Origin of the sequence: Companilactobacillus halodurans (assembly GCF_009600985.1) — a bacterium.
Classification (GTDB): domain Bacteria; phylum Bacillota; class Bacilli; order Lactobacillales; family Lactobacillaceae; genus Companilactobacillus; species Companilactobacillus halodurans.
In genome coordinates, this window is the sequence record NZ_VDFP01000007.1 from 1 (window position 1) to 109573 (window position 109573).

The 109573-nt window shown below is 35.7% G+C and carries 115 protein-coding genes, 1 other RNA gene, 1 pseudogene, 1 CRISPR repeat array, 1 riboswitch and 1 other annotated feature; of the genes and pseudogenes, 92 read left to right on the plus strand and 25 right to left on the minus strand.

The window, feature by feature from the left end:
* Positions 1 to 353 precede the first annotated feature (353 nt).
* From FHL06_RS04690 to FHL06_RS04730, 9 genes are all read left to right on the plus strand, one after another.
* Positions 354 to 1049, plus strand: coding sequence for a GntR family transcriptional regulator (locus FHL06_RS04690; protein ID WP_153385078.1), 696 nt, complete (start codon positions 354 to 356; stop codon positions 1047 to 1049).
* A 143-nt stretch (positions 1050 to 1192) separates the two neighbouring features.
* Positions 1193 to 1501 carry a PTS sugar transporter subunit IIB gene (locus FHL06_RS04695; RefSeq protein ID WP_153385079.1) on the plus strand — a complete coding sequence of 103 codons (309 nt, stop codon included), beginning with the start codon at positions 1193 to 1195 and terminating at the stop codon, positions 1499 to 1501.
* 1 nt (position 1502) lies between these two features.
* Positions 1503 to 2930, plus strand: coding sequence for a PTS sugar transporter subunit IIC (locus FHL06_RS04700; RefSeq protein WP_153385080.1), 1428 nt, complete (start codon positions 1503 to 1505; stop codon positions 2928 to 2930).
* 12 nt (positions 2931 to 2942) lie between these two features.
* Positions 2943 to 3284, plus strand: coding sequence for a PTS lactose/cellobiose transporter subunit IIA (locus FHL06_RS04705; protein ID WP_153385081.1), 342 nt, complete (start codon positions 2943 to 2945; stop codon positions 3282 to 3284).
* The gene (locus FHL06_RS04710) at positions 3277 to 4770 is read left to right on the plus strand and encodes a sialate O-acetylesterase (RefSeq protein WP_153385082.1); all 1494 of its coding nucleotides are present in this window, start codon (positions 3277 to 3279) and stop codon (positions 4768 to 4770) included. The genes FHL06_RS04705 and FHL06_RS04710 overlap by 8 nt, the downstream gene beginning before the upstream one ends.
* Entirely contained in the window at positions 4763 to 5656 is an 894-nt protein-coding gene (locus FHL06_RS04715; protein ID WP_153385083.1) for an ROK family protein, read from the plus strand. The genes FHL06_RS04710 and FHL06_RS04715 overlap by 8 nt, the downstream gene beginning before the upstream one ends.
* Positions 5653 to 7047 carry a glycoside hydrolase family 1 protein gene (locus FHL06_RS04720; protein ID WP_153385084.1) on the plus strand — a complete coding sequence of 465 codons (1395 nt, stop codon included), beginning with the start codon at positions 5653 to 5655 and terminating at the stop codon, positions 7045 to 7047. Before FHL06_RS04715 ends, FHL06_RS04720 begins: the two co-directional genes overlap by 4 nt.
* Positions 7048 to 7151: 104 nt before the next feature.
* Complete coding sequence (locus FHL06_RS04725; RefSeq protein WP_153385085.1) at positions 7152 to 7655, plus strand: GNAT family N-acetyltransferase; 504 nt, start codon at positions 7152 to 7154, stop codon at positions 7653 to 7655.
* A gap of 61 nt (positions 7656 to 7716) precedes the next feature.
* Entirely contained in the window at positions 7717 to 8352 is a 636-nt protein-coding gene (locus tag FHL06_RS04730) for an SdpI family protein (protein WP_162000244.1), read from the plus strand.
* A gap of 32 nt (positions 8353 to 8384) precedes the next feature.
* Here FHL06_RS04730 and FHL06_RS04735 read toward each other — a convergent pair whose 3' ends face one another.
* Positions 8385 to 9488, minus strand: coding sequence for a YdcF family protein (locus FHL06_RS04735; protein WP_153385087.1), 1104 nt, complete (start codon positions 9486 to 9488; stop codon positions 8385 to 8387).
* Between the two features lie 156 nt (positions 9489 to 9644).
* Here FHL06_RS04735 and FHL06_RS04740 point away from each other — a divergent pair, with 156 nt between their 5' ends.
* Genes FHL06_RS04740 through FHL06_RS04750 form a run of 3 tightly spaced genes read left to right on the plus strand, consistent with a single transcriptional unit; the run spans position 9645 to position 11717 of the window.
* Positions 9645 to 10376 (plus strand): DeoR/GlpR family DNA-binding transcription regulator, encoded by a 732-nt coding sequence (locus FHL06_RS04740; protein ID WP_153385088.1) that lies wholly within the window; start codon positions 9645 to 9647, stop codon positions 10374 to 10376.
* Positions 10377 to 10385: 9 nt separating this feature from the next.
* Complete coding sequence (locus tag FHL06_RS04745) at positions 10386 to 11204, plus strand: Cof-type HAD-IIB family hydrolase (protein WP_153385089.1); 819 nt, start codon at positions 10386 to 10388, stop codon at positions 11202 to 11204.
* A 12-nt stretch (positions 11205 to 11216) separates the two neighbouring features.
* On the plus strand, positions 11217 to 11717 hold the full coding sequence (locus FHL06_RS04750; protein WP_153385090.1) for a macro domain-containing protein: 501 nt from the start codon (positions 11217 to 11219) through the stop codon (positions 11715 to 11717).
* Between the two features lie 68 nt (positions 11718 to 11785).
* Here the strand turns inward: FHL06_RS04750 and FHL06_RS04755 are convergent, their stop codons facing one another.
* Positions 11786 to 12472, minus strand: coding sequence for a MarR family winged helix-turn-helix transcriptional regulator (locus FHL06_RS04755; RefSeq protein WP_153385091.1), 687 nt, complete (start codon positions 12470 to 12472; stop codon positions 11786 to 11788).
* A 236-nt stretch (positions 12473 to 12708) separates the two neighbouring features.
* On the opposite strand from FHL06_RS04755, the pseudogene rpmG (FHL06_RS04760) reads away from it, so the two are divergent.
* The 6 genes and pseudogenes from rpmG (FHL06_RS04760) to FHL06_RS04780 all read left to right on the plus strand — a co-directional run bounded on the left by rpmG (FHL06_RS04760) (position 12709) and on the right by FHL06_RS04780 (position 17754).
* Positions 12709 to 12858, plus strand: a pseudogene (gene rpmG / locus FHL06_RS04760) (50S ribosomal protein L33).
* On the plus strand, positions 12858 to 13127 hold the full coding sequence (rpsN, locus tag FHL06_RS04765) for a 30S ribosomal protein S14 (protein ID WP_153385092.1): 270 nt from the start codon (positions 12858 to 12860) through the stop codon (positions 13125 to 13127). The pseudogene rpmG (FHL06_RS04760) and the gene rpsN overlap by 1 nt, the downstream one beginning before the upstream one ends.
* Positions 13128 to 13147: 20 nt before the next feature.
* Complete coding sequence (locus FHL06_RS14370) at positions 13148 to 13264, plus strand: putative metal homeostasis protein (RefSeq protein WP_162000243.1); 117 nt, start codon at positions 13148 to 13150, stop codon at positions 13262 to 13264.
* A 71-nt stretch (positions 13265 to 13335) separates the two neighbouring features.
* Complete coding sequence (locus FHL06_RS04770; RefSeq protein ID WP_153385093.1) at positions 13336 to 14868, plus strand: YfcC family protein; 1533 nt, start codon at positions 13336 to 13338, stop codon at positions 14866 to 14868.
* Positions 14869 to 14975: 107 nt separating this feature from the next.
* Positions 14976 to 16364, plus strand: a complete 1389-nt coding sequence (locus FHL06_RS04775) for a class II fumarate hydratase (protein WP_153385094.1) — start codon at positions 14976 to 14978, stop codon at positions 16362 to 16364.
* A gap of 1 nt (position 16365) precedes the next feature.
* Complete coding sequence (locus FHL06_RS04780; RefSeq protein ID WP_153385095.1) at positions 16366 to 17754, plus strand: flavocytochrome c; 1389 nt, start codon at positions 16366 to 16368, stop codon at positions 17752 to 17754.
* Between the two features lie 50 nt (positions 17755 to 17804).
* Here the strand turns inward: FHL06_RS04780 and FHL06_RS04785 are convergent, their stop codons facing one another.
* From FHL06_RS04785 to FHL06_RS04800, 4 genes are all read right to left on the minus strand, one after another.
* Positions 17805 to 18431 (minus strand): HAD family hydrolase, encoded by a 627-nt coding sequence (locus FHL06_RS04785; protein ID WP_153385096.1) that lies wholly within the window; start codon positions 18429 to 18431, stop codon positions 17805 to 17807.
* Between the two features lie 10 nt (positions 18432 to 18441).
* Entirely contained in the window at positions 18442 to 19194 is a 753-nt protein-coding gene (locus tag FHL06_RS04790) for a DeoR/GlpR family DNA-binding transcription regulator (RefSeq protein WP_153385097.1), read from the minus strand.
* 82 nt (positions 19195 to 19276) lie between these two features.
* Positions 19277 to 20710: a PTS transporter subunit EIIC gene (locus tag FHL06_RS04795; RefSeq protein ID WP_153385098.1), complete on the minus strand. Its 1434-nt coding sequence runs from the start codon at positions 20708 to 20710 to the stop codon at positions 19277 to 19279.
* 14 nt (positions 20711 to 20724) lie between these two features.
* Positions 20725 to 21528: an alpha/beta hydrolase gene (locus tag FHL06_RS04800; RefSeq protein ID WP_153385099.1), complete on the minus strand. Its 804-nt coding sequence runs from the start codon at positions 21526 to 21528 to the stop codon at positions 20725 to 20727.
* Between the two features lie 138 nt (positions 21529 to 21666).
* Here FHL06_RS04800 and FHL06_RS04805 point away from each other — a divergent pair, with 138 nt between their 5' ends.
* The gene (locus FHL06_RS04805; RefSeq protein WP_153385100.1) at positions 21667 to 22515 is read left to right on the plus strand and encodes an AraC family transcriptional regulator; all 849 of its coding nucleotides are present in this window, start codon (positions 21667 to 21669) and stop codon (positions 22513 to 22515) included.
* Positions 22516 to 22576: 61 nt separating this feature from the next.
* Here FHL06_RS04805 and FHL06_RS04810 read toward each other — a convergent pair whose 3' ends face one another.
* Positions 22577 to 23452, minus strand: a complete 876-nt coding sequence (locus tag FHL06_RS04810; protein WP_153385101.1) for an aldo/keto reductase — start codon at positions 23450 to 23452, stop codon at positions 22577 to 22579.
* Positions 23453 to 23641: 189 nt separating this feature from the next.
* Here FHL06_RS04810 and FHL06_RS04815 point away from each other — a divergent pair, with 189 nt between their 5' ends.
* From FHL06_RS04815 to phnW, 6 genes are read left to right on the plus strand one after another with little or no spacing between them, the layout of a single operon-like run.
* Complete coding sequence (locus FHL06_RS04815; protein WP_153385102.1) at positions 23642 to 24685, plus strand: phosphate/phosphite/phosphonate ABC transporter substrate-binding protein; 1044 nt, start codon at positions 23642 to 23644, stop codon at positions 24683 to 24685.
* Positions 24686 to 24696: 11 nt separating this feature from the next.
* A complete protein-coding gene (gene phnC, locus FHL06_RS04820; RefSeq protein WP_153385103.1) occupies positions 24697 to 25452 on the plus strand; it encodes a phosphonate ABC transporter ATP-binding protein in 756 nt (251 codons plus the stop codon).
* Positions 25452 to 26243, plus strand: a complete 792-nt coding sequence (locus FHL06_RS04825) for a phosphate/phosphonate ABC transporter permease (RefSeq protein ID WP_153385104.1) — start codon at positions 25452 to 25454, stop codon at positions 26241 to 26243. Before phnC ends, FHL06_RS04825 begins: the two co-directional genes overlap by 1 nt.
* Complete coding sequence (locus FHL06_RS04830; RefSeq protein WP_153385105.1) at positions 26240 to 27091, plus strand: PhnE/PtxC family ABC transporter permease; 852 nt, start codon at positions 26240 to 26242, stop codon at positions 27089 to 27091. Before FHL06_RS04825 ends, FHL06_RS04830 begins: the two co-directional genes overlap by 4 nt.
* Positions 27092 to 27108: 17 nt before the next feature.
* Positions 27109 to 27903, plus strand: coding sequence for a phosphonoacetaldehyde hydrolase (phnX, locus tag FHL06_RS04835; protein ID WP_153385106.1), 795 nt, complete (start codon positions 27109 to 27111; stop codon positions 27901 to 27903).
* Positions 27897 to 28985 (plus strand): 2-aminoethylphosphonate--pyruvate transaminase, encoded by a 1089-nt coding sequence (gene phnW / locus FHL06_RS04840; RefSeq protein WP_153385107.1) that lies wholly within the window; start codon positions 27897 to 27899, stop codon positions 28983 to 28985. The genes phnX and phnW overlap by 7 nt, the downstream gene beginning before the upstream one ends.
* A gap of 48 nt (positions 28986 to 29033) precedes the next feature.
* Here the strand turns inward: phnW and FHL06_RS04845 are convergent, their stop codons facing one another.
* Entirely contained in the window at positions 29034 to 29699 is a 666-nt protein-coding gene (locus tag FHL06_RS04845) for a phosphatase PAP2 family protein (RefSeq protein WP_153385108.1), read from the minus strand.
* A 184-nt stretch (positions 29700 to 29883) separates the two neighbouring features.
* On the opposite strand from FHL06_RS04845, the gene FHL06_RS04850 reads away from it, so the two are divergent.
* From FHL06_RS04850 to FHL06_RS04860, 3 genes are all read left to right on the plus strand, one after another.
* Positions 29884 to 30132 carry a hypothetical protein gene (locus FHL06_RS04850; RefSeq protein ID WP_153385109.1) on the plus strand — a complete coding sequence of 83 codons (249 nt, stop codon included), beginning with the start codon at positions 29884 to 29886 and terminating at the stop codon, positions 30130 to 30132.
* A 144-nt stretch (positions 30133 to 30276) separates the two neighbouring features.
* A complete protein-coding gene (spxB, locus tag FHL06_RS04855) occupies positions 30277 to 32037 on the plus strand; it encodes a pyruvate oxidase (protein WP_153385110.1) in 1761 nt (586 codons plus the stop codon).
* An 87-nt stretch (positions 32038 to 32124) separates the two neighbouring features.
* Complete coding sequence (locus FHL06_RS04860; RefSeq protein ID WP_153385111.1) at positions 32125 to 32442, plus strand: hypothetical protein; 318 nt, start codon at positions 32125 to 32127, stop codon at positions 32440 to 32442.
* 35 nt (positions 32443 to 32477) lie between these two features.
* Here the strand turns inward: FHL06_RS04860 and pstB are convergent, their stop codons facing one another.
* The 4 genes from pstB to FHL06_RS04880 form a co-directional block, all read right to left on the minus strand.
* Positions 32478 to 33272: a phosphate ABC transporter ATP-binding protein PstB gene (pstB, locus tag FHL06_RS04865; protein ID WP_153385112.1), complete on the minus strand. Its 795-nt coding sequence runs from the start codon at positions 33270 to 33272 to the stop codon at positions 32478 to 32480.
* Between the two features lie 10 nt (positions 33273 to 33282).
* Positions 33283 to 34170, minus strand: a complete 888-nt coding sequence (gene pstA / locus FHL06_RS04870) for a phosphate ABC transporter permease PstA (protein ID WP_153385113.1) — start codon at positions 34168 to 34170, stop codon at positions 33283 to 33285.
* A complete protein-coding gene (gene pstC / locus FHL06_RS04875) occupies positions 34171 to 35088 on the minus strand; it encodes a phosphate ABC transporter permease subunit PstC (RefSeq protein ID WP_153385114.1) in 918 nt (305 codons plus the stop codon). It abuts the gene before it with no gap.
* Positions 35089 to 35161: 73 nt separating this feature from the next.
* Positions 35162 to 36070 (minus strand): phosphate ABC transporter substrate-binding protein PstS family protein, encoded by a 909-nt coding sequence (locus FHL06_RS04880; RefSeq protein ID WP_153385115.1) that lies wholly within the window; start codon positions 36068 to 36070, stop codon positions 35162 to 35164.
* Positions 36071 to 36451: 381 nt separating this feature from the next.
* Between FHL06_RS04880 and FHL06_RS04885 the strand changes: the two genes are divergently transcribed.
* The gene (locus FHL06_RS04885) at positions 36452 to 37192 is read left to right on the plus strand and encodes a winged helix-turn-helix transcriptional regulator (RefSeq protein ID WP_153385116.1); all 741 of its coding nucleotides are present in this window, start codon (positions 36452 to 36454) and stop codon (positions 37190 to 37192) included.
* Between the two features lie 64 nt (positions 37193 to 37256).
* Here the strand turns inward: FHL06_RS04885 and FHL06_RS04890 are convergent, their stop codons facing one another.
* Positions 37257 to 39911 carry an HAD-IC family P-type ATPase gene (locus FHL06_RS04890; RefSeq protein ID WP_153385117.1) on the minus strand — a complete coding sequence of 885 codons (2655 nt, stop codon included), beginning with the start codon at positions 39909 to 39911 and terminating at the stop codon, positions 37257 to 37259.
* A 375-nt stretch (positions 39912 to 40286) separates the two neighbouring features.
* Here FHL06_RS04890 and nagE point away from each other — a divergent pair, with 375 nt between their 5' ends.
* Positions 40287 to 42275, plus strand: coding sequence for an N-acetylglucosamine-specific PTS transporter subunit IIBC (gene nagE, locus FHL06_RS04895; RefSeq protein ID WP_153385118.1), 1989 nt, complete (start codon positions 40287 to 40289; stop codon positions 42273 to 42275).
* Between the two features lie 70 nt (positions 42276 to 42345).
* Here the strand turns inward: nagE and FHL06_RS04900 are convergent, their stop codons facing one another.
* Positions 42346 to 43386, minus strand: coding sequence for a PTS sugar transporter subunit IIC (locus FHL06_RS04900; protein WP_337692531.1), 1041 nt, complete (start codon positions 43384 to 43386; stop codon positions 42346 to 42348).
* A 154-nt stretch (positions 43387 to 43540) separates the two neighbouring features.
* Here FHL06_RS04900 and FHL06_RS04905 point away from each other — a divergent pair, with 154 nt between their 5' ends.
* The 7 genes from FHL06_RS04905 to FHL06_RS04935 all read left to right on the plus strand — a co-directional run bounded on the left by FHL06_RS04905 (position 43541) and on the right by FHL06_RS04935 (position 49975).
* Positions 43541 to 44221, plus strand: a complete 681-nt coding sequence (locus tag FHL06_RS04905; protein ID WP_153385120.1) for a DUF4867 family protein — start codon at positions 43541 to 43543, stop codon at positions 44219 to 44221.
* A gap of 661 nt (positions 44222 to 44882) precedes the next feature.
* On the plus strand, positions 44883 to 45854 hold the full coding sequence (locus tag FHL06_RS04910; RefSeq protein WP_153385121.1) for a PTS sugar transporter subunit IIB: 972 nt from the start codon (positions 44883 to 44885) through the stop codon (positions 45852 to 45854).
* Positions 45855 to 45895: 41 nt separating this feature from the next.
* A complete protein-coding gene (locus FHL06_RS04915) occupies positions 45896 to 46720 on the plus strand; it encodes a PTS mannose/fructose/sorbose transporter subunit IIC (protein ID WP_153385122.1) in 825 nt (274 codons plus the stop codon).
* Positions 46721 to 46739: 19 nt separating this feature from the next.
* On the plus strand, positions 46740 to 47651 hold the full coding sequence (locus FHL06_RS04920) for a PTS system mannose/fructose/sorbose family transporter subunit IID (RefSeq protein ID WP_153385123.1): 912 nt from the start codon (positions 46740 to 46742) through the stop codon (positions 47649 to 47651).
* A gap of 209 nt (positions 47652 to 47860) precedes the next feature.
* Positions 47861 to 48268, plus strand: a complete 408-nt coding sequence (locus FHL06_RS04925) for a DUF956 family protein (RefSeq protein ID WP_153385124.1) — start codon at positions 47861 to 47863, stop codon at positions 48266 to 48268.
* 217 nt (positions 48269 to 48485) lie between these two features.
* The gene (locus FHL06_RS04930; protein ID WP_153385125.1) at positions 48486 to 49025 is read left to right on the plus strand and encodes a hypothetical protein; all 540 of its coding nucleotides are present in this window, start codon (positions 48486 to 48488) and stop codon (positions 49023 to 49025) included.
* Positions 49026 to 49231: 206 nt separating this feature from the next.
* Complete coding sequence (locus tag FHL06_RS04935) at positions 49232 to 49975, plus strand: CPBP family intramembrane glutamic endopeptidase (RefSeq protein WP_153385126.1); 744 nt, start codon at positions 49232 to 49234, stop codon at positions 49973 to 49975.
* A 22-nt stretch (positions 49976 to 49997) separates the two neighbouring features.
* On the opposite strand, the gene FHL06_RS04940 is transcribed toward FHL06_RS04935, so the two are convergent.
* On the minus strand, positions 49998 to 50780 hold the full coding sequence (locus tag FHL06_RS04940) for a DUF5067 domain-containing protein (protein WP_153385127.1): 783 nt from the start codon (positions 50778 to 50780) through the stop codon (positions 49998 to 50000).
* Positions 50781 to 50979: 199 nt separating this feature from the next.
* On the opposite strand from FHL06_RS04940, the gene FHL06_RS04945 reads away from it, so the two are divergent.
* The 5 genes from FHL06_RS04945 to FHL06_RS04965 all read left to right on the plus strand — a co-directional run bounded on the left by FHL06_RS04945 (position 50980) and on the right by FHL06_RS04965 (position 55062).
* Positions 50980 to 51189: a hypothetical protein gene (locus FHL06_RS04945; protein ID WP_153385128.1), complete on the plus strand. Its 210-nt coding sequence runs from the start codon at positions 50980 to 50982 to the stop codon at positions 51187 to 51189.
* Between the two features lie 99 nt (positions 51190 to 51288).
* Positions 51289 to 52182 carry a cation diffusion facilitator family transporter gene (locus FHL06_RS04950; RefSeq protein ID WP_153385129.1) on the plus strand — a complete coding sequence of 298 codons (894 nt, stop codon included), beginning with the start codon at positions 51289 to 51291 and terminating at the stop codon, positions 52180 to 52182.
* Positions 52183 to 52233: 51 nt separating this feature from the next.
* Entirely contained in the window at positions 52234 to 52911 is a 678-nt protein-coding gene (locus tag FHL06_RS04955; protein WP_153385130.1) for a 2,3-bisphosphoglycerate-dependent phosphoglycerate mutase, read from the plus strand.
* Positions 52912 to 53311: 400 nt separating this feature from the next.
* Complete coding sequence (locus FHL06_RS04960; RefSeq protein ID WP_153385131.1) at positions 53312 to 54169, plus strand: GRP family sugar transporter; 858 nt, start codon at positions 53312 to 53314, stop codon at positions 54167 to 54169.
* A 92-nt stretch (positions 54170 to 54261) separates the two neighbouring features.
* Entirely contained in the window at positions 54262 to 55062 is an 801-nt protein-coding gene (locus FHL06_RS04965; RefSeq protein WP_153385132.1) for an HAD family hydrolase, read from the plus strand.
* A 67-nt stretch (positions 55063 to 55129) separates the two neighbouring features.
* On the opposite strand, the gene FHL06_RS04970 is transcribed toward FHL06_RS04965, so the two are convergent.
* Positions 55130 to 55438, minus strand: a complete 309-nt coding sequence (locus tag FHL06_RS04970) for a hypothetical protein (protein WP_153385133.1) — start codon at positions 55436 to 55438, stop codon at positions 55130 to 55132.
* A 229-nt stretch (positions 55439 to 55667) separates the two neighbouring features.
* Here FHL06_RS04970 and FHL06_RS04975 point away from each other — a divergent pair, with 229 nt between their 5' ends.
* Positions 55668 to 56186: a hypothetical protein gene (locus FHL06_RS04975; protein WP_153385134.1), complete on the plus strand. Its 519-nt coding sequence runs from the start codon at positions 55668 to 55670 to the stop codon at positions 56184 to 56186.
* Positions 56187 to 56248: 62 nt separating this feature from the next.
* On the opposite strand, the gene FHL06_RS04980 is transcribed toward FHL06_RS04975, so the two are convergent.
* The 5 genes from FHL06_RS04980 to FHL06_RS05000 form a co-directional block, all read right to left on the minus strand.
* On the minus strand, positions 56249 to 58336 hold the full coding sequence (locus FHL06_RS04980) for a KUP/HAK/KT family potassium transporter (RefSeq protein ID WP_153385135.1): 2088 nt from the start codon (positions 58334 to 58336) through the stop codon (positions 56249 to 56251).
* A gap of 122 nt (positions 58337 to 58458) precedes the next feature.
* Positions 58459 to 60894: a Xaa-Pro dipeptidyl-peptidase gene (locus FHL06_RS04985; RefSeq protein ID WP_153385136.1), complete on the minus strand. Its 2436-nt coding sequence runs from the start codon at positions 60892 to 60894 to the stop codon at positions 58459 to 58461.
* A gap of 146 nt (positions 60895 to 61040) precedes the next feature.
* On the minus strand, positions 61041 to 62384 hold the full coding sequence (locus tag FHL06_RS04990; RefSeq protein ID WP_153385137.1) for a C1 family peptidase: 1344 nt from the start codon (positions 62382 to 62384) through the stop codon (positions 61041 to 61043).
* A gap of 23 nt (positions 62385 to 62407) precedes the next feature.
* Positions 62408 to 63097: a ribose-5-phosphate isomerase RpiA gene (rpiA, locus tag FHL06_RS04995; RefSeq protein WP_153385138.1), complete on the minus strand. Its 690-nt coding sequence runs from the start codon at positions 63095 to 63097 to the stop codon at positions 62408 to 62410.
* Positions 63098 to 63400, minus strand: coding sequence for a GNAT family N-acetyltransferase (locus FHL06_RS05000; RefSeq protein WP_153385139.1), 303 nt, complete (start codon positions 63398 to 63400; stop codon positions 63098 to 63100). It abuts the gene before it with no gap.
* Positions 63401 to 63530: 130 nt separating this feature from the next.
* Here FHL06_RS05000 and FHL06_RS05005 point away from each other — a divergent pair, with 130 nt between their 5' ends.
* From FHL06_RS05005 to FHL06_RS05200, 40 genes are all read left to right on the plus strand, one after another.
* Positions 63531 to 64073 carry a dCTP deaminase/dUTPase family protein gene (locus tag FHL06_RS05005; protein ID WP_153385140.1) on the plus strand — a complete coding sequence of 181 codons (543 nt, stop codon included), beginning with the start codon at positions 63531 to 63533 and terminating at the stop codon, positions 64071 to 64073.
* A gap of 19 nt (positions 64074 to 64092) precedes the next feature.
* Complete coding sequence (gene radA, locus FHL06_RS05010) at positions 64093 to 65466, plus strand: DNA repair protein RadA (protein WP_153385182.1); 1374 nt, start codon at positions 64093 to 64095, stop codon at positions 65464 to 65466.
* Positions 65467 to 65480: 14 nt separating this feature from the next.
* Positions 65481 to 66779, plus strand: coding sequence for a PIN/TRAM domain-containing protein (locus tag FHL06_RS05015; protein WP_153385141.1), 1299 nt, complete (start codon positions 65481 to 65483; stop codon positions 66777 to 66779).
* A complete protein-coding gene (gene gltX / locus FHL06_RS05020; RefSeq protein ID WP_153385142.1) occupies positions 66760 to 68256 on the plus strand; it encodes a glutamate--tRNA ligase in 1497 nt (498 codons plus the stop codon). Before FHL06_RS05015 ends, gltX begins: the two co-directional genes overlap by 20 nt.
* Before the next feature lie 89 nt (positions 68257 to 68345).
* A complete protein-coding gene (cysS, locus tag FHL06_RS05025) occupies positions 68346 to 69752 on the plus strand; it encodes a cysteine--tRNA ligase (protein WP_153385143.1) in 1407 nt (468 codons plus the stop codon).
* Entirely contained in the window at positions 69745 to 70158 is a 414-nt protein-coding gene (locus FHL06_RS05030) for a Mini-ribonuclease 3 (protein ID WP_153385144.1), read from the plus strand. Before cysS ends, FHL06_RS05030 begins: the two co-directional genes overlap by 8 nt.
* Entirely contained in the window at positions 70139 to 70909 is a 771-nt protein-coding gene (rlmB, locus tag FHL06_RS05035; protein WP_153385145.1) for a 23S rRNA (guanosine(2251)-2'-O)-methyltransferase RlmB, read from the plus strand. Before FHL06_RS05030 ends, rlmB begins: the two co-directional genes overlap by 20 nt.
* Positions 70910 to 71039: 130 nt before the next feature.
* Entirely contained in the window at positions 71040 to 71615 is a 576-nt protein-coding gene (locus tag FHL06_RS05040; protein ID WP_153385146.1) for a sigma-70 family RNA polymerase sigma factor, read from the plus strand.
* A gap of 76 nt (positions 71616 to 71691) precedes the next feature.
* Positions 71692 to 71841, plus strand: coding sequence for a 50S ribosomal protein L33 (gene rpmG, locus FHL06_RS05045; protein WP_075887434.1), 150 nt, complete (start codon positions 71692 to 71694; stop codon positions 71839 to 71841).
* A gap of 13 nt (positions 71842 to 71854) precedes the next feature.
* A complete protein-coding gene (secE, locus tag FHL06_RS05050; RefSeq protein WP_153385147.1) occupies positions 71855 to 72040 on the plus strand; it encodes a preprotein translocase subunit SecE in 186 nt (61 codons plus the stop codon).
* Between the two features lie 96 nt (positions 72041 to 72136).
* On the plus strand, positions 72137 to 72682 hold the full coding sequence (nusG, locus tag FHL06_RS05055; protein ID WP_153385148.1) for a transcription termination/antitermination protein NusG: 546 nt from the start codon (positions 72137 to 72139) through the stop codon (positions 72680 to 72682).
* A gap of 119 nt (positions 72683 to 72801) precedes the next feature.
* The gene (gene rplK / locus FHL06_RS05060) at positions 72802 to 73224 is read left to right on the plus strand and encodes a 50S ribosomal protein L11 (protein ID WP_162000269.1); all 423 of its coding nucleotides are present in this window, start codon (positions 72802 to 72804) and stop codon (positions 73222 to 73224) included.
* Positions 73225 to 73327: 103 nt separating this feature from the next.
* Positions 73328 to 74008: a 50S ribosomal protein L1 gene (gene rplA / locus FHL06_RS05065; RefSeq protein WP_153385149.1), complete on the plus strand. Its 681-nt coding sequence runs from the start codon at positions 73328 to 73330 to the stop codon at positions 74006 to 74008.
* 30 nt (positions 74009 to 74038) lie between these two features.
* Positions 74039 to 74158, plus strand: a sequence feature (ribosomal protein L10 leader region).
* A gap of 47 nt (positions 74159 to 74205) precedes the next feature.
* Positions 74206 to 74718, plus strand: a complete 513-nt coding sequence (gene rplJ / locus FHL06_RS05070) for a 50S ribosomal protein L10 (RefSeq protein WP_153385150.1) — start codon at positions 74206 to 74208, stop codon at positions 74716 to 74718.
* A gap of 34 nt (positions 74719 to 74752) precedes the next feature.
* Complete coding sequence (rplL, locus tag FHL06_RS05075; protein WP_057867318.1) at positions 74753 to 75121, plus strand: 50S ribosomal protein L7/L12; 369 nt, start codon at positions 74753 to 74755, stop codon at positions 75119 to 75121.
* A 75-nt stretch (positions 75122 to 75196) separates the two neighbouring features.
* Entirely contained in the window at positions 75197 to 75799 is a 603-nt protein-coding gene (locus tag FHL06_RS05080) for a class I SAM-dependent methyltransferase (protein WP_153385151.1), read from the plus strand.
* Between the two features lie 43 nt (positions 75800 to 75842).
* Positions 75843 to 76157: a hypothetical protein gene (locus FHL06_RS05085; protein ID WP_153385152.1), complete on the plus strand. Its 315-nt coding sequence runs from the start codon at positions 75843 to 75845 to the stop codon at positions 76155 to 76157.
* Position 76158: 1 nt separating this feature from the next.
* The gene (locus FHL06_RS05090) at positions 76159 to 76635 is read left to right on the plus strand and encodes a nucleoside deaminase (protein WP_192917949.1); all 477 of its coding nucleotides are present in this window, start codon (positions 76159 to 76161) and stop codon (positions 76633 to 76635) included.
* A gap of 36 nt (positions 76636 to 76671) precedes the next feature.
* An RNA gene (gene ffs / locus FHL06_RS05095) (signal recognition particle sRNA small type) lies at positions 76672 to 76772 on the plus strand.
* 71 nt (positions 76773 to 76843) lie between these two features.
* A complete protein-coding gene (gene dnaX, locus FHL06_RS05100; RefSeq protein ID WP_153385154.1) occupies positions 76844 to 78571 on the plus strand; it encodes a DNA polymerase III subunit gamma/tau in 1728 nt (575 codons plus the stop codon).
* 33 nt (positions 78572 to 78604) lie between these two features.
* On the plus strand, positions 78605 to 78913 hold the full coding sequence (locus tag FHL06_RS05105; protein WP_337692532.1) for a YbaB/EbfC family nucleoid-associated protein: 309 nt from the start codon (positions 78605 to 78607) through the stop codon (positions 78911 to 78913).
* Positions 78913 to 79512: a recombination mediator RecR gene (gene recR / locus FHL06_RS05110; RefSeq protein ID WP_153385156.1), complete on the plus strand. Its 600-nt coding sequence runs from the start codon at positions 78913 to 78915 to the stop codon at positions 79510 to 79512. Before FHL06_RS05105 ends, recR begins: the two co-directional genes overlap by 1 nt.
* Position 79513: 1 nt before the next feature.
* Entirely contained in the window at positions 79514 to 79801 is a 288-nt protein-coding gene (locus tag FHL06_RS05115; RefSeq protein WP_153385157.1) for a DUF2508 family protein, read from the plus strand.
* A gap of 138 nt (positions 79802 to 79939) precedes the next feature.
* Entirely contained in the window at positions 79940 to 80590 is a 651-nt protein-coding gene (tmk, locus tag FHL06_RS05120) for a dTMP kinase (RefSeq protein ID WP_153385158.1), read from the plus strand.
* A 2-nt stretch (positions 80591 to 80592) separates the two neighbouring features.
* Complete coding sequence (locus tag FHL06_RS05125) at positions 80593 to 80919, plus strand: cyclic-di-AMP receptor (protein ID WP_153385159.1); 327 nt, start codon at positions 80593 to 80595, stop codon at positions 80917 to 80919.
* A gap of 2 nt (positions 80920 to 80921) precedes the next feature.
* Positions 80922 to 81875 carry a DNA polymerase III subunit delta' gene (locus FHL06_RS05130; protein ID WP_153385160.1) on the plus strand — a complete coding sequence of 318 codons (954 nt, stop codon included), beginning with the start codon at positions 80922 to 80924 and terminating at the stop codon, positions 81873 to 81875.
* A gap of 11 nt (positions 81876 to 81886) precedes the next feature.
* On the plus strand, positions 81887 to 82249 hold the full coding sequence (locus FHL06_RS05135) for an initiation control protein YabA (RefSeq protein WP_153385161.1): 363 nt from the start codon (positions 81887 to 81889) through the stop codon (positions 82247 to 82249).
* A gap of 14 nt (positions 82250 to 82263) precedes the next feature.
* The gene (gene rsmI / locus FHL06_RS05140; RefSeq protein ID WP_153385162.1) at positions 82264 to 83139 is read left to right on the plus strand and encodes a 16S rRNA (cytidine(1402)-2'-O)-methyltransferase; all 876 of its coding nucleotides are present in this window, start codon (positions 82264 to 82266) and stop codon (positions 83137 to 83139) included.
* A complete protein-coding gene (locus FHL06_RS05145; RefSeq protein ID WP_162000300.1) occupies positions 83139 to 83882 on the plus strand; it encodes an acyl-ACP thioesterase domain-containing protein in 744 nt (247 codons plus the stop codon). Before rsmI ends, FHL06_RS05145 begins: the two co-directional genes overlap by 1 nt.
* Positions 83883 to 83945: 63 nt before the next feature.
* A riboswitch (THF riboswitch) is annotated at positions 83946 to 84040 on the plus strand.
* A gap of 58 nt (positions 84041 to 84098) precedes the next feature.
* Positions 84099 to 84626: a folate family ECF transporter S component gene (locus tag FHL06_RS05150; protein ID WP_153385163.1), complete on the plus strand. Its 528-nt coding sequence runs from the start codon at positions 84099 to 84101 to the stop codon at positions 84624 to 84626.
* Between the two features lie 65 nt (positions 84627 to 84691).
* Positions 84692 to 85414 (plus strand): tRNA (adenosine(37)-N6)-threonylcarbamoyltransferase complex dimerization subunit type 1 TsaB, encoded by a 723-nt coding sequence (tsaB, locus tag FHL06_RS05155; protein WP_153385164.1) that lies wholly within the window; start codon positions 84692 to 84694, stop codon positions 85412 to 85414.
* Positions 85383 to 85928: a ribosomal protein S18-alanine N-acetyltransferase gene (gene rimI / locus FHL06_RS05160; RefSeq protein ID WP_238333964.1), complete on the plus strand. Its 546-nt coding sequence runs from the start codon at positions 85383 to 85385 to the stop codon at positions 85926 to 85928. Before tsaB ends, rimI begins: the two co-directional genes overlap by 32 nt.
* A 10-nt stretch (positions 85929 to 85938) precedes the next feature.
* Positions 85939 to 86961, plus strand: coding sequence for a tRNA (adenosine(37)-N6)-threonylcarbamoyltransferase complex transferase subunit TsaD (tsaD, locus tag FHL06_RS05165; protein WP_337692530.1), 1023 nt, complete (start codon positions 85939 to 85941; stop codon positions 86959 to 86961).
* 115 nt (positions 86962 to 87076) lie between these two features.
* Complete coding sequence (locus tag FHL06_RS05170) at positions 87077 to 87343, plus strand: ACT domain-containing protein (RefSeq protein WP_153385165.1); 267 nt, start codon at positions 87077 to 87079, stop codon at positions 87341 to 87343.
* A 9-nt stretch (positions 87344 to 87352) separates the two neighbouring features.
* Positions 87353 to 88696: a PFL family protein gene (locus FHL06_RS05175; protein WP_153385166.1), complete on the plus strand. Its 1344-nt coding sequence runs from the start codon at positions 87353 to 87355 to the stop codon at positions 88694 to 88696.
* A 182-nt stretch (positions 88697 to 88878) separates the two neighbouring features.
* Positions 88879 to 92277 (plus strand): type II CRISPR RNA-guided endonuclease Cas9, encoded by a 3399-nt coding sequence (gene cas9, locus FHL06_RS05180; protein ID WP_153385167.1) that lies wholly within the window; start codon positions 88879 to 88881, stop codon positions 92275 to 92277.
* Between the two features lie 182 nt (positions 92278 to 92459).
* A complete protein-coding gene (cas1, locus tag FHL06_RS05185; RefSeq protein ID WP_153385168.1) occupies positions 92460 to 93368 on the plus strand; it encodes a type II CRISPR-associated endonuclease Cas1 in 909 nt (302 codons plus the stop codon).
* A gap of 11 nt (positions 93369 to 93379) precedes the next feature.
* Complete coding sequence (gene cas2, locus FHL06_RS05190; protein ID WP_153385186.1) at positions 93380 to 93688, plus strand: CRISPR-associated endonuclease Cas2; 309 nt, start codon at positions 93380 to 93382, stop codon at positions 93686 to 93688.
* Positions 93685 to 94707, plus strand: coding sequence for a P-loop NTPase family protein (locus tag FHL06_RS05195; RefSeq protein ID WP_153385169.1), 1023 nt, complete (start codon positions 93685 to 93687; stop codon positions 94705 to 94707). Before cas2 ends, FHL06_RS05195 begins: the two co-directional genes overlap by 4 nt.
* 25 nt (positions 94708 to 94732) lie before the next feature.
* A CRISPR array of direct repeats spans positions 94733 to 95230; the repeat unit is 36 nt; unit sequence GTTTTTGTACCCTTAAAGATTTAGAAACGATAAAAC.
* A 163-nt stretch (positions 95231 to 95393) separates the two neighbouring features.
* The gene (locus tag FHL06_RS05200; RefSeq protein ID WP_153385170.1) at positions 95394 to 96104 is read left to right on the plus strand and encodes a hypothetical protein; all 711 of its coding nucleotides are present in this window, start codon (positions 95394 to 95396) and stop codon (positions 96102 to 96104) included.
* Between the two features lie 40 nt (positions 96105 to 96144).
* Here FHL06_RS05200 and FHL06_RS05205 read toward each other — a convergent pair whose 3' ends face one another.
* Positions 96145 to 96996, minus strand: a complete 852-nt coding sequence (locus FHL06_RS05205; RefSeq protein WP_153385171.1) for a DUF368 domain-containing protein — start codon at positions 96994 to 96996, stop codon at positions 96145 to 96147.
* An 85-nt stretch (positions 96997 to 97081) separates the two neighbouring features.
* Positions 97082 to 98995 carry an ABC-F family ATP-binding cassette domain-containing protein gene (locus FHL06_RS05210; protein ID WP_153385172.1) on the minus strand — a complete coding sequence of 638 codons (1914 nt, stop codon included), beginning with the start codon at positions 98993 to 98995 and terminating at the stop codon, positions 97082 to 97084.
* Positions 98996 to 99132: 137 nt separating this feature from the next.
* On the opposite strand from FHL06_RS05210, the gene FHL06_RS05215 reads away from it, so the two are divergent.
* The 5 genes from FHL06_RS05215 (at position 99133) to FHL06_RS05235 (ending at position 104876) form a co-directional block, all read left to right on the plus strand.
* A complete protein-coding gene (locus FHL06_RS05215; RefSeq protein WP_153385173.1) occupies positions 99133 to 99798 on the plus strand; it encodes a redox-sensing transcriptional repressor Rex in 666 nt (221 codons plus the stop codon).
* 19 nt (positions 99799 to 99817) lie between these two features.
* Positions 99818 to 100786, plus strand: coding sequence for a mannose-6-phosphate isomerase, class I (gene manA / locus FHL06_RS05220; protein ID WP_153385174.1), 969 nt, complete (start codon positions 99818 to 99820; stop codon positions 100784 to 100786).
* Positions 100787 to 101238: 452 nt separating this feature from the next.
* Positions 101239 to 102519, plus strand: a complete 1281-nt coding sequence (locus FHL06_RS05225; protein ID WP_153385175.1) for a cation:dicarboxylate symporter family transporter — start codon at positions 101239 to 101241, stop codon at positions 102517 to 102519.
* Positions 102520 to 102960: 441 nt separating this feature from the next.
* Positions 102961 to 103308, plus strand: a complete 348-nt coding sequence (locus tag FHL06_RS05230; protein WP_153385176.1) for a hypothetical protein — start codon at positions 102961 to 102963, stop codon at positions 103306 to 103308.
* Positions 103305 to 104876, plus strand: a complete 1572-nt coding sequence (locus tag FHL06_RS05235) for a hypothetical protein (protein ID WP_153385177.1) — start codon at positions 103305 to 103307, stop codon at positions 104874 to 104876. The genes FHL06_RS05230 and FHL06_RS05235 overlap by 4 nt, the downstream gene beginning before the upstream one ends.
* Positions 104877 to 104952: 76 nt before the next feature.
* On the opposite strand, the gene FHL06_RS05240 is transcribed toward FHL06_RS05235, so the two are convergent.
* On the minus strand, positions 104953 to 105579 hold the full coding sequence (locus FHL06_RS05240; RefSeq protein ID WP_238333965.1) for a CPBP family intramembrane glutamic endopeptidase: 627 nt from the start codon (positions 105577 to 105579) through the stop codon (positions 104953 to 104955).
* Between the two features lie 141 nt (positions 105580 to 105720).
* Here FHL06_RS05240 and groES point away from each other — a divergent pair, with 141 nt between their 5' ends.
* From groES to FHL06_RS05260, 4 genes are all read left to right on the plus strand, one after another.
* Positions 105721 to 106005 carry a co-chaperone GroES gene (groES, locus tag FHL06_RS05245; RefSeq protein WP_153385178.1) on the plus strand — a complete coding sequence of 95 codons (285 nt, stop codon included), beginning with the start codon at positions 105721 to 105723 and terminating at the stop codon, positions 106003 to 106005.
* A gap of 53 nt (positions 106006 to 106058) precedes the next feature.
* Positions 106059 to 107696, plus strand: a complete 1638-nt coding sequence (gene groL, locus FHL06_RS05250) for a chaperonin GroEL (protein ID WP_153385179.1) — start codon at positions 106059 to 106061, stop codon at positions 107694 to 107696.
* Between the two features lie 153 nt (positions 107697 to 107849).
* Positions 107850 to 108737, plus strand: coding sequence for an alpha/beta hydrolase (locus FHL06_RS05255; protein ID WP_153385180.1), 888 nt, complete (start codon positions 107850 to 107852; stop codon positions 108735 to 108737).
* Between the two features lie 124 nt (positions 108738 to 108861).
* Positions 108862 to 109422, plus strand: coding sequence for a hypothetical protein (locus FHL06_RS05260; protein WP_153385181.1), 561 nt, complete (start codon positions 108862 to 108864; stop codon positions 109420 to 109422).
* A 54-nt stretch (positions 109423 to 109476) separates the two neighbouring features.
* Here FHL06_RS05260 and FHL06_RS15105 read toward each other — a convergent pair.
* The coding region (locus tag FHL06_RS15105) for an IS3 family transposase (RefSeq protein ID WP_153384755.1) at positions 109477 to 109573 on the minus strand (97 nt) is incomplete at its 5' end.

The following is a 109573-nucleotide window of genomic DNA, read 5'->3' on the forward strand; positions in this document are numbered from 1 at the left end:
GGGTCGAACATCTAAAGGGCATGAATGGTGTCCTTTTTTGGTGTTCTTAAATGGTTATTACTAATAAATGGTATACAAAAATAAAGTTGATGGCAAAATACCTATCAACTTTATTTATCGTACAGCCTAAAAATCATATCCTTAAAGGGTATGATTTTTTTTATTATCAAAAATAGTTGAACGAGCGTTCATATTGTTTCTAATATTTTAGAAAGCATAAAAGTTTATTTAAAAAAAATAATTTATTGGTATAGACGATTGTTAGACAAACCTAAGGAGCGTATAATGTTTGTAATGCAAGTAAATATTTGTTATAACAAATATGCATAGTGAGATTTATCGGAGGCAAATACATGAAAGTGACGCCCAAATATGTGATTGTGGCGAATCGTTTACGGCAGAAGATTTTAGAAAAAGAATATGAGATTAATGATCAATTGCCACAAGAGACAGCAATTGCTAAATCTTTAAATGTTAGTCGAATTACTGTAAGAAAAGCATTGGATATCTTAGTAAATGAGGGATTGATTTATCGAATTCAAGGTTCAGGAACCTTTGTGAAAGATAATCAACAAGGGAAAGATATTTCAAAGAAACAATCATTGGAGATTTTTGATTTTAATAAATATCAAGTGAAATTAATTAATTTTGGTGTGAGCAAGCCTGGTAAAACAGTAATGAATCAAATGAAAATTAATCAATTTGATTTAACATATGAAGTGGAGCGCTTGATTATGGACAGAGAAAAAATCATTGCTTTACAAAATATTTTCATGCCAGTCAAAGTAATACAAGGTATTCAAATGAAATCACTAATGGGTTCAATTTATGACTTTGTTGAAGATGAATTGGATTTGGTAGTGGATAGTGCAATAAGGACTATTTCATCAGAGATGTCAAACGATGAAACAAGTAGATTATTGGATTTGCCACAACCTGAACCATTACTGACTGTTGGTCAGCGTTCTTTTTTAGATAATGGTCAGATTTTTGAGTATACTTATACGTACATTCGTTCGTCGCAATTTTCATTACATGAAGCAATTTAAATAGATTATATATGATTCAAAAGGCAAAGACACCAAGATACGTAAATTTTGTAAATTGGTTATAACAAATTTATAAAAGGTATTGACTTGCTCACCTCATGAAATTATACTGAAAGCGTTAACAAATAAAGGGGGTTTCATTTATGGAAAAGTTAAAGGTTGCCATTTTTTGTAGCGGAGGTTTCTCTACTAGTTTAATTGGTTCCAAAATGCAAAAAGTTTATGATGCTGAAGGTAAGGATGTAAAAGTTGATGCTTATGATTTCGGTATGGTAGACGAAGTCGGAGATGATGTCGATGTAATTTTACTTGCTCCTCAAATTGGTTGGGCATTTGATCAAACTAAAAAAGCTCATCCAAATACGACAGTTATTCTACTAACAATGCAACAATTCGGTAGTATGGATGGACAAACTATTGTAGATGTCTTAAAAGAAAAGGGGATTGGCTAAAATGGGTAAAAAAGGAAGTTGGAAAGAAAACTTTCAAACAAATTTTACTAGGATAGCTGGTAAAATTGCTGCTAACAAACTTTTACTAACGCTCCGTGATTCATTTATTATTGTTGCTGCCACTTCAATGATTGCTGGGTTTGCGATAATGATTCAAAATGTTTTCGTTGATCCAACCAATGGGTTGGTTTTTGGTAAGCAAGGTCTGAGATTAGGACTTTTGATTAGTGGTTCTTGGTCTGCATGGAGTGCCTCAGGTTTGTTCAATGGTTTGACTACCGTTGGTAATTTGATTGGACTAATTTCAAATGGTTCATTGAATACCTTTGCAGTACTATTAGTCGTAATTTTTTCAAATACATTTTCACGCAAATATTTCCCAAAGAGTAAAGAGCACATGACTTCTGTACTATATGCTCTTGGAGCTTTTTTCATTTGTATGCCATGGAAGTTCCAATACACACCAACTGGATCTAAAAAGGCAATTAATGTTTTAAATTACATGGATACAACATTCTTTGGTACTAAAGGTGTTTTTGCTGCATTGCTAATTAGTGGTTTTGCAGTTTGGATTTACAATAAGATTCTTGAAAAGCACATTACTATTAAAATGCCAGATTCAGTTCCACCAGCTGTTGGTAGAAGCTTTGAATCATTGATTCCTGGCGTTATTACTATGGCTGTTTTCATTATTTTAACTGGTTTAAGTACAAGCTTTACTGGTGAGACAATGCCAGAACTATTGTTAACAGCTTTGCAAAAACCTGCTATGGCGATTTCTGGTACTGGATTATTCGCCTTTGTTTCACAGACTACTTGGAGTTTACTTCAATGGTTTGGTATTCATCCAACATCAATTTGGGGACCAATCTTTGGATTGACATGGAATATCAATGATACTCAAAATATGTTAGGTCAAGCACATCATATTTATTCAACACTTTTCATGAACTTTTCAACAGTCGCTGCTGGTTCATGTTCTGTTTCACCAGTTCTAGCTCTGATTTTATTTTCAAAAAGAGCTGCTGCTAAGAAAGTTTCTAAAATTTCACTGATGCCTGCTATCTTTAATATTTCAGAGCCTGTTACTTTCGGCCTTCCAATTATTTTGAATCCCTTATACTTTATTCCATGGTTGGTTGCTCAACCATTAGCATTCTATATTGGTTTGTTCTTTAATAAGATTGGATTTATTGGACCAATTGTTAATAATGTTCCTTGGACTGTACCGACATTACTTTCAGGTATGCTTTACACAGGTTCAATTGCTGGATTAATTGTTCAGGCCGTGATTGTTGTTGCAACTACAGCAATCTATTACCCATTTGTTAAGATGGACAATAAATTGAATCCAGATGTTGCAAAAGATGCTGCTTTAGATGAAGCACATAAAGAATCCGAAAAAGAATTAAAGACTAGTCAAGCATAGGAGATGTAGAATTTGGATGAAAAACAATTAAAACGTGCAATGGATTTAATCTCAGTTGCTGGAACGGCTAAATCAATGTGTATTAACGCAATGAGTCAAGCTGAAAACGGTGAGATTGAAAAAGCTAAAGCAACTTTGACCGATGATCAAAAAACTTTGCATAAGGCACATAACATCCAAACAAAGTGGATGACTGCTGAAATGAATGGTGAAAAGATTGAAAAGTCATTGATGCTAATTCATTCTCAAGATCACTTTATGTCAGCTGATATTATGATGACAGTTGCACAAAAAGTTATCAATTTACACGAAGAAATTGCTCAGTTAAAAACTAAGGAGCAAATCAATGAATAGTGTTTTGAAGTTAGATGACATTTATACTGATGGAATGGTTGTTCCAGAAAATAAGATTTTCAAGATCAGTGGTCATGCAATTCGTGATTCAAAAGTTGAAGTAAGAGCTCAGGATAAGATTTTTGATACTAAATCAGATTCCGATGGAAAATGGATTATTAAGATTGATCCTTTGAGAGATCACCTGACAACAGAAATAACAATTAATAATTTAGATGAAAGCATCACTTTGAAGAGTGTTCGAACAGGAAAAGTTATTCTTTTAACTGGTCAATCAAACATTGAATTTAAATTTCGAGATGATATTGAATATCAAAAACAAATTGAAAATTTAAATTTAAAAAATGTTTACTTTTATAATGTCCCCCAGCTAGAGTACCAAGATAAAATTTTAACTTTGCCAAAAGATTTAAAAAAGTCTTCCTGGCAAGTTGCTAATGAAAATAATCTTTGGGAAATGTCAGATATTGGTTTTTGGACAATAAAAAAATTACATCAAATTGATCCAGATGCAATTATTGGTATTATCGATTGCTATAAAGGTGGGACGTCTATCTCATCTTGGGTTCCTGAAGAAATATTACAATCTGATCAAGAGCTTAAAAATCAATTCATAAAACCTTTTGAAGAGGCAATTACAGGTAAGAGAAAAGCTGATTTTGATGAGGAATTTAACGAGTATAATGCTGCCGTTAAAAAACATAATACTGATTTAGCAAAATTCCAAAAAGAAAATCCTAAAGTATCCTTGAGTGATGCAAAAAATAAGGTTGGACATACTCCTTGGCCACCTCCAATGACACCAACGTCATACTTACGTCCAAATGGATTGTTTCATACAATGATTGAACAGATACAGAATTATTCGTTTAATCAATTAGTTTGGTATCAAGGGGAGAATGACGCGAATAATCCTGAGATTTATGGAAAAATGTTGAGAGGATTGATATTGAGCTGGCGTAAATTGTTTAATGATCAATCATTACCATTTTATGTTATTCAATTGCCAGGTTATTTTGATGAACCAGAGAATTCTTGGGCGGTAATACGGCAATATCAACTTGAGATTTGTCAAACGATTAATAATGTACATTTGATTTCTATCGCTGATACTGGTGAGAAACATAATATTCACCCGGCTCATAAACGAATAGCTGGAACTAGAATTGGCGAAATATTGTCCAATAAAAACTATAATTCTACGCCTTATATTTATCGTCATGAATTTCAAAATAATAAATTAATTTTATTTGCTGCCAGTGCAAATGTATTAGTTCAAAGAGGTAAAGCGGAATTTGAAATTTTAAAGGATGGTCATTGGTCGACACAGGAAGTAACAATAGTCGGTAAACTGATTATTATTCAGAATTCTAAAGAAATTAGAAAAGTTCGGTATGCTTTTGAAAATTATCCAAAATGTACATTGTTTAATGAATTTGGTGCACCTTTAGCACCATTTGAAATGGAGATCAAAAAAAATGAGTAATTTAGGTTTGATTGATATTGGTGGTACATCAATAAAATTTGCTGTGGAAAATAAAGACCAATTACAAAAGATTGATCCCATTAAGACACCCGATAATTTAGATGGCTTTTATCAAGGTCTGACTAAACGTGTTAATTTTATGAAAGAAAATTATCAAATTACTGGAGTCGGAATCAGTTCACCTGGTGCTGTTAATAAAAAAAAGGGTGTGATTGAAGGAGCTTCAGCCCTCCCTTATATTCACAATTTTAAAATTCAAAAAGAATTAGTAAGTCGTTTTGGATTGCCCGTAAGTATGGAAAATGACGCTAATTGTGCTGCTTTAGCAGAATTAGATTCTGGCGCTGGTAAAGATGTATCTAGTCTTTTGTTTCTAATTATTGGTACTGGTGTTGGTGGATCAGTAATTATTAATCATAAAATATGGCATGGTGCGCATTTATTCGGCGGTGAATTTGGATTTACTTTAGTTGATGATAAATATACTTTGAGTAATCTAGCAACTTCTGTTGGTGTTGCGCAAAGGTACAATAATAATTCAAATCCCCAAACTAACTATAGTGGTAAAGAAGTATTTGATTTAGCTCAACAAGGCAATACGCGTGCTAAAAAAGAAGTACAAGTAATGTATTATTCACTTGCTAAAGGAATATACAATCTACAATATAGTTTTGATCCAGAATTGATTGTTCTAGGTGGTGCTGTTTCTAATAATCCACATTTATTACCAGAAGTAGATAAGGAAATTGAAAAGATTCGTAGAATTGTTAAAATTGCATCAATTAAACCTAAAGTTGTCAATTGTAAATACACTGATGAAGCTAATTTACGTGGAGCTGCGGTTGATTTTTACCAAACATATTCAAAGGAGAATTCTCAAAAATGATAAAATTTCCAAATGATTTTGCTTGGGGCGCTGCTACCTCAGGGCCACAATCTGAGGGTAATTTTCATAAACCAAATCAAAATGTTTTTGACTATTGGTTTGAAAAGAAACCTGGAGATTTCTACGATGGTGTAGGTCCAGATGAAGCGTCTAACTTTTATAATGATTATCAAACTGATATTCCATTGATGGCAAAGGCAGGCATTAAGGCCCTAAGGACCTCAATTCAGTGGAGCCGTTTGATAAAAAACGTTGAAACTGGTGAAGTAGATGAAGATGGTGTCGAATTTTATAATAATGTAATCGATTGTATGATAAAAAATGGTATCGAACCCTATATTAATTTGTGCCATTTTGATTTGCCAGTTAAGTTATATCAAAAATTTAGTGGTTGGGAATCAAAACATGTTACTGATTTATTCGCTGATTATGCTAACAAGTGTTTCCAATTATTTGGTGGCCGTGTAAAGCATTGGTTTACATTTAATGAACCTAAAGTTATTTTAGATGGTGAATATCTATACAAATTTCACTATCCATTACGTGTTGATGGCCCTGCAGCTGTGCAAGTAGCTTATAATTTGAATTTGGCCTCTGCTAAAGCTGTAAAAAAGTTCAGAGCTTGGAAAAATGAAAATGAGTCTGATGCTACAATTGGAACAATTTTAAATTTGACACCAGCTTATCCAGCAACCAATGAACCAGAGGATATTAAAGCTGCAAAATTTGCTACTATGTGGGATGATAATCTTTTCTTAGACCCTGCCGTATTAGGTACTTTTCCTAAAGATCTCGTAAAAATTTTAGATGATGCAGGAGTTCTTTTTGAAAGTACTCCAGAAGAACTGGATTTAATTAAAGATAATACAGTTGATGTTTTAGGAGTAAATTTCTATCATCCTGAACGGGTCAAAAGGCCTAGTGTTTCACCAAAGAGTCTTCAAGATTGGATGCCAGATATTTATTTTGATAATTATGAAATGCCCGGTCGTGTTATGAATGTAGATAAAGGTTGGGAGATTTATCCAGAGACCCTTTATGATATTTCTATTAACATTCGAGATAATTATGGCAATATTCCTTGGTTTGTCTCTGAAAATGGTATGGGAGTTTCTAGAGAAGAGCGTTTTATGAAAAATGGAGTCATTCAAGATGATTATCGAATTAAATTTATCCATGATCATTTGATACAGTTGCATAAGGGAATCGAAGCCGGGTCTAATTGTCATGGTTATTTTGTTTGGACAGCCATTGATTGTTGGTCATGGAAAAATGCTTATCGTAATCGTTATGGTTTGATTCGAGACGATATTCATACTCAAACTAAAACGTTGAAAAAATCAGGCAATTGGTATGCAAAACTCAGTGCCAATAATGGTTTTGAAAAATAAATAGTTTCTTTAAATCACAAGATATTAAAATATAATTTTAAAACATCTCTCATGTGTGGGAGATGTTTTTTTGTTATGCTGTCTTTTAGAAAAGAGGATCTAAAATGATTAAGATTGAAGACTTATCCAAAAAATTTCAAGTAAAGAAATTAACGCCAAGTGATGCTAGTACGGTTTTGAATTTGGCTAATAGCAATTCATCTTACTATAACTTTTGTCCACCACGACCAACTCGTCATTCTATTTTAGAGGATATCAATGTTGTCCCAGCTGATAAGACACAAGACGATAAGTATTTTGTTGGATTTTATCAAGATAATAAACTAATCGCTATCTTAGATATGATTATGAAATATCCAGACGAGATAACTGCTTGGATCGGCTTTTTCATGGTCAATGCTGATAATCAAAAGAAGGGTGTCGGCAGTTTGATTATGGGTGAGTTGTTGCCAATTTTAAAACAATCTGGCCTAAAACAGGTTGAATTAGCTTATCCTAAAGGAAATAGTATCAGTGAGAAGTTTTTAAAGAAAAACAAGTTTGAAAAAACAGGTCAAGAAATCTCAGTTCCTGGCTATACCGTAGTGGTAATGAAGCAAAATCTTTAAAGATGCTATTCCTTTAATTTGGGTTTATAATACGCTAACTTGAATGAACGAAGATGATAACATGAAACGTCAAAAAGTTATTCCAATCATTTCTTTTTTAGTTATTTGGTTGCCATTGGTTTTTGAGCTCATTTTTTGGAAGAAATTGCCAGCCAAATTGCTGACTCATTTTAATGCTCAAATGGTAGCTGATTCTTATAGCTCTAAAACAATGGCCGTATTATTATTGCCAGGTATTTTGACGGTTGCACAAATTTTTATGCTGTACATTGTCTTTAAAGATTTACGAAAAAAGACTAATCCTATTTGGATGTTGAATCTAGTTAGCAGTATTTTTCCAATCGTTTCCGTGATGTTGAGCTTGATGACGTTATCCACAGCTTTTGGTATAAAATTGCAGAATTTCAGTAGTCTGTTGATAAATATTGCCATAGGGATTTTATTAGTAATCTTAGGTTTCATTCTAAGAGGAGTAAAACCTAATGGTGCAATTGGCATTAGATTAAAGTGGACGTTACAAAGCAAGAAGAATTGGCAATTGACGAATTACTTTGCTGCCAATTTGAGTTTGATTGTTGGAATATTGTTAATAATCTGTGGGCTACTTTCCGTTTCAGGGATGATTTGGTTCATTTTATTGACAGTTATGCTTCTGCCTTGTCTTTATTCATACACATTATATAAACGCGGTATATAAAAAAATCGAGATCCTTTTAAGGTCTCGATTTTTTATTTTGCCACGATATCGGTATAAATAGTAACTCCAACTAATAAGAGAATTATCAAAATAATTATTCCTATAACTATCATGTGACGTTTTTTATTCATTAAGAAAACAGCGACAAATTCACGAATCAAAGCGTTAGGTAAGAAGTAAAAGCGGGTGGGAGCACCGATTCCATTGGCATTTAGGTTAGCCATCTTGGCATACAATCCCGCGCGGAAGATGTGATAATTATTGCTGAAGAATTTAATTTTTGCAGCATTTGAATTAAAGTCTTTTTCGATAACAATTTTTGAATATTGCATATTTTGTAAAGTGTTACGCGACTTATCTTCCAATAAGGTCAATTTCTCATTCCAACCATGTGCAATCGCATATTGGGCCATGGCTTTAGCTTCCGATAATTTCTCATCTGGTCCTTGACCACCGGAAAAAACAATCTTAGGTGTCTTGCGCCCTTTTTGAGTTTGTTTATGGGCAAACTTGATGGCTGCGTCGATTCTATTGCCCAGTAATCGGGATACTTTATCGCCACCAATCAACCCTGCTCCTAAGACGATTAAATAGTCAGCTTTGTAGCGTTTCGGTAGAAATTGATATAAGAAAACGTTGATTAAGAAATTGTATGAGCAAATTATCAAGTAAAGTCCAATAGCTGGGAGTCCAGAAATCAAGGTGTTGAACCAGTTGGGCAAAAACTGTGAATGACCAGCGACGAAGCCATTGAATATCCACAGGGCAATTAAAACGATAGCTAGCAGTAAAGTCAGCATATTGGAAATCGTGTGAGTTTCTTTTTTCCAAACTACGAAGGCATTCCACAGTAAAAGTGCCCAAGTGAATAACAATATTATTGTTATTATTCCAACAATCAACAAGAAAATGGTTCCCATGATGACAACAAAAGTTAAATTAGCTGTACTGAAAATAAGGACTGCTAATTCCGCTAAGAAACTGACGAAAAAAATTGTAAAAGTGATTCCATTAATCAATCTGCGGGGTTCCTTCAACCAAAAGATTAGGAAAATCACTAACATCAAAATGGTTGCCAAACCCCAGTAAAGCGATACTTTTTGGAGATCGTTGATATATGGAACTAGTCCATTCATGAACTCACCTCGCTTTTTATAGATTTCTTATTAATTTTATCATAGCGGTGATTTTAATAGGTTTATTAAGCAATTAATTATGGCTTATACTTATTAATGCAGATTAATACTTAAAAATACATATAATATGTTATTATCTGGGTAGAGGTGATGGAGATGTTGCAGGAACAACGTTTAGAGGAAGTTTTGCAATTATTGAAGAATAAACAAGTTTTGACGTCTGAAGAAATGATTGAATATTTTCATGTTTCTCGAGATACCGTTCGACGTGATTTTGAAAAATTAGCTCAGGCCAATCAAGCCAAACGGGTTCACGGTGGCATTATGCGTTTAGAAAACAAACCTGTTGCATCTTTTAATGAGCGATTGCAGGATTTTAACGAAGCTAAAAATCGGATTGTTAAGTTAGCTTTGCAATTGATTGAAGTAAATGGCATTTATTTTTTTGATGTTTCGACTACTGTTTTGAAACTGGCGCAGCTTTTAGACACGAAGACAATCGTCTATACGCATTCATTAGATAATTCGATTATGTTAAGCGATAACTCATCAGTCGATTTGCATACTTTAGGTGGAAAATTCTTTTCCAGAAATCGCTTCTTTTATTCAATTAATGAGACTCAATTTTTAGAGGATATAAGTTTTGACGTGGCTTTTATTGGAGCCGCTGGATTGAAAAATAATCGAGTTACTTTTGCTGATCAAGAGGATGCTGCTGTTAAAAAGTTAGCATTAAAACATGCGAAGGTTAAAGTTTTGTTAGCTGAAAATACGAAGTTTTCAAAGGAATCTACTTATAGTATTGGCAATTTGTCAGACTTTGATTACTTGATAACAGATAAAGAACCTGCAGCAAAAATCAAATCACTTGTTAAGGTTAAATATTGAGGTGGGAAAATGGCTATTAAATTGATTTTAAGTGATATTGATGGAACGATTTTAGATGACAATAACAAAATTGATACAGGTTTAAGACTTGCTATCGCCAATTTAAAAAAACAGTCAGTGCCGTTTGTCTTGGCATCAGCCCGTTCTCCACAAGGGATGTTAAATATTGCTAAAGAATTAGACGTTTTGGATAATCCGATTGCTTGTTACAATGGGGCTCTAGTAGTCAAAGATTTGCAAAGCAACAACTATTCAACAATTTTGAGCCATCAATTAGAAAAGGCCGAAATTGAAAAAATGCTGACGATTATTCAACAAAATTTTCCAAAGGTAGCTATCAATTTATATTCGGGCTCCGATTGGTATGTGGAAAAAATTGATAAGTGGGTCAAAATTGAAGCAGACATCACCAAATTGACGCCGATTGTGACTGATTTACAGACATTGGTCGCTAAAAATAATTTGCCGGTGCATAAAATTTTATTGATCAGTGAACCAGAAGAAATCGCTCAAGTCCACCAAAGATTGCGTGATAGCAATTTAGCAAATAGCTCATTTTATCTTTCCAAACCTAATTATTTAGAGATTACCAATGCGCAAGTTTCAAAAGAGAAAGCTCTGCGGGAATTAGCGAAGACTTACAATTTGGAGTTATCCGAGACGATGTCTTTGGGCGATAACTTTAATGATGTGCCGATGTTAAAACTTGCCGGACTCGGTGTGGCCATGGATAATGCTCCAACTGAAGTTAAAAAAAGTGCTAATGTAGTTACAGGGACAAATAATCAAAATGGTGTCTCGAAAGCTATTGAGAAATATGTCCTTTAGGAAGTGATCTGCATGGAAAAAATTTCCATTATTAAAGGTGACATTGCTTATTTGCCATTTCATGTCGATGCAATCGTCAATGCGGCTAATAGTGCTTTAGTACCTGGCGGTGGGGTTGATGGTGCTATCAATAAAAAAGCTGGTCCTAATTTAGCCAAGGATATGTTATTGCTTGGTGGAACTAAAACTGGAACAGCTGTTTATACGAAAGCTTACGATTTAAACGCTGATTTTGTGATTCACGCCGTTGGTCCTAGATATAAAGATGGTGAACACGGTGAAAAAGAATTATTGGTCAGTGCCTATGAGTCAGTGATGAAATTAGCTCATAAATTGGAAGTCAATTCGTTGGCAATTCCATTTTTGAGCACTGGTGTCTATAGTTATCCTTTGGAAGAGGCCATTAGCATTGCTCTTGAAACTGTGAGAAAAGATAATTTGGATGCGAGAGTTTATTTTGTAGCATTTGATGAAACTACTGAAGAGATTGCTAAAAAGATTTTAGAAAAATAACTTTTAAGAAAAAAGAGCTTCAGAACAAATTGTTCTGAGGCTCTTTTGATCCAATCTAAAAATATTAATTAAAATCTAGGTCCGCGCCAAAAATCTTTATGGAAATCTGGACGATGACCATGCCCATGTTCCATTGGTTTTTCAGGATGTCTGCCGTCTTGCATGCAGGGTCCACCAAATGGTGCGTGATGCATTTTTCTCCTCATTTCGTGTCGCATATGTCTGACTTCTTCTGGTGTCATCGAATCTTGCATTTGCATCATTTGTTCGCGCATATTCCGCATTGCTTTGTAACGATCGGTGGGATCAATGAACTTTTCCGAATTCTTTTTGAAATCATCGTCCCAACCATCAGAAATCTTTTGAAGATAATCACTGAATTGACGCTTCTCATCATCGTTTAAACCTGCTAAGAAAGTTTCACTATAATCTTCATTTTTTAGTGAGGCATTCTTTTCCGCTTTGGTGCGACCAGCATCAGTTAAGAAGACCAGCTTGCTGCGTTTGTCATTTTCATCTTCTTTTCGAGTGATGTCGCCGTTATTTTCCATTTTCTTCATTAACTCTGCTAATGAACTAGGACGTAAATCCAAAACTTCAGCTAAATAGTTTTGAGTTAAGCCATCTTCTAGTTTCAAGATGGCAAGAACTCGTTGTTGTCCAGTTAACTTTTGTTTCTTTTGTCTCATATAAAAATTTGCAGCTTCACTGATAAATCTTAATTGTTTCATTAAATCATCTGTTATTTTACTCATATTAAATTCCTCATTTCGATTTTATTAATTTAATTCGGTACCGAACTTTATTACAAGAGATAGTATAGTTAGGCACCGAACAAATGTCAACTATTTAATTTGAGTAAATTAAAAATTGCGTGATATCAAGGCTGACAATAAGGAAATAAAACTTGAAACTAATTAATTGACAGTTGGCATCAAAATCCGTAAAATCTAAACAGTAAAATTTATCATTTAATTGTGAGGGTATTATTATGAGACAAAATATTATTTTAGAATGTGCCAAGACAAATGAACGTTTGTACCTGACATCAAAGAACAAGTAAAACAATCCCGACCGTTTGGAATTGTTGAAATATTCACCAAAGACAAGACAAAAAGAAATTTTTAAAGAGGTAAAGTAATGGCTAAAAAATCAAAAATCGTTAAGAATCAAAAACAACTCGAGTTAATTGAAAAATATGCTCAAGTTCGTAAGGAATTAAAGGCTAAGGGCGACTATATTGCCTTATCGAAATTGCCTAGAGATTCCAGTCCCGTTAGATTAAAGAATCGTGATTCATTAGATGGACGTCCTCATGCATATATGCGCAAATTTGGAATGTCTCGTTTAAACTTTAGACAACTAGCTCATGCCGGTCAGATTCCAGGCGTTAAAAAAGCTAGCTGGTAAAAAATAGGAGAGATTTTATTATGGAAAGAATGAATACAGCAACGGCTTATCGTAATCTAAAAAGCCCTAATATCAAAACTAGAAAACGCGCTTTGAGAGCTATCAAGGACAGCAAAAGAAAAGTCATCAAATATTAATGTAACCGCTAACTTTCCTGATATAATTGAATTGGTAATAATTTAATTATAGGAAAAAGAGGGGATACATTATGGCAAGTGCCAAAAAGAAAAAGCATAGCTTTCCATCCGCGTATACGGTAATCGTTATTGTTTTAATTTTGGTTCAAGCTTTAACATTCTTCATACCATCAGGTAAATATAGTACTTTGGAATATAATTCTGGACTAGATAAGTTCGTTATTACGAAGGCATCAGGTAAGACAATTAAAGAAGATGCCACGCAAAAAACGCTTGATAAATATAAGATAAAAATCAAGGTCTCTAAGTTCAAGGATGGGACAATTTATCGTCCAGCAGCGATTCCTAATACCTATCACCAAATTAAGAAACCTAAACGTGGGGTATTAGGAACCATCAATCAATTTTTGACTTCACAAGTTCAAGGTATCGTCGATAGTGTTGACATTATCGTCTTTATTTTGATTCTTGGTGGAGTCATCGGGGTAGTCAATGCCACTGGAGCAATGGATTCGGGGATGAAACGATTATCCGAAAAGCTTCAGGGCAAGCAAAAATGGCTGATTGTCATTGTGACTTCACTGATTGCTTTAGGAGGAACGACTTTTGGATTGGCTGAGGAAACAATTGCTTTTTATCCAATCCTAATTCCAATCTTTCTATTAGCAGGTTATGATACATTGACTGCAGTCGCGGCGGTCTATTTGGGGACAGCAATTGGTTCGATGAGTTCAACTATCAATCCGTTCTCAACTGTAATTGCATCAAATGCGGCCGGAATCAGTTTTACTGACGGCTTACCAATGAGAGCCTTGATGTGGTTTTGTGCCGTTGGTATTTCAATTGTTTATACGATTCACTATGCTGAAAAAGTCCGTAAAGACCCAGCCAAATCCTTAGTTGCTGATCAAGCAGATGAAGATAAGGAACGTTTCTTGGGTGATATGGATATGTCAGTTAAAAGTGAATTTACTTTGCGCCAAAAGCTCTCGTTGATTGTCTTTGCGATGGGCTTTGTAGTGATGATTTATGGTGTTCAGCAGTTAGGTTGGTATTTCACAGAAATTGCGGTGGTCTTCTTAGCTGTAACGTACATCTTGATTTTTACGGCTGGTTTAAAGGAAAGCAAATTCGTCGATAGCTTCGTGTCAGGTGCTGGCGACTTGCTAGGTGTAGCATTAACTGTTGGTCTAGCTAGATCAGTTGGTATCGTGATGGAGAAGAGTTTTGTCAGCGATACGATTATGCAGTACTTCAGTAATCAAATCAGCGGTATGAATAATGTCTTGTTCATCTGCGTTTTGTTCTTTGTTTATATTATCCTTGGTTTCTTTATTCAATCGTCTTCAGGATTGGCCGTTTTATCGATGCCTATCATGGCACCTTTGGCCGATGTCGTTGGAATCGATCGTTCATTGATTATCAATGCGTATAATTGGGGACAAGGTTTAATAGGTTTGATTGCACCAACCGGTTTAATTTTAGTATCACTCTCAATGGTGAAAGTTGGTTTTGATAAATGGATCAAGTTTGTGACGAAATTATTAATAATGATAGTTATTCTGATTCTGGTATTCCTAAGCATTGGAGTATTAATGGAATAGAATAACAGAAACAAAAAGAAGTCATGTATTGTCATGGCTTCTTTTTGTTTGGGTCGAAAAGTTATCTCCGTTATAATTAAAATAACTATTTATTTTGGAGGAAAATCATGTCGGATTATAGAATTGAAGAAGATACCTTGGGCGCAGTCAAGATTCCTATCGATGCTATGTGGGGTGCGCAAACGCAACGCAGTCTCAATAATTTTTCCACAGGTGAAAAGATGCCGCTAGAGATAATTAAAGCTTTATTGCAAATCAAAAAAGCGGCAGCTATTGCTAATAAAGAGGCTCAAGCAATAACTGGAACTAAGGCTGACTTGATTGTTCAAGCTATCGATGAATTGTTGAAATTAGATGATTCAGAATTAAGAAAAGATTTTCCTTTGGTAATCTATCAAACAGGTTCGGGGACGCAAACCAATATGAACGTCAATGAAGTTGTCAGTCATGTTGCCCAAAAGATTGATCCTGAAATTGAGATTTTACCAAATGACGATGTTAATCATGGACAAAGTTCAAATGATATTTTTCCAACAGCAATGAACATCACAGCTGCTATGAGTGTGGTCGAATTGGAAAAAGCAGTCAAACATTTGATTGAAGTACTTCGCAAAAAAGAAATTAAGTACTGGAAGGTTGTTAAGATTGGTCGGACTCATCTTCAAGATGCTACGCCATTAACTTTTGGTCAAGAGGTCAGTGGTTGGGTCAGCATGCTGGAACATGATTTAAACTTTTTAGAACAGCTTAATCAAACGCTGAGTGAATTAGCTATTGGCGGTACGGCTGTAGGAACTGGTTTGAATGCTGCCGACGGTTTTTCTGATAGGATTGCTGAAGAGATGACGCAAGTTTATCGACATGATTTTACTGCTGACACGAATAAATTCTACGGCTTAGCTGCTCATTCGGGATTAAATGTCGTTCACGGTGCTATCAAAACTCTGGCCAGCGATTTAATGAAAATTGCTAATGATGTCCGCTTTTTAGCTAGTGGTCCCAGGTCTGGTTATGGGGAATTGAACATTCCTGCTAATGAACCTGGTTCTTCAATCATGCCAGGCAAGGTCAATCCTACTCAAGCTGAAGCAATTACGATGGCAGCAACTAAAGTGATGGGTAACGATGTCACAATTAACGTTGCTTCTAGTCAAGGAAACTTTGAAATGAACGTCTATAAACCAGTTATTATCAGTTCGTTCTTAGAATCGAGCACCTTGCTGACGGGTACAATTATGGGCTTTGCCGATAAAATGATTGCTGGATTGACGGTCAATGAATCACGGATGCAAGAATTGGTCGATCAGTCGTTGATGACAGTCACTGCCTTATCGCCACACATTGGTTATCATCAAAGTGCCGAAATTGCCCAACAGGCACAACGTGATGGAATGACCTTAAAAGAATCAGCAGTAAAATCAGGCATGGTTACAGCGGAACAATTCGATCAATGGGTCGTGCCGATTGATATGACAAATATTAACAAGGGGAAATAAAATGGCAGGAAAATTTGTATTTGAGCCAACTAATTTTGAAGAACTGAAGAATCATTATGACGTAATTATTATTGGTTCTGGTGGAACGGGACTGACTAGTGCTATCCAAGCTTATGAACTGGGTCTTTCACCAGTTATTTTGGAAAAAATGGATAAAATTGGCGGCAATACGACCAGAGCATCTTCAGGGATGAATGCTGCGGAAACTTTTGTGCAATTGAATCACAAAATAGTTGATAGTTTTGAAGATTTTTATCAAGAAACTTTCATTGGTGGCGGCAAGAAGAATAATCCCGAATTATTGAAGTTCTTTACTGAACATGCTGCTTTATCAATTGATTGGTTAGCTCAACATGATATTAAATTGGATGATTTGACGATTACTGGCGGTATGAAAACGATGCGCACGCACCGCCCTAGTTCTTTAGCTCCGATTGGTGGCTATTTAGTTACAGAATTATTGAAGTATGTTGCTAAATATAAAATTCCGCTTTTTGATAAAATCACAGTAACTGATTTATTAATGAAAGATAAAAAAATTTCTGGTGTCAAAGCTTTTCGTGATGGTGAATTTGAAATCAAAAGTGACGCGGTTATTTTAGCTACCGGTGGATTTGGCGCCGGTAAAGATTTGTTAGCTCAATATCGTTCAGACCTTTTGAAATTGCGGACGACTAATCAACCCGGAGCAACTGGCGATGGTCTTAAATTGGCTCAAAAAGTTGGCGCTAAATTAGTCGATATGGATCAAGTCCAAGTTCATCCAACAGTTCAACAAGATACGCCTCATGCCTTTTTGATTGGTGAAGCTGTTCGTGGCGAGGGTGCTATTTTAGTTGATAATAACGGGAAGCGATTCGTTAACGAATTAGATACCAGAAAAAATGTGACGGCCGCAATTGATAATTTAGGTGGTACGGGAGCCTATTTAATTTTCGACCGCGATATTCGTTCTCGAGTGAAAGCTATTGAATTTTATGATCATGTTGGGTTAGTCAAGTCGGGTGAAAACTTAGATGAGTTAGCACAAGCTATCAATGTTGATGATCAAACTTTGCAACAGACGGTTTACGATTGGAATAGTGCTGTTGAGAGTCAAAATGATGTTAAATTTGGTCGGACTACTGGCATGGAACGAAATATTTCTGATGGTCCATTCTATGCGATTCACATTGCTCCGGCTGTTCACTATACAATGGGTGGAGTATCAATCAATCATAAAACACAGGTTTTAAATACTGATGATAAAGTTATTGCTGGATTATTTGCAGCCGGCGAAGTTAGTGGCGGTTTGCACGGTAATAATCGTATCGGCGGCAATTCAATTGCCGAAACGGTTATCTTTGGTAGACAAGCTGGTCAACAAGTTTTTAAGTATATTGAAGGATAATTTTTTTAAGGCAAACAAATAGACATGGCAGATTGCCATGTCTATTTGTTTTACAAGATTTTAACTAAGTCAGTTGGTCGTTTCAAAAAGTAATCGACCTTAGAAAACTCAGGTTTTTCTTTAGCTCCCCAGCTGGCTAAAGCAAATTCAACTTCGGCGTTTTTAGCACATTTGAAATCATAAATTGAATCGCCAATGTAAAGCGTGTTGATAGGATCAATTTTCAAAGTCTCGATAGCTTTTAAAATTGGTTCGGGATTTGGCTTATGCAATTTTGTTTTTGAAGCGGTGATAAAGACGTCAAAATATTTTTTGAGGTCGAAATTATCAAGGACGATTTGCATTTCTCGATCGGTTCTTGAAGTAACGATTCCTAATTGGACGCCTTTATTTTTTAATAGTTGCAGCATTTGTTCAATTCCAGCAAATAATTTAGTGTAATGAAACATCTGTTGGTCATTTTTAGCCCAGTCATCTAATAATTTTTTACTTTCTTTAGGGTCCTTAGTAAAACGTTCGATTGCCTTTGTTCCAGGGATACCAAGAATGTAAAATAAGTCTTTAGCTGCTGGCTTAACGCCAAGAGAATCATTGAGATTTTTTTGAAAAGATTTGATAATGGTTTTTTCTGTGTCGATTAAAGTACCGTCAACATCAAATAAAATTGTTTTATTCATAATTTTCTCCTTACATGTAAATCATTTGGGTTTTTGATTTAATTAGTTTTTTTTCTAGTTTTTGTGGCAATTCTCCATTCGTAATAATGTAATCAATCTGATTGAGATTAAGAACTTTGAAGTTGTGCTTTACATTGACTTTGCTGTGGTCGAGCAAAAGTACAACTTTTTTAGCTTGTTGACGAATCTTTTTTTTATAATCGATATCATCTTCATAAGCGTAATAAATTCCGGATTCGTCAATTCCCACGCTGCTGATAAAAGCATAGTCGAAATTATAATGTTCCATATCTAAACATGGCATAGTGCCAGTAACACAGCGTTTTTCAGGGTCTAGATTACCACCAAGGATTCTTGATTTACAAGGGGCGTGACGAATCAGTTGATCTGCAGTATCTAGGGAATTGGTAATTGCGAAGAGATTAGAATTGATAATATATCTAGGCATGAATTCCACCGTTGTTGAGACGTCTAAATAGACTTGTGAAGCATGGTTGGTGAAGATTGCTGCCTGTTTAGCTAATTCCTGTTTGTCATCGATATTGTCATCGCTACGTTTCAAATAATTGTCCAGCTTTTGGAAAGTATTTGGTAGACTGATACTGCCATAATTACGCTCGACCAAGTTATTTTCAGTTAATTTAACGATATCCCGTCTTGCGGTGTCTCTTGAAGTGCCGGTTAAATCGATAATGTCCTTTAAAGTCAAAGTGTTCTTTTCTTGAAGAGTCTTTAAGATTAAATCTAACCGTTCTTTTTGCATAATATGTCCCACCTAAAAATAAATAAGCTACTATAAGTATTTATCTTATAGTAACTTATTTTAGCTTATAAAGCAATAACGATTAAACTTCTTGATCAGATGAAACCATTTTGTCGCTATAGCCAAAGAGATATGTTAGAACGAAAACTGCAACAAAGGCTACTAAATGAGAAACTACATAAGCTGTGAAATTGCTATCGATTCCAGCTTTAGGGTTGATGAATGAAGGAAAACCAATCAAACTACCAGTGAAACCATAAATAACTAAATGCATCCCGCCAGCAACGGCTCCACCTAAAGCATTACCAATCATTGTCATATAGAAGACTTTTTTGTATTTCAAAAGGATTCCGTAAAGTGAAGGTTCAGAGATACCGCATAGAGCAGAAACCCCAGCTGAATATCCCAGAGCTTCAAATTTCTTCTTCTTAGTTTTGACGGCAACCGCTAAAACAGCTCCAGCGATTCCGACAGCTGTAATAGATGTTAAAGCACAGATTACACTTTGACCATTAACAGCTAAGTCGTTGATAACGATAGGAATAAGTGGCCAGTGTAAACCAAAGACTACTAAGATAGGGTAGAAGGCACCATAGATTGCACCGCCGATAATGCCATTGAAAGCTAACAATCCAGAAATTCCGTTTGCTAAACCTTTACTCAAAACAGTGATAATTGGTGCAACAACTAATAATAGTGCAAAAGAAAGAATAATTATTTCGATAATAGGTACGAAGATTCCTTGAATCATTTCAGGAATGGCTTTCTTCAAGTATTTCTCAACATATTTTCCTAACCAAGCGGCTACGATAATAGGAAAGACTGATCCAGAGTAGTTCATGATTTTGACAGCGAAGTCACCCCATAGTGAAACCTCTGGAACTTTATTAGCAGCTATGCCGATAATATTAGGGTGAATTAGAAAGGCTCCAATTACTGCTAAAGCGATTGGGTCCGACCCTAATTTTTTAGCAGCTGTGAATCCTAAGATAACTGGCAGGAAGTAAAAAATTGTATCAGCCATCGTATTGATTAGAAGATAAATACCTGATTTGTCACTCAAAAGATTAGCACTGACTAAACCAGCTAAGATACCTTTGGTAATACCTGAACCTGCCAAAACTCCGATAATAGGCATCATTGAGGCAGTTAAGACACCAATGAATTCGTCGTAGCCGTGTTTAAAGGTAGCAATAAATCCTTGAGGTTTTTCTTCAGCAGTTTCTGTCTTATTGGTTTCTTCTTTTGAGCCCTGGTCTTCAGCAGCTAGTCGTGGCAAAAGATCGATGATTGAATCATAGACGTCAGTGACTTTATTGCCGATAACGATTTGATATTGTCCTTGCGCTTTCATAACTTTGATAGTTACATCAAGTTTTTCAATTTCTGAAGTCTTGGCTTTAGATTCATCTTTCAAAGTAAAACGTAAGCGGGTCATACAGTGGATTAAAGTATTGATATTGTCATTTCCGCCGACTAAGGAAATGATTTGTTTAGCATCGTTTGTATATTTCATTTTTTTTCACTCCTTTAACATAATCTTTCTTCTGGTAGATATGAGATAGGCAACCACTCCAAGACATCTTCTAAAAACTTGTCCCAGTAATACCAATCATGCTTGCCGTTAGTGAATTTATCCGTAATAGGGATATTTCTTTGCTTAAGGAAATTGACAAAATCTAAATTGTCATCGTATAAGAAGTCTTGTTTTCCACACCAAGCATAGAAATTAGGAAATTGTTCATGCAAAGCCATTTTTTGTTCAACGAGGTGTTTGAGATTGTCAGGTGAATTTGCAAAGTCGTCTCGTTTGTTGATAACGCCGTTCCAGTATGCTTGTGATCGAAAACTATCAAGAATCTTATTGGTACCCCTGGGATTGAAAGCTCCTGAAAGAGAGGCTGCATAGCTGAAATTATTGGTTGAAAGGGCAATTTTGTAAGCTCCATATCCACCCATCGAGGTGCCAACTAAGAAATTCTTCTCTCTTTTAGTTGATATTTGTGGAAAGAATTGTTGGATTACTTTTGGCAATTCCACTGCAATATCGTCATAGTAATTCATTCCATAAGAAGTATCGGAATACCAACTTAAATCGGCATTAGGGAGAATAACCGCGACAGGCGTTGATTTAATCAATCGTTCCAAACGAGTTTTGCGTAGCCAGGCAGTATTGTCATCACTCATCCCGTGCATCAAATAAATTACGGGTAAGTCGTTTAAAACCTCCTTATTCCAATTTGGGGTATCTGACGTTTTTTGAGGAAGTAAGACATCCATTTGGCAATCTTTAAGCAATGCATTGGAAAAATAATTAACTTTTAAATGTGCCATTTTTTGCTCCTTTGTTTTATGCTGTATTTAAGATATTTATTGACAACACATATTGTATGCGCTTACAATTATTGATATAAGATAATATTTGTTCAATTGACTACCAATTTTTGTTTTATTACGAAAGGAGCCAAGAAAATGCCTACACCAATGGAATTGTTGGAGTTTGACTATATCAACCCAATCAAGTGTATTTATCACCGGCCAATTGGTAAGAAATATGTGGTACCGCATTGGCATGAAGCAATTGAGGTCACATATGTGGCTAAAGGCAACCCTGGTACGATGTTTATTGAAGATAAAAAGTACGAAATGCATCAGGGGGATGTCTTCGTTGTTAATTCACGTTTGATTCATAGTTTCGATAGTTATATAACAAAGAATCAACGAATCGTCACGCTTCTAATAAACTATGAATGGCTACATCATTGTTTGCCACAAACGATAGAGAATAAAACCTTTAACCTTATCAGAGCACCAAAAAAAGACAGTCAGATACCTGCCTTTAAAAGCTTAGTTAAGATTATTAATGAAATAAAGGATTTTGATAATGACTCGGGGGATGAATATAATCGGTTGCATCAATTGTCAATTGAAGTTGAATTGATTAGCTTGTTAGTCAAAAACTTTACTGATGATAAAAAAGTTGAGCCAGAAATACCTGAAGTCATTTCTGAGATGATTACTGATTTTCACGATAACTATCAAAATGAGATTCAATTATCGCAAATGGCCAAAAATTATAACTATAGTTACGCTTATTTTTCTAAATTCTTTAAACGTTATCTAGGTGTTTCACCTAAGAGGTACTTAACCCTGTTAAGGATTCAAAAAGCAGCAATGTTAATAGAGACAACCGATGATCATCTTGGGAAAATTGCAGCTGACGTTGGTTTTCCAGATGAAAAAAGCTTTTATGCATCGTTTAGAGATAAATATAAGCAAACGCCATTAGAGTATCGACGGAAAATTCGTTTAATAGATTAAAAAAACTCGTAGACCTTATTAGTCTACGAGTTTTTTTTGCGTTCAATTTTTTCATTTGAAATTATTTTGCATTGTTTTGATTGGTATAAGTCATTGATTTATCCAAGAAATCAGTGTCATCTGGATCAGCTCCAACACGTTGGTCTGAATCCAATTCAGCAATTTTATTCATATCTTCAGGCGTCAAATCAAAATGATAGTCAAAGATATCAATATTTTCCTTAATACGTTCCTCATGAGTTGACTTAGGGATAATTATTTCTCCACGTTGAATATGCCAACGAAGCACTATTTGTGCAGGACTCTTTTGATATTTATCGGCTAATTCTTTGATAACAGGGTTGTCGATAACTTTATTCAAGCCTGCTCCAAGTGGACTCCATGATTCATGAGCAATGTTTTTTGATTGGAGATATTCATGAAGATCAGTTTCTTGAAGATAAGGGTGAGTCTCAATTTGGTCGACCATTGGTGCAATCGTAGCATTTTTCATAAGTTGCTCAATATGATGAGCTTTGAAATTGGAAACGCCAATAGCACGAATCTTTCCGGCTTTATAGAGGTCTTCCATGGCACGCCAGTCTTCTTCAAATCCTTGAGCAGGCCAGTGAATTAGATAAAGATCTAAATAATCTAAGCCCAATTTTTCCAATGATTTATTGAATTGAGCAATTGTTTCATCGTATCCACGAATATTATTCCAAATCTTTGTAGTAACAAAAAGATATTTACGGTCAATTCCAGAGTCTTTTATTGCCCTGCCGACAGCTTCTTCGTTGTCATAAAAACTAGCCGTGTCGATATGTCTATATCCATTTTGGATAGCCCACTTGACGCTATTTTCAACTTCTTGGTCACTCATTCTAAAGACGCCTAACCCTACTTGGGGAACTAAAACACCGTTTGATAATTCAATATAAGGAATATTTGTAGCCATAAACTTACCTCCTATTTATTTTTACATATACATTATATCCCAAAGGACAATCACATAATTGTATAAAAAATGTATAAATTATGTAAAAGAAATAAACCATTAATTTACAGAAAATATATTATTTTTTTACATTGCTTTGTTAATCTAAGAATGTTCAAAAAAATTGACGAAGAAAGTTGGGAGTTATTTATGAAAAAAGGGCGATTATTAACCGCTTTTCTAGGGGTGTTTCTTCTACTAACAGGTGTGTTAGCAGGATGTTCATCAAAGAGTTCAGCATCAGAAAAGGCTGGTGGTGATAGTAGTAAGGAAATCACAATGGTGTTCTATCCAAATGAATCAGCAAAGAACTTTACTGCATCACGTAAAGCTTTGCAAGAAGAATTACACAAAGCAACGGGTAAGAAAATCAATATTCAAACAACAACTGATTATAACGTTGCTATTGAAGCAATTGCATCAGGTAAAGCACAATTGGCATTCATGGGTGCCGATGGTTATATTCAGGCACATGCGCAAAATCAAAAAGTTGAACCATTGCTTCTTCAATCAGGTCCAGAGGGTACAACAAAAGGCGCAAGTTACCGTTCATATTTGATGGTTCCAAAGGAAAAAGCTGACCAATATAAGAAAGATGGCAAGTATGACATCGACAAAATTAAAGGTCAAAAAGCATCATTTGTTTCAACTAGTTCAACATCAGGTTTCGCCGTTCCTACAGATGAAATTCAAAAGCACTTTAAATTAAAGAATAAAGATGAATTATCCGAAGGTGGAAAATTCTTTACTAAGGTACTTTACGGAACTACTCACCCAGGTTCAGCAATTAACTTGCTAAAGGGTGACGTTGACGTTGCTGCTTTTGATGATATTGATTTAACACCATTCTTGAAAGTTACTGATGGAAGCTACGACAAGGTTGGTTCAACATTCAAAGTTAAAGACGATGCTGATGCACCATTCGCAGAATTCAAAGGTAAAGAATTAGTTAATATTTCTGTATTACCAGTTCAAAATGGACCTTTCGTAGTTAATACAAAAGCTCTAGCTAAAAAAGATCAAGATGCAATTACAAAGCGCTTCACATCAAAAGAATTTACTAAGAATAAAGATTTATTCTCCGATGGAAAGAGCAAAACACCAACATTATGGCAAAAGAAGAGCGACAAGACAATTCTTCTAAAAGTTAATGATGATTGGTACAAACCTACTCATGAATTAGTTGGTAAATAAGCGAGGTAGCTATGTTAGAGGTTAAAGATTTACAAAAAAGTTATGAAAAAGATAAGCCAGCTTTAACGGACATTTCTTTCAAAATTAAGCCTGGAACATTTGTGGCTATTATTGGTCCTTCAGGTGCTGGTAAAACAACCATTCTTCGAAGCCTGAATCAACTTATTAAAGATGATGATGGTCAAATTCTTTTGGATGGCAACGATATTCGCACTGCTAATAAGAGCCAATTGAGAAAGTATCGCCGTCAAATCGGCATGGTTTTTCAAAACTATAACCTAGTAGAGCGTCTAACTGTAATTGAAAATGTATTACATGGTCGTCTAGGGTATAAATCAACTCTAGCAGGTGTTTTCGGAAGATATACCAAAGAAGAAAAAGAAGAAGCCATGTCCTTGCTCAAAAAGGTTGGCTTGGAAGACTTTGCTTTACAAAGATGTTCTGAATTAAGTGGTGGGCAAAAACAACGTGTGGGAATTGCAAGATCTTTAATTCAACACCCAAAGGTTATTTTGTGTGATGAACCAATCGCATCACTTGATCCTGCATCAGCACAAAACGTAATGGAATTATTAAAAAGTTTGACTGATGAATATAACTTAATCTGTATTGCAAACTTGCATCAAATTAATATGGCAAAAAAATATGCTGACCAAATTATTGGTATTCGCCATGGACATTTGGTTTTTGATGAGGATGCCGATTTATTGTCAGAGGATATTTTGAGGACACTTTATGATCAAGACATTACAAAGGAGCTTGAATAATGCAATCTCCAGTAAAGTATTTATCACACAAAGGATGGCATCAGACCGCAATTATCGCAATTATTGGCGGTATTTATGTATTCGGTAGTTGGGTGCTTAATTTCAATAATTTAAATGGAATTCTAGCTTTGCCAAAAGCCTTTGCTTGGTTGGGAGTCAACTTTAAGCCAACCCCTAATTCAGTACAATATTTGCCAAGAATTTGGCAAAAACTAATGCAAACAGTTCTCTTGGCTATTTCCTCAACTGTAGTAGCAGCGATTATTTCCATCTTTGTGGCTTTGTTGGGATCAAAGGTTACTGGAATCAATGCATTTGTTCAGACAATCGTTCGTGGAATTGCATCTTTCTTTAGAAATATTCCTTTAGTTGCATGGTCAATGATTCTTCTATTTTCATTCAAGCAAAGTGATTTTACCGGATTCTTGGCTTTGCTATTGATGTCAATAGGTTACTTGATTCGTGCTTTTATGGAAATTATTGAAGATGAAGCTAGTGAAACTATGTTGGCTTTAAAAGCTACTGGAGCGAGTTATTTCCAAGTTATTTTCCAAGCGGTTTTGCCACAGATTTTGCCAAGTATCTTAAGCTGGATTCTTTATATGATTGAAAATAATGTACGTGATGCCACGTTGGTGGGGATTCTTACGGGTACAGGTATTGGATTTATTTTTGATATTTACTATAAAAGTTTCCGTTTTGACGCTGCTGGAATGACAGTGTTGGCAATTATTATCGTTGTAATTGCTTTGGAGACTATCTCAAATCAAATCAGGAAGGTGATCTTATGATAGACAGTCAAGACGAAGTAATGCCAAAACAAAAGTCACCGAAGTCTCCTGAAATTAAGTTACATGCGAGAAGTCTTTCAAGAACGATGATTGTCGTTGTATTTGGATCCTTGTTATTGATTACAGGTTATACCCTGACTCATCTTGATGCGGCGGGAGTCAAAGTAAACGTTGCTTTTAAAGAATTAGCAACAACTTTAAATCAAATGTTTCTGCAACCAAATGCTGGTACAGATGGTTTGTGGCTTTTATTACAAGCTTTAGGAAGTAGTGTTGTGCTTTCTATTTTAACAACGATTATAGGTGCTGTGTTTGGATTTTTGTTTGCAGTTATGGCTTCAAAAAATTTAACCAATGCTTATTTAGGAGCAGGAATAAGAGTTGTCATGGCAGTGATTAGAGCTATACCAACTATTATTTGGGCTTTGATTTTCTCAATTGTCTGTGGTTTAGGCAGTACCGCAGCCATTCTGGGATTAAGTTTTCATAGTATTGCCTATCTAACCAAAGCTTATTCAGAAAGTATTGAGGGAATTGATAATTCAATTATTGAATCTCTAAAAGTTACAGGAGCTAAGTTCTGGGTGATTGTTTTTCAAGCTATTTGGCCAACAATCGTAGCTTCATTTGTATCATGGACGTTTATTCGTTTAGAGATTAATTTTGCTAATGCCATTGCTGTGGGTGCAGCAGCTGGTGCTGGAGGAATTGGATATCAATTATACGTTGCAAGTGGAATGAGTTTTGATTTCCATGAGACAGGTTTTATCGTTTACATGGTTGTTTTAGTAGCATTTGTACTTGAGTTCATTGCGGTTAAAATTAGACGCTATTATTTAAGCCGTTAATTTAGGGAGAAAAATTTATGATTGAAGCAGTTATATTTGATTGGGCTGGAACGACCGTTGATTATGGCAGTTTAGCTCCGGTTGTCGCATTTAAAAAAGCGTTTAAGGATGCTGGCATCGAGTTAAGCGATGATGATATTCGTCAAGATATGGGGATGGCTAAGTGGGACCACATTGGCAAGATTCTTGAACTTGAGGATGTTAAACGACAATGGGAACTGAAATATTCTGAATTACCAAATGATGAAGATCGAAAGAAAATTTATGAAGGATTTCAACAGTCGTTACTTCACTATCTCAGAGAATATACGGAGTTAAAATCTGGAGTATTAAAGACCTTTAATTATTTGAAGGAATATGGCATAAAGGTTGCAACAACCACAGGCTATACTGCAGAGATGATGAATATTGTTAAGGATAAAGCAGCTGAAGATGGATATACTCCAGATTTAGTTGTTACATCTGAGGATGTTGATGGGATGGGTCGTCCTTCTCCAGCAATGATTCAATTCATTATGAGGAAATTCAATATCAACGATCCTAAGAAAATCATTAAAGTTGGGGATACCTTAGTTGATATCGAAGAAGGTAGAAATGCTGGCGTTACAACAGTTGGGATAGTTGAAGGCAGCAGTTTGATGGGATTGTCACAAGTTGAATTTGATGAATTGGATAACGAAGAACAAATAACTAAGAGAAATGAAGTAAAACGTGAATATGAATCAGCCAATGCTGATTTTGTGGTCGACAGTATATTTGATTTAGTTCAAATTATTGAATACTTAAATGAATCGATGGATAAAAAATGGTAGAAAAATATTTGCTTCTAACACCAGGACCTTTAACAACAAGTGAAAAAGTAAAACAAGCAATGGATTTTGATTATTGTACTTGGGATGATGACTATAAGAAAATAACTCAATCCTTTAGACATTCTCTTTTAGAACTTGCCGAAGTCAAAGAAGATGAGTATACAGCCGTTCCCATACAAGGAAGCGGTACGTATGGAGTTGAATCAGTTATCAGTTCAACAATTTCAGATGATGATACATTATTAATTGCTATCAATGGTGCTTACGGTCAACGAATTAGTGAAATGGCTGATGTCTATGGAATCAACCATGTGGATCTTGTTGTTGATGAAAGAGAACCTATTACTTTAGAAGCTGTAACGGAATACTTAGATAAGTATCCTGATATAACTCACTTTGCAATGATTCATTGTGAAACAACTACAGGTATCTTGAATCCAATTGAGGATATTATTCCTTATGTAAAAGAGCATGGAATTGTGACAATTGTCGATGCTATGAGTAGTTTTGGTGGAATTCCAATCGATGTTAAAAATGATAAAATTGATTATCTTATCAGTAGTTCTAATAAATGTATTCAGGGAGTTCCTGGTTTTTCCTTTGTAATTGCTAGAAAGGAATCCTTGGAGTCAACTAAAGGAATGGCAAGAACGTTGTCATTGGATCTTTATAGTCAATATATTGAAATGGAACGAAATAATGGTAAGTGGCGTTTTACTTCTCCGACACATGTTGTTCATGCTTTTTATGAAGCATTGAAAGAACTGAACGAAGAAGGTGGAGTTAAGGCTCGTAATCAACGTTATCAAGCCAATCAAAAACATCTAGCAACGGGAATGGAAGAATTAGGTTTCAAAGTTTTAATTGATGAGAAGTGGCAATCACCAATTATCACATCATTTATTTATCCAACCGCAGATTTTGATTTCCATAAGTTCTATCAACAATTGAAGAGTGATGGATTTGTAATTTATCCTGGAAAAATTTCCCATGTTCCAACATTTAGAATTGGAAATATTGGTGAAGTTTATGATGAGGACATAACTAATTTATTACAAGCAATTAAAGAAATTATTCAATAAATAAAAATCAAAGAGGCTCAAATCCGTAATAGGATTTGGGCCTCTTTGTTATTCATCGTTTGATTTTAATTTTAGAAAATCATAAATTGATTCAGAATATCTTAAATAAAGTAGTTCCGAGAATTCCCACCAGGTACTGGCAAGTAGGATACTGCCAATGACATCACTGGGAAAGTGTCCTCTTAAATAAATTCGTGAAATTGAAACAACAATTAACCATAAAATCATTACTAAATTCAAAGTTGTTTTTAACGATTGATTTTTTATTTGTGGAAGTATAAAGACAATGATTGTTAAAACTAATATGGTAGTTCCAAAGGTGTGTCCACTTGGAAAACTGTAGCCCGAGGCGGGAATTATTTTTTGCAGTGGACGCTCTCGTTTCACGGAAATCTTTACTAAAAATGAAATGATATTACCACTGATCAATAAAAATCCAATCCACAAACTAGCAATTTTTTTGTCTTGTTTAAATAAAAATAAAATGATTACTATTAGATAAATCACGTCCATAATGGGACTGCCCAAAAAAGTAATTGTTGAAAACAATTCAGTGTTGAAAGGAGTAGTTATATCTCCAAAAAGATTTTGAATAGAATGGTCAAAACTCATTAAAAATGAATTGTTAGTAATAACCATTAGTTCTAATAAAAAGAAGGCTGTCAGATAAATTAATGTTAGCCATTTTCTATTTTTGTTTTGTTTAAATATCAAAATGTGACTCCTTAGATCCAAATGGATAATTAAGTTTGTTTGGTACCTTAAGCCCTGATTGTAATATTATTTTCATAAAACTTACAGTCCATTATGTAAAAAAATAAAAATATTTTAATTAAACAAAACTCGTATCTCCATTTGAGATTAATGATATAATCAATCTTACAAAAGGAGGCTTCAAATGCTCACATTAATGGCAACCAATGCTAGTAGTAGTGGAACGCCGCTATTAATAGCAATTGGCGTAGCGATACTCGTAATAATTTGGTTATTTATTAAGACGGGGATTGCATTATTACACCATCCAATAATCGGGATTGTTCTGATTTTACTGGGTGTTCTTGGACTTTGGAACTATCTCATAATTGGGATAGGTGTAATTGTTGGGGGAATAGTTTTCTTAGTAATATCTCAATTTTTTGATAATTAGTGAATTCAGGAATCAGGACAATTTGTCTTGATTCTTTTTTTTGTTGCGAGATTAATTATTTGATTTATTTTCCGGAATATTCGATGATAACGTTTGCAAACATAAAAAGAAAAAATAACTATTGCAGAAAAGAGAGTGTGTAGTATGACAAAAATGATTGCTGGACAAGCCTTAATTAAAGTTTTGGAAGATTGGGGCGTTGATCATATTTATGGCGTTCCAGGTGGTTCAATTAATCATACCGTTGAAGGATTATATCTTGAAAAAGATAAAGTTAAATATATTCAAGTTCGTCATGAAGAAGTTGGTGCATTAGCTGCTTCGGCTGATGCAAAATTCACTGGGAAAATTGGAGTTGCTTTTGGGTCTGCTGGTCCTGGTGCTACACATTTATTTAATGGACTTTATGATGCCAAGATGGATCATGTTCCCTTGTTAGCTTTAGTGGGCCAAGTACCTCAAGAAAATATGAATACTAATTATTTCCAAGAAATGGATGAGGGACCAATGTTTTCCAACGTTGCAGTTTATAATCGGACCGTGACGACAGCAGAACAAATTCCCTATGTTATCAATCAAGCTATTCGTGAAGCATACAAACAAAGTGGAGTTGCGGTTGTAATTTTGCCAGAAAATTTGACCACGGATGAAATTGATTATGTTCCAACTAAGACACCAAAAGTTGTGAAAAATAACTTTACGCAAACTATCAATCCAGAAGATGTAGAAAATTCTTTGAAGATGATAAAAGAAGCTAAGCATCCATTGATATATGCCGGCAGAGGTTTGTTGGGCGCAAAAGACGTTTTGACAAAATTTTCTGAACAATTCAATATTCCTGTTATGAATACCGTTCCCGCAACTGGTGTAATCAGTACTGACCATCCTAACTTTATTGGAACTTTTGGACGTTTGGGAAGCAAGTCTGGTTTTGAAGCATTGCAACATACTGATTTAATTCTTTTTCTAGGTTCGGAATTTCCATTTGCTGGATTATGGCCAAAAGACGTCAAAATAATTGATGTTAATATTAATCCTTACGACATTGGAAAAACTGTCGATGTTGATTATGCAGTTATTGCTGATGCGAAGAGTTATTTGCAAGCCTTGATTGATACCAATGAAACCTTGCCAGCAGGAGTTTGGTTGAAAGCTAACCAGAAAAATAAAGCTAACTGGGATCATTGGCTTGATCAACTTGCTAAAGATGACAGCGAAGGCTTAAATCCTGAAACAGTCACAAGTAAAATTGCTGAAATAGCTGGACCTAATGATACTTATGGTGTTGATACAGGAAATGTTTCTGAATGGGGAGTGCGTGGACTACCAATGAACCACAATCAACGCTTTGCCATTTCTGGTCTATTTGCCACAATGGGATTTGGCTTGCCATCAGGATTAGCAGGAGCTTTAAGCGTACCAGATAGTCAAGCTTGGTCGCTTTCAGGCGATGGCGGTTTCTCAATGGTTGCACCTGATATAATTACAGAAGTCAGATACGGATTGCCAGTTATCAACATTGTCTTTTCAAATGAAAGACTAGGGTTCATCTATTATGAGCAAGTTCAAACAAAACAACATCTCTATGGAGTAGATTTAACAAGTGCTGATTGGGCTAAAGTTACCGAAGGACTTGGTGGAATTGGATTCACAGTTAAATCTATCAAAGATGTTGATGAAGTATTTGCTAAAATTAAAGATTTACAAGCTTCCGGAAACAAGAAACCAATCGTAGTTAATGCTGTGATTAAACCAGATGATCCAATTGCAACAGGCTTTATGCCTTTAGATGCTAAGTTATATGGACAAGATGCCGTTGATGAATATTCTAAGAAATATCATATTGATCCTAAAGAGCAACCATCATTAGGTGAATTGCTAAGAGAACAAAGCGATAATGATTAGACCTATACAAAAATCCTTATAAACAGGTAAAATAAAAGACGAGAATAATCTCGTCTTTTTTATATCCAATATAATGGGGAAAATTAAATGACAATTGATAAAATTAATGACTTACAAACAGCCGTTTTAGGTGAACAAAGCGATTTTTTGGTCAAAGCAGAAGCCTTTGACTTTTGCGACCAAATTCTTCAATCTCAAGTTACTGGTAGTGGCAATGATTGGTCAATTACGGCTACAAATGGCTGGATGGCTATAATAACGGGCTTTAATCATAAAATACACCGTTTATTTATGAAACAAGAGAGAAAAGATAATGAAGATCTTCGACATCAAATTACGAAAAAATATATTATTCGAAAAACTGAATTGCCAGAACAATATAAATTAATTCTGCGAAAAAAATAATCCAAGATTCACAAACGTGAATGCTGGATTATTTTTTAACCAAAGTTTCCGGAAACGTAATCTTCAGTAGCTCTAATTTTTGGATGAGTAAATATTTTTGCAGTCTTATTATATTCAATGATATGACCTAGGTGAAGAAAAGCAGTGTAATCACTGATACGGGAAGCTTGCTGTAAATTATGAGTCACAATAATGATTGTGTAATCTTTACTGAGAACATGTAGCGTTTCTTCAATTTTTGAAGTTGAGATGGGATCCAAAGCACTAGCTGGCTCATCAAGCAATAGGATATCAGGACGCATTGCAATCGATCTAGCGATACAAAGTCTTTGTTGTTGACCACCAGATAAAGCTAAAGCACTTTTATTTAAATCATCTTTGACTTCATCCCAGAGTGCGGCGCCCTTTAAACTTTGTTCCAAACGTTCTTCTAAATCTGCCTTTTTTGTGATACCAGAATTTTTTAAGGCAAAAGTAATATTGTCTTTAATAGATTTTGCAAAGGGGTTAGGTCGTTGAAAGACCATCCCAATATGTTGTCTAACTTCGTAAACATTGATTTTAGGGGAATTGATGTCCAAATCCCGATAAAAGATTTGTCCATCAACGGTGGCAATCTTATCGTTCATTCGATTCAAGCAACGTAGATAAGTAGATTTGCCACAGCCTGAAGCTCCAATTAAAGCAGTTATTTTGTAACGCGGAAAAGCCATTGATGCGTTGAAAAGAGCATGGTTATTACCATAGTGAACCTGAACATCCTTTGTTGAAAGAGCTTTTTTTTCGGTTATGTCAATTATGTAATTATCATTTAAATCGTATTCTTTCATGATTAATTCCTCATTTCGTTGCAGTGATTTTTTTGTATAGTTTATTACCTAAGAAACGAGCTCCTAGGTTGAAAATCAGAATTACAATAATTAACACAGCAGATGAAGCGCTAGAAATCAAGTTGGCATCAGGAGTAACACTTTCAGTATTAACTTTCCAAATGTGAACGGCTAGGGTTTCAGCAGGACGCATTGGATTCAGGAAACTTGTTGGTGAAAAAATATTCCAGTTACTGTAATCAACTGTAGGTGCACTTTGACCAGCAGTATAAATTAAAGCAGCAGCTTCACCAAAGATTCTACCAGCACTTAAAATTAATCCTGTTAAGATACCGGGTAAAGCAGCTGGTAGGATTATTTTGGTAGTAGTTTTCCAGTTGGATAATCCAAGCGACATGCCAGCCTCTCTTTGAAGATCAGGGACTGCTTGAAGCGATTCTTCAATGTTTCTAGTCAATAGTGGAAGGTTAAAGAAGGTTAAGGCAATCGCACCAGAGAGGATAGAGAAGCCGAGGTTAAATTTAATTACGAAAAGTAAGTAACCAAATAAACCAACAACAACTGACGGAAGTGAACTTAAAACTTCAACACTAGTTCTGATTAAATCAGTGAACCAATTATTTGAAGCGTATTCAGAAAGATAAATACCAGCTCCTAAACCAATTGGTAAAGAAACGATGATTGTTAGAATCAACAAATAAATGGAGTTAAATAGTTGATCCCTGATACCACCACCAGCACTAAAAGACTGTGCTGCAGTAGTTAAGAATTTCCAAGAAATATCGGGAACACCGTTGAAGAGGATGTACCCCAAAATTGCAATTAAGATTATGATGACCGCTGCTACTAATGCATAAATGACTCCAGTAGCTAAGTGGTCCATTTTTTTTGCATTCATTTAGAAACGACCTCGCTTTCCAATGAATTTAACAAGTAGATTTAATACTAATGACATCAATAATAGGATTAAGGCTAATGACCAAAGCGCATTGTTAGGCAAAGTTCCCATGACCGTATTACCAATATCGGTAGTCAATTTACTAGTTAAGGTTGAGGCGGGTGAAATTAAATTCTTTGGCATTAAAGCTGCATTTCCGATTACCATTTGAACAGCTAAAGCTTCACCAAAAGCTCTAGCCATACCAAAGATAATAGCTGTTAAAATTCCTGGGATAGCAGCCCGCAAAATAACTTTGTAAATAGTTTGCCATCTAGTAGCGCCTAAGGCTAGTGAGGCTTGACGATAATATAATGGGACCGCCTTTAAACTATCAACTGATAAAGAGGTTATTGTTGGTAAAATCATAACGAAGAGTACTATCGTACCAGATAAAATACCAAAACCTGTTCCGCCAAAGATTCCTCTGATAAAAGGAACGACAACGGATAAACCGATGAAACCATAAACAACTGAAGGAATACCGACTAGTAATTCGATAACAGGCTGTAGTATCTTAGTACCATTTTTACTTGAAAATTCTGCCATAAAGATAGCTACCCCTAGAGCAAATGGAGTTGCCAAAATTGCTGCTAAAAGTGTCACGCTAAATGAAGTAACAATCATTGGCAAAGCACCAACGTCGGGATGTCCTTGAGCATCAGTTGCTCCGGGATTCCAATTTGTCTTAGTTAAGAAATCAATCACACGCACGTGGTCTTGAGTAAAAGTGGCTAGACCTTTTGAAGCAATGAAATAAAGAATACAAGTAACTAATAAAATGATTATACCAATGCATATATAACAAATTCCCTTACCCCAGTAATCCTGAAAGGTGGCTTTGGATTTCGTTTGTAATTTTTTTTGAATGTCATCCATAGGGAATCACTCCTGTATATGAAAAAAGAACCTCGACCAAGATTGGGCAAGGTTGAAGTTCTTCTTACACTATTTATTTTGAACTAACAGTTCCTTTAGAATCTTTTTGAACTTTCATATTGTGGATACTGATGTAACCCATGTCTTTAACTAATGATTTTTGAACTTCGTCAGAATTCATGTAGTCAAGGAACTTAGCAGTAGCGCCATCAGCCTTACCATTTGTATACATGTGTTCGTATGACCAGATCTTCCATTTGTCAGATTCAACGTTTTCGTCAGTAGGCTTTACGTTGTCAATTGAGATTGGTTGAACTTTGTCATTGATGTATGAGAAGGCTAAGTAACTTACTGCACCTGGTGTGCTTTCAACAATCTTTTGAACTGTTCCGTTTGAATCTTGTTCTTGAGATTTAACAGCTTGTGCACCTTTAAGTACGGCTGCTTCAAATGTTGCACGAGTACCACTACCTTTAGCACGGTTAACTACGGTAATTTTTTCATCTTTACCACCAACATCTTTCCAGTTAGTGATCTTGCCTGTGAAGATATCTTTTACTTGTTCCATTGAAAGGTTCTTAACATTAGCGTCTTTATTAACAACAGGTGCCATACCAACAACGGCAACTTTGTGGTCAGTCAATTTCTTTGAATCGATACCTTGTTTTTCTTCGGCAAAGATATCTGAGTTACCAATTGTAACTGACTTGTCTTGAACTTGGCTCAAGCCTGTACCTGAACCACCACCTTGAACAGTGATGTTAACTTTGCTGTTCTTCTTTTGGAAGTTAGTAGCTGCTTTTTCTACAAGTGGTTGTAAAGCAGTTGAACCAACAGCGGTGATTTTTCCTGAAGTAGTACTGCTGCTATCAGATTTTGTTGAAGCACTGCTGCTCTTGCTTCCACTATTGCCACATCCTGTTAGGACAAGTAATAGAGTTGCAAAACTAAGAACTAGTGTAATAATAGTTTTCTTTTTCATTTCTAAAACCCCTATTCAATATCGTATTGGATAAAACCATTTACCGAACACTTATAAAGATAACGGGAACGTGTATATAAAATGTTTATTTATTGTAAAGTTTTTGTAAAGTGTGGTAAAAATATACATCCATTTTGTAAACTTGTGAAATATAAGGAGAAGCCAAAAATAAGTTGATATAACGGCATTTGTATTTGGGTATATTGAATTACAATAGACAATTTGCCAATAGTCGATGACCTAGGATATTTACATTGTTATAATCAAAACGTGATATGACTGTCACCAGTTTTTAGCCGCTTTTTTGTAAAGATTTCTTTATTTTAATATTGTAAAGTTGCTATCCTCACAATATTAAATGACTGAAGGGAAGTATTAAAAATGCAACCGTTAGTTTTGCTAAGCAACAGACTGCCTCTTTTTATTGAAATCAATAGTCATTTTAATCGTCAGGGGTGGTTCATTCGAAATGTGACTGATCCAAAACAAGTCGAAGAAGTAGTTGAAGAAGAAAATATTGCAGGGTTGCTTTGGGATTTCTCTACAATGGATATAAAACGATCATTAAAAATACTAAAGACGCTGCGCAATAAAATTTCTGGTCCAATTATTGTTCTTGCACCTGCCAAAGAAAAAAAGAATCGTTCATTATTCTATAATATTAATATTGATAGTTTTCTAACTAATCCCATCGACTATACTGAATTAGTCGCCAAAATCAAACAATTGTTTTGGGTATATGGTAAATTTTCGATTCGGAAAGATTTACCCAAGGTTTCTAAAAAAGAATTCAAAAACAGACGAGTCAAATACAATGATGTTGTAATCGACTTTAAACATTATCGTGTTACTCACAATGGTTATGATTTGGGATTAACGCCCAAGGAATTCAGTCTGTTTTGGTATTTGATTCAGCATCGAGGCAAAGTGATGAGTCGAGAGCAGCTGCTAGAGGGCGTTTGGGGTTATGATGCCACAGGGTCAAGTCGAACAGTTGATATTCATATTAGTCACTTACGAGATAAACTGGCGGTAAGGTCTAAATCACAGGATTGTATTAAAACAGTACGTGGCTTTGGCTATGTTTTAGATAATAAATATCCTTTAGTTTCAGAAGCATAATTTATTCGATAGCAAAAAGAGGTTCTCAATTCAATTGAATTGGGAACCTCTTTTATTAATTATATTAGCTATTTAATCTCAAACGGATGATTTTATCTATTTCAGTTACTAATAGTACGATTGCTCCGGCAACGATTGCCAAGCCCCATTCTACTAGACCAATTGAACCAGTTGAGAAAATTCCTTGCATAAATGGAACGTACGTTAAGAATAGTTGCAAGAGAATCATCAATCCAACGAAAACGAAGACTTTGGAATTAGAGAACAGTTCTTTGGACAGAGCAAGCTTTGGTGTGCGGATATTAAATAGGTAGAAAATTTTACCAATTATCAAAGTATTGACCATTGTCGTACTTGAAATTACTTCACTGACACCATGACTGTTGAGATAGACATCAATAATCAAACTTACGGCAGCAATTAAAATTGCTACATAGGTCATTTGAAATACATCATGTCGATTCATTAATTTACTGCCAGTTTTACGTGGTGGACGATTCATAATTTCCTCTTCGGCTGGCTCAAAGATCAATGCAAACTGAATCGTGATTGCTGAAACCATGTTAATCCAAAGCAATTGTGTCGGTTGCAATGGAATTTCTTGTTTCGTCAAGATAGCGTAGGCGACGATTAAACCTTCAGAAAAAGAGATAGGTAAGAGGTAAAGAATACTTTTCTTTATATTATCGAAAATTCTTCGACCTTCTTTAATAGCAGAAGACATTGTTGCAAAATTATCATCTGTCAAAATCATATCAGCTGAATCTTTGGCCACGTCAGTACCCTTGATACCCATGGCAACACCGATATCGGAACGTTTCAAAGCTGGAGCATCATTGACGCCATCCCCAGTCATAGCTGTTACTTTGTTATTTTTTTGGAGAGCTTCGATGATTTCTAATTTATTACTTGGAGTCGTTCGGGCAAAAACTTGGTTTTCATCTGCAGCAGTTATCCGTTCTTCATCGGATAATTCATCCCACTGTGGACCAGTAATTGCGTGAATCTTTTCAGCAAGGCCCAACTTTTGTCCAATTGACTTGGCTGTAACGGCGTTATCACCAGTAATCATCTTAACTTCAACTCCAGCTGTACGCATAACCTTTAACGATTCGATTACTTCTTCGCGTGGTGGGTCGATGATTGCAGCTAAGCCTAAGAAATTCAAGCCGTCGACGATTATTTCGTGAGTTACTTCATCGGCAGTTTGTGGAGCTTTCTCAAAGCCAACAGCAATGACACGTTTACCTTCTTTTGAATATTGTTGAACCTTGTTAAACCAATAGTCATAGTCAAAATTACTATCCTGTTTTTGAGCCATATCCAGAAGTTTGTCAGGTGAGCCCTTTACAAATAGTAAACGTTGATCAGCACTATCCTTTACGATTTTACCGATATAACGATAATCGGAATCGAATGGCAAAATATCAACTTCCTGATACTTGTTAATTTGGTCATAAGGGAAGACCTTATGATAGAGCGTTAAAAAGGCTCCATCAGTTGGTTCACCAGAAATACTCCATTGACCATTTTCATGAAGCAAGGTCGTATCGTTAGCCTGATAACCAGCTTCTAAAAAAAGTTTGAGTTTCTCAGATATTTCTACTGGTTGACCATTTTTAGTGATTTGGCCAGTTGGCTTGTAACCAGTCCCAGTCACTTGGAGTTCTTGATCATCAATCAAAATATCTGTAACAGTCATTTCATTTTTAGTTAATGTACCAGTTTTGTCAGTTGCTACTACGTCGACAGAACCAAGCGTTTCAACAGCAGGTAAGGTTTTAACGATGGTATGTTGTTTTTTTGCCATGTCGCTAACACCTTTAGCTAAGATAACTGAAGTTGTGGCGGGCATACCTTCAGGAATAGCACCAACCATCATGGCAACGACAGCTAAAGCTAAGACAGGTAAGGAATAAGTATCAAAGATTAAGCCAACGATAAAAATAACGATCGATGCTAAGACGATGAAGTATGAAACTTTAGTTCCTAATCCATCGATAATTTGCATTAAAGGTGTTTTACGTTGTTTAACAGAACTTACTTCACTAGAAATTTTACCAATTTCAGTATTTTTAGCAGTTGCCACGACCAAGCCACTACCACTACCATTAGTAACTGCAGTTGAAGCAAAAGCCATATTTTTTTGATCTGCTAAAGCAATATTTTCTTTACTTAATTCTTCTGAAATTTTATTTACAGAATTAGATTCACCGGTTAAAGCAGATTCCTGAATCCTTAAATTATCAGAATCAATAATTCTTAAATCGGCCGGAACGTTATCGCCAGCTTCTAAAAAGACTGTATCACCTGTAACTAATTCTTCAGCAGGGATGTCCTTTCTTTTGCCATCGCGATAAACGGTAGCTTCAATTGATAACATCTGTTTAATTTTATCCAAGGCGTCTGAGGCATTAGATTCTTGATAGTATCCAATGATGGCATTGATAATAACTACTAAGAAAATAATGATCGAATCAGAATAATGACCCATCAATAAAGTTATAATCGTAGCTGCAATCAGCACGTAGATAACCATATTATTGAATTGTCGGAAAAATATCTTCCACTTTGGAGTTTTATGTGCTTCCAGTTTATTAGGACCATTTTCTTCCAAACGCTTTTGAGCTTCTTTGGTTGTTAGTCCAGTTTTAAAATCGTTTGTGTTATATGTTTCTTTCAAGTCTTGGAATCCTTGTTGATAAGGGTTCTTTTTCATTGACATCTCCTCATTATTTTAGGGTTTAAAAAAAGCGCATTGCGATTAGGTAATGTGCCACACTAGCATTGGATTCGATGCAAGAAATATATAAGATGCGTTTTCAGTTAATTTTCACTCCCTCAAATATCGTAAATATAAAGATATCAAGATTTTTATATTAAGTCAATATTAAAGTTTACATTAGTTTTCTTTAATGAAAAAGTAATATCGGAGTATACCAATGTTAAATCTATCTAGTCCAATTTATTTATGTAAACGTTTAACGTGCTTTCAAAATGGTAAAATCACTTTTTACTATTGATATACCAAATGTATACCAGTATTATTAGGTTTGTTAAAGATATTTATTTATTAAGGGAGGAAAATAGGAAAATGAAAACCTATCTTCAAAGAATGGGCCGATCCCTTCAGCTTCCAGTTGCAGTTTTGCCTGCAGCCGCTTTACTAGAAGGTATTGGTCACTGGCTTCCACAAAATTGGGGTTTCTCTCAATTTTTGCAAGTTGGTGGTAATGCTATTCTTAGCCAATTAGCATTATTGTTTGCAATTGGTCTATCAATCGGAATGGCAAAAGTAAAAGATGGTGCTGCTGCTATGGCTGGTGTCGTTGCTTATATCATTCCAACTTATGTTTTAGCTCCAAAGCAAGTTTCCATGCTTATGGGAATTGGAATAAAAAATGTTAATCCTGCTTTTAATGCGATTGCCGGAAATGTCTTCATTGGTATTATTGCTGGATTAATCGCCGCAGCTTTGTTTGATCGTTTTCACGAGACCAAATTGCCAATGGCTTTATCATTCTTTAGTGGAAAGAGATTGGTACCAATTCTTTCTACTTTAGTAATGCTAGTTATTTCAGTTATTTTACTATTCGTTTGGCCAGTGTTGTACGATGCCTTAATTAACTTTGGTAAATTCATCGTTAACTTAGGCTGGATTGGTTCAGGACTCTTTGGATTCTTCAACCGTCTATTGATTCCAACTGGTTTGCACCAAGCCTTGAATCAAGTCTTTGAATTTAATATTGCCGGTATCAATGATATTGGTAACTTCTGGGCTAACCATGGAACAAAGGGAGTTACTGGAATGTATCTAGCTGGTTTCTTCCCTGTTATGATGTTCGGTCTTCCTGCCGGAGCCTTAGCAATTTATAAAAATGCTCTTCCTGAAAGAAAGAAGACAACAGCCGGCTTGATGTTAGCTGGTGCCTTCGCATCATTCTTTACAGGTGTTACAGAACCACTTGAATTCTCATTCATGTTTGTGGCTTGGCCACTTTATGTTATTCACGCTATTTTTACTGGTTTATCAATGGCGTTTGCAGCTTTCATGCACTGGACAGCTGGTTTTACCTTCAGTGCAGGATTAGTTGATTATATTTTAAGTTTCCATATGCCTATTGCTAATAAGCCTTATATGCTGTTAGTTCAAGGTGTAGTAATGGCTGTAATTTATTACTTTGGTTTCGATTTTGCTATCAAGAAGTTTAATTTGATGACACCTGGTCGTGAACCTCTAGAAACAAATAATGATGCACCAGCACAAGAAGTTGCGGCTTCTAATACTGATGACAAATATATGATTATGGCTAAAAAAGTTTATGCAGGTATTGGTGGACACGATAATATCAGTGTCATCGATAATTGTACGACTCGTTTGCGTTTACAGTTAAAAGATACAAGTAAAGCTAATAAATCTCAGATTATGAGTGCCGGCGTTGCTGGTGTGAATGTTTTGGATAAGGTTAATATTCAAATCGTGGTCGGAACAGAAGTTCAATTCGTAGCTGATGCTTTGAAGAAACTATTTGATGAGAATGCTTCAATTGAAACATCTAAAGCTGCTTCAACTTCACAAAAACCTGCAGCTCCAGAAAAACCTAGCGATATTAAATCTGGAGAAACAGATATCTTCTATAGTGTTGCTAACGGACATTTGGAAGATATTGAAAAAGTATCCGATTCAACCTTTGCTCAAAAAATGTTGGGTGATGGCTATGCCGTAGTTCCAACCGATGGAAAAATTGTTGCTCCAGTTGATGGAACAATCACGACAATTTTCCCAACGAAGCATGCTCTAGGAATCAAGACTGCCAATGGACTTGAAGTTTTGGTCCACATGGGAATCGATACGGTTCAATTAAAGGGTGAACCATTTGATATCAAAGTTGAAGATGGTCAAGCTGTTAAGCATGGCGATCAACTTGCTCAAGTAGATTTGGATAAGATTACTTCAGCTGGTAAGAAGACTGATATGATGGTCATTGTTACTAATATGCCTGCTGTTTCTTATATGAAGTACAATGTTTTGGATAAAGATGTCTCGTTAGATAAAGAAGTTGTTAAAGTAACAACTAAATAATCACCCTTCATAATCCACTTAAAAAGCCCTCAAGAGTTATCTTGAAGGCTTTTTTTTTAAAACCAAATATTTAGTCCAATAGTTCAAATACTTCTTTTCTATTGTAGAGGCGTAACACTTTTTCCAATAAAAATTGGAGAGAAATTGCCACTGCACTAGGAATTAGTATCCAGCAAATTAGAAGTAAAAGGGGATTCAAACCACCTTCTAAAGCAGCTAAGGGTCCCACTAAGCCGATTAATCCAAAGCCCGCCGATTCAGGAGTTCCAGTGATATTCAATAAGGCGACTGGAAGTGCTGAAATTGTTGCGGTGATTAAGCAAGGGATTAAGATGATAGGCTTTCGGAATAAATTAGGCATCATCATTTTGATTGCTCCCATAGTGATTGCCAAAGTAACCCCCGAACGATTGACTTTCCAAGAATTGAGTATTAAAACGATTGTAGTTGCGGCAACGCCCATGGCAGCTGCGCCGGCAGAAATCCCATTTAATTGAATTGCCATTCCAATCGCGATAGTTGAAATCGGCGAAATAATCAAAGTTGCAAAAGCACAGGCGATTAGGACGCACATCAAAATCGGTTGTAATTCTGAGAAAAAATTGATTCCGTGACCTATTGCCTTAGTGATACCTGTTGTATAAGGGTACAAGTAAAATCCAATTGTTCCACTACCAACTCCGATTAAAAGTGGCGTTAAGACAATGGATAAAGAGCCGAGTCTTTTATGTAGTAAAAGAATTAAGCCAACAGTGATAGCGGCAGTCAACATAGTATTAATAATGTCGCCAGCACCGCTTCCAATAAAGGCTTGAGTTTTTTGATTGAATTTGACGACTCCAGAGCCGACAAAAGCACTTGCTCCCACTACCACCATCGGCATAGGCGGCAGTTTAAATTGCTGCGCAATCAAAATCCCTATGAGAAGTGGGGTAGTTAATTGAAAAATCAGAGCCATTTGTCCTAAGACTTCGGCGAAGGGATTGTCGAATAATTTGACGATAGCAGCTAAAATTGCATTGGGAACTAAGCCGATAATGATTCCCGTAGCTGTTCCAGATAAAATATTATTTAGAAAAGTTTTGGCTGTTAAATTTTGATTCAAAGCGATAGTCCTTTCGAGTTTTTAGCACTAGAAATTATGTCTTTTGAATTATACGTAATTTCAAGCTGAGAAAGCTACTTAAAAGGTCTGACCTTGACTAAAACGTTTTTAAATGTTAGATTATGTTTGAATTAAACAAAGACGAACATGGGGGAAAAGCATGAGTTCATTAGAAGAATTTCAAAAATTAAATCCAGATTATAAGATTCTTTCAATTGATGATCCTGATTTTAAAAAGTACGGTAAAGTTTATACAAATTATGATATTAGCGAAGTAACTGATTTTATGGATAAGAATGTAAAAATTTCGAGTCCAGCTAATTTTTATACTCCATCAAATAAAGGTTTAGAAGAAATTCCGGTCATTCAAGAAATGTGCCAAGATATTTATGCTAATATGCCAATTGAAGCAGGAGAATGTACCGGTCAATCAACTAATTTCTCAGCTATCGAATATCACCAAGGCAGCGAGACTAATATTATGTTGACTGATGTCATCATGGTTTTAGGCCAACGTTCAACTTTAGATACTAAAGGTTCATATAGTCCATCAGAAGATGGTCAAACATTCTTCGTGCCAGCAGGTACAGTTGTTGAATTTTACAGTTCAACTTTGCACTACGCTCCAATCAAAGTTCATGATTCAGGATTCTCAATTATTGTTATCTTGATTAAAGGCAGCAATGAAGAGTTACCAGCTGATTTTAAGAGCACCAACAAACGGATCGTTAAACAGAACAAGTTCCAATTGGTCGATCCAAGTCGTAAAGATAAGATTGCAATAGGCGTTCAAGTTGGTTTAACTGGTAAGATGATTGAAATGAAGCCACTATCTAAATAAAATTAATGATAATTAAAGAGGCAGTCAGTTAACTCTGACTGTATTTTTTTGTAATAAAATAAGGATTTATAATTTACTAAAAATGGCCTAGATGACTGATATCAAGGTGTTTCTGCAAATTACAGCTTAATTTAAAAAGACATACTCTGGCTGTTTTTTGATTGAAACTATATATATCATGTGTTTTGCACAAAAAACAGGTGAAAAAGTCAAATTTAAAATACAAACTTTTTGTAAATAAATTGAAATAAAAGCATTTCTTTAGATAAATCAGCGATAATCAGCGAAAATAAGTAAAATTGCTTATGCTTTCAAAGAGTTAAATAAGTTAAAATAAAAAAAATTTTAGTGGATTATTTTTTGATTATTTAATACCTATTTTTTGAATCTATTATCAGAGTAGTAGCGAATAAGGGACCAAAAATGCATTAAATAATTTAAAAATTTCTTACGAAAAGTTTAAATTTGTTTTTATTTGGGACTTTTTGTTAAAAAACCTGTTTTTTTTCTGAAAAAAATGATATTATGTAAGGATTCACATGAAGGGTGAGCCAGATTAAAGCAATTTATTTAAGAAATTATTTATTTTTTATATCGTTTGACCATACTAGGTGGTCAAAGTAAGCGCTTTAATCATATAAAAAATAAAGGAGGATTAAACATGGTTGGAATTGTTATTGCAAGCCATGGTGACTTCGCTGACGGCATCAAGATGTCAGGTTCAATGATTTTCGGTGAACAAAAAGATGTTCAATCCGTTACGTTACAACCTAACATGGGGCCTGATGACCTTAAAGCAAAGTTGGAGAAAGCGGTTTCTTCCTTAGAGGATCAAGAACAAGTATTGTTCCTAGTTGATCTTTGGGGAGGAACACCATTTAACCAAGTAAATGGTTTGTTCGAATCACATAAAGATAAGTGGGCCATCGTCGCTGGTCTCAACTTGCCTATGTTGATTGAAGCCTATGCTTCACGTATGTCAATGAATTCAGCACAAGAGATTGCTGCTCATATCATTGAAACAGCCAAAGATGGTGTTAAGGTTCGTCCAGAATCTCTACAACCAAAGGCAGCACCAAAAGCAGCTCCTAAGAAAGCTGTCAGTGGTGGTCAACCTGGATCAATGAAATACGTCTTAGCACGTGTTGATTCACGTTTGCTTCACGGACAAGTTGCTACTGGCTGGTCAAGATCAGTCAATCCTACACGTATCATTGTTGTTTCAGATAACGTTGCTAAAGATGATTTGCGTAAGAATTTGATTATGCAAGCCGCACCTGCTGGTATTAAGGCACACGTTATCCCAATCAAACAAATGATCAAGATTGCAAAGGATGACAAGCATTTCGGTGGCGAACGTGCATTACTATTGTTCGAAACACCACAAGATGTACTTAGAGCTATTGAGGGGGGAGTTCCATTGAAGACAATCAATGTCGGATCAATGGCTCACTCAGTTGGTAAAGTACAACCTAATAAAGTTTTGGCTTTCGACCAAGATGATATCGATACATACAAGAAGATGGAAAAGAAGGGCATCAAGTTTGATGTTCGTAAAGTTCCAACTGACTCAGAAGATAATCTTGACAATATCATGAAGAAAGCTCAAGCCGAATTAGATAAGAATAAGTAATTTTATATTTATATCAGAAATAAAACGGAGGATTAATAATCATGCAATTAAATGCTATTCAGATTATTTTAGTCGTTATCGTGTCGTTCTTAGCTGGTATGGAAGGTATCTTGGATGAATTCCATTTTCACCAACCAGTTATCGCATGTACATTGATCGGCTTAGTTACAGGTAACTTGTTACCTTGCCTTATCCTTGGTGGTTCACTACAAATGATCGCCTTAGGTTGGGCTAATATCGGTGCTGCCGTAGCACCTGATGCTGCTTTGGCAGCTGTTGCTTCAGCTATTATTTTGGTTCTTGGTGGTAAAGGACAAAAGGGTGTTGGTTCAGCCATTGCTATTGCTGTTCCTCTAGCCGTTGCCGGATTGCTACTAACTATCCTATGTCGTACGTTGGCAACTGGTATTGTTCACATCATGGATAAAGCTGCTGAAGAAGGTAGTTTTAGAAAGATTGATTTCTGGCAATATGTTGCTATCTGTATGCAAGGTCTACGTATCGCTATCCCTGCAGCATTGATTCTTGCTATTGGTGCTGGTCCTGTTAAGGCCTTACTTGATGCTATGCCTACTTGGTTGACAGATGGTTTGTCACTTGGTGGTGGTATGGTTGTTGCCGTTGGTTATGCAATGGTTATCAACATGATGGCTACTAAAGAAGTATGGCCATTCTTCGCAATTGGTTTCGTACTTGCTACAGTTACAGACTTAACACTAATTGGTCTTGGTGCTATCGGTATTTCTATGGCGCTCATCTACTTGAAATTATCTAAATCAGGTGGTAATGGCGGTTCAAACGATGGTGGAGGAAGTTCTTCCTCTAACACCGGTGATCCAGTCGGCGACATCATAGATAACTACTAAGAGGGAGGAACTCATAAAAATGGCAGATCAAGTTAAAATTTCTAAAAGAGATAGAATCGCTGTTTGGTGGCGTTCAACATTCCTTCAAGGTTCATGGAATTACGAACGTATGCAAAATGGTGGCTGGACTTATTCTTTAATTCCAGTATTGAAAAAATTATATAAAACAAAAGAAGATCGTGCCGCTGCTTTAAAGCGTCACATGGAATTCTTTAATTGTCACCCTTACTTGGCTTCACCTATTTTAGGTGTAACAATGGCCTTGGAAGAAGAACGTGCCAATGGTGCACCTATTGATGATGTTGCTATCCAAGGTGTTAAAGTTGGTATGATGGGTCCTTTGGCTGGTATTGGTGATCCTGTGTTCTGGTTCACTGTTAAGCCTATTATCGGTGCTTTGGCTGCTTCACTAGCTATGACTGGTAACATTATTGGACCAATCATTTACTTCGTAGCATGGAATGCTATTCGTATGGCCTTCATGTGGTACACACAAGAACTTGGTTATAAAGCCGGTTCTAAGATTACAGATGACGTTTCAGGTGGTACTCTTCAAGATATTACTAAGGGTGCTTCAATTCTAGGTATGTTTATCCTAGGTGCTTTGATCAACCGTTGGGTTGTTGTTAAGTTCACGCCTACGGTTTCAACTGTAAAACTAGATAAAGGTGCTTACATTGATTGGTCGCACTTGCCATCTGGCGCTGCAGGTATCAAGGAAGCCTTGATTCAACAAAAGGCTGGACTTTCATTGACAGCTCACAAGGTAACAACATTGCAAGATAACTTGGATCAATTGATTCCTGGTTTAGCAGCTCTACTACTAACATTGTTCTGTATGTGGCTACTAAAGAAGAAAGTTTCACCAATCGTTATTATTCTTGGTTTGTTCGTTGTTGGTGTTGTCCTACACGTACTTCACGTTATGTAATAATTTGAAACTTTCAACTCTTAAAGAAAAATGTAATGTTTAATTTTTGAGTATTAAACAATTAGGCATGGCAATCGTCTTGTGATTGCCATGCCTATTAGTTTTCAGCTTGATAAGCGTTTCATAATTAAGTCTTTAACTCTTTTTTGATAATAAGGAATTTCAGACGTATAATCGATTCAGTAAGGTAAAGGAGTAGATTGGATTAAATGGTTGAGTCAATAAATACTAAGGCGGATTTGATTGAAAAAGCTACTTCCCATTTAGGGATGACAGACTATGGAAAAATAATGGTCGGCGATAAAGGATTTGAATTCTATGATGACCGTGATGTTAATAACTATATTCAAATTCCTTGGACTGAAGTGGATTTAGTGGTCGTTTCGATAATGTTCGGTGGGAAATGGATTCCACGGTTTGCTTTGCAGACAAAGAAAAATGGAACTTTTTCCTTTTCGTCTCGAGATCCTAAAAAGGTTTTGCGAGCCATCAGAGTCTACATAAAACCGGATCGAATCGTTCGTTCGCTGAGTTTTTTCCAAGTTGTAGGGCGTGCTTTTAAAAGAAATCCTAATAAAAAGAGAAATAAGCGTAATAAGAGAAATAAGGCAAAGTAAAGTCTTTAGATGTTACGTTAAATAGAGTCTGGAAAATAATTTTATAAGCTAAGGTAATCGAAATCGGTTACCTTGGCTTTTTTACTTCAAAGCTGGTCACGTTAGGTCACACTCTTGTTTCCTAAGGACGAATTGGCAAATCTGAAGACATTTTTTTGGAAAAATCCTTGAACTTGGATTATTTTATTTGTAGTCATAGACAATCAAGGTGATTGAAATGGAAAACAAATTGAGTTTTGAAAGAAAAATCAGTTTTGAACCATTGTTGATCAGTATTTTTCTGGGGATAACAATAGCAGCCATTGCCTATTCGATTTTTTCAAAGTATCCACTAATTTGGATTATTTGTGGTCTGATTGCTTTTGGTATTGAGAGCATGCTGATTTATCCAAAGTATCTGCTTAACTCCTACGGTTATTGGCGAATTGAAGATAAAGGTATCTATTACTATGACTATGGAACTTGGAATAAAAAAATCCAAGCAATTTTTTTCCCATCACGTGAAAAGCCAGTAGAATTATTATTTGGAAATATCAACGGCTTTTCAATCATCGATGGCAAGTCCATCATGAATACCCAATATCCATTAGGAGGCACATTACGAGCTCCTCTTGCAAGGCGAATTCACTATTTGGTTTTAGAAACTAATCAAGGACAAATAAAGTTAAATTGTGCTTGGAAAGCTAATGGAATTCCAACCACCCAAGACGATATCAGAGAAATCGTTGAATTGATGAATTTAAGGATTTCTCAATAATTACTTATAATTAGAAAAAAGTCTGAGAATATGCTCAGGCTTTTTTTAACAAATAAACGATTTTGAAATACATTTGAAGGGTGAGCCCAAAAGAAATTGGTCAAGTGGTCTCGTATCTCAACAAAAAAATAATACTTTATCGAACGCGTTTCATGTCAAGTTTATTTTCGATATAATTTGTACGAAGGAAATATTAAGGAGTACAAATGAAAATTTTAAAAAATAATATTATCAAAATAGTTTTGTTGAGCATCATTTTTCCAGTGGTATTAGTTGTGATGGGAAATTTTATCCATGTAAAATCTGTTGGTAGTTTGATGCAGGGAATGGGTGACTTAGTTGTCTTCCTAGTAGCTTATTTCTTAAATCAAAGATACTTTAGACAAAAGATTGCTTGGTTTAACTCTCATCAAGTAGCTGCTCAACTTTACACAGCATTACCAGCAATTATCATTGTGGCATTTTTGGATTCGCCGGTACTGATGGCAGCTGATTTTCAAATTAAATGGCAAGTCATTATTGTTTGTCTGTTAGTTGGTTTAGCAGAAGAATTTATTTTTCGTGGAATTTTAGTGAAATTATTTTTAAAAGTTCTAAATGGCGATGCTCTTGGCAGTGTTGTGGGTTCAGGAATAATTTTTGGATTGATCCATTTTATGAACCTTAGAAGTTTGCCATTCGGATATGTCTCTGCACAAGTTATCTTTGCGGCCGCAATAGGAATAATCTTTGGAGCCATTTATATCAAAACGAATAACCTTTTAATTGTGATTTTATTGCATGCGTTACGAGATATGTTTCCAATGTTTTCTAGTAAAATGATGGCACAAGCTGCTACAACAAGCTTTTCAATGGCAACTTTATATGTAATGATAATCTTTTTGTTTATTGCTGTAACGATAGCGTATACTCAATTACGTGATTTTACAGTCAAAAAAGACGAGATCTAAGAAGACCTCGTCTTTTTTATTTCTAAGATAACTTCAATGGTTGCGTGCTATCTAGCCATTCATTAGTTTTAATATTTTTAAAGTACATTGTGACATCTGATGTTGTGTTATTTACTTTTACCAACAAAGCTCCATCAAAGTTTTTGCCTGGAAGAACTTGTCCATTATTGCTGGAATTGATAATGGAAGCATTATCGCCAGTAGCTGTTGTTGGATTCAATTGTTGTCCATCTTGTTTTAACATGATGGCATTTTTTTGAACCTGTTCAGGGACTTGATTAGATTTCGTTTTGTTCAGGTAATTGTATTTTATTAATAAAGCAGCATCCCCATTAGAATCTTTAATCAATTTTACCTCATCAGAAATTTTAAAAGTATACCAATCAGAATCATAAGTTAAATTATCATAAGTACCAGCATTTTGAATCGTATCAGCTGGGGTTTGCTTTTGTTGAGCTTGCTGATTGTTTTGGTTGGTTTGAGTATTATTATTGTCTTCTTCTTTGGTTACTTTTTGAGGCTTATTGACCTTAGGCTTATCCTTAGATTTATCAGATTTTTTGGACTTCTTAGACTTCTTTTTAGAAGTTTTCTTGTGTGATTTAACTTTTTCGATTTTATGAGACGGTTGTGCAGAATTATTATCATTAGTTGAACTGATTCCCCAGAAAACCAGTAAACCAATGATAATTATGAGGATAATGATTGAAATAATAAACGGCGTTTTTTTGTAAAATGGTCGTTTGCTACGCCGAAATTCTTCACGAGTCATGTGAGTTCCATTGTTCTTATTTTTCCTTTTCATAGCACGTACTCCCCTACAAGTAATTCGTTAAGTTCATAGTATCATAATTACTTATTCTGAATTAATTAACTAGAAAATGCTTACTTATTCTTAAAAAAAAGAAATTTAATTTAGAGTGTTGAACTGCTATTTGAAAAGTGGTATAAATATCTGGTCGAAGTTAATGAGATAGTTATTTTTGTAAAAGGGGGTCACTAAGATGTTGTTTTTTGGTAATCATGGCGATTATGAGGTAACATGTAATTTCTTTAGCAAAGAAGGCCAAAATATTGCTAAGAAGCGCATTTGTCACAATGTTTCTAAAAAAGAAGCTCGTGACGGTATGAGAGACTATATAACAAATAGGTTCTCTGATATTATTGATGTAGCTCATCCCATTAAAGTTGTTGCAAAGTTAACAACTAAATAGAAGGATATATATGGATTTTTAGATGGAGCCGATGGGGTCCATCTTTTTTTATACATTTTTCTTTAGAATAGGTATGATAGACACGAGGAGGCTATGCTTATGGATCACGAAAAAGTAACCGGTACACGCTTCTTTTATGTCACAGTTTTAAATATCTTAATTACTATTACCGAGTTTGTCGGCGGCGTCATTTCCGGCAGTCTAGGTTTGATTTCAGATGCATTTCATAATTTGGAAGATTCTCTTTCAATCGTTATTTCATATGCTGCAAACGTGATTGGACGAAGAAAGAATAATTCCCAAAAAACTTTTGGCTATAAGAGGGCTGAAATATTAGCAGCATTCGTCAATTCAATCGTCTTAGTCGTAATTACTTTGATGATGGTTTTCGAATCTTTTAAACGGTTGTCGCAACCGCAAGAAATCAATGGTAAATTGATGATGATTGTATCCTTGATTGGTTTAGCTGCCAATTTCATTTCCATGTTGATGCTGTTGTCAGGATCTAAACATAATTTGAATATCAAAGCGACTTTTTTACACATGTTGACTGACACATTGTCATCCATTGGCGTTTTTATTGCATCGATTTTTGTTATCTTGTTCAATTGGACTTGGGTCGATCCAGTGATAACCATTCTGATTGCTGCTTGGCTTTTAAAAGAAGCTTATACGGTCGTTTATGAGACAATCAATATCTTAATGGAAGCCAGTCCTAAGATTGATTTGGATGCCGTTCAAGCTGCTATTTTAACCGTTCCAGAGATTGTTAAGGTACATCACGTTCATGTTTGGATGATTGATGAAAATCACATCATGCTAGATGCGCATATCAATGTTGTAAAAAATTGCAATATGATGGAACTAGATGGACTCTATGATCGAGTCGATAAATTGTTGAAAGACGAATTCAATATCACTCACGTTACTCTACAGGCTGAGTGTGCTAGAGGATTAGACAACTCCTTGATAGAGATTAATAAGAAAGTGTAATTGTGCTAAGATTAGAGGGTAATTCTATATGAAAGTTGGGAATGTCGTAATATGGTAAAACTCGTCATGGTCAGACATGGAGAAAGCACAGCTAATGCCTTAAATCAGTATACTGGTTGGAACAATGTTGGTTTGACGCAAGAGGGCATAGTTCAGGCGCATGTGGCCGCTAAGAAACTTAAGGGGTTTGAATTTGAGCATGTTCACACATCAGTTTTGAAACGTGCAATTATGACAGCCTATATTATTCAAGACGAATTGAATCTTAATTATGTGCCGATTACTAAAACCTGGCGCTTAAATGAACGTCACTATGGTGCCTTACGAGGTCAGAATAAAGATGCCACCAGAAGAGAATTTGGAGTCGATCAAGTACATCTGTGGCGAAGAAGTTTTTATTCAATACCACCACAATTAAAGAGACCAGATCCAAATAATGGCCCATATAAATATTTTGATAGTAACATGATGCCAACTTCAGAAAGCTTGTATCAAGCTTATCAACGTATCGTTCCATATTACGTTGATCACGTATCTAATCGGCTTTTAGATGGTAAAAATCAGTTAATTGTTGCCCATGGAAGTACGATTAGAGCTTTGATCAAATATATTGAACGAATTAGTGATAGCGATATTGATGGAGTCGAAGTTGCGAATGGTAAGCCTCTTATTTATGAGTTTGATAATAAACTTAATATAATCAACAGCAATCGCACTAATACTAAATAAATTATTCTGATATAAAGTAGATAAATTAATAAATAGATTAAAAGAGTTCATGATCCTAATGGGATTATGAACTTTTTTTATGTATAAAAGATTATTATTCGTAGTTGTGAAAATGCCACAAAAAAAATGGTAACGCACACAAATTTATAAAAGTGTAAGAGAAAGTGCTTTCTTTTTTGAAAAATTGATGTAGAATATTTAAATGGTCTAGATGAATGGCAAAAAGCAGAAGTTTTATGCCAAGTGGACTTATTCAGATAAATTTATTGTAATAATGTTAATTTTCAAATTGAGTAATTATAAATATATGATAAGAAAAACGTAGTTTTTTGTGTATGTAGGATTTATCTTTTTTTAAAGAATTATTACTAATATTTGTCAAATCGAGAAGGGGTTTCATATGAATATTTTAATTGCGTTAATACCAGCGCTTGGATGGGGCTTTATGCCAATCATCACTGGTAAAATTGGTGGTTCACCAGCTAACCAAATGTTTGGTATTGGAGCTGGAGCCACAATCGTTGGTTTGGTAACTTATTTAATCACGCAGCCAACCGTTAGTACAGTAGCCTTTTGGTTCTCATTATTGTGTGGAGCTTTATGGACAATTGGTCAAATTGGACAATTTATTTCTTTTACACGTATTGGAGTTTCAGGTACTGTACCATTATCAACTGTTTTTCAATTAGTCGGTAATTCAATCATTGGGATGTTGATTTTTGGCGACTGGGCAGGTGCTCAATCAAAAATTATCGGAATCATTGCTTTAGCAATCGTTGTCGTTGGTGCTTTATTGACATCAGTTAACGATAGTTCTGAGGGAAATAAACTTGAATTAAAAGATGCCATGTTCTTACTTTGTACAACTGTTGGATTTTGGATTTATTCATCTTTCCCAAATATTTCGATTGTTAAGCATGAAAGCGGTACAGGTATCTTCTTGCCTGAAATGCTAGGAATCTTAATTGGTGCGATTATCTTCGCTCTTTTCACTGATCGTGAATCATTCAAACAAAAAGAACAATATCAAAATATCCTTGGTGGAGTTGCTTGGGGAATCGCTGCTTTTGCTTATATCTTCTCTGCTAAAGCTAACGGAAATACTTCAGCCTTCATTTGGACGCAATTAAACGTGGTAATTGGTACCTTTGGTGGTATTTTGATTCTACATGAGCGTAAGAGTAAACGTGAATTGAAATTTACGATTTTAGGAATTGTTTTAATTGTTGTTGGTAGTGTTGCAACATCATTTGCATAGAAATAAAAAAATACAACTCAATTTGGGATGTATTTTTATTATAATTAGAATGTAATCGTAAACATGAATTTATTATTTGGAGGAAAAACCACATGATTAAGCATATATTTTCAGATATGGATGGTACTTTATTACAAAGCAATGGCAAGATAAGTGCTAATAATATCGAAATAATTAAAAAAAGCAAGATACCCTTCACTCTAGTTTCAGCACGGTCACCTAAAGAGATGTTCGAAGTAATCGATTTATTGGCATTGAGTGAACCTCAAATTGCCTTTAACGGTGGTTTAATTTTCCAATTACAGGATGGAAAGGTGAAGGCCTTAAAAGAAGATACGATTGTTAATGACTCAGTTGCAAGAATCGTTGAACTATGCAAAAAAGAATTTCCTAGCGTGAGCTGCAGTTTTTATGGTCAAGATACTTGGTACATTGATCGAATGGATTCGGGTATTGAGATGGAAAAGAGAATCGGCGGTCAAACTCCCAAAATGGTTGATTTTGTTACTTTATTAAAACAAGCGGCTACTAAAATCTACAAAATCATGTTTATTACAATGGACTTGCAGAAAATGAAGCCATTGATTGCAAGACTAAAAGAATTGGGCGAGAACGTCAGCATCAATCAATCAGGACAAAGATATTTAGAAATCACTAGTCAAAATGCTGAAAAATCTGAAGGTATTGGCTATATCAAGAAACTTGAGAACTTGGACAAAGAAGAAATGGCTGCTTTTGGAGATGGATTCAATGACGTATCGATGTTGAAGTCAGTTGGAGTTCCAATCGTGATGGATAATGCTTTGGAAGGCGTTCACAACTATGGTAAATATATTACTAAAGATAATGATCACGATGGAGTAGGTCATGGGATTCAAAAATATTTAATTTAAAAAAGGCGGAATAAACATTTTTATTTGAAATGATGTTTTGTTCCGCCTTTGATTTATATATCTTTGATTAGAAACTAACAGTATGTTGATAAGCATTGACAGCTCTTAAAAAATGGTCTTTAAAATATTGTGTTTCACCATAACCAGTGTTTAGGAAGACAAATTGTTTAGAATCGTAGATGAAGCTAATTTTGTCTTCTCCATAGAATATACCAACGTTGATGTCAGTGATTTTACTGATAGGGATGATGATTCGCTTGATTTTTCGCATCCCTCTGACTAGAGTTATCGATAGTTTATCTTTAGAGATTGAGTAATCAACATATCCTTTGTAAGCGTCAGTTGATTGACCGATTATTTGGATATAGCTAAACATTGTCATCACATTCTTTCTAAGTGAGAATTTGAAACAGCTAGTGGTTTTGATACTGCTGATCATCAGTGATTATAAATAGAAATTAGTTTGAGCCATAATGATAATGATTAGTTTTTACAAGACGTACAAGGTAGAGCATTATCTTTGCAAAATTCCATTGCACCGTTTATTTTTAATATAAATTTATTAGATTATTAATAATTATTTGAATTTAAAGCAGGTGTTAAAGATGGAAAAGAGATTTGCGAGAAAATTAAGTTTCAAGCCGCTGTTCAATAGTTTCGTTCTTGGGATGGCCGTTGGAATTTTTATGTACGCTATTTTTGGTCGATCTCTTGTAGCGGGTCTTATTTTCGGCCTAATAGCGTTTTTAATATTAAGTGTCATCGTCTATCCCCGTAGTTTGCCATCGCTGTATGGCTATTGGAGAGTAACTGACGGCAATGTCTATTATTATGATTACAGTACTTGGACTAAAAGAATTCTGGCTATTTTTTTGCCACTGACTAAAAAGCAAGAAAAGGTTTCTTTTGAAGATATTGAATCTTATTCTTTGATCGTTAATAAAAATGCCAATAAATATGTGCCCCATTATATTGTTTTAAAAGTTGATGATGGTCATGATATTGCCTTAGATGTATCGTGGAATTTATTGAAATCAGGTGATCCCGAAAAAGACGTTGAATGGGTCGTTGATTTCATTACCAACAAATTGAATCAAAAAACTGTTAAAATTTTACAAGCATAAGCAAATAAAAAGGACCCAAGGAGATAAAAATCTCTTTGGGTCCTTTTTTGAATTTAGATTATTTAATCATCGTCGTCGTCATCATCGATTTCGCTGTCAATCTTAATATCTTTAAGAGCAGCACGGTCTTTTCTAACTAGACGTAGACGGTTAAGTGAAACTTTTCCTAGAACTAGAGGCACACGCTCTTCAACAACATCACTGTATGAAAGACCAAACCAAGTGGCTGGTGAAATGAATTTTTGAAGCATGAGACGTGTGTGGATAATACTCTTTTTAATTCCACTGATCTTTGTATCTGGTGAGAGAACTTCTTTAATGATAACAAAGGAGAAGTCCCCAACATCACGATCAGGAATGGTTGTATATTTCTGTGGTTGCGACTTGATTTCACCATTTGACATCAAATCGTTAACCACTTGACGAAGATAGACATTGACCTTTTGATCAACTCTAAATCCTAAGTACAGCTGAACGCTGACCATGTAATCAGTATCGAAGGTTTCGACGCTGTATGCGGCCGTGTAAGGTTCGTCAGTAACGTTGACAGTTACGAACCAGTAAACCTGAGCTCGTTTTGGCCGTTTATCAAGAATTGAATAAAGGATATTCTTCTTAATGCGATAGCCATCGTGGACTTTAGTTAAGTAAACGAGGTTAGTCGTGTAAAGAGGATAACTTGGATCTTTTCTTAAATCGTTCAACTGACGTTTAAAGGCTAATAGGGAAGCAAAGTGACTCCGATAAGTGTTGTCATCCTTGAGTCTTTCGCCGTATCTCCAAATGAACATGATAGCAATCAGTAATGCGGCAATGAACATCGTGATGTAGGCACCATGGATGAACTTGCTACTGTTAGTTACGAAGAAGATACATTCAATGATAAAGAAGAAACTGATAATAATCGTTGAGAAGAAGCGATTGGCTCGTTTCATCAATAGCCATTGATGCAGCAGGATCGTTGTCATTAGCATGGTAATAGTAATTTCTAGTCCGTAAGCATTCGACATGTTTTCAGAAGTTTTGAAATAGAAAACAATGAATAAACAAACGACCCAAATAATCGAGTTAACTGTTGGGATATAAAGCTGTCCCTTAAAGTTAGTTGGATAATAAGTTTTTAATCTTGGGAAAATCTTTAATTTAGTTGCTTCAGATACCAAAGTATATGAACCTGAAATCAAGGCTTGAGAAGCAATGATCGCAGCTAGAGCCGACAAGAAGATTCCAAAGAGTCTAAAGTCAGATGGAATGGATTGATAAAATGGATTCATAGCAGAACCCATTTGTTGTAACTGATGATTATCTCTAACGCTAATAATCCAAGCAGCTTGTCCTAAGTAGCTCAAAAGTAAACAAACTTTTACAAATGGCCAACTGGTATAAATATTAGGACGACCAACGTGACCCATGTCAGAATAAAGTGCTTCAGCACCAGTTGTGGCTAGGAAGATGCTTCCTAAAATGAAGACGCCACGGATGTTGACTGGACTACGAAGCAATTCAAAAGCATAGTAAGGATTCAAAGCTCGAATAATCGTCCAGTCAGAGGACATATTCACGATTCCGATGATTCCTAAAAATGAGAACCAAACGAGCATGATAGGTCCAAAAGCCCGACCTATCAATTGTGTACCAAATCTTTGGATAAAGAAGAGCGTTGATAAAATAATAAGCGTCACAATGATTACTTGATTTTGCGTACTGATCAAAATCGTATTGTGAATTGCAATGCCCTTAAGTCCTTCAATAGCAGCTGTTACAGTAACAGCTGGAGTCATCATCCCATCAGCTAAGAAGGTTGCTCCACCAATCATAGCAGGGATAATGAGCCATTTAGCACGCTTTCTAACCAAGGTGTATAGAGCAAAGATTCCACCTTCACCACGGTTATCTGCTCGTAAAGCAATTAAGACATACTTAATTGTCGTTACTAAAGTCAATGTCCAAAAAATTAATGAAACACTACCTAAAATAAAATCGGTGGACATTTTATCAAGTCCACCATTGCCGACCATCAAAGAGTGCATAACATATAGAGGAGAGGTACCAATGTCCCCATAAACGATTCCTAAAGCAATAAGAAATCCCGCTATGCTCATTTTTGAATGGGGGTTATTTCTTAATGAATTCAGTTGTGTCTTTTCCATATAATAATCTCCAAAATAAACAGTTCATCAGCAATTGTAACATTAGAATTGAGAGTATGAAACCACTTAATTTTGGTCCAGTCAGACTTCTCATATACCAAGGCATTTAGCAATTATTGGTCTTAATTCTGATGTATTGGAACAGTCATGAAAGACTGATCTGTCGATACTGTATATTTAATATCTTGATTGCCACGTACAGTCATACCAAAGTCTGTTGCATAGATAATCAAGCCTAGTTGATGTCCTTTTAAGAGCCGATAAAAAGTAGGCTGTAATTCGACACCAACATTATAAAAGATATCAGGCTTTAATTCATCAACTTTGTAGCTATTATGACGATTTTGTAAATTTATATGACCCTTGCTGATCATCTTACAATCAGTCGATTTATTGTAAGTAAATTCCCTTAAATCATCTTCACGCCAGTCATAAGTTTGTGCCAGACTATTTTTTGAAAGTAACGTCGGAGAAACATTTAAACGCTTTGCGACTCCATAGTCAACCAATTGGAAACTTAACATTCCTAAATCTTTATTAGAACTTACTTTGAGATTCAAATTAACTTTGCCGTCAATCGTTAACTCATCGGTTAAAGCAGCTGTTTTAAAAATTAGTTGATTGGCCGAAATCTTTTTATCTCCAGCTAATAAATCTTTTTCCCAGACATCGTTATGACGACTATAAAACTTAAAATCAGTTTCGCTTAATTGGTCTTTAAAACTTCTCTCATCATGAGTATTAGTTTCAGTAGTTTTTGTGGTTAATTTATCATCTGATAAGTTATACTTGATTGTTTCATTCTTATCACTAGCCCAATCTTGATAACTGTTCCAAGTTTCAGGCTTTGTATTGTCTTGAATGATAACGTTAGGGATGATTTCTTTAGCTTGATTATCGACGCCCAGTAATTCATTGGTCAGCCAAAGATTGATGATATCGTTATAGTCGATTGAACGAAAAGCATTGATGTAAATATGTTGTCCTTGATGCAAAATCAGCTTTTGCGTAACGCCGTTATCCTTGATACCGTTCCACAAACGTTCAACATTTCGAGGCTTAACATTCCAGTCATTGAGACCATGAACCATAAAGACGTCAGCTCTGATATTAGAAAAATCCTTATGGTAATTTCTGGCATCCCAAAAACGATTATAGTTGCCAGTTTCACGGTCTTGATCTTTAGCAATAGTTTGAATCTGTTTGTTCCACTTATTTTTGATATTGTGAAAATCGCCAGGTTGCAAACGCCGACTGAAAGTTTCTTCTGCCAAAACATCAGCATCCTCACCAGGGAATCCTCCTGGAGCAATAACTAAACCGCCATCACGGTAGTAGTCGTACCAGCTAGAAATTGCGGCTTCACTGATGACAGTCTTTAAGCCACTGATACCGGTAGAAGCTGCAGCGGTTGCCAGTGTTCCTAGATAAGAGCGACCAGTCATAGCAATTTTTTGATTGGACCACCAAGCTTTGATTTCAATATTGTCAGTTCGGTTGGTAAAAGCAGGAAGTTGACCAGTTAACCACTTGATAATCGAAACGGTTGAAGTTGTTTCTTCCGGGTCGCCAGTTGTTCTTAGACCGTCGGAATCTTTGGTACCAATACCTGCCATATAAACGACCGCAAATCCACGGGCCAAGAAGTAATCATTTAAAGTATAAGAGCTTTCCCTAGCAAACGTCTCTTCGGCGCGCTTAGTCTGGCCATTGATAGTTCTTGGTGCAGGGATTTTTTTACTAGCATTTTCGTGATAAGCAATATCCTCGTAGTGCAAATCATTAGGCTCTTTACGCTTCAAGGGAACATTGACATCATGAGTAAGTTTTTCACCAGTTTCATCATTGGTACCTTGGTTATAAGGACTAGCAGTGTAAAGGGTGGGAACTTTAAGACCATTTTCAGTTTCATAAGGTCGTAATATTTCAGCCTTTAATAAATCACGATGTCCGTCATGGTCGCTATCTTGAGGAGATTCAACATAAACGACTTCACGAATCAATTTATGAGGATTAAAAACTGGTAAAGTCTTTCCATTAAAAAGGAGTGGTTGACTTACTTTTCCATAGAATGGAGTAAAATATCCTTTTGAAGCAAGGCTATCAAGATAAGTTTGACCATTTTTGTTATGAGTAGCTAAAAGCCAGTACCAAGCAGATTTTAATTCGTTAATGGTAAAAGAATTGCTATTGTGGTCAGCAATAATCAATTGAATTTTTTTCATAGCTTTTAATGGATCTGAGAACGAAAAATCAACATCAGGATTGAATTTTAATAATTGCAAAGCAACGTTATAAAAAGCCGTAACGGTAACTTTAGTTGCTGTATCAAGATATTCACTCAAATTTTGACTTTCTGTTGCCATATAAGTTTTAAGCTTTTCTTCAAAAGAAGATGAAGTCTTGGCTTCTAAAAAGCTTTTGCTCAGGAAACTTTTCCACAAGATGATGGGATTAGTTTCTGATTCATTATCTTTATCTAAAAATTTAATAGCGCGTAATTCGTCTAACTGATTGGAAAACTTAGTAGGGCGAAAGGCAAATTGATTATTTTTCATTAACTGACAACTCCTTTTATATATTAATTTCATTATAAAGCAATCCTTGTTGCTTTTGATATGAATTCCGACTTAATTAAGCGAAGATAAAATAAATAGACGTAACAATCTAATGATTGTCGCGTCTATAATTAAGGCTTGATTAATTAAGCTAAAGCACCCATTGGATCCCATGGTGCAAGAACTTTTGGATCTTTTGATTCAGTTTCAAAAGTATTCTTCAAGTCATCTGACAAGTATTTCTTGTTGATAACTAGTTGATAAACATATTCATCGAACCATGAGTCGCTCATAACAAAGTATCCTTTGCTACCAACTTTTTCACCCCATGAATTTTCGACCTTCCATTTGAGTGGATTGCCATTTTCATCAAGGTCGACACCTGTAATAACCATAGCATGTGTCATCATACTTTCAATGTAGTCAAGACGTTGTGCCTTAGTCATCTTGAGATCAGTGTCAAGTAATCCTTCAAGGTCGTAGATGTTTGTGTCCATAATACCGATCTTACGGTCAGAGCTTTGGCCAACATCGCTACCGAACCAAACAGTTTCGCCTGCTTTTAATTGTTTGATTTCCAATTTCTTGAAATCATCAATCTTAAGGTTCAAGTGACGTACTTGACGACCACCGACAACGTTACCTAACATTTCAACTGTGTAAACGTGATTGTATGGCTTATCGGCAGTTGGAGCATTGATAGTTGAGATATAGCTGTCAAAATCCCAGCCAACATATTTCTTGAAAAATTCTTGTGGTGTGATTCCAGTTTCACGATGGAAGTTCTTGTCATCGTCACGGTAAGCCCAGTCAAATTTTTCTGGAGGAACGCCAACAGTGTAAACTAAAATCTTGTAGATTTCACTGAGCAATTCGTCTTTTTTACGTTCGATATCTTCTTCAGATTTGTTGTCATTTACTAAGTCACGCAAGATGATAGCATCTTTACGTAATTTCTTGTTGAGAACATTATTTAATTCAGAAGAATTTGTACGACTGAAAGTGTCTGGCATAACGGCCTTTGGAACGACACCATATTTTTGAACTAGGGCCATGACCATATCCCATTGACCACCATCTTGTTGAGGAGTCGTCATGAGAAAGTCGACTTTACGGTCACCAACTGGTAAAGCGGCTGTGTTGATAACATTTTCGAAGAAGTAGTTAGATTTTTCCAATTTATCCCAGAAAAGCATATATCCTTGAGATAATTCAAAGCCTTTGATTTTAAAATTGTCTTGAAGTGGGTGTCTCATCGTATTTAAAGCGGCGAAAACCCAGCAAAGTCCAGATTGCTTTTGGTCTGAAACCTTACCAGTGTCGATTTCAATAGAAAAAGTTGGATCCATTGCTACTTTTGAAGCAAGCGTTTCACTGGATTTGAATAATCCATTATTAGCAACGGCATTCTTAATGGCACTTGAGCCCGGGGTTTTGTCGAATGCAGTTTGAAATTTTTCTAATTCTGATGATGTAATTTCTTTAGTCATGCAATATTCTCCTCTATTTGATATTATCTGATATTATCGATTACTTTTGGTCCATCCTCATAACCGACGATAATAGTATTAACTATATCAAGAAATAGTCCGTGTGCAACTATTCCAACTTGGTGATCGAGCCAATCAGCTAATAGGTGAGGGTGATTGATCGTTCCCATTTTAAGATCGATTACGTAATTTTTATTGTGAGTCAAAACACGTTTGCCATTTTCATCTAAACGAAATTCTGGCTTCAAATTTTCTTTTTTAAGGTCTTCGAAAGTCTTTTCACAACCGAAAGGAATAACTTCTAGTGGTAATGGGAAACTTCCTAGTTGGTCAGCCATTTTTGATTGATCAACAATCCAAATATTTTTAGTTGAGTTAGTTGCAACCATTTTTTCGAGCAAGTGGGCAGCACCACCACCCTTGATGCCTTGGTAGTTCTTGTCAATTTGGTCAGCACCATCGATAGTGACATCAATGTGATCAACTTCGTTGAGGTCTTTAGTTGGAATGCCTAAAGATTTGGCTTGCTTTTCAGAACGTGATGAAGTCGTTACAGCGACGATGTTTTTAATATCGCCAGCTTGGTATCGGCGACCAAGTTCTTCAATCATATAATAAACCGTTGAACCAGTTCCTAAACCAACGACCGAGTCGCTTTTAAAATAATCGACAGACTTAACGCCGACAGCTTTTTTTAATTCATTTTGATTCAATTAATTTTCCCCCTTCAAGAGCTTTTGGTAATTTTCGGTTAACAAAAATCTGATTTCAGGCTTTTGTTTGAAAGCAGCCTTTGCGTATTCGCAAACGGGAATGATTTTTAGACTCTTTAAGTCCGCAAAATCTAGTACAGCGTTCAATAATTTTCCAGCCAAACCTTGTCCACGATAATTTTCATTAACGAAAGTATGGTCAAGTGAAATCACGCCATCTTTAACAGTAGAATAAGTCAATTCGCCAATCATTTCGCCGTTATCTTCAAAGAAAAAGCGACCGTCCTCATGTTTCATTTCCATAAAACTACCTCCTGCATATTTAATTAATTTTATATTACTCTATTATAAGAAGAAAGTCAGTCGATTGAATAGTTTTATAAAGGCTAAAATGCTATTATTTTAGATATCTAATGCTAAAGGAGTTTTCAATTTGACAAAAAAACGTGGATTTGAAATTGTAAAGAAATATGAAGGTGAAGGCCTTAATTTACCAGTCCGCCAAACTAAAAATGCTGCTGGATATGATATTGAAAGTGCACAAGATTTCGTTGTTCCATCAATTTGGAAATTTGGTGTGCTTAATGTTTTGAAATTTGTGCTCAATAAAGGGAAAATAGATGATAGTAAAATTGCTGAAGTACAGAAATCTATCAAACCAGTATTAGTACCTACTGGTATCAAAGCCTTTATGCAAGACGATGAAGTTTTAATTATTGCTAGTCGTTCGAGCAATCCTTTGAAACGCGGTTTGTCGATTCCCAATGGTATTGGCGTTGTTGATGCAGATTACTATAATAATGATAGTAATGAGGGAGAATTATTTGTTCAATTAATTAACTTTTTCCCAATTGACTATAAAATAAAGAAGGGCGAACGTTTAGCTCAAGGAATCTTCATTAAATATTTAACGACTGATGACGATGAAGGCGGATTAACGAAACGTCATGGAGGATTTGGTTCTTCAGGAATATAATAAGAAAGGAACTATTTTATTGGCTAAAGCTAAAACAAAATTTGTATGTCAAAACTGTGGATATATTTCACCACGATACTTGGGACGCTGTCCTAATTGTGGCGTCTGGAATCAAATGGTCGAAGAAGTTGACCAGCCAGCTTCAACCAAAGCTAAAGCTACTCCCAGTCGTCGAGTTAGCGATTTGGAATCTAAACCAATTAGTATCAATAATGTCTCTTTTGAGAAAGAACCTCGTGTTAAAACTGAATTAGGCGAGTTGAATCGTGTCCTCGGTGGCGGCATCGTACCGGGTTCGTTGATTTTGATTGGTGGAGATCCTGGTATTGGTAAGTCAACTCTTTTGACCCAAGTTTCAGGTCAACTTCAAAAGCTAGGCGGAAAAGTTTTATATGTGTCTGGTGAAGAGAGTGCGTCACAAATCAAGATGCGTGCTGACCGTTTGGGCATCACCGGCGACAATCTCTATGTTTATCCACAAACTGATATGAGTTACATTCGTCAAACTATTAGCGAAATGCATCCCGACTATTTGATAATCGATTCGGTTCAAACAATGGATGAGCCAGAAATAACTTCAGCAGTCGGCAGTATTTCGCAAATTCGTGAAGTAACTGCTGAATTGATGAATATTGCTAAACAACAAAATATCACGGTCTTTGTTGTTGGTCATGTTACTAAAGGTGGAGCAATTGCTGGACCTAAGATTTTGGAACACATGGTGGATACAGTTTTATACTTTGAAGGCGATACTCATCACAGTTACCGTATCTTACGCTCAGTTAAAAATCGCTTTGGTTCGACAAATGAGATTGGTATCTTTGAAATGCAGACGAAAGGTTTAGTGGAAGTTGCCAATCCTTCAGAGATTTTCTTAGAGGAACGTTTGGCTAATGCTAATGGTTCTGCAGTTGTTGTTTCAATGGAAGGAACCAGACCAATCCTTGTTGAGATTCAATCATTGATTACACCAACGATTTTTGGTAATGCCAAGAGAACATCAACAGGTATAGATCATAATCGTGTTTCGGTTATTATGGCGGTTTTAGAAAAACGTGGTAATTTAATGCTGCAAAATCAGGATGCTTATCTTAAGTCGACTGGTGGCGTTAAATTAGACGAGCCAGCGATTGATTTAGCCTTGGCCATGTCAATTGCTTCTAGTTACAAAAATACTGGTATTCCAGGAACAGATTGCTTTGTCGGTGAAGTTGGTTTGACAGGTGAGATTAGACGAGTTAACCGAATCGATCAACGAGTCAATGAGGCTGAAAAATTGGGCTTCAAGCGTATTTTCGTTCCAAAGAACAACATTGGCGATTGGTCAAAAGATAATAAGATTCAAATCATTGGTGTCAGTACCGTGACAGATGCAATGAATAAAATTTTTTAAAATAGGAGGTTTTCATGCGAAAAATTGTAATAAATATAATTTTTGCCCTACTAGGTATCGCGGTTGGAATCACTGTCTTACCGATTTTGTGGGAAGTTACCGGTTTAGCAGGAGTTCTCTTTATCAATAACGGCTATTTTGACGGACTTATTGGATGTATCATATTTTATTTCTTGTCGTTCTTGTTTGTTAAACCAATTTTAAATATCAACTTAGAAATCGAAAAATATCTTAATTCGAGATCACCGGGATGGATTATCTATGGTGCCGGATTCTTAATTGGCGGTTTGGTTTTAGCCAACATCATTTCCATTCCTTTTTATATGATGCACAATATGTTTTCCAACGTTATCCCAGTTATCTTGATGATTGTTTTTGGTTGGATTGGTTTTCGAATGGGAACAAGTCGTCGAAATGATTGGAGCAACTTCTCAATTACGAAACGTAATACCAAAGCTGATAATAAAGAAAATTTAAAAGCAGAAGGCGAAGTTACACGTCGTTCAGCTAAAAAGGATTACTATCCTTATAAGATTCTTGATACTTCAGTGGTAATCGATGGTAGAATCCATCAATTGGCACACACTGGTTTTTTGGAAGGAAAATTGATGATTCCTGATTTTGTGGTTCATGAGTTACAATTGATTTCTGATTCCAGCGATAATCAAAAACGCGAACGTGGTCGTCGTGGTCTAGATATTCTCAACGAGATGAAGATGGATAAAGGTATAAATTATGAAACAACCACGCGTGATTATGATAATATTCCAGAAGTGGATATGAAATTACTTAAATTAGCTAAAGAAATCGGTGGTGCTGTCATCACAAATGATTATAATTTAAGTAAGGTAAGTGAATTTCAAAATGTTCAAGTGCTCAATATTAACGAACTAGCCAAAGTTTTGAAACCTATGGTTTTGCCAGGAGAAACAATGACTGTTAAAGTTATAAAAGAGGGTACTGAAAGAGAGCAAGGTGTCGCATACCTAGAAGACGGAACGATGGTCGTTGTTGAAGAAGGTAAATACTTCATCAATAAAGAAGTCGATGTCGTCGTAACTAGTGCATTGCAAACTGATGCTGGTAAAATGATATTTGCAAAGCCTAAGCATTCAATGCATGGTATCCAGGAAAAGAGCAATTCCAAAGAGAATAATAATAATAACCATAATAATGGTGGCAATAACCGAAAGAACAACAGTAACAATAACAACAACGGCAATAACCACAACAATAATGGCAATCATAATTCAAATCGGAAAAACTCGAGAAATAAAAGGGGAGAACACAGAAATGGCAAAAAAGTCAGATAATAAAATTCGTGTAAGATATGCACCAAGTCCAACAGGTCACTTACACATCGGGAATGCGAGAACAGCTATCTTTAACTATCTATTTGCACGTAGTCACAAAGGTACATTCATAATTCGTATCGAAGATACAGATACAAAGAGAAACGTTAAAGGTGGAACAAAGAGTCAACTAGATAACCTCAAATGGCTCGGTGTTGATTGGGATGAAGGTCCAGATGTCGGAGGAGACTATGGTCCTTATCGTCAATCAGAAAGAAAAGAAATTTATCAAAAATATATCGATGAATTGCTTGAAAAGGGCTTGGCTTACAAATCATATCTGACTGAAGAACAACTAACAAAAATGCGTGAAGACCAAGAAGCTCATGGTCAAATGCCACATTACGAATACGAATTTGAAGGTATGAGTGATGAAGAAAAGGCAGCTAAAATCAAAGAAGCAGAAGACAAAGGCCTACAACCTGTTGTTCGTTTCCACGTACCAGTTGGTAAGAACTACGAATGGGACGATATCGTAAAGGGTAAAGTTTCAATCGGTTCTGACACTATCGGTGGCGATTGGGTCATTCAAAAACGTGATGGTATGCCAACATACAATTTTGCGGTTGTTATTGATGACCATTTGATGGAAATCAGTCATGTTCTTCGTGGTGACGATCACGTTGCCAATACTCCAAAGCAATTGATGATTTATGATGCATTGGGCTGGGAAGCTCCTAAGTTTGGTCACATGACTTTGATTATCAATACTGAAACTGGTAAAAAGTTGAGTAAGCGTGACGAATCAATTCTTCAATTCATTGAACAATATCGTGAATTGGGTTACTTGCCAGAAGCTATGTTTAACTTCATTACGCTTCTTGGTTGGTCACCAGTTGGAGAAGACGAACTATTTACTCGCAAACAATTTATCAAGATTTTTGATGAACATCGTTTGAGCAAGTCTCCTGCTAAGTTCGATCAAAAGAAACTTGAATGGGTCAATAATCAATACGTTAAACATGCTGATGTCAGTGAAATTACTGACTTAGTAATTGCTAACTTGATTGAAGCAAAACGTATGGATGAAAATCCATCAACTGACGAAATTCAATGGGCAAGACATTTAACAGAACTCTACATGCCACAAATGTCATATACGCAACAAATCGTTGACTTGGCAGATGTCTTCTTTAACCAACCAGAACACCTAACAGATGATGAACAAAAAGAATTAGCTGATGATGATGCTAAGACTGCTATTGAAGACTTGAAGGGCAAGTTAGAAAAATTGCCACGCTTCACAGCTTCACAAATCATGGCTGCTATTCAATCAGTTAGAGCTGACACAGGCGTTAAGGGTAGAAAACTCTATATGCCAGCTAGAATTGCTGCTACTAGAACAATGCATGGTCCAGCAATTGCTGAAACTATTGAATTATTTGGTAGAGATCAAGCTTTATCAAATATCAATAAGACACTTGATGAAATGAAATAGTATTTGCGTCAAAATAAAAAGAAAACGAAAAAGAGGTTGAAGGAAAACTTAGTTTTGCCTCCAATCTCTTTTTTATATAGGTGAAGATTATGTTGAAAATTTTCAATACATTGACACGTGAAAAAGAAGAATTTAAACCATTAACACCTAATGAAGTAAAAATGTATGTCTGTGGACCCACAGTGTATAACTATATTCACATTGGAAATGCTCGTTCAATCGTAGCTTTTGACACGGTACGACGTTATTTAGAATTTTTAGGTTATAAGGTTAAATTTGTTTCTAACTTCACTGATGTCGATGACAAAATGATAAAAGAAGCTAATCGCGAAAAGATTACCGTTCCAGAAGTAGCTGATCGTTTTATCAAAGCATTCTATGAAGATATTGCAGCCATCAATGTTCAAAAAGCAACGATTAATCCTAGAGCCACTGATAATATTCAAGAAATTATTGATTTTGTAAAGGTATTGATAGAAAAAGGCTATGCCTATGAATCTGACGGAGATGTCTTTTATCGAGCTCGTAAGTTCAAACATTATGGTGAATTATCTGATCAAAATATCGACCAATTAGTCGAAGGTGCTAGTGAACATATCGGCGAAGCCGAGTTTGATAAGAAACAAGATCCGATTGACTTCGTGCTTTGGAAAAAAGCTAAACCAGGTGAAATCAAATGGGATTCTCCTTGGGGAGCAGGTCGACCAGGTTGGCACATTGAATGTTCAGTGATGTCAACTAAATACTTAGGCGATACCTTTGACATTCACGGTGGCGGTCAAGATTTGGAATTCCCTCACCACGAAAATGAAATTGCTCAAAGTGAAGCTAAAACTGGTCAAAAGTTTGTCAATTACTGGATGCACAATGGCTTCGTGACGGTTGAAAATAACGAAAAAATGAGTAAATCTTTAGGCAATTTCGTCACAGTTCATGATTTAGTCAAGCAGACTAATCCTCAAGTTTTGAGATTCTTCTTGTCATCCACTCATTACCGTCGACCATTAGAATATTCACAAGCTAATTTACAAAAAGCAGCTGACAACTTAGATAAAATCAAAACGGCATATAACAATCTGAAGTTTAGATTGTCTGACGCGACTGATGGCGACGATACAACAGTTGCAACTCAAGTTGAAAAAATTATTGAGGACTTCAAAACAGCCATGAATGATGACTTTAACGTCCAAAATGGTTTGACTGAAATCTTTAATCTGGTCAGTTTCGCAAATAATTACAGTTCGAAGACACAAGTTGCTAAAAATGCTGTAAATGTTATCCTAAAAGCTATGGTCGATTTGACAAGTATCTTAGGAATCAAGTTAGATAGTCAACAAGATTTGTCTGCTGAGATTCAAAAGATGGTCGATGAACGTGATGAAGCACGTGCAAATAAAGATTTTGCCACTAGCGATAAATTACGTGATCAATTAAAAGATATGGGTGTAATCCTCGAAGATACACCTCAGGGAACACGGTGGCATATTAATGACTGATGTTAAGAAATTTAATGGAGTGACCTTAGCGTATTTGGGAGATGCGGTTTACGAAGTTTTTGTTCGTGAGCACTTACTTTCTAAAAATATTACTAAGGTAAATGAATTACAGCACCAAGCGAAACATTATGTTTCAGCTAAAGCACAAGCATCTTTAATAACTTTAATGATAGATAAGGGCGTTTTGTCAGAGCATGAAGTCAGAATTTACAAAAATGGACGCAATGCTAAGAAACAAACAAAAGCCAAGAATACGAGTGTCGTCACATATCATATGTCCACTGGTTTTGAAGCAGTCTTTGGTTATTTAGATATTACTGGAGATAAGAAACGTGTTAAAGAATTAGCACAATGGTGCATAAATGAAGTAGAGATAGGTGAAACAGATGGCAGGAAATTCGAATAATAATACAGAAGAAAAAGAGTTAGTTTACGGAGTTCATTCAGTGATCGAACTATTGAAGTCCGCAACCGCTGATCAAAGAGTCAACAAAGTTTTGGTTCAAAAAGGTTTATCCAGCGAGCATATTGCTGAAGCAGTCAAATTGGCCAAACGTGACCGCTTGATTGTTCAAGAAGTTCCAAAGAATAAACTTGATGACATCAGTGACAATGGTAATCACCAAGGGATGGCAGCTTATATCGCACCCTATCAGTACGCTGAAATGGACGATATCTTCAAGAGTGCCGAAAAAAAAGGAACTGATCCCTTTATTTTGATTCTTGATAAAATTGAAGACCCCCATAACTTGGGCTCAATCATGAGAACAGCTGATGCTGTTGGTGTTGACGGTATTATCGTACCTAAGCATCGTTCGACTGGTCTAACTTCAACCGTTGCCAAGACTTCAACTGGTGCAATCGAACACGTGCCAGTAGTTCGAGTAACTAACTTAGTTAATACGATTAAAGACTTGAAGAAGCGTAATGTTTGGGTCTTTGGAACAGCTATGGAAGGCGACAACTACCGTAACTGGAATGCTAAAGGTGCAATTGCCTTAATTATCGGTAATGAAGGTAAAGGCATTTCACCATTAGTTTTGAAGCAAGCTGACCAAACTTTGAATATCCCAATGGTAGGACACGTGCAAAGTTTGAATGCCAGTGTTGCAACTGGTATTTTGTTATACCAAGCATTTGCATCGCGTAACGCTTAATTTTCGAATGAAATATGATTGAATTGATTATATTTCATTCGATTTTTTTGTAAACAGGTGTTCTCTTATAATCGGTAAAATGACATGCTATTTTATAGTTATATAAAATAAAACGCTGTAAATATACTTAATGTCTACTGATATGGAAAAACTCTGGATTGATTGCGTTAAAGAGACTGACGACTCAATTGCTCTAGGTAATTTAGTGAGAAGATATCAACCAATGATTAATAATATGAAGTTGCAATATTTTATTACCGGTTACGATATTAATGATTGGTATCAAGATGCTATGTTGATTTGCTATCAAACTTGCAAGATTTTTGATGGCAATGGTGGTTCTAAATTTGGTAGTTTTTTTAAATTGAAGTTGAGAAATCATGTAATCGATAAAATTAGACATGAGAATGCTTATAAGAGAAGAGCAAATATTCATACTAAGCCGCTTAGTTTTGTCGATTTAGATGATGATCAAGATTTGACAGCAATTGAAAATTGTAATTGGCTAGAAGTTAAGGACCAAATTCAAGACATTATTAAAGATTTGAGTAAAATGGAACTTTTATCATTTCAGTATATCCTTGGGAAAATTTCTAAAGAAGAGGCTTGTCAATTAGCTAAGTGTGATCTTAGACAGATTGAACGGGCGATTAAAAGATGCGAAGTCAAAATTAGAAAAAGAAAATTGCAAGCACGATTGTCATGAGATTGCAATGGACAAAAGTTTGCGAAGAGTTTACAATTAATAGGATTAAGATATAAGTTGGATTTTGGAGAATAAAATGGGATTAAGAAAAGTCGCCCTTGCTTGTACTGTTTGTGGATCACGTAACTATACGATTACAGAAAACCCAAATAGAACAGAACGTCTAGAAGTTAAAAAGTTCTGTAAGCACTGTGGCAAACATACATTACATAAAGAAACAAGATAATCTGGAGGAACAAATGAAACTATTTAAATTTTTTGGTAGTGTCAACAAAGAAATGAAATTAGTTGTTTGGCCTACATTTAAAGAGAACCGTCGCGATACATGGACAGTTATCGCTACATCATTAATGTATGCAATCTTCTTTGCCTTAGTCGATTGGGGCTTAATTACATTATTGCAACACTTTGTAATGGGTAAATAGATTGTAAGTACTTAAAAAATTTGCTATGATGAAACTAACGAGGAAACTTCGACTGTGGTTCGGAGTTTTTTTATTTTGATTTTTTTGGAGGAAAATATGGCTGAAGCTGGCGCAAAACAATGGTATGTTTTACATACTTATTCAGGATATGAAAATAAAGTTAAGGAAAATCTGAAATCACGTGCTCAATCAATGGGTATGGAAGATTACATTTTCCGTGCAGTTGTTCCTGAAGAAGAAGAAACAAAAATGAAAAACGGTAAAGAAAAGAAAGAAATGGAAAAAACTTTCCCTGGCTACGTTTTAGTAGAAATGGTTATGTCTGATGAATCATGGTTTATCGTTCGTAATACACCAGGCGTTACCGGATTTGTCGGCAGTCATGGTTCTGGTAGTAAGCCAGCACCATTGTTACCTGAAGAAATTGATAACATCTTGAGTCAATTTGGAATGGATTCACAAAAACCATCTGACTTCGAAATTGGCGAAACAGTTAAAATTACTGATGGTGCTTTTTCCGATACAACAGGTAAGATTACTGAAATTGACGATGAACATAGAAAACTTAAAGTTGATGTTGACATGTTTGGACGCATGACAAGTGCTGAAGTTGATTTTGAATCTGTTGAAAAGCAAAAATAATTATTGCTAAGAAGAGTAGGCCGTGCTACTATATAACGGTATGTTTTTGACACATACATGTGGGAGAGAAAATATTAATTCTCATCATGACCACATCACGGAACAAGGAGGTATGCACCGTGGCTAAAAAAGTTGCTAACGTAGTAAAATTACAAATCCCTGCTGGACAGGCTACTCCAGCTCCCCCAGTTGGTCCTGCTTTAGGACAAGCTGGTATTAACATTGTTGCCTTTACAAAGGATTTCAATGCGCGTACACAAGATCAAAAGGGTATGATTATCCCTGTTGTTATCTCAGTATATGAAGACCGTTCATTCGATTTCGTTACTAAGACACCACCAGCTGCTGTTCTATTGAAGAAAGCTGCTGGCGTTGAAAAGGGCTCTGGCGAACCTAATACAAACAAGGTTGCCACAGTTTCTGAAGACCAAGTTCGCGAAATTGCTGAAACCAAGATGAAAGACCTAAACGCTGCTAGTGTTGAAGCTGCAATGCGTATGGTTGCTGGTACTGCAAGAAGTATGGGCTTTGAAGTAAAGTAAAAGACTAGATCAAGCAGTTTACAGGGATGTGAAAACATTCTTAACAAGTGGGAGGAGAAAATATAATTCTCCGTAAAGACCACAAAGCAAGGAGGAACTTAGCATGGCTAAGCATGGAAAAAAATATACAGAAGCACTAAAACAAGTAGATAAAAACAAACGCTACACCGCTGAAGAAGCCGTTGAGTTATTGAAGAAGGTTGACTATGCCAAATTTGACGCAACTGTTGAAGTTGCCGTTAACTTGGATGTTGATCCTAAACAAGCTGACCAACAAATTCGTGGTGCTATCGTACTACCAAATGGTACAGGTAAAACACAAAAGGTTATTGTCTTTGCTGAAGGACAACAAGCTAAGGATGCAGAAGCAGCCGGCGCTGATGTTGTAGGTTCAGATGATCTTGTTGACAAGATCCAAGACGGTTGGCTAGACTTTGACGTTGCTGTTGCAACACCACCAATGATGGCTAAAGTTGGACGTTTAGGTCGTATTCTTGGACCTAAAGGTTTGATGCCTAACCCTAAGACAGGTACTGTTACTATGGACGTTACAAAGGCTGTTAATGATATTAAAGCCGGACAAGTTACATACCGTGTCGACTCAAATGGTCTTATCCACGCACCTATTGGTAAGATTTCATTCGATACAAAGAAAATTACAGAAAACTTTGATGCATTCTACGGTGCTATCGTAAAAGCTCGTCCTGCATCACTTAAAGGTAATTATGTAACAAGTGTTAATATGACATCCACATTCGGACCTGGTCTAAAAATTAACGCTTAATGTTGACTAATAACCAAAATAATGATAAATTATTATAGTTGATTTCTACCGAAGACTCAGGTGATGAAAGTCTTAATATCCTGCCGAGGCCAGAAGATTATTTCACTTAATCTCTGTGTCCTGAGGGCACAGAGATTTTATTATTTTTAAGCCGTTGTAGATAATTAACTAAAAAATTGTGGAGGTGAAACGTAATAATGAAGCAAGATGTACTAGCACAAAAACAAGCACAAGTTGATGCAGTTGCTAAACAATTAACAGGCGCAAAGTCAGTTATCGTTGTTGACTACTTAGGTCTAACTGTTGAACAAGCAACAGAAATGCGTGCTGAATTACGTGAACAAAATGCTACAATGCAAGTTATCAAGAATACAATCTTGAGACGTGCAGCTGAAAAAGCTGGTGTTGAAGGTCTAGAGAAATTCTTCGTTGGACCAACAGCTATTGCTTATTCAGAAGAAGATCCTGTTGGACCTGCTAAAGTAGCTGCTAAGTTTGCCAAAGATGTTGAATCCGTTGAAATCAAGGGTGGAATCATCGAAGGTAAAGCAGCTTCACTTGATGAAATTCAAGAACTTGCAACATTACCAGACAGAGATGGCATGCTATCAATGTTGGTATCTGTATTACAAGCTCCTGTTCGCGACTTTGCTATGGTTGTTAAGGCCGTTGCAGATAAAGAAGACGATGGACAAGAAGCTACTAACTAATTAAAAAAACTCATAATATTTGGAGGACATTAAAATGGCTTTAGATACACAAAAGATTATCGATGATTTAAAAGATGCTTCAATTCTAGAACTTAACGACCTTGTTAAGGCTATTGAAGAAGAATTTGACGTTAAGGCTGCTGCTCCAGTTGCTGCTGCCGGTGCTGCTGGTGGAGACGCTGCTGCAGAAAAAGATTCATTCGACGTTGAACTTACAGAAGCAGGACAAGAAAAGGTTAAGGTTATCAAGGAAGTTCGTGGTATCACAGGACTTGGCTTGAAGGACTCAAAGGACCTTGTTGATGGCGCTCCTAAGGTTATCAAGGAAGGCGTTGCTAAGGCTGACGCTGACGACATGAAGGCTAAACTTGAAGCTGTTGGTGCAACAGTTACATTGAAGTAATACACTTTATGTTAAAATTAATCCTCGTAAGAGGATTTTTTTTTACCCTCAAATAGTAGTGAGGAAGGAAAAATTATGGCAAATCAATATTTTGAAAATACACCTGGTTTAGAGCATGAAGTAAAGAATTTTAATTTTACCTTACGAAAGCACAACTTGGATTTTATGTCAGATAGTGGCGTTTTCTCAAGACAGACCATTGACTATGGCTCTCGTGTTTTGATTGAGGCGATTGATTTCCAAAATATCCCTAATGGCAATATTTTGGATGTTGGTTGTGGCTATGGTCCAATTGGTTTAGCACTTGCTAAAGAACAGGATAAGAGAACAGTAACAATGGTCGATGTTAATTTGCGGGCCTTAGATTTAGCTAAGCAAAATGCTTCTAACAATCAGATTAAAAATGTAGAAATTTTTGAATCTGACGTTTATAAAGAAGTTAAAGATAAGTATGCTTTGATAGTTTCTAATCCTCCTGTAAGAGCAGGCAAGAGCGTTGTTACAGCAATTCTTGCCGAATCTAAGGATTATTTGGAACCAAATGGTGAATTATGGATAGTTCTACAAAAGAAGCAAGGTGCACCCTCGGCTAAAAAATTAATGGATAAAACTTTTGGCAATGTGGAAATTGTCACTCGTGAAAAAGGATATTATATTCTCAAAAGTAAAATGATTTAAAAAATCTAGCAATATGGTATATTCATATTGGAGGCGTTTACTTATGAAGAAAAAAATATTAATCGGTATTTTATTATCTTGTGTTTCAACGGGAACTTATTTTGCAGTGCGCGCAGTGAAGCACTCTATGAAAGAAAATGCTGCTAAAAAAGATCGAGAAAAATTGGAATCCTTTGTTGAAAAATATCTTCACGGTAACGATAAATTGATGGATTTTGTCAGGACTCTTTCAGATGATCAAGTTAAAGAATTGATTAGTATTTTAGAGTCGCTCCAAAAGCAAAAAGATCAATTGAAGATTAAAGCTCCAATTTTACCAAAATATTTGGAGAAGAAAGTAACTAACTTAATTAACTAATATGATATTTTCAGAAGAACAGATAAATGGATATATGGAACAAGCTTTAACACAAGCTAAAGAAGCTGAAACTAGAGGAGAAGTTCCAATCGGCTGCATTATCGTCGATAACTTAACTGGCGAAGTGATTGCTAAGGGTTCGAATGAACGAGAAGAAACTCAAGATGCTATCAAGCATGCAGAGATTATTGCGATAGAAGCAGCTTGTAAAAAAATTGGCAGCTGGCGTCTAGAGCACACTAGTTTATTCGTGACCTTAGAACCATGTCCGATGTGTGCCGGGGCAATTATTAATAGTCGTGTGGAAGAAGTTATTTTTGGAGCTAGCGACCCTAAAGCTGGGTTAGTAGGATCAATCAATAACTTATTGACTGAAACGCGCTACAATCACCAACCAGAAGTATTGAGCAATATTAAGGCTGATGAATCAGCTCAGCTTTTAAGAAATTTTTTCCGAAAAATTCGCTCTAAGAAGTAGAAAAGTTTAGTGATTTATAGTATGATAGTTATTGCCGCAAGGCCTTAGGGCAATGATGCTCTTACAAATCGTGTCAGATCCGGAAGGAAGCAGCACTAAGTAAGGTGTGTCATGTGCCTTTTGTTATGCATATAAGCCTCCTAATCTGTTAAAGATTAGGAGTTTTTTTGTGGTAAAATTTACATATCAGATTTTTTAAGGAGAAAAAATGGCATATCAAGCACTATATCGAGTTTGGCGTCCCCAAACTTTTTCTGATGTAATCGGTCAAGATGTTATCACTCAGACCCTGCGTAATGCAGTCGCTAGTCAAATGACCAGCCATGCTTATTTGTTCAGTGGTCCCAGAGGAACAGGTAAGACATCTTGTGCTAAAATTTTAGCCAAAGCGGTCAACTGCCTTAATCCCCAAGATGGCGAACCTTGCAATAAATGCGAGATTTGTTTGGCAGCAAACGAGAACCGTTTGAACGATGTGATTGAAATTGATGCTGCTTCAAATAATGGTGTTGAAGAAATTCGTGATATCCGCGATAAAGTTAAGTACGCACCAACTGAAGCTAAGTTCAAAGTATATATCATCGATGAAGTTCACATGCTTTCCCAAGGTGCTTTTAATGCCTTATTGAAGACACTAGAAGAACCACCTGAAAATGTCATGTTTATTTTAGCCACAACGGAACCACAAAAGATTCCGGCCACGATTATTTCTAGAACTCAAAGTTTTAATTTTCGAAGAATTTCCCGCCAAGATATTTTGAAGCGGATGGAATTCATTTTAAATGATAAAAATATTGAATATGACGATGAAGCATTGAATATCATTGCTGCCTCAGCAGAAGGTGGAATGCGTGATGCTTTAAGTATTTTGGATCAAGCGTTATCCTATGGCGATGATTCGTTGACTTTAAAGAATGCCCAAGAAGTAACCGGTGCATTAAGCAATGAACAGATTGTTTCTTATATGACAGCGATCGCTGATAATAAACCGGCACAGGCTCTGACTAGTTTGTATCAAATCTTAGCTAGCGGTCGTTCAGCTTTGAGATTTACTGAAATGATTATCCGAGTTTGTCGTAATTTAATCTTGTATAATTCTAATTCAGATTTATCTAAGCAAATGGATAGCTCGGTCATGACTCAAGAATTGCTCGACATCGCTAACAAGTTCGACAATGCACGCTTGTTTTATATTGTCGACCAAGTCAGCGCTACGCAAAATAATTTAAAGAATTCTAACCAAACTGATATTTATATGGAAATCTTAACCGTCAAAATTAGCGAACCTCAAGTGGAGCAAGTAGCGTCGCAACAAAATCCTACGGAAGTTCCAGTGAGTGACAACGATAATGGCAATCTTGAACTAGATAAATTGCGCGATGAAGTGTCACACTTGCAAAATGAAGTTAAGACTTTATCAAACGGTACGACCAAGCCTGCTGCTACACAGCCAACTAAAAAGGCTCACCATCGAAATAATAATAACCGTCTCAATAAGACTGCTATTTATAAAGTTTTGAGCAATGCTACTAAAAATGATTTGGTAGCAGCTCGAGATATTTGGCCCGATTTAATGAGTATGCTTTCAATAACACAACGTGCTATGATGAAAGTCGCAGAGCCAGTTGCAGCTTCTTCTGATGGAATCGTGGTAGCTTTTGACTATGCAATGTGGTTTGAGCAAGTTCAAGACGATACTGGTTTCTTACAAGAATTGAGCGACAACACTAGCAAGTTGATGAAAAAAGATTGCCAAATCGTTCTAGTACCAAAGGTCGATTGGCCTAAAATTAGAAAAGAATATATCGACAATAATATTGATTTAAGCAATAAAGACAATGTAAAATCTAAGAAAGAAACTAAAAAAACTGATCCCACCGTTGATGAAGCATTAAAATTATTTGGTGACGATATAGTTGATGTTAAAGATGACTAGGAGGAATTTTTTATGAGTAAAGGAATGCCAAATATGGGTGGAATGGGTGGCAATATGGCCAACATTATGCGCCAAGCTCAAAAGATGCAAAAAGAAGTTCAATCAACTACTGAAGAACTCAACAAAACTGAATACACTGGTAAATCAGTTGACGATTTTGTGGTTGTGAAAGTTACTGGCGATAAAAAAATCGCTGATATGACAATCAGCGACAAGATTATTGATCCAGATGATCCTGATACTTTGCAAGATATGTTGATTGATGCTTTGAACAATGCTTTTGATGCTGTTGATAAAGATAAGCAAGAAAAATTAGGTAAATACACAAACGGGTTGATGTAATGAAATATCCAGAACCAATATCTAAATTAATTGATAGTTATATGATGTTACCAGGAATTGGTCGTAAAACCGCAACAAGGATGGCTTTTTTCACACTTGGTATGGATAAAGATCAGGTTAAGGAATTTGCTGATAATTTAATTTCCGCAAAAACTGACCTGAAATCTTGTAAAATCTGCGGCAATATTACTACAGAAGAGATTTGTCCTATTTGTAGCGATAAAAATCGCGACCAATCAACAATTTTAGTGGTTGAACAAGCCAAAGATATTATGTCACTAGACGATATGAACGGATATAACGGATTGTATCACGTGCTAGGAGGGGTTCTCTCACCAGTTGATGGGATTGGACCTGAAGACTTAAATATTAAGCTCTTACTAAATCGCTTGAAGGAGAACTCGCAGGTTAAAGAGTTGATCATCGCTACTAATGCCACTCCCGAGGGTGAAGCTACTGCCCAATACATAGCCAAATTAGTTAAGCCAGCAGGAATAAAAGTAACTAGATTAGCACATGGTTTAGCTGTCGGATCTGATATCGAATATGCAGATGAAATGACTCTAAAGAGTGCGGTTCTAGGTCGCAGGGAGATTTAACATGTTTGGTAGAAAAAAAGTAAGCGTCCAAAAAATGGAAGATGACCGTCTGTTAGATAATATTCATATTATCCAAACTAGAATTAGCAATAGAAAACGGATGATCAATAATTCAGTAGACGTTGATGAAACAACTCGAATCAAAATGAAATTAGATCAGTTGAAATATCAATACTTGTATTTAGAGGCAAGACGTCGAAAAGCTAAGGCTAAAGCAACTACGAATATTATCTTTGGTGATGAAGATACATTCTTGAAACAGCCTAGTCGCGCTGAAAAGCACTGGTAAAACAGAATTTTAAACTAAAGGACTATGGCGAGATAATTATCAGTCATAGTCCTTTTTTGAAACAGTGATTGCTTTAGAAAGTTTCATTTATTCTTGATTTCAAGTAAAATAGTAGTAACCATTAGGAGAATTAATTATATGTCAGGAATATTTATATCATTTGAAGGACCAGATGGAGCCGGTAAAACAACAGCTCTCAAGAAATTAATGCCACTTTTACAAGAAAAGACGAACAAAGAAATCGTACTTTCACGAGAACCAGGTGGCAGTTCCATTTCCGAAAAGATTCGTAAAATAATTTTGGATATTCATGATGAAGAAATGGATCCAAGAACAGAAGCACTTTTGTATGCAGCGTCTAGACGTCAGCATTTAATCGATGTTATTTTGCCAACCCTTGAAGCCGGTAAAATCATGCTCAGCGACCGTTTTGTCGATAGCTCGATTGCCTATCAAGGCGGTGGTCGTGAGATTGGTACTGAAGCTGTTTCTAAAATCAACGATTTTGCCATCGACGGACATTTGCCAGACTTGACGATTTACTTTGATATTTCGCCGGAAGTGGGATTATCAAGAATTAGAAAAGACCATGAGGGTCAGATGGATCGTTTGGAAAAGGAAAAACTGGATTTTCACAAGCGAGTTCACGCGTCTTATTTGGAAATAGTCAAAAATAATCCAGAACGAATCGTTACGATCGATGCTGACCAGGTACCAGAAAAAGTGGTAGCTGACGCATTAGAAGCTATTTTAAAGAGATTTCCAGAGATATTTAACGAAGGAGAATAACCATGAAATTAATTGTAGCCATAATTCAAGATAAGGACAGTCAACAATTACAAACCCAGCTTGTTAAAGATGGATTTAGAGCTACGCAGCTACCTTCAACTGGTGGTTTTCTTAAGGCCGGTAACTGTACTTTCTTGATTGGTGTCGATGATGAAAAAGTCGATGATGCCTTAGAAATCATCAAGAAAACTTGTCACACAAGATCACAATACGTTACGCCAACATTTCTTATGCCGGAAGCAGCTTCTAGCATGGGTGAACCAATTGAGGTTCAGGTTGGTGGAGCAACTTGTTTCATCGTACCTGTGGATAAATTTGTGAGATTTTAAAAATGGAGAATTTATTAGAAGAGCAGCCCAAAGTCGTGACTGAGTTTAAAAAAATAATTTCTTCAAAGATGTTATCGCATGCTTATTTGTTTGATAGTGCTTCATCAAAAATAAGACAGCAGATGGCTATTTGGCTTGCTCAAAGTCAATTTTGCGATAATTTGGTCGATGGAGCACCTGATCAAACTTGTCAAAAATGTCAGACGATTGCTTTGGGCGATAATCCCGATGTTTTAGAGGTCCAAACTGAAAAACAGAGCATTGGTGTCGACGATATTAAGTTTTTTAAAAAAGAAGCTAGTATGACAGCGACTCAAGGAAAACGCAGAATCCTAATCATCGATGAAGCTCAAAAGATGACTAATGCTGCCAGCAATAATCTGTTAAAGACGATTGAAGAACCTGAAGGCAATTTGATGATTATCCTCTTAGCCAGTTCAGCTAAACAATTGTTGCCGACGATTCAATCGCGTGTGCAAATTTTTCATTTGTCCAGTCAAAGCAATGAAGATGAAATCAACAGTTTGGTTGCGCAAGGGTTTAAAAAAGAGCAGGCACAAAAAGCTCTAAAAGTGACTGATATCAAATATTTGGAAAATTTTTCGAGTGAAAAATACCAAAGTTTGGTGACAGCTATCTCAAATTGGTTAGGTGAAGCTAACAAACAAAAAATAAATTGCTTTATTGATGTACAGACTGATATCATGCCTTTAATCGAGAATAAGGATCACCAACATTTAGTATTCGATATGTTGAATCAAATTTTTAGTGATATATTATCAATTAGGTACAATTTGAAAAAATCAACATTGACGTCGGTGGATATCTTGTCAAATAAGAGTATCAAACGGCTGGTAAAAATGTCCGATGAGTTATTCACAGCCGAACAAATGTGGAAAAGTAATGTATCGTTTCAAGCTATTTTAGAAGATTTGTCATTAAAATTTGTGGATTAGTAGGTGAAATTATGGCAGAGAAGGATTTATATGATGAATTTGAAACACTCACAAGTCAACTAAATGATATTAGTAAGAAAGTTTCTTTGCTTAAAGAAGAGTTATCCAGAAGTTTGGAAGAAAAAGAAGAGTTAAAGATGGAGAATCATAATCTTCGTAAGCATTTAGAAAAAATTGGTTATGAGGATAAAGATTTTAAAGGCAACACGCTTTCGGATTCACGTTTGAATCTTGAGAATTTGTATCGCAAAGGATTTCACGTTTGCCAACAATTCTATGGTACTCATAGAAAGAATAAAGAAGAATGCATCTTTTGTATGAATGTATTATATGGAAGCAACGGCAAAGGTAAGAGAAAAAAAGCTATTAGATAAGGGGAGCTATTTGAATGAAGGAACAAAGGAGTTTTGTTGATAATTCGAAGGGCTGCCTTTTTTTAGTGCCAACGCCAATTGGCAATTTAGAAGACATGACTTTTCGAGCTGTCGACACGTTAAAAGCAGTGGATTTAGTTGCTGCTGAAGACACCCGTAATACTAAGAATTTATTGAATCATTTTGAAATACCAACAGAATTAATAAGTTTTCATGAACATAATACTGCACAGCGTATTCCAGAATTAATTGAAAAAATGAATGATGGTGTAAAAATTGCCCAGGTCAGCGATGCAGGCGCACCTTCGATCAGTGACCCAGGTAAGGAATTGGTCAAAGCTGCTATTAAAGAAGATATTCCAGTAGTCCCATTACCAGGAGCCACTGCATCAGTCACAGCTTTAATTGCCTCAGGAATTGCACCGCAGCCATTTTATTTCTATGGATTTTTACCACGTAAGGGTAAGGAAAGAACTGAAGCTCTCTATGATTTGGCTAAGAGAAAAGAAACAACGATTGTTTATGAATCGCCTTATCGAGTTAAAAAAACAGTTCAGGATTTAATCGATAATTTTGGAGAAAATCGTCAGATTACTTTAGCTCGAGAATTGACGAAAATTCATGAAGCTTTCTTACGTGGAAGTCTGAAACAGGTTGCACAGTATTATCAAGAAAATGATCCCAAAGGCGAATATGTTTTGATAATTGCTGGTAAACCAGAAGAAGTTGCCACAAAAGTTCAATCAAACGATGAATTGATTACAGCAGTGGATAAATTAGTTGACCAAGGAAAAAAGCCCAATAAGGCCATTAAAGAAGTCGCCAATCACAACGGCTTAAAGAAACAAGATGTTTATAACCTTTATCACGGAATTGGAGAAGAAGAATAGTGGCAGAAAGAGAAACATTTTCATTAGAACAAGAAGTACCTTATTATTTTGCCAATTTAACTGGTGACATTCGGATGTCAGCCTTGATTGACTTATTGCTTTTGACCTCAGAAAAACAACTGCACCAAGCTGATGCTGACAGTACCGAAATGGTGCAAAATAATGGCTTAGGCTGGGTTGTTGTCCAATACCATATGGACATTAAGCAAATGCCAAAGTTAGGTCAGAAGTTAAAAATCACTACGCAAGCAACGACTTATAATAAGTACTTTTTCTATCGTGATTTTTGGGTTGAAGATGAAGCTGGCAATAAGATAGTTACTGCTAACAGTGCTTTTGTTTTGATTGATCTCAAAGAGCGTAAGATTGTCAGTGCCACCGATAGATTGGATAATAAATTTGGTGCAGAAGAAGTCAACAAAATTCAACGTTTTGCTCGTTTGAGAGAACCTAAGGATTATGACTTCGAGCAAGCTCAACACATCGGTTATTACAATATTGATGTTAATAAACATGTTAATAATTCATATTATTTTGATTGGATGATTGACACCTTAAATCTTGATTTCATTGCTACTCATCATATCAAGACGATGGATATTAAATATGAAAAAGAATTGAATATCAATAGTAAGCCAGTCGCATTTGCTAAAGTAGATAATACGAACAATAAATCTATTCATTGGATTAAGAGTGGTGAAGTACTGAACGTTATAGCTGAATTCACATGGGAAAATAAATAATTTACAGCAAAACTACTTGTTTACTGAAAGAAAAGTGATACTATATACAGGTACTAAAAAATATTTGGGGTAGGATTCAAGGCGTCAAGTGCCGATGGAACGGAATGTGAACGTCGGACAAAGAGTTTTCTCGCGATCTTGTTTCCGCATTCGCCACTTTATATATGTCTCTTTTTGCCTATATCTGGTGGCAGCTCCGTTTAGGAGATGTCGATTATGAACAGTAGTAGAAGTACCGTAATTAGCGTTCAAGAAATCACTTGGATGGCGTTGTTGATAGCATTACAAATGGTGTTATCGAAATTATCAATAGGTAGCAATACCCTCAAGGTAGGTTTCAGCTTTATCGCTATTGGATTGTTAGGTTATTATTTTGGACCATTTAAGGCAGCTATTGCCAACGTATTGGCTGATATCATCAGTAATACAGTTTTGCCATCAGCTGGCGGATTTTTCTGGGGATTCACATTCTCAGCTTTAGTTGCCGGAGTTATCTATGGATTCATGTTATACAACCATAAAGTTACGCTTTGGAGAGCTTTTGTAACAGTTTTCCTGATTACTTTAATTGTTAATACGGGTTTAAATACCTTGTGGATTCACATGATGACTAATGTACCGTACATAGCTTTGTTGGTTCCAAGACTTGTAAAAGAGGCTTTCAGCTTGATTTATCAAACTGGTCTTTTATACATCGTGCTCAAATGGATTGATAATTCGAAATTTAAGAAAATCGGCTTGTAGGTCGATTTTTTTTTTGACTAAAATTTCTGTGTTAGAATAGGTTTTATTAAGAATGAGGGATAAATATGAAAATATTAGCTTTTGATACATCTAACAAGCCGCTATCCGTTGCTGTTGTAGTGGATGGTAAGACCTTGGCACATATTGAGTCGACTGAAAAAAAGACTCATAGTATTACAATTTTGCCAGATATTAAAAAAACTTTACAAGAATCTAATTTAACGATAAAAGATATTGATTTGATTGCTGTTGCTAAAGGACCTGGTTCTTATACTGGCGTCAGATTGGCTGTGACAGTGGCTAAGACTTTAGCTGATACTTTGGATAAGCCTTTAGTAGGAGTTTCTAGTTTAGAAGTTCTGGCTGCTAATGGGGAAGAAAGCCATATTCTCGTACCATTGATGGATGCTAGAAATGACAATGCCTTTGCTGGCGTTTACCAAGTAAAGAATCAAAAATTAGAAAATATCAGTGAGGATCGTCACACATCAATGGCTGACCTGTTGGATTCCTTGCAAAAATATAATCAATCAGACTTAGAATTTATTAACGCTACACCTAGGTTACAAGAATTAATTCAAGATCAATTTCCTAATGCCAAAATTTTAAAGAGTGAAAATTCATTGCCAGATGCCGCTAAATTAGCTAAGTTAGCCCAAACAACTAAACCAGTTGAAAATGTGGATGACTTTATACCAACTTACTTACGTTTAACGCAAGCCGAACACGATTGGTATGCTAAAGGGCATAAGGACGATGGCAATGTTTCTTATGTTGAAGAAGTTTAGGAGCTTCTTTTCCAGCAAAACTCCGAAATTTGATTTTGAAGAGCAAGTAGTTACAGTAGAAGACCAAAAATTTGATTTAAGAAAAGCCCTTCCTAAAGACGCTATCGAGTATATGAAGATTCAAGAAACAATCTATCCGATACCAGTACCATGGCCAATGGATATCGTCGAAATGGAAATTGGCAATAAAAAAGCCTTATACCTATCACTCGTTGATGGGGAGGATGTCATTGCTTTTATTGGCATTGCCCTCAGTGACAAAGTTGAGTCGCATGTAACCAATTTAGCTGTGCACGTCGATTATCAAAAAATGGGAATCGGCCATTTATTGATGAATCAAGCCTTTAAATATTGTCGAGACCGTAAATTTAAAAAAATGTCTCTAGAAGTTGATGTGACCAACAAGCCGGCACTTGCGTTGTATGAAGCTTTTGGATTTAAAGTAAAAACAGTACATAAAAAGTATTATTTCAGAAATCATCACGACGCATTAGAAATGATGGTTGATTTGTAAGGAGAAAATTGTGAAAAAGGATACACTAATAATGTCATTTGAAAGTAGCTGCGATGAAACATCAGTAGCTATTATTAAAAATGGCAATGAAATATTATCTAACATCATTGCTACACAAATAAAGAGTCACCAACGATTTGGCGGCGTCGTACCCGAAGTTGCCAGTCGTCACCACGTTGAAGAAATCACAAAATGTATCAATTTAGCTTTAGACGAAGCTAAAGTTACGTATGCAGACCTTGATGCTGTAGCAGTAACTTACGGTCCTGGCTTAGTTGGTTCATTATTGATTGGCATCATGGCTGCAAAGACAATTGCTTTTGCTCATGATTTGCCTTTGATTAAAGTTAACCATTTAGCTGGACACATTTATTCAGCTAATTTTGTGGCCGATTTACAATATCCATTCATGTCGTTGTTGGTTTCAGGTGGACACACTGAGTTAGTCTTAGTAACAGCACCTGGAGAATTCCGTACGCTTGGCGATACACGTGATGACGCTGTTGGAGAAGCTTATGACAAAATCGGTCGCGTGTTGGGAATCAATTATCCAGCTGGAAAACAAGTTGACCAAATGGCTGCAGTTGGTAAGGATACATTTAACTTCCCAAGAGCAATGGTGCAAGAAGATAACCTCGACTTCAGTTTCAGTGGTTTGAAGAGTGCCTTCATTAATACTGTTCACCATGCTGATCAAGTGCATGAAGAGTTGGATAAAAATGATTTAGCTGCTAGTTTTCAAGGCGCAGTACTCGATATCTTGAGTAACAAGACCTTTAGAGCTTTGAAACAACATCCAGTTAAGCAGTTAGTTGTTGGCGGGGGCGTTTCAGCTAACCAAGGATTGCGCAAACGTTTGGCTGCAGAAATCAAGAAACGCAATTTGGATTTGGAATTGATTTTCCCACCATTAAGACTTTGTGGCGATAACGCGGCGATGATCGGTGCAATGGCGCAAATCCAATATGACAAACAAGATTTTGCTGATTTAGACTTGAATGCTGATCCTAGTTTAGATTTTGATATGGAATAAGAATAATTATACGAAGAGATTATGAGATAATTCTTAATCTCTTTTTAATTTGCCTTGTTTGAGATTAAAACTTCGTTTATGATTATTACAAACTTTATGAAAACGAGGGATCACTATGAAGGCAATTCTGACAGTATTAGGTCATGACCATGTAGGTATCGTAGCGAAGGTTTCTAATAAATTAGCAGAACTTAATGTTAATATTATTGATATTTCGCAAACTTTAATGCATGAGAATTTTACCATGATGATGATGGTGACATTAGATGATGCCACTAACTTTGATACGGTTCAAAGTAATTTAAAAGATTTAAGCAAAGAAACTGGTTTGGATATTCGTATTCAACGCCAAGAAATTTTTGATGCAATTCAAAAACTTTAGGAGGGTCCCATGGAAACTAATTCGATTTTAGAAACAATTGATATGATTTCTAAAGAAAAACTAGATATTAGGACAATTACAATGGGGATTTCCTTATTTGATTGTATCGATAGCGATGGTAAAAAGGCTCGTCAAAAAATTTATGATAAATTGACGACTAAGGCAAAAGACTTAGTTAAGGTAGCTAATAAGATTGAAACTGAATACGGTATTCCCATCGTCAATAAACGAATTTCAGTGACGCCAATTTCAATGATTGCGGCGGCTTCAGATGATAAAGATTATGTCGCTTATGCTAAGACGATGGATAAGGCAGCTCAAGATATTGGAGTTGACTTGATTGGTGGCTTTTCAGCATTAGTTCAAAAGGGCTATCAAACTGGCGACACTAAATTGATTGCATCTATTCCAGAAGCTTTAGCTCAAACCAGTAGAGTCTGTAGTTCGGTCAACGTTGGTTCAACTCGCTCAGGGATAAATCTTGATGCGGTTAAACAAATGGGAACAGTTATCAAAGATTTGGCCAAAGATGATCCGGTTAATTGTATGAGCTTAGTTGTTTTCGCCAATGCGGTTGAGGACAATCCCTTTATGGCGGGGGCGTTTCATGGCGTTGGAGAGGCCGACTGCGTAATTAACGTTGGTATCAGTGGCCCTGGCGTGGTCAAAACAGCTTTGGAACATGTCAAAGGACAACCAATCGATGTTGTTTCTGAAACTATCAAGAAGACGACTTTTAAGGTAACTAGAATGGGTCAATTCGTTGGAAACATTGCTTCAAAAGCTCTCGGCGTTCCTTTTGGCATTGTTGACTTGTCGCTAGCGCCTACTCCTAACGAAGGGGACTCTGTTGCTGAAATCTTGGAAGAGATTGGCTTAGAAAGCGTTGGTGCTCCAGGAACTACTGCTGCTTTGGCATTATTGAACGATGCTGTTAAAAAGGGTGGCGTCATGGCTTGTGAACACGTTGGTGGTTTATCAGGTGCCTTTATTCCTATTTCAGAAGATAATGAAATGATCCGTGCTGTCAGTGCTGGTAATTTGAATATTGAAAAACTTGAAGCAATGACTGCTGTTTGTTCAGTTGGTTTAGATATGATTGCCATTCCTGGCGATACGACTGCGGAAACAATCAGTGGGATGATTGCTGATGAAGCTTCAATTGGTGTCATCAATAATAAGACGACTGCTGTTAGAATCATTCCCGCTACTGGCAAGAGCGTTGGGGATGAAGTTGAATTTGGAGGACTCTTTGGAAAAGCTCCCGTTATGGCAGTTAATACTAATAGTCCAGCTGATTTTATTCACCGTGGTGGAAGAATTCCTTCACCTATTCACTCGTTTAAAAACTAGAATAAATTAGAAAAGCCTCAAGAATCAGTTTTGAAACTGGTTTTTGAGGTTTTTATTTGGCTGGAAAAATATTGAATTAAGTACAAAATGTCTATAAAAAGGCTCCGAATTAGAAATCAATATGATATATTTTAGTTAGTGATTTATTTAATTTGTATTGATATTGAAGCGGGGATATAAAAATGACAGATAGAATTAGTTTAGGATTAGATATTGGTGTTGCATCGGTCGGATTTAGTGTTTTGGATATCGATAAGGGGAAAGTACTTGAATTAGGCTCAAGACTGTTCAATTCTAAAATTGCTGAAGAGAATCAAACACGTCGTGACATGCGAGGTTCGAGAAGACTTTTGAATCGGAATAAGCAACGTCGTGAAGATACAGCTAAGTTATTTGAACGATTTGGTTTAATGCCTAATTTTAACAAAAATGATTATTTTGAAGAATTTAATGATAATTTAAATCCTTATGAATTAAGAGTTAAGGGCTTAATGCAACAGTTAACTAAAAAAGAGTTAGCGCAAAGTCTGTATCATCTAGTTAAACGTCGAGGAATCAGTTATGACTTGAAAGATGCTGACGTTGAAGGCGATAGTTCAGGAACTGATTATTCAGCCAGTTTAAGAATAAATAATCAAGAATTGAAGTCTCAAACTCCTGCACAAATTCAATTGGATAGATTGAATAAATTGGGTGCCGTTCGTGGTAAAGTCGTTGTTGGCAATGACGTGGAGCAACAAAAGGTGTTATTGAATGTTTTTCCCAACAAAGCTTACGAAAAAGAAGCCAAACAGATTATTCAAAAACAGCGTGAATTTTATCCAGAAATTTTGACTGATCAATTTGAAAAAGATTATTGTGAAATTTTAACTAGAAAAAGAGATTATTTTGTCGGTCCGGGAAGTCCCAAAGCAAGAACCGATTATGGAATTTACAAAAAAGATGGCAGAACGCTAAATAATTTATTTGAAGAACTAATTGGACACGATAAAATTTATCCAGAAGAATTGAGAGCTTCAGCTGCTTCATACACCGCTCAATTATTTAATGTTTTAAATGACTTAAATAATTTAAGAATCTTGAATTATGAAGATGAAAAATTAACCAAAGAAGATAAAGAAAAAATAATTTCTGAGTTGAAGACTAGCGTTAAAACTGTCAGCATGATTCCTTTGATTAAAAAAATAACTGGTTGCGAAAAGGAAGATATTAAGGGATTTAGAACTGATTCCAAAGATAAGCCAGAAATCAGCTCGATGAAAATCTACCGAAAAGTGCATAAAGATTTCTTGAACCAAGGGATTGATATTAGTGATTGGCCAGTCGATTTTCTTAATCGATTAAGTTTTATCTTGACATTAAATACCGAAAACGGTGAAATCAGAAAGCAACTCAATAATCAATTAGCTCCTGATTTTGATTTCTTAGATGCTGATTTGATTCAGACAATAATCAATCATAAAGATAGTTTTGAAATCAAAACGAATAATAAGTGGCATCGTTTTTCTGTTAAGACAATGAATCGTTTGATTCCAGAGATGATAGAACGTCCAATTGAACAAATGACATTGTTGAATGAACTAGGGCTAGTCAAAAAAGATACCAAACGATTTAAAGATGACAAATATTTGCCATATAGAGAAATAATGCAAGATATTTTTAATCCGGTTGCTGCCAAGTCAGTTCGTGAAGCCTTGAAAATTGTTAATGCTGTTTTGAAAAAGTATGGTCATATCGACTATTTAGTTGTAGAAATGCCTCGAGATAAAAATCTTAAAGAAGAAAAAGATAACATCGAAGCCTTTCAAAAAGAAAATAAGAATAAAAAAGATCAAGCCTATCAAGAATTCGTTGCTTCAATTGGTAATGAAAAGACTGTTAAAATTGCTTTGAGTAAGAGTCGAAAATTACAAACAGAAATTAGACTCTGGTATCAACAAGATAAAATTGATCCATATAATAACCAACCGATTCATGCAATCGATTTGATTGAAAATCCTGATAAGTTTGAAATTGACCATATTATTCCACAATCGATTTCATTTGATGATAGTTTGAACAATAAGACGCTTTGTTTTGCATCCATGAATCAAATTAAGGCACAAAAAACGCCATTTGAATTTATGAATGAGGGTCATGGATTAAACTTTGACACTTTCAAAACCATTATTTTGAAAAATAAAAAATTCGGTAAAAATAAACGTCAAAACTATTTGTTCTCTGAAAATGTCAGCGATATTGAAACCAGAAAGAGATTTATTTCGAGAAACTTAGTTGATACTAGATATTCATCTCGAGTAGTTTTGAATAGCTTACAAGAATTTTTCAAAGAAAAAGATGGAGATACCAAAGTCACAGTTATTCGTGGAAAATTCACATCTAATATGAGAAAACACTGGCATATTGATAAAACTAGAGATACCTTCCATCATCATGCAATTGATGCTTCAATCATCGCTTCAACGCCATTCTTAAATATTTGGAAAAAATCAGGCAGTATTTTCCCAGTTAAGGTCAATGAAGAGTCCATTGATATTGAAACTGGAGAAATTTTAGACGATAAGGAATTTGATAAGAATCTGTATGAGCAACCATACAATGGTTTTGTTTCTGAAATAATGAATGCAGATGATCGAATTAAATTCTCACATCAAGTTGATAAGAAGACGAACCGTAAAGTTAGTGATGCCACAATTTACTCCACACGTTCAGGCCAACTTGCAAAGGATAAAAAGCCATCAGAATATATTGTGGCAAAAGTAAAGGATATTTATTCGACCGATGGCTACAAAGCCTTTGATAAAGTTTATAAAAAAGACAAAACTAAATTCTTATTAGCTAAATATGACCCTAGAAGTTTTGAACGTCTTGAAAAGATATTGGAACAATATCCTGATAAAATCGATCAAGTTCAAAATAATGGGAAAGTTAAGTCAGTTGCAATCAGTCCGTTTGAACTTTATCGTCGTGATCACGGGATGGTTCAAAAGTACTCCAAGAAAGGCAATGGTCCTGTAATTAAACAACTCAAGTATTTGGATAAGAAATTGGGTTCTCATATTGATATCACGCCTAAGAATGCTAATAACAAACATGTAATTTTACAGTCTTTAAAACCTTGGAGAACTGATGTTTATCTCAACCATGAAACTGGTGAATATGAAATCATGGGTATTAAATATTCAGATTTGAAATTCAATAGTCAAGAAGGATATGGCATAAAGAAGGGGAAGTACTTAGAAATAAAGCAAAGAGAAAAAGTTGCTGATGATTCAGAGTTTATGTTTAGTTTGTACAGAAAAGATAGGATTAAAGTTCAAAATACGGAAACTGATGAGTCAGTGGAATTATTGTTCTGGTCCCGTACAATGGATTCACAGAAAGGATATGTGGAATTAAAACCTATAAGTAGATTTGATAATGGAGAAACGATTTATCCAATATATGGTCATACTAAAGGACGACTATTAAAAAGGTTAGTTCCCAAAAATTGTAAAATATGGAAAGCAAACACTGATATATTAGGCAATCCATTCTATATAAAAAAAGAGACAGATAGTCCTAAAAATATACTTGATTAATGTTTCACATGTGATATTATTCTATATGTAAGGGACGCCTTATATGTTTGAACGTTCATTCGCTTAAAGTTTTAGTTTTATCGTTTCTAAATCTTTAAGGATCTACAAAAATAAGGATTTATTCCGAATTTACCACCTATTTTAAATAGGTGGTTTTTTTTTCGAAAATTGGAGGTGAATTAATGGCATGGCGAATAGTTCATATTAAAGAAGGAGATATCTTAAGGTTGCGCCTGGACAATTTAGAAGTCAGAAAAAAAGAAGACAAAGTTTATATCCCTCTGTCTGATATTACAATGGTTGTTTTGGAAGGAAATCGCACAACGATTACAACTAAATTACTATCAAGTTTAAGCCAAAATAATATTGGATTAGTAATTTGTGATGATAAGTATTTACCCGTTGGTATCTATCTACCCTATGGCCAATATCATCACTATTCAAAAAGAGTTATCAAACAAGCATCTTGGAGTGATGAACAAAAAGGAGAGCTTTGGAAAGAAGTTGTTGGCCAAAAGATTACTAATCAAATTGCTTATGCCAGATATTATGGTGTTTCTGAAGAACGTCTAGATTTAATGGAATCTCTAGTAAATGAATTAAAAAGCGGAGATTCAACTAATCGAGAAGGACATGTGGCCAAAGTCTATTTTGATTCGCTTTATGGTAATGATTTCACTCGTGGCGACGATAATGTTATAAACTCAGCAATGAATTTTGGATATGCCATAGTCAGATCTTGTATGGCTAGAATAGTAGTTGGTAATGGATTAGTGACGATGTTAGGTATTTTTCATCGTAATGAGTTCAATAGTTTTAATCTAGTTGATGATTTGATGGAACCGTATCGTCCTTTGATGGATTATTGGGTTAATAAGTATGTTCTTAATGATAAGGACTATTTAGATTATGAATCGAGATTAAAAATAATTGAATTCATGAATCAAGAAATAACTCTAAACAATAGAAAAACGACTATTGCAAACTCAATGGAGGAATATGTAGCTAGTTTCATATTAGCGATGGAAGAACACAGCCCTGAATTACTTTTAAAAATAAAATTGAAAAATTTTGTAGGTGAAGAAAGTTGAAGTATCAAAATATGAGAATGATGTGTATGTTTGACTTGCCTGTTGATACTGTCAATGAAAAACGACAATATCGAATTTTTAGAAAAGAATTGATTAGAAATGGTTTCACAATGTTACAGTATTCCGTTTATGCCCGTGCCATTCAAAATCGTAGTGCTGGGAAAAAGTACGAAAAAGCTATCAAACGTTTTTTGCCTGTGCATGGAGAAGTTAGATTGATTGCTGTCAGTGAGAAACAATATAACGATATGAAGATTTTAGTGGGTAGTCGCAGTAAGCAAGAAGAATTGGTTGGTAATAAAGAGCTGGTCATTATATGACATTAAAAATCGAAATAGAAAATCAAAAATTTTTGGAAATAGATTTTGAAGATGCTGCATATATAACGGGCCCGAATAGGAAACAAATCTGGGAAATATATCGCAGTTTATATTATTATTTTCATAAAAATCCCCAACTAACAACGAATATTTATGGCGAAGATGAAATTGAAATATTATATAATGACGATAAATTATCAGTAAGGAATAATAATGTCTATTTTATAAACAGTCGAAACGATATTTATACGCAGATGACTTACAAAAAGGGTACATTATTGTTTGAGTTATTGAATAGCTTGTCTGATGATAATGAGATTGATCACGAAATAGAGCAATTGAATAATGAGACTTTAAAATTAGAAATCATTGTTCAGAAACTATTAAAGACTTACTCAAATAATTTAAGAGCCGAATTTGAAGATACATCATATCTTGAATTATTGAAAAACCGTTTGATAGTAGGATATGAATCAGATGGAATCAATTACCCTTTAGAATTTTTAGATACCGGAGTTTTATTGGATGAGTTTGTTAACTTTTTAGAATTTCAGTTGAAGAGTTTAAGCAAAACTTCTTGGGTAATCTTATATGATATAAGTGGTTTTGTGGCACCTGAAGATGAAGCCAACTTTATTCTGAGTCTTAAAAAATTAACTCTGAATTATGATTTAAAAATCATTTATTTAGGTAACAATCTTGAGAATGTTCCATTAACGTCAGGTGATTTAGAAAAAATAATTATTAGTGCTGATGAATTTCACCAGTTACTACCAAGTGACGAATTAAAAAAGTCAGTCAGTATGCATTATCCTAATAAATATGTGGTAACGGAAATGAACTTCGTAAATTCAATAAGACGAATTTCTCAATATATTGGCAATGATGAAATCAATTTTATTCCAAGTAAAGATTTGGTATTATTGAAGGTAGTAAATGAGATTTTGGGTTACGAGACGTCGCTTGATCCAGAAAAATATTTGCTATCTGATGCAGAGACCAAATTTTTGGAAAATTAATAATAATTCAATTTTTTGATTTGAGGTTTTTGTACCCTTAAAGATTTAGAAACGATAAAACAAATATTTAAAACATAACAATCCTAGTTAGGTTTTTGTACCCTTAAAGATTTAGAAACGATAAAACAACAAGCCCTTGTTTTCCCGAGCCCAGCGGGTTTTTGTACCCTTAAAGATTTAGAAACGATAAAACATTTAGTATTCCTACCACTTTGGATGCTTAGTTTTTGTACCCTTAAAGATTTAGAAACGATAAAACTATACAAAAAATTTGAAAATTACTACGTAGGTTTTTGTACCCTTAAAGATTTAGAAACGATAAAACATCATCTAAGCCAGCTAAGAAGACTACTGAGTTTTTGTACCCTTAAAGATTTAGAAACGATAAAACTTGATTCAATTGTTCGAGCTGTAGAGATACGTTTTTGTACCCTTAAAGATTTAGAAACGATAAAACTCAAAGTAATGTAGGCTGGCTCTTTATTGTGTTTTTGTACCCTTAGAGATTTAGAAATGAATAAACTAAAACCCAGATCTAAATGATCTGGGTTTTTCCGTGCACAAACCATATAAACAAATCAATAAATAAAAACAAAAAAACTGTTATATTTTATTTTTAAAGAATTATAATGCAAATGAAGTGTAATTGTGGATGAGTTATGTTACAAAATATGGGAGGTGTTTTAATGAAAACAACAACGAAAATTTCATATGTCGTTTTAAAGTATGATGATCAAACAGATAATGTTTATACGAAAACATTGAATAATGCCAATCACGCTTATGAGCTACCTAAGTCGACTTTTGTCCAAAAAGAGGACTCAACTTTAGCTGATATCAGGAAATACGTTATTTCAAAGATGATTGATTTTAATGTGAAAATCGATGAAAAACATCTCTTTTTTCCTTTTATCAATGTTTATACTGAAAATCATGAACGTGTCTTTAATTACGTTGCTTTGATTTTTGAATCGAATAAGAATACTTTTTCTTCAATGAATTACGAGTCATGGCATCGAGTAAAGTATGACCATGATACTAAGAGCTGGAACTTAGTTTGGGGGAGTGGATTAAGTGATCCGGTCGACTTTAAATTTAAGGATACAGCACTTAATGAATATGCTGCGAACCCTAAACATAGCGATGAGATGGAATTCTCAAATATCATGCAATTTGTAACTAGGGAAACTGAGGATTTTCCCATTTTAGGTTTACTATCAGGAAATCAATTTACGATGAAACAAGTTTTGCATTACCAAGATTTACTGGGGATGGACGCTTTAAAGCCAGGCAATGATGCTACTTTTGAGAATCGCTATTCAAATTCGATTCAACAGGTTAAAGATAATCGTGTCACCACATCATACGAAATAAAAAATGACTACTTAAAAAAATAACGTTGAGATAAATGATAAATTCATTTTCTCAGCGTTATTTTTATTTATATTTATCTTCCAATTTGCTCATCCACAGAGCTAGTCCGCAACCGAGAATAAAGAAGACGATGCTTAAAATCCAGTCGATACCTGTCACGCCTTGATAAGAAATACTTTCGGGTGAATAAGGATTAGGAATCAAAATTAGAATCGTACTGGCTAAAACTATTCCCAAAATGAAGTGATAGACCCTTGAGTGATGATGTTTGATTAAGTTTTCCATGGCTTTAGAAAAGACCAGCATAGAAATCACGCCACCGATTGCGATGGGGATGAAGACGAGTGGATTAAAATCCTTAAATCCTTGCAGCATCGGCGTGTACAATCCTAAGATAATCAACAAATTAGATGGACTTAAACCAGGGACCAAAACCCCTAGCGCAATCAAAATTCCGGCAATGATGAAGCCAAAGAAATTAGCAGGGATCGTTCCAAAGATTTCACTCATGAAGAAGAGAAACAATCCACCACCAATCAACATGGAGAAAAACCATAAAAGGTCAATTTTGTCACGATCAGTTCGTGAAGTTGATTCTTTGATTAGGGTAGGGAGCGTTCCTAAAATTGTTCCGGCAAAGCCCCACAAGACGATAACTTGATAGTGTTGTAATAAATATTCTAATGGTTTAGATAAGACGCCGATTCCGACAATCCCACCGATTCCTACCGGCAGAAAATAAAGGAAGTCGCGTTTGAAGTTTTCACGGACGTGTGCCATAAAGCTTAAGAGTCGTTCATAGATTCCTAAGATGGCGGCTAAAACGCCACCTGATACTCCAGGAAGAATGAAACCTAAGGCAATCACGATACCTTTGATAAATCTACTTAAAAAATTATCTTGTTTTGTTTTCATTGACCCTCTTTAATAAAAAGTCGTTTAAATTAAATTATCAGATTCATTAGATTAAGGCAATAAAAAAATAGACTAAAGAGTCTACTTATGAATTGAAATCTTCCAATTCAATCGACTTTTCGGTCCATTCTTCTTCAATTTTATCTTGTTGCTGCTTGTTTTCATCGAGTTCTTTTTGCAAGTCGGCCAGTTTGCTATAAGAAGTGAGATTTTCATCTTTAGTCATTTCTTTTTGAATAGCAGTATTTTTGTCTTCGAGTTCAGTCAATTGTTTCTCTAATTCATCAACTTGGCGACGTAATTTGCGTTCTTGTTTTTGTTGCTCTTTAGATTGTTGATATTCAACTTTCTTTTCACTAACAGTTGAAGACTTCTCTTCTGACTCTTCAACAGGCTTGTCAGTGGTTTTTTCTAAGTAGTAGTCATAATCCCCAAGATAGATTTTACTGCCGTTAGAACTGATATCAACTATCCTATCAGCTAGGGTATTTAATAAATACCGGTCATGGGAAACGAAGAGGACAGTTCCAGCAAAACTCTTCAAGGCGTCTTCTAAGACTTCCTTACTGTCAATGTCCAAATGGTTCGTCGGTTCATCCATTACTAAGAAATTATCATTTTCCATAGATAGTTTAGTCAGCATCAAGCGAGCTTTTTCACCACCAGATAAACCAGCAACAGGCTTCAAAACGTCATCGCCGCTGAACAAGAAAGCACCTAATTTATTTCGAATAACTTGTTCATCTAAACGAGGATATAGGTCCCAAATTTCATGCAAAACATCTTTTTTAGGATTTAAACCTTTCAGATTTTGATCGTAGTAACCAATTTGAACATTGGCACCAAATTGACTAGTTCCTTTGATCATAGGAATCTTGCCTAAAATAGATTTAAGAAAAGTTGATTTACCGATACCATTAGGTCCAATAATACCAACACGTTCACCTTTTTTTACATCCAAATTGATAGGCTCAGACATGATTTGATTGTCATAACCGATTGCGGCGTCCTTAACTAGTAAAACATCATTGCCACTTTCCTTGTCGATATCAAATGAGAAGTGGACTGAGCCTTGGTCACTACCAGGCTTATCCAAGACATCCATGTGTTCCAATTTTTTCCGACGACTTTGAGCCATCTTGGTAGTTGAAGCACGAACGATATTTTTTTGAATGTATTCTTCGGTTTTTTTGATTTCCGCTTGTTGTTCTTCGTAATGTTTCCAAGCAACCTCTTGATTTTTCTTCTTTTCTTGAAGATAGAACGAGTAGTTACCTGAATAACGAGTTGAGGAATGTTGATTGATTTCAACGATTTCCGTGACAACTTTATCGAGGAAGTACTGGTCGTGGGAAACGATAACTAAAGCCCCGCGATAGCCCTTCAAATAATTTTCTAACCATTCGACCGTATTGATGTCCAAGTGGTTAGTTGGTTCATCCAATAACAAGATATCGTGGTGTTCCAAAAGCATCTTAGCCATCGCCAAGCGAGACCTCTCGCCACCAGATAAAGTTGAGATTTGGTCATGCCAAACTTCTTCGTCAAAGCCAAAACCCTTGAGAACGCTGCGAATCTCAGATTGATAGCCATAACCATTTTCTTGACGGAAAGTCGTTTGCAAACGGTCGTATTCTTTTAAAATTTGATCGTAGTCGGCTACGGTTGGATCTGCTAATTTTTCTTCCAGTTGGTGCATTTCTTTTTCCTGCTTTTTCAAGTAGTCGAAGACGTGCTCCATTTCTGAGAAGATTTCGCTGTCACTATTCAAACCAGAATCCTGAGCTAGATAGCCAATATTAGTATCTTTTTTTAAGGCAATATTTCCACTATTGTAGCTTTCTTGGTCAGAAATGATTTTTAAGAGAGTTGATTTGCCAACTCCGTTGCGGCCCACTAATCCAATTCGACTGTTGTCTTGAATTTCAAAACTAACATTTGAGAAAAGTTTTTTGGTACCGAAATTTTTCGTAATATTTTGTGCTTGTAATAGAATCAAGTTTATAACTCCTTTATATCTTCACAATTTTATCATTAATTAAGAATTTGTGCCTTTATAGGATTAACGTGTTGCGTTTTTTATGATTTTTATTTAGTATAAATGTTAGTGAAATGACACACATATGGTGGTAAATTATGACAAAAACAACAGTTCCAAACGCAACGATAAAGCGTTTACCAATTTATTATCGATATTTCCAATTTCTCAAAGATGAGGGCACAAAAAAAATCTCTTCTGTAGAACTATCAGAAGGGGTTAAAATCGACAGTGCTACAATTAGACGTGATTTTTCATATCTAGGTGCACTTGGAAAACGTGGTTATGGCTACGATGTCAACGATTTGGTAGCTTTTTTTAAGAAGCTTTTAAATCAAGACAAGAGAACTAACGTAGCCTTAGTTGGTGTAGGTAATTTAGGTAACGCCTTACTAAATTATAACTTTTCTCGAACAAATAATGTTCGAATCGCGGCAGCTTTTGATATTAATAAAGAAATTGTCGGAACAGTTAAGAGTGGAGTTCCAGTTTACGATATCAGTGAACTTAAAGAACAACTCCATCTTCAACAGATTGATGTCTGTATTTTGACAGTTTCTTCTAACGCTGCCCAGACAACTGCTGATATTTTATCAGATGCTGGAGTTCGTGGAATTTTGAACTTTACACCAGTTATTATCAATGTTCCAAGCAGCATCCGCGTTCACTATGTCGACTTGGCAAATGAATTGCAGACGTTGATTTTCTTCTTAGACCGTGATAAATCGAACAAGATAGAAGAATCATCAGAAGAAACAAATTAATTTTTTGGGGGAAATTTTTATGAGTGAACCATTATTCTTAAAGCCAGTATTCCATGAAAAAATTTGGGGTGGCAGAAAACTAGAAACAAAATTTGGATATGACATTCCCGAAGGTTCAATTGGCGAGTGCTGGGCTATTTCCGGACATCCACACGGCAGATCAGAAGTCGAAAACGGAGAATTTGCCGGTCAATATGTTGATGACCTTTGGAAAAACCACAAAGAACTATTTGGCAATCCTAAGGGAGAAGTATTCCCATTATTGACTAAAATTTTGGATGCTGAAGCTAGTTTATCTGTTCAAGTACACCCAGACAATGAATATGCTGCTAAGCACGAACATGAACTAGGCAAGACAGAATGCTGGTACATCATCGATGCTGAACCAGGTTCATACTTGATTTATGGGCACAATGCTAAGAATAAACAAGAACTAGATCAAATGATCGAATCCGGAGATTGGGACCACTTGTTAAGAAAAGTTCCAGTTAAAAAGGGTGAATTCTACTATGTACCAAGTGGAACAGTTCACGCCTTGAACAAAGGAATCATGGCATTAGAGACACAACAAAGCAGCGATACCACTTATCGTCTGTATGATTATGACCGTGTAGATAAGACCACAGGCAAGAAGCGTGATCTCCACATTAAACAGTCAGAAGATACAATCATTGTGCCTCATAAAGACCCACAATTAGATATTGAATCAAAACAAGTTGGTAAAAACAAATTTACAACCTTTGTAAAACCACCAATCTCACCATTCTTCTCAGTCTATCACTGGGAAATCAAAGAACCAGCAAACTTAAAACACCAAATCGGTAAGTATACACTAATTTCAGTCCTAGATGGAACTGGAAAGATTACCGTAGATGGAAAAGATTACGACTTGAAGAAAGGCATCCACTTAATCGTACCAGCCACAGTTAGTGAATGGACCTTGGATGGAGATTTGGATATTATTGCATCTGAATCAGGCGAAGCCTAAGAGAGTGAAGGTGGGGCGACCAGCTCCCGGAGGATAGCCTAGCTTCCCGAATTACTCGCGCTTTTTGCGAGTGATTTGGGAGGCGTAGCTATCTTGTAGGGAGTTGCCCCACCGTAACTCGTTTCCACTATTAAATAGAAAGAATGGTTATTCAATTAACCAATTTTGGTTATTAAATTCTTTCACCCACATCTCATAACCAAAACCCAAATTCTAATAATAAAATCAAAAATAATTCTAAAATACAGAATACAGGAAAATAAAATCCGTATATTCTGTATTTTTTTACTTCAAAATAAACTAAAACAAGAACAATCTTTACACTTGCTTCTGTAAATGTTCGTATAAATTAATAATATGAAAGAAATTTTAATTTGAAATCGTTAACATTTTCCATTTTAAAGAAAAGTCTTCTATAATTAAAATTAAGTTACTTCAAAGGAGAATTAAAATTGCAAAGACAACGGTTTTTTCGAATTAGTCTAGGATGGCAAATCATCATTGGTTTGATTCTAGGTATTATTCTTGGACAAGTATTCTACCAGAATAAGGCTGCTATCCAAGTCATGCAGAACATTGGAACAATGTTCATCTCCATGATTCAAATGATTGTTTTACCAATTGTAATATCCTGTTTGACAGTTGGTATCGCCAATATGGGTGATATTAAAAAGTTGGGCCGGATTGGATTAAAAACTTTAATATATTTTGAAATCATGACCACACTAGCGATTATTATTGGTATTATCGTCGCTAATGTTACTCACCCTGGTACCTTTATTGACATTCACAGTCTAAAAGGTTCGGATATTAGTCAATATACATCGAGCGCTAAATCTGCCAAACATTCGGGTATTTGGTCGATATTGATGAGTATTATACCAACTAACGTCTTCGCCTCACTCGGCAAGGGTGATATGTTGCCTATCATCTTCTTCTCAGTCTTCTTTGGCCTCGGAACAGCTTCAATCGGTAAGCAAGGCCAAGTTATCGTTGATTTGTTGAATGCCGTCGCTAATGTTATGTTCAAGGTCACTAATTGGGTCATGCGGACAGCTCCTATTGGTGTCTGTGCGTTGATTGGTGTTACAGTCGGTGAAATGGGATTCGGTTCCTTGAAGCCGTTGCTGCTCTTTATCATTATTGCCTATGCCACAATGGCGTTTTTCGTCTTTGTCGTTATGGCAATCGTGGGACATATTTTCCATGTTAAGTTTTATGAATTATTCAGAATTATTGAAAATGAAGTCACTTTGGCCTTTACTACTGCCAGTTCAGAAGCAGCTTTGCCAAAGATGATTGAAAAAATGCAAAAATATGGTTCTTCAAAGGGAATCGTTTCATTCGTTATTCCAACGGGGTATACTTTTAACCTTGATGGATCAGCTATTTATCAATCTCTTGCTGCCTTATTCTTGGCTCAAGCCTACAACATCAATTTGACCCTTGGGCAACAAATTACCCTTGTTGTGGTATTGATGTTAACATCTAAAGGGATGGCCGGAGTTCCCGGAGCATCGTTTGTCGTACTCCTAGCCACGGTATCGACTATCGGTGTGCCAATGCAAGGTTTGACCTTCATTGCTGGGATCGACCGTCTTGTAGATATGGGACGTACCGCTGTTAACGTTGTCGGTAATTCTCTTGCAACAGTTATTATTGCTAAGAGTGAACATGAATTCGATGACGATAAGCGTCAAAAGTACGTTGCATCATATAAGCGTGGGGATTAGTTAACTCCCTGTGATATAGACGATTTAAACACATAATTGGAAGTTGCCAAACTCGACTTTCAAGCATTAAAGAAAAAGCTACTAATTCGTATTTTGAATTAGTAGCTTTTTTGGTCTGCATCAAAATGTATTGGGGGGATTTTTTTCTAGAAGCAACTTAGAATGTTTATTCTCAAGAATAACTTAAATAAGGTTTCGGAATAATTTTAAATTCTGAAACTTTATTTTTTTAAATCAAATATTTTATAGAAAGTCAAATTATTAGCTCCGAAATTCAATCTAAATATTGAAAAATATTTTGCAAATATTGACTATTATATATTAAATCTCATGATATAATTCTTTTAGTAAAATGAAAGGGGATTCATAATGCACAAGTCAAATAAATTTTATAAGATATTATTTTGCTTGGTTATGATTTCTTTTTTTGCATGCCTTTTTATGAGTGATAAGTCCAGTGAAATTCAAGCAGACACCTTGGATTCTCCAGTAGCTAATTTGGACTTAAAGGATGAGGTAACGGTTGTACCCAAACATGAGCCAACCGATGATGTTAAGAAATTCTTGGGAATCTGGTTGACTTCAGGATACAATCTACAACCGAATGCGAATACTTATGTCGTTGAAAATAACACGACTAAACTCTATACCGATCAATCGAGATCCTTTGCTACTTTTTTGCTGACGGCTACATTTTGGGCCCACTATCAATGGTACGAAAGTAGCGATGGAAAAACTTGGTCAGAGGTTAAAGAAAAAACGGCGGGAATAAAAAGAATCTTACTTTGACACCGACAGAAGTGGGGACAAAATATTATCAACAAAAAACAGCGTGGTATATGTTTATTTCAGCATTATCGCCAACGGTTTGGTCACAAGTTGCAGCGGTCCACACCTTAGATAGCGACGTCGATGTTGATGATTTAACAGTCACAACTGATGATGATTATATCTATAATCAGACTTCAGATATCACGACGACTTCGACTTATGCCAGAGCACATGTGAAACCAGAAAACTTTACGGGGACGATTAAGTGGAGTATTGATAAACCAGAATTAGCAACTATTGATGAGGAAACTGGTTTAATTACGGCTAATAATCGTTCACAAAGTGGTGAAGTGACCGTTACGGCAACAGCTGTCAACAGTTCCAATAGTGCACCCAAAGAAGCTGAGGCGAAATTAATGGTTGGTGGTGGTTTGGAAGATCAAACCGTTAATGTCGGTGAAAAAGCTACTTTTGCTTTAATGGGAAATATTGGTGAATTCGAAGAACAAGAGGATTTGAACTACTCAATTCGTTGGTTTAAAGAAGATCCAATCACTCATGAACAATCAGAAATTGAAATTGGCAAGAATTCAGTTGCCCATACAACCGATGCAACCACGCTTGATGATGATGGAGCTGAATACTTTGCCCACATTGAAGCAAAGACCAATGGTAAGACTTACGAATACGATACTAACAAAGCTAAATTACATGTCTTGTCAACAGAAGGTCCGACAATTGAATTAGATGAGACTATCAAGAACAATACCTATGACAATAACAGTGATACCGAAAAAACGATTTATGATGTTATCAGTCAAGATAAGGTAGTTTACAATTCCACCATCACTAATACTAGTAATGGTGCTCGGCTCAAGGATGCCACCTATACGGTGCCATTACGATCAGATACAAAAGTTAACAAAGTTTTGATCGATGGCGAAGAGACGAATGATTATTCAGTTACTAGTGGCAGTGGGGAAGATGATTTAAAAATTAAGAACCTCGCTTTTGGAATCAATCAAAGCCATGAAATTGAAATTCAAACGACTGTCAGTGACGTCAACAGTCGTGAGAGCTTCCGGTCCAATGCTCATATAGAAGGAACTGATGATAATGGCAATACCGTCAAGAAAAGTGGCGATACTAGGACTTTAAACTTGATTACCAATAAACTCGAATATCAAGTTAATGATATCGATTATGGAACCATTAAACCAATTGGGAATGAGAAAGTTATCTATCGTCAAGATGAAACTAATTGGCCAAATAATATTATGAACGTTGATGATATGAGAAGAAGTAAATCAGGCGTGCAATTATATTTGAGTCAAGCTGCCGATTTTACTGATGATAGTGGCAATGTTTTACAAGGACATCTCAAGTATTACGATGATGATGGTGAAGCTGATCTTCTCAATAACTCCATTCTTGTTTCCAACTCTACCAGTGGCCAGGGAATGAACTCATTAAGCTGGCGTGCTGACAAGGGTGTGTTACTGGAAATGGATAATAGGATGATGAATGCTTCTGGAAATTACCATACTAAATTAAATTGGACTTTTTTAGATAGTCTTGATGAATAAAATTAGTGCTAAAAAAAGACAGATTATTTTCGATAAAATTCGAAAGTAATCTGTCTTTTTCTGTAAAGTGCTTGACCTAGGCAATAGCCAAAGTTAACACGATGGCATTCATCAATAAGTGACTGCCAGCACTGGCATAAATATTTTTTGATTTGTAATAAACAAATGAGAACCAAAGTCCCATGGCGACATAAACTAAAAATCTTGTATCTTGATGCATGAAAGCAAACAAACAAGCAGAAATTATTGCAGCAATATAAACATTGGTTGGTTTAATCAAGTTAGCGAAGAAAACTCGTCTGAAGATGATTTCTTCCATGATTGGTGCAGCTATCATAACGTAAATGAAATAGTATGGATAAGCTTTGACCATCAATAATAATTGCAAGGTGTTTTGGGAACTGGTATTAGCGTTAAAAATTAATTGATCAGCAAAGCCAATTCCGTATTGCAAAACAATAGCACCGATGGTTCCGATAATAATCCACTGCAAATCATGATTTAAAGTAGTTTTTTTCTCAAATTCATTTCGACCACTTAATTTGACTAAATAAATCATAATTCCGGTTGCAATCAGTGAACCGATAGTCAAAGTAACAAAATAGCCTGAGCCCGTCACAGAAAGCATTGATAGACCAGTACCCAAACATAATAATAGGATATAGGTCAACAGTGTAAAGAACTGATTTGTTTGGTAAGACATAGTTTCCTCCATATTTTTTAAAGGTAAATACTTGCATGTTACTGATAAAATGTTAATATAAAACTTGTGATTAGCACAAGAGAACTTCAAGTGCTAAATATTAATAATAAACTTAAAAATAATCAATCGGAGGGATTTAAATTGTTAAAACCACTTGGAGATAGAGTCATTGTAACAGTCGATAAAGAAGAAGAAAAGACAGTCGGTGGCATTGTTTTGGCAAACAACGCTAAGGAAAAGCCACAAACAGCGCAAGTTATTGCTGTAGGTGACGGATTAGTTGCTGACGATGGAAAGAAAGTACCTATGAGCATTAAAAAAGGTGATAAGATTCTTTTCGATAAATATGCTGGCTCAACAGTTAAGTATGAAGATAACGAATATTTGATCCTTCATGAAAAAGATGTCATGGCAATTGTTGAATAACATTAAAAATTAATCAAATAAAAATTTAAATTAATTATGGAGTGTGAAAATTAATGGCTAAACAAATTAAATTTTCAGAAGATGCACGTTCAAAGATGATGGCTGGTGTCGACAAGCTAGCTGATACAGTTAAGACAACACTTGGACCTAAAGGTAGAAACGTTGTTCTTGAAAAGAGCTATGGTTCACCTGAAATTACAAATGATGGTGTTACGATTGCTAAGAGTATTGATTTAGAAGATCACTTTGAAAACATGGGTGCTAAGTTAGTTTCTGAAGTTGCTTCAAAGACAAATGATATTGCTGGTGATGGTACTACTACAGCTACTGTCCTTGCCCAAGCAATCGTTAAGGAAGGTATGAAGAACGTTACAGCTGGTGCAAATCCTGTTGGTATCAGAAGTGGTATCGAAAAGGCTACAAAGGCTGCTGTTGATGAACTTCACAACATTTCACACAAGGTTTCCGGCAAGAGCGATATTGCTCAAGTAGCTTCAGTTTCATCAGCTAGTGAAGAAACTGGTAAATTGATTGCTGATGCCATGGAAAAAGTTGGTAACGATGGTGTTATCACAATTGAAGAATCAAAGGGTATCGATACGACACTTGATGTTGTTGAGGGTATGCAATTCGATCGTGGATACATTTCACAATACATGGTTACTGATAACGACAAGATGGAAGCTGACTTAGACAATCCATACATCTTGATTACTGATAAGAAGATTTCAAATATTCAAGATATCTTGCCATTGCTACAAAAGATTGTTCAACAAGGCAAGTCATTGCTTATCATTGCTGATGATATTGAAGGTGAAGCTCTACCAACACTTGTTTTGAACAAGATTCGTGGTACATTCAATGTCGTTGCCGTTAAGGCTCCTGGCTTTGGTGACCGTCGTAAGGCTCAACTAGAAGATATTGCTACATTAACAGGTGGTACAGTTATTACTTCTGACCTTGGCCTTGAACTAAAAGATACAACTATGGATCAATTAGGTTCAGCTGGTAAAGTTACAGTTACAAAGGACAACACAACAATCGTTGAAGGCTCTGGCGATAAGGATGCTATTGACGAACGTGTTGGCTTACTTAAGAAGCAAATTGGTGAAACAACATCAGACTTTGACAAAGAAAAGCTTCAAGAACGTTTGGCTAAATTAGCCGGTGGCGTTGCTGTTGTTAAAGTTGGTGCTGCTACTGAAACTGAATTGAAAGAACGTAAGTACAGAATTGAAGATGCTCTAAACTCAACACGTGCCGCTGTTGAAGAAGGTTACGTTGCTGGTGGTGGTACAGCTTTGATGAATGTACTTGATAAGGTTACAAGCCTTAAAGAAGACGGTGACGTCCAAACAGGTATCAACATCGTAGCTCGTGCACTTGAAGAACCACTACGTCAAATTGCTGAAAATGCTGGTTTCGAAGGTTCAGTTATCGTTGAACACATCAAGCAACAAGATAATGAAGTTGGTTTCAATGCTGCTAGCGACAAGTGGGAAAACATGGTTAAGGCCGGCATCATCGACCCAACTAAGGTTACTCGTTCAGCTCTACAAAATGCAGCCAGTGTTGCCGCATTGTTGTTGACAACTGAAGCTGTTGTTGCTGACAAGCCAGAACCAAAAGATAATAACGCTGCTCCAGCAGGTGGCAATCCTGCAGCCGGCGGTATGGGCGGCATGATGTAATTTTTAAATAAATTACTGATTGGTTAGTCTTGATTTAAATATTTAAATTAAAAATTAATTACCTCTTAAGTGAGTAGATTGAAAATGAATCTATTTACTTGAGAGGTTTTTTTGTTGAATAAAGTTATAAAATAAACATGGGGTGTTTATTTCATGACAAATCAAAAAATTACTGAAGCTATTTTAGCAATGAGAAAAGAATTCCAAACAAATGATGATAAAAGGGATGCTGGACTTCCCACCAAGGTTAAAGGTGTTAAAAGAATCGATAACCTTTCTTATGGTCCAGATCCCAAATGGAATCTCTTAGATATTTATTTACCAGAAAATGTTGATAAACCAATTCCAACAGTTATTAATATCCATGGTGGCGGCTGGTGCTATGGAACAAAGGAAACATATCAATTTTATGGCTTGAATTGGGCTAAGAATGGTTTTGCTTTTGTTAATCCTAATTACCAGCTAGCTCCAGATGCAGTTTTTCCAGAAGAATTGAATCAAGTCGACCAATATATCCATTGGGTAGCTAATCACGCTAAAGAATATGATTTAGATACTAACAATGTCTTTTTAGTCGGTGACAGTGCTGGTGGTCAAATGGCTGAACAATATGTAACCATTTTGACCAATAATAAGTATCGCAAATTGTTTGGTTACGAATTACCTGATTTGAAATTCAGGGCAGTAGCTTTGAATAGTTCAGCTAATTTCATGCTTGATCCAGGGACTATCTCAGGTGCTGTCGGTGGCTACTTTACGGATGAAGTTGTGAAATCTCAAAGAGAAAAGCTAGATACCGAAAAATACATCAATCAAGACTTTTTACCAACTTATATCTCAACTGCAAATAATGATTTTGTCAGAAACAACTCGATCAAAATGGATGGTTTCTTAACGGCTAAAGGAATTACGCATATTTGTAAAATGTATGGAGATCAAGAACATCCCAGAGCACATGTTTTCTTAATTAACCAAAAAGATGATATTGCTAAACAAGCTAATGACGATGAAGCAGAGTTCTTTAAAAAATATCTTAAATAGAATTAAAAATAAGCGATAGTAGATTAAACTCTATTATCGCCTTTTTATTTCCTATGTTACGATTAAAAGTATAAAATTATTAATTAGCAATAATAACCGTAAACTAATAGAAGAGAGAACCAGAATGGAAAGTATCGAATTTGGTCAAAAGATCAATTATGTACCAATGGCAATCAGTTGGGGAATCGGATTAATCATCGGACTAGGAATTGCCTTTTTCACCCATCTAGTGCTCCTAGCAGTGATTTTAGGAGTTACCTTTTTAGTGATCAGCGGGCTAGTTTTTGCACGTACCTTGAGCGATTTTTATGGCTATTGGGAAGTAGACAATAATGGAATCAAATCTTTCGATTATCAAAACTTTGCGGTCAGATTTCAATCAATTTTGATGCCATTTAGCGAAGACCAATTTATTTTTAAATTTAGCGATATTAAAGCTTTGACCGTTGTCGTGGGAAAAGATATGAATGCACCTGCCAACGTTTTAGGTGGTTCATTCAATGCCCCTAAGAAAATAATATTTAATTTGCCAACACCATATTATTTACGAGTTCAATTAAAAGATAGTCGTGAAGTCAACCTTGATTTGTCAGTCGATTGGGAAGATAGCGAAGCAATTCAGTACGTCATAGCCATGATTTGCGATAAAGCCAATATTGGAGCTGACATTGTTAAACAAGCATAAATAAAAAGCTAGTAATCATCAAACTGAAGTGAACCCCATTAATTGGAGTTTATTTTAGGCAATCAGTTGGTCGGAAAGATTCCGGTATTCTACCGGTGTCTTTCCGGCCAATTTTGTCCTTATCCTTTTGTTGTTATAGTAATATACATAT

Bases quoted from the DNA above. Each gene is read 5' to 3' on its own strand.
- FHL06_RS04950 (WP_153385129.1), top strand. From the start codon at position 51,289: ATGGATCACGAAAAAGTAACCGGTACACGCTTCTTTTATGTCACAGTT.
- FHL06_RS04885 (WP_153385116.1), top strand. From the start codon at position 36,452: ATGCAACCGTTAGTTTTGCTAAGCAACAGACTGCCTCTTTTTATTGAA.
- FHL06_RS04710 (WP_153385082.1), top strand. From the start codon at position 3,277: ATGAATAGTGTTTTGAAGTTAGATGACATTTATACTGATGGAATGGTT.
- pstB (WP_153385112.1), bottom strand. From the start codon at position 33,272: ATGAAAGAATACGATTTAAATGATAATTACATAATTGACATAACCGAA.
- rpsN (WP_153385092.1), top strand. From the start codon at position 12,858: ATGGCTAAAAAATCAAAAATCGTTAAGAATCAAAAACAACTCGAGTTA.
- FHL06_RS04830 (WP_153385105.1), top strand. From the start codon at position 26,240: ATGATAGACAGTCAAGACGAAGTAATGCCAAAACAAAAGTCACCGAAG.
- FHL06_RS04980 (WP_153385135.1), bottom strand. From the start codon at position 58,336: ATGGAAAAGACACAACTGAATTCATTAAGAAATAACCCCCATTCAAAA.
- FHL06_RS05135 (WP_153385161.1), top strand. From the start codon at position 81,887: ATGGCAGAGAAGGATTTATATGATGAATTTGAAACACTCACAAGTCAA.
- FHL06_RS05080 (WP_153385151.1), top strand. From the start codon at position 75,197: ATGGCAAATCAATATTTTGAAAATACACCTGGTTTAGAGCATGAAGTA.
- FHL06_RS04915 (WP_153385122.1), top strand. From the start codon at position 45,896: ATGCAATTAAATGCTATTCAGATTATTTTAGTCGTTATCGTGTCGTTC.
- tmk (WP_153385158.1), top strand. From the start codon at position 79,940: ATGTCAGGAATATTTATATCATTTGAAGGACCAGATGGAGCCGGTAAA.
- FHL06_RS04985 (WP_153385136.1), bottom strand. From the start codon at position 60,894: ATGAAAAATAATCAATTTGCCTTTCGCCCTACTAAGTTTTCCAATCAG.
- rplJ (WP_153385150.1), top strand. From the start codon at position 74,206: ATGAAGCAAGATGTACTAGCACAAAAACAAGCACAAGTTGATGCAGTT.
- FHL06_RS04880 (WP_153385115.1), bottom strand. From the start codon at position 36,070: ATGAAAAAGAAAACTATTATTACACTAGTTCTTAGTTTTGCAACTCTA.
- FHL06_RS04735 (WP_153385087.1), bottom strand. From the start codon at position 9,488: ATGAATGGACTAGTTCCATATATCAACGATCTCCAAAAAGTATCGCTT.
- FHL06_RS05200 (WP_153385170.1), top strand. From the start codon at position 95,394: ATGAAAACAACAACGAAAATTTCATATGTCGTTTTAAAGTATGATGAT.
- FHL06_RS05240 (WP_238333965.1), bottom strand. From the start codon at position 105,579: ATGTCTTACCAAACAAATCAGTTCTTTACACTGTTGACCTATATCCTA.
- FHL06_RS04715 (WP_153385083.1), top strand. From the start codon at position 4,763: ATGAGTAATTTAGGTTTGATTGATATTGGTGGTACATCAATAAAATTT.
- FHL06_RS05195 (WP_153385169.1), top strand. From the start codon at position 93,685: ATGACATTAAAAATCGAAATAGAAAATCAAAAATTTTTGGAAATAGAT.
- FHL06_RS04780 (WP_153385095.1), top strand. From the start codon at position 16,366: ATGGCAGGAAAATTTGTATTTGAGCCAACTAATTTTGAAGAACTGAAG.
- FHL06_RS04975 (WP_153385134.1), top strand. From the start codon at position 55,668: ATGGAAAAGAGATTTGCGAGAAAATTAAGTTTCAAGCCGCTGTTCAAT.
- cysS (WP_153385143.1), top strand. From the start codon at position 68,346: ATGTTGAAAATTTTCAATACATTGACACGTGAAAAAGAAGAATTTAAA.
- FHL06_RS04970 (WP_153385133.1), bottom strand. From the start codon at position 55,438: ATGTTTAGCTATATCCAAATAATCGGTCAATCAACTGACGCTTACAAA.
- FHL06_RS04775 (WP_153385094.1), top strand. From the start codon at position 14,976: ATGTCGGATTATAGAATTGAAGAAGATACCTTGGGCGCAGTCAAGATT.
- FHL06_RS04690 (WP_153385078.1), top strand. From the start codon at position 354: ATGAAAGTGACGCCCAAATATGTGATTGTGGCGAATCGTTTACGGCAG.
- FHL06_RS04790 (WP_153385097.1), bottom strand. From the start codon at position 19,194: ATGCAAAAAGAACGGTTAGATTTAATCTTAAAGACTCTTCAAGAAAAG.
- FHL06_RS05215 (WP_153385173.1), top strand. From the start codon at position 99,133: ATGACAAAAACAACAGTTCCAAACGCAACGATAAAGCGTTTACCAATT.
- FHL06_RS05205 (WP_153385171.1), bottom strand. From the start codon at position 96,996: ATGAAAACAAAACAAGATAATTTTTTAAGTAGATTTATCAAAGGTATC.
- FHL06_RS04740 (WP_153385088.1), top strand. From the start codon at position 9,645: ATGTTGCAGGAACAACGTTTAGAGGAAGTTTTGCAATTATTGAAGAAT.
- FHL06_RS04810 (WP_153385101.1), bottom strand. From the start codon at position 23,452: ATGGCTACAAATATTCCTTATATTGAATTATCAAACGGTGTTTTAGTT.
- phnX (WP_153385106.1), top strand. From the start codon at position 27,109: ATGATTGAAGCAGTTATATTTGATTGGGCTGGAACGACCGTTGATTAT.
- secE (WP_153385147.1), top strand. From the start codon at position 71,855: ATGAAACTATTTAAATTTTTTGGTAGTGTCAACAAAGAAATGAAATTA.
- FHL06_RS04695 (WP_153385079.1), top strand. From the start codon at position 1,193: ATGGAAAAGTTAAAGGTTGCCATTTTTTGTAGCGGAGGTTTCTCTACT.
- FHL06_RS05015 (WP_153385141.1), top strand. From the start codon at position 65,481: ATGCGAAAAATTGTAATAAATATAATTTTTGCCCTACTAGGTATCGCG.
- pstC (WP_153385114.1), bottom strand. From the start codon at position 35,088: ATGGATGACATTCAAAAAAAATTACAAACGAAATCCAAAGCCACCTTT.
- nagE (WP_153385118.1), top strand. From the start codon at position 40,287: ATGAAAACCTATCTTCAAAGAATGGGCCGATCCCTTCAGCTTCCAGTT.
- FHL06_RS05090 (WP_192917949.1), top strand. From the start codon at position 76,159: ATGATATTTTCAGAAGAACAGATAAATGGATATATGGAACAAGCTTTA.
- nusG (WP_153385148.1), top strand. From the start codon at position 72,137: ATGGCTGAAGCTGGCGCAAAACAATGGTATGTTTTACATACTTATTCA.
- FHL06_RS04905 (WP_153385120.1), top strand. From the start codon at position 43,541: ATGAGTTCATTAGAAGAATTTCAAAAATTAAATCCAGATTATAAGATT.
- FHL06_RS04725 (WP_153385085.1), top strand. From the start codon at position 7,152: ATGATTAAGATTGAAGACTTATCCAAAAAATTTCAAGTAAAGAAATTA.
- FHL06_RS05030 (WP_153385144.1), top strand. From the start codon at position 69,745: ATGACTGATGTTAAGAAATTTAATGGAGTGACCTTAGCGTATTTGGGA.
- FHL06_RS04945 (WP_153385128.1), top strand. From the start codon at position 50,980: ATGTTGTTTTTTGGTAATCATGGCGATTATGAGGTAACATGTAATTTC.
- FHL06_RS04910 (WP_153385121.1), top strand. From the start codon at position 44,883: ATGGTTGGAATTGTTATTGCAAGCCATGGTGACTTCGCTGACGGCATC.
- FHL06_RS04720 (WP_153385084.1), top strand. From the start codon at position 5,653: ATGATAAAATTTCCAAATGATTTTGCTTGGGGCGCTGCTACCTCAGGG.
- FHL06_RS04930 (WP_153385125.1), top strand. From the start codon at position 48,486: ATGGAAAACAAATTGAGTTTTGAAAGAAAAATCAGTTTTGAACCATTG.
- FHL06_RS04815 (WP_153385102.1), top strand. From the start codon at position 23,642: ATGAAAAAAGGGCGATTATTAACCGCTTTTCTAGGGGTGTTTCTTCTA.
- FHL06_RS04960 (WP_153385131.1), top strand. From the start codon at position 53,312: ATGAATATTTTAATTGCGTTAATACCAGCGCTTGGATGGGGCTTTATG.
- FHL06_RS05175 (WP_153385166.1), top strand. From the start codon at position 87,353: ATGGAAACTAATTCGATTTTAGAAACAATTGATATGATTTCTAAAGAA.
- rplA (WP_153385149.1), top strand. From the start codon at position 73,328: ATGGCTAAGCATGGAAAAAAATATACAGAAGCACTAAAACAAGTAGAT.
- FHL06_RS04940 (WP_153385127.1), bottom strand. From the start codon at position 50,780: ATGAAAAGGAAAAATAAGAACAATGGAACTCACATGACTCGTGAAGAA.
- FHL06_RS04925 (WP_153385124.1), top strand. From the start codon at position 47,861: ATGGTTGAGTCAATAAATACTAAGGCGGATTTGATTGAAAAAGCTACT.
- FHL06_RS05040 (WP_153385146.1), top strand. From the start codon at position 71,040: ATGTCTACTGATATGGAAAAACTCTGGATTGATTGCGTTAAAGAGACT.
- cas9 (WP_153385167.1), top strand. From the start codon at position 88,879: ATGACAGATAGAATTAGTTTAGGATTAGATATTGGTGTTGCATCGGTC.
- FHL06_RS04730 (WP_162000244.1), top strand. From the start codon at position 7,717: ATGAAACGTCAAAAAGTTATTCCAATCATTTCTTTTTTAGTTATTTGG.
- FHL06_RS05105 (WP_337692532.1), top strand. From the start codon at position 78,605: ATGGGTGGAATGGGTGGCAATATGGCCAACATTATGCGCCAAGCTCAA.
- FHL06_RS04750 (WP_153385090.1), top strand. From the start codon at position 11,217: ATGGAAAAAATTTCCATTATTAAAGGTGACATTGCTTATTTGCCATTT.
- tsaB (WP_153385164.1), top strand. From the start codon at position 84,692: ATGAAAATATTAGCTTTTGATACATCTAACAAGCCGCTATCCGTTGCT.
- FHL06_RS04795 (WP_153385098.1), bottom strand. From the start codon at position 20,710: ATGAAATATACAAACGATGCTAAACAAATCATTTCCTTAGTCGGCGGA.
- dnaX (WP_153385154.1), top strand. From the start codon at position 76,844: ATGGCATATCAAGCACTATATCGAGTTTGGCGTCCCCAAACTTTTTCT.
- FHL06_RS04955 (WP_153385130.1), top strand. From the start codon at position 52,234: ATGGTAAAACTCGTCATGGTCAGACATGGAGAAAGCACAGCTAATGCC.
- FHL06_RS04860 (WP_153385111.1), top strand. From the start codon at position 32,125: ATGACAATTGATAAAATTAATGACTTACAAACAGCCGTTTTAGGTGAA.
- pstA (WP_153385113.1), bottom strand. From the start codon at position 34,170: ATGAATGCAAAAAAAATGGACCACTTAGCTACTGGAGTCATTTATGCA.
- recR (WP_153385156.1), top strand. From the start codon at position 78,913: ATGAAATATCCAGAACCAATATCTAAATTAATTGATAGTTATATGATG.
- FHL06_RS04920 (WP_153385123.1), top strand. From the start codon at position 46,740: ATGGCAGATCAAGTTAAAATTTCTAAAAGAGATAGAATCGCTGTTTGG.
- FHL06_RS04850 (WP_153385109.1), top strand. From the start codon at position 29,884: ATGCTCACATTAATGGCAACCAATGCTAGTAGTAGTGGAACGCCGCTA.
- phnC (WP_153385103.1), top strand. From the start codon at position 24,697: ATGTTAGAGGTTAAAGATTTACAAAAAAGTTATGAAAAAGATAAGCCA.
- manA (WP_153385174.1), top strand. From the start codon at position 99,818: ATGAGTGAACCATTATTCTTAAAGCCAGTATTCCATGAAAAAATTTGG.
- FHL06_RS14370 (WP_162000243.1), top strand. From the start codon at position 13,148: ATGGAAAGAATGAATACAGCAACGGCTTATCGTAATCTAAAAAGCCCT.
- groL (WP_153385179.1), top strand. From the start codon at position 106,059: ATGGCTAAACAAATTAAATTTTCAGAAGATGCACGTTCAAAGATGATG.
- FHL06_RS04700 (WP_153385080.1), top strand. From the start codon at position 1,503: ATGGGTAAAAAAGGAAGTTGGAAAGAAAACTTTCAAACAAATTTTACT.
- FHL06_RS05260 (WP_153385181.1), top strand. From the start codon at position 108,862: ATGGAAAGTATCGAATTTGGTCAAAAGATCAATTATGTACCAATGGCA.
- FHL06_RS05085 (WP_153385152.1), top strand. From the start codon at position 75,843: ATGAAGAAAAAAATATTAATCGGTATTTTATTATCTTGTGTTTCAACG.
- rpmG (WP_075887434.1), top strand. From the start codon at position 71,692: ATGGGATTAAGAAAAGTCGCCCTTGCTTGTACTGTTTGTGGATCACGT.
- FHL06_RS05170 (WP_153385165.1), top strand. From the start codon at position 87,077: ATGAAGGCAATTCTGACAGTATTAGGTCATGACCATGTAGGTATCGTA.
- FHL06_RS05255 (WP_153385180.1), top strand. From the start codon at position 107,850: ATGACAAATCAAAAAATTACTGAAGCTATTTTAGCAATGAGAAAAGAA.
- FHL06_RS05230 (WP_153385176.1), top strand. From the start codon at position 102,961: ATGAGTGATAAGTCCAGTGAAATTCAAGCAGACACCTTGGATTCTCCA.
- FHL06_RS05150 (WP_153385163.1), top strand. From the start codon at position 84,099: ATGAACAGTAGTAGAAGTACCGTAATTAGCGTTCAAGAAATCACTTGG.
- FHL06_RS04770 (WP_153385093.1), top strand. From the start codon at position 13,336: ATGGCAAGTGCCAAAAAGAAAAAGCATAGCTTTCCATCCGCGTATACG.
- FHL06_RS05130 (WP_153385160.1), top strand. From the start codon at position 80,922: ATGGAGAATTTATTAGAAGAGCAGCCCAAAGTCGTGACTGAGTTTAAA.
- cas2 (WP_153385186.1), top strand. From the start codon at position 93,380: ATGAGAATGATGTGTATGTTTGACTTGCCTGTTGATACTGTCAATGAA.
- FHL06_RS04825 (WP_153385104.1), top strand. From the start codon at position 25,452: ATGCAATCTCCAGTAAAGTATTTATCACACAAAGGATGGCATCAGACC.
- rlmB (WP_153385145.1), top strand. From the start codon at position 70,139: ATGGCAGGAAATTCGAATAATAATACAGAAGAAAAAGAGTTAGTTTAC.
- cas1 (WP_153385168.1), top strand. From the start codon at position 92,460: ATGGCATGGCGAATAGTTCATATTAAAGAAGGAGATATCTTAAGGTTG.
- FHL06_RS04805 (WP_153385100.1), top strand. From the start codon at position 21,667: ATGCCTACACCAATGGAATTGTTGGAGTTTGACTATATCAACCCAATC.
- FHL06_RS04935 (WP_153385126.1), top strand. From the start codon at position 49,232: ATGAAAATTTTAAAAAATAATATTATCAAAATAGTTTTGTTGAGCATC.
- FHL06_RS04890 (WP_153385117.1), bottom strand. From the start codon at position 39,911: ATGAAAAAGAACCCTTATCAACAAGGATTCCAAGACTTGAAAGAAACA.
- FHL06_RS04755 (WP_153385091.1), bottom strand. From the start codon at position 12,472: ATGAGTAAAATAACAGATGATTTAATGAAACAATTAAGATTTATCAGT.
- FHL06_RS05125 (WP_153385159.1), top strand. From the start codon at position 80,593: ATGAAATTAATTGTAGCCATAATTCAAGATAAGGACAGTCAACAATTA.
- FHL06_RS05000 (WP_153385139.1), bottom strand. From the start codon at position 63,400: ATGGAAATGAAACATGAGGACGGTCGCTTTTTCTTTGAAGATAACGGC.
- FHL06_RS04965 (WP_153385132.1), top strand. From the start codon at position 54,262: ATGATTAAGCATATATTTTCAGATATGGATGGTACTTTATTACAAAGC.
- spxB (WP_153385110.1), top strand. From the start codon at position 30,277: ATGACAAAAATGATTGCTGGACAAGCCTTAATTAAAGTTTTGGAAGAT.
- FHL06_RS04990 (WP_153385137.1), bottom strand. From the start codon at position 62,384: ATGACTAAAGAAATTACATCATCAGAATTAGAAAAATTTCAAACTGCA.
- FHL06_RS05115 (WP_153385157.1), top strand. From the start codon at position 79,514: ATGTTTGGTAGAAAAAAAGTAAGCGTCCAAAAAATGGAAGATGACCGT.
- rplL (WP_057867318.1), top strand. From the start codon at position 74,753: ATGGCTTTAGATACACAAAAGATTATCGATGATTTAAAAGATGCTTCA.
- FHL06_RS04785 (WP_153385096.1), bottom strand. From the start codon at position 18,431: ATGAATAAAACAATTTTATTTGATGTTGACGGTACTTTAATCGACACA.
- gltX (WP_153385142.1), top strand. From the start codon at position 66,760: ATGGCAAAAAAGTCAGATAATAAAATTCGTGTAAGATATGCACCAAGT.
- rimI (WP_238333964.1), top strand. From the start codon at position 85,383: ATGGCAATGTTTCTTATGTTGAAGAAGTTTAGGAGCTTCTTTTCCAGC.
- FHL06_RS04800 (WP_153385099.1), bottom strand. From the start codon at position 21,528: ATGGCACATTTAAAAGTTAATTATTTTTCCAATGCATTGCTTAAAGAT.
- phnW (WP_153385107.1), top strand. From the start codon at position 27,897: ATGGTAGAAAAATATTTGCTTCTAACACCAGGACCTTTAACAACAAGT.
- rsmI (WP_153385162.1), top strand. From the start codon at position 82,264: ATGAAGGAACAAAGGAGTTTTGTTGATAATTCGAAGGGCTGCCTTTTT.
- FHL06_RS04745 (WP_153385089.1), top strand. From the start codon at position 10,386: ATGGCTATTAAATTGATTTTAAGTGATATTGATGGAACGATTTTAGAT.